Origin of the sequence: Streptomyces geranii (assembly GCF_002954775.1) — a bacterium.
Taxonomy (GTDB): domain Bacteria; phylum Actinomycetota; class Actinomycetes; order Streptomycetales; family Streptomycetaceae; genus Streptomyces; species Streptomyces geranii.
In genome coordinates, this window is the sequence record NZ_PJME01000003.1 from 1 (window position 1) to 115,343 (window position 115,343).

General features: G+C 70.5%; 88 protein-coding genes, 2 pseudogenes and 1 riboswitch (1 of these 91 running past the window's edge). Of the genes and pseudogenes, 58 read left to right on the forward strand and 32 right to left on the reverse strand.

Annotation, left to right across the window (positions count from 1 at the left end):
- Nucleotides 1-115 precede the first annotated feature (115 nt).
- Entirely contained in the window at nucleotides 116-1,576 is a 1,461-nt protein-coding gene (locus CW359_RS05110) for a pentapeptide repeat-containing protein (RefSeq protein WP_232838228.1), read from the reverse strand.
- Between the two features lie 390 nt (nucleotides 1,577-1,966).
- Here CW359_RS05110 and CW359_RS46265 point away from each other — a divergent pair, with 390 nt between their 5' ends.
- The 5 genes and pseudogenes from CW359_RS46265 (at nucleotide 1,967) to CW359_RS05135 (ending at nucleotide 5,617) form a co-directional block, all read left to right on the forward strand.
- Complete coding sequence (locus CW359_RS46265; protein ID WP_232838229.1) at nucleotides 1,967-2,230, forward strand: antibiotic biosynthesis monooxygenase family protein; 264 nt, start codon at nucleotides 1,967-1,969, stop codon at nucleotides 2,228-2,230.
- A gap of 140 nt (nucleotides 2,231-2,370) precedes the next feature.
- Nucleotides 2,371-2,796: a hypothetical protein gene (locus CW359_RS05120; protein ID WP_157968497.1), complete on the forward strand. Its 426-nt coding sequence runs from the start codon at nucleotides 2,371-2,373 to the stop codon at nucleotides 2,794-2,796.
- Between the two features lie 8 nt (nucleotides 2,797-2,804).
- Entirely contained in the window at nucleotides 2,805-4,601 is a 1,797-nt protein-coding gene (locus CW359_RS05125; RefSeq protein WP_105968550.1) for a CHAT domain-containing protein, read from the forward strand.
- Between the two features lie 103 nt (nucleotides 4,602-4,704).
- A pseudogene (locus CW359_RS44945) lies at nucleotides 4,705-4,808 on the forward strand (IS5/IS1182 family transposase); the annotation flags it as partial.
- Nucleotides 4,809-5,185: 377 nt separating this feature from the next.
- Nucleotides 5,186-5,617 carry a PIN domain-containing protein gene (locus tag CW359_RS05135; RefSeq protein WP_105968551.1) on the forward strand — a complete coding sequence of 144 codons (432 nt, stop codon included), beginning with the start codon at nucleotides 5,186-5,188 and terminating at the stop codon, nucleotides 5,615-5,617.
- A 78-nt stretch (nucleotides 5,618-5,695) separates the two neighbouring features.
- Here CW359_RS05135 and CW359_RS05140 read toward each other — a convergent pair whose 3' ends face one another.
- On the reverse strand, nucleotides 5,696-7,366 hold the full coding sequence (locus CW359_RS05140; protein ID WP_232838230.1) for an ISL3 family transposase: 1,671 nt from the start codon (nucleotides 7,364-7,366) through the stop codon (nucleotides 5,696-5,698).
- A gap of 102 nt (nucleotides 7,367-7,468) precedes the next feature.
- Between CW359_RS05140 and CW359_RS05145 the strand changes: the two genes are divergently transcribed.
- Nucleotides 7,469-7,843, forward strand: a complete 375-nt coding sequence (locus CW359_RS05145) for an SMI1/KNR4 family protein (RefSeq protein ID WP_232838231.1) — start codon at nucleotides 7,469-7,471, stop codon at nucleotides 7,841-7,843.
- Here the strand turns inward: CW359_RS05145 and CW359_RS05150 are convergent.
- On the reverse strand, nucleotides 7,840-9,414 hold the full coding sequence (locus tag CW359_RS05150) for a serine/threonine-protein kinase (protein WP_105968553.1): 1,575 nt from the start codon (nucleotides 9,412-9,414) through the stop codon (nucleotides 7,840-7,842). The genes CW359_RS05145 and CW359_RS05150 overlap by 4 nt on opposite strands.
- Before the next feature lie 579 nt (nucleotides 9,415-9,993).
- On the opposite strand from CW359_RS05150, the gene CW359_RS05155 reads away from it, so the two are divergent.
- Nucleotides 9,994-10,758, forward strand: coding sequence for a hypothetical protein (locus CW359_RS05155; RefSeq protein ID WP_157968498.1), 765 nt, complete (start codon nucleotides 9,994-9,996; stop codon nucleotides 10,756-10,758).
- A gap of 212 nt (nucleotides 10,759-10,970) precedes the next feature.
- On the opposite strand, the gene CW359_RS05160 is transcribed toward CW359_RS05155, so the two are convergent.
- The 4 genes from CW359_RS05160 to CW359_RS05175 form a co-directional block, all read right to left on the reverse strand.
- A complete protein-coding gene (locus tag CW359_RS05160) occupies nucleotides 10,971-11,390 on the reverse strand; it encodes a hypothetical protein (protein ID WP_105968555.1) in 420 nt (139 codons plus the stop codon).
- Between the two features lie 11 nt (nucleotides 11,391-11,401).
- Nucleotides 11,402-13,582, reverse strand: coding sequence for a site-specific integrase (locus tag CW359_RS46270; protein WP_105968556.1), 2,181 nt, complete (start codon nucleotides 13,580-13,582; stop codon nucleotides 11,402-11,404).
- Entirely contained in the window at nucleotides 13,579-15,237 is a 1,659-nt protein-coding gene (locus tag CW359_RS05170) for a hypothetical protein (protein ID WP_232838232.1), read from the reverse strand. Before CW359_RS05170 ends, CW359_RS46270 begins: the two co-directional genes overlap by 4 nt.
- An 83-nt stretch (nucleotides 15,238-15,320) precedes the next feature.
- Nucleotides 15,321-16,691: a site-specific integrase gene (locus tag CW359_RS05175; protein ID WP_232838233.1), complete on the reverse strand. Its 1,371-nt coding sequence runs from the start codon at nucleotides 16,689-16,691 to the stop codon at nucleotides 15,321-15,323.
- 200 nt (nucleotides 16,692-16,891) lie between these two features.
- Here CW359_RS05175 and CW359_RS05180 point away from each other — a divergent pair, with 200 nt between their 5' ends.
- Nucleotides 16,892-18,436 carry a DUF4192 domain-containing protein gene (locus tag CW359_RS05180; RefSeq protein ID WP_105968559.1) on the forward strand — a complete coding sequence of 515 codons (1,545 nt, stop codon included), beginning with the start codon at nucleotides 16,892-16,894 and terminating at the stop codon, nucleotides 18,434-18,436.
- Nucleotides 18,437-18,716: 280 nt separating this feature from the next.
- On the opposite strand, the gene CW359_RS05185 is transcribed toward CW359_RS05180, so the two are convergent.
- Nucleotides 18,717-18,938, reverse strand: a complete 222-nt coding sequence (locus tag CW359_RS05185; RefSeq protein WP_105968560.1) for a hypothetical protein — start codon at nucleotides 18,936-18,938, stop codon at nucleotides 18,717-18,719.
- Nucleotides 18,939-19,422: 484 nt separating this feature from the next.
- Between CW359_RS05185 and CW359_RS05190 the strand changes: the two genes are divergently transcribed.
- The 6 genes from CW359_RS05190 to CW359_RS05215 all read left to right on the forward strand — a co-directional run bounded on the left by CW359_RS05190 (nucleotide 19,423) and on the right by CW359_RS05215 (nucleotide 28,771).
- Nucleotides 19,423-21,630, forward strand: coding sequence for a glycogen debranching N-terminal domain-containing protein (locus CW359_RS05190; RefSeq protein WP_408647453.1), 2,208 nt, complete (start codon nucleotides 19,423-19,425; stop codon nucleotides 21,628-21,630).
- Nucleotides 21,631-21,761: 131 nt separating this feature from the next.
- Complete coding sequence (locus CW359_RS05195) at nucleotides 21,762-22,520, forward strand: NUDIX hydrolase (protein WP_105968561.1); 759 nt, start codon at nucleotides 21,762-21,764, stop codon at nucleotides 22,518-22,520.
- Between the two features lie 78 nt (nucleotides 22,521-22,598).
- The gene (locus CW359_RS05200) at nucleotides 22,599-24,575 is read left to right on the forward strand and encodes an ATP-binding cassette domain-containing protein (RefSeq protein ID WP_105968562.1); all 1,977 of its coding nucleotides are present in this window, start codon (nucleotides 22,599-22,601) and stop codon (nucleotides 24,573-24,575) included.
- A 162-nt stretch (nucleotides 24,576-24,737) separates the two neighbouring features.
- On the forward strand, nucleotides 24,738-25,625 hold the full coding sequence (locus CW359_RS05205) for a FadR/GntR family transcriptional regulator (protein ID WP_198655096.1): 888 nt from the start codon (nucleotides 24,738-24,740) through the stop codon (nucleotides 25,623-25,625).
- Between the two features lie 509 nt (nucleotides 25,626-26,134).
- Nucleotides 26,135-27,670 (forward strand): RNA polymerase sigma factor, encoded by a 1,536-nt coding sequence (locus tag CW359_RS05210; RefSeq protein WP_105968882.1) that lies wholly within the window; start codon nucleotides 26,135-26,137, stop codon nucleotides 27,668-27,670.
- A 234-nt stretch (nucleotides 27,671-27,904) separates the two neighbouring features.
- Nucleotides 27,905-28,771, forward strand: coding sequence for a serine protease (locus CW359_RS05215; RefSeq protein ID WP_105968564.1), 867 nt, complete (start codon nucleotides 27,905-27,907; stop codon nucleotides 28,769-28,771).
- Between the two features lie 167 nt (nucleotides 28,772-28,938).
- Here the strand turns inward: CW359_RS05215 and CW359_RS05220 are convergent, their stop codons facing one another.
- A complete protein-coding gene (locus tag CW359_RS05220) occupies nucleotides 28,939-29,169 on the reverse strand; it encodes a DUF7455 domain-containing protein (protein ID WP_105968565.1) in 231 nt (76 codons plus the stop codon).
- Between the two features lie 452 nt (nucleotides 29,170-29,621).
- Here CW359_RS05220 and CW359_RS05225 point away from each other — a divergent pair, with 452 nt between their 5' ends.
- The 3 genes from CW359_RS05225 to CW359_RS05235 all read left to right on the forward strand — a co-directional run bounded on the left by CW359_RS05225 (nucleotide 29,622) and on the right by CW359_RS05235 (nucleotide 34,033).
- A complete protein-coding gene (locus tag CW359_RS05225; protein WP_105968566.1) occupies nucleotides 29,622-31,742 on the forward strand; it encodes a DNA gyrase/topoisomerase IV subunit B in 2,121 nt (706 codons plus the stop codon).
- Nucleotides 31,743-31,880: 138 nt separating this feature from the next.
- A complete protein-coding gene (locus CW359_RS05230; RefSeq protein ID WP_105968567.1) occupies nucleotides 31,881-32,444 on the forward strand; it encodes a DUF485 domain-containing protein in 564 nt (187 codons plus the stop codon).
- A complete protein-coding gene (locus CW359_RS05235; protein WP_105968568.1) occupies nucleotides 32,441-34,033 on the forward strand; it encodes a solute symporter family protein in 1,593 nt (530 codons plus the stop codon). Before CW359_RS05230 ends, CW359_RS05235 begins: the two co-directional genes overlap by 4 nt.
- Before the next feature lie 84 nt (nucleotides 34,034-34,117).
- On the opposite strand, the gene CW359_RS05240 is transcribed toward CW359_RS05235, so the two are convergent.
- From CW359_RS05240 to CW359_RS05260, 5 genes are all read right to left on the reverse strand, one after another.
- Nucleotides 34,118-34,816, reverse strand: a complete 699-nt coding sequence (locus CW359_RS05240) for a response regulator (protein ID WP_105968569.1) — start codon at nucleotides 34,814-34,816, stop codon at nucleotides 34,118-34,120.
- A 99-nt stretch (nucleotides 34,817-34,915) separates the two neighbouring features.
- Nucleotides 34,916-35,596, reverse strand: a complete 681-nt coding sequence (locus CW359_RS05245; RefSeq protein WP_105968570.1) for a response regulator — start codon at nucleotides 35,594-35,596, stop codon at nucleotides 34,916-34,918.
- A complete protein-coding gene (locus CW359_RS05250; protein WP_232838234.1) occupies nucleotides 35,593-37,335 on the reverse strand; it encodes an ATP-binding protein in 1,743 nt (580 codons plus the stop codon). Before CW359_RS05250 ends, CW359_RS05245 begins: the two co-directional genes overlap by 4 nt.
- Before the next feature lie 62 nt (nucleotides 37,336-37,397).
- On the reverse strand, nucleotides 37,398-38,339 hold the full coding sequence (locus CW359_RS05255) for a sucrase ferredoxin (RefSeq protein WP_105968571.1): 942 nt from the start codon (nucleotides 38,337-38,339) through the stop codon (nucleotides 37,398-37,400).
- 74 nt (nucleotides 38,340-38,413) lie between these two features.
- Entirely contained in the window at nucleotides 38,414-39,679 is a 1,266-nt protein-coding gene (locus tag CW359_RS05260) for a citrate synthase family protein (protein WP_105968572.1), read from the reverse strand.
- A 98-nt stretch (nucleotides 39,680-39,777) separates the two neighbouring features.
- Between CW359_RS05260 and CW359_RS05265 the strand changes: the two genes are divergently transcribed.
- On the forward strand, nucleotides 39,778-40,953 hold the full coding sequence (locus tag CW359_RS05265) for a citrate synthase/methylcitrate synthase (RefSeq protein ID WP_105968573.1): 1,176 nt from the start codon (nucleotides 39,778-39,780) through the stop codon (nucleotides 40,951-40,953).
- 179 nt (nucleotides 40,954-41,132) lie between these two features.
- Here the strand turns inward: CW359_RS05265 and CW359_RS05270 are convergent, their stop codons facing one another.
- Together CW359_RS05270 and CW359_RS05275 are read right to left on the reverse strand one after the other, a co-directional pair.
- The gene (locus CW359_RS05270) at nucleotides 41,133-41,369 is read right to left on the reverse strand and encodes a hypothetical protein (protein ID WP_105968574.1); all 237 of its coding nucleotides are present in this window, start codon (nucleotides 41,367-41,369) and stop codon (nucleotides 41,133-41,135) included.
- 129 nt (nucleotides 41,370-41,498) lie between these two features.
- Nucleotides 41,499-42,047, reverse strand: a complete 549-nt coding sequence (locus tag CW359_RS05275; protein ID WP_105968575.1) for a DUF6082 family protein — start codon at nucleotides 42,045-42,047, stop codon at nucleotides 41,499-41,501.
- A gap of 255 nt (nucleotides 42,048-42,302) precedes the next feature.
- Here CW359_RS05275 and CW359_RS05280 point away from each other — a divergent pair, with 255 nt between their 5' ends.
- A complete protein-coding gene (locus CW359_RS05280) occupies nucleotides 42,303-43,385 on the forward strand; it encodes a CobW family GTP-binding protein (protein WP_105968576.1) in 1,083 nt (360 codons plus the stop codon).
- Nucleotides 43,386-43,401: 16 nt separating this feature from the next.
- Here the strand turns inward: CW359_RS05280 and CW359_RS05285 are convergent, their stop codons facing one another.
- Nucleotides 43,402-45,858 carry a DNA gyrase/topoisomerase IV subunit A gene (locus CW359_RS05285; RefSeq protein WP_105968577.1) on the reverse strand — a complete coding sequence of 819 codons (2,457 nt, stop codon included), beginning with the start codon at nucleotides 45,856-45,858 and terminating at the stop codon, nucleotides 43,402-43,404.
- Nucleotides 45,859-46,142: 284 nt separating this feature from the next.
- Here CW359_RS05285 and CW359_RS05290 point away from each other — a divergent pair, with 284 nt between their 5' ends.
- The 4 genes from CW359_RS05290 (at nucleotide 46,143) to CW359_RS05305 (ending at nucleotide 50,924) form a co-directional block, all read left to right on the forward strand.
- Nucleotides 46,143-47,486 (forward strand): M16 family metallopeptidase, encoded by a 1,344-nt coding sequence (locus CW359_RS05290; RefSeq protein ID WP_105968578.1) that lies wholly within the window; start codon nucleotides 46,143-46,145, stop codon nucleotides 47,484-47,486.
- Entirely contained in the window at nucleotides 47,483-48,871 is a 1,389-nt protein-coding gene (locus tag CW359_RS05295) for a M16 family metallopeptidase (RefSeq protein WP_105968579.1), read from the forward strand. Before CW359_RS05290 ends, CW359_RS05295 begins: the two co-directional genes overlap by 4 nt.
- A gap of 214 nt (nucleotides 48,872-49,085) precedes the next feature.
- Nucleotides 49,086-49,253: riboswitch (cyclic di-AMP (ydaO/yuaA leader) on the forward strand.
- 13 nt (nucleotides 49,254-49,266) lie between these two features.
- Entirely contained in the window at nucleotides 49,267-50,040 is a 774-nt protein-coding gene (locus CW359_RS05300; RefSeq protein ID WP_105968580.1) for a M23 family metallopeptidase, read from the forward strand.
- A 188-nt stretch (nucleotides 50,041-50,228) separates the two neighbouring features.
- Nucleotides 50,229-50,924 (forward strand): GntR family transcriptional regulator, encoded by a 696-nt coding sequence (locus CW359_RS05305; RefSeq protein ID WP_105968581.1) that lies wholly within the window; start codon nucleotides 50,229-50,231, stop codon nucleotides 50,922-50,924.
- Between the two features lie 155 nt (nucleotides 50,925-51,079).
- Here CW359_RS05305 and CW359_RS05310 read toward each other — a convergent pair whose 3' ends face one another.
- A complete protein-coding gene (locus CW359_RS05310) occupies nucleotides 51,080-51,361 on the reverse strand; it encodes an HPr family phosphocarrier protein (protein ID WP_105968582.1) in 282 nt (93 codons plus the stop codon).
- A 178-nt stretch (nucleotides 51,362-51,539) separates the two neighbouring features.
- Here CW359_RS05310 and CW359_RS05320 point away from each other — a divergent pair, with 178 nt between their 5' ends.
- From CW359_RS05320 to CW359_RS05335, 4 genes are all read left to right on the forward strand, one after another.
- A complete protein-coding gene (locus CW359_RS05320; protein ID WP_105968583.1) occupies nucleotides 51,540-54,380 on the forward strand; it encodes a bifunctional acetate--CoA ligase family protein/GNAT family N-acetyltransferase in 2,841 nt (946 codons plus the stop codon).
- A 41-nt stretch (nucleotides 54,381-54,421) separates the two neighbouring features.
- On the forward strand, nucleotides 54,422-55,009 hold the full coding sequence (locus CW359_RS05325; RefSeq protein WP_105968584.1) for a DUF5998 family protein: 588 nt from the start codon (nucleotides 54,422-54,424) through the stop codon (nucleotides 55,007-55,009).
- Entirely contained in the window at nucleotides 55,009-56,199 is a 1,191-nt protein-coding gene (locus tag CW359_RS05330) for an alkaline phosphatase family protein (protein ID WP_105968585.1), read from the forward strand. The genes CW359_RS05325 and CW359_RS05330 overlap by 1 nt, the downstream gene beginning before the upstream one ends.
- Before the next feature lie 65 nt (nucleotides 56,200-56,264).
- Complete coding sequence (locus CW359_RS05335; RefSeq protein ID WP_105968586.1) at nucleotides 56,265-56,915, forward strand: thymidine kinase; 651 nt, start codon at nucleotides 56,265-56,267, stop codon at nucleotides 56,913-56,915.
- Between the two features lie 3 nt (nucleotides 56,916-56,918).
- Here the strand turns inward: CW359_RS05335 and CW359_RS05340 are convergent.
- Nucleotides 56,919-57,461 (reverse strand): annotated as a pseudogene (locus tag CW359_RS05340) (ABC transporter substrate-binding protein); the annotation flags it as partial.
- 268 nt (nucleotides 57,462-57,729) lie between these two features.
- Between CW359_RS05340 and CW359_RS46275 the strand changes: the two are divergent.
- Nucleotides 57,730-59,106, forward strand: coding sequence for a C40 family peptidase (locus tag CW359_RS46275; protein WP_232838235.1), 1,377 nt, complete (start codon nucleotides 57,730-57,732; stop codon nucleotides 59,104-59,106).
- A 44-nt stretch (nucleotides 59,107-59,150) separates the two neighbouring features.
- On the opposite strand, the gene CW359_RS05350 is transcribed toward CW359_RS46275, so the two are convergent.
- Nucleotides 59,151-59,951 (reverse strand): VOC family protein, encoded by an 801-nt coding sequence (locus tag CW359_RS05350; protein WP_105968588.1) that lies wholly within the window; start codon nucleotides 59,949-59,951, stop codon nucleotides 59,151-59,153.
- A gap of 373 nt (nucleotides 59,952-60,324) precedes the next feature.
- On the opposite strand from CW359_RS05350, the gene CW359_RS05355 reads away from it, so the two are divergent.
- A complete protein-coding gene (locus tag CW359_RS05355) occupies nucleotides 60,325-61,167 on the forward strand; it encodes a sulfurtransferase (RefSeq protein WP_105968589.1) in 843 nt (280 codons plus the stop codon).
- Between the two features lie 110 nt (nucleotides 61,168-61,277).
- On the opposite strand, the gene sepH is transcribed toward CW359_RS05355, so the two are convergent.
- From sepH to CW359_RS05370, 3 genes are all read right to left on the reverse strand, one after another.
- Nucleotides 61,278-62,291, reverse strand: coding sequence for a septation protein SepH (gene sepH, locus CW359_RS05360; protein ID WP_105968590.1), 1,014 nt, complete (start codon nucleotides 62,289-62,291; stop codon nucleotides 61,278-61,280).
- A 406-nt stretch (nucleotides 62,292-62,697) separates the two neighbouring features.
- Nucleotides 62,698-64,017 carry a D-arabinono-1,4-lactone oxidase gene (locus CW359_RS05365; protein ID WP_105968591.1) on the reverse strand — a complete coding sequence of 440 codons (1,320 nt, stop codon included), beginning with the start codon at nucleotides 64,015-64,017 and terminating at the stop codon, nucleotides 62,698-62,700.
- Entirely contained in the window at nucleotides 63,977-65,215 is a 1,239-nt protein-coding gene (locus CW359_RS05370) for an MFS transporter (protein WP_105968592.1), read from the reverse strand. The genes CW359_RS05365 and CW359_RS05370 overlap by 41 nt, the downstream gene beginning before the upstream one ends.
- A 153-nt stretch (nucleotides 65,216-65,368) precedes the next feature.
- Between CW359_RS05370 and CW359_RS05375 the strand changes: the two genes are divergently transcribed.
- Together CW359_RS05375 and CW359_RS05380 are read left to right on the forward strand one after the other, a co-directional pair.
- Nucleotides 65,369-66,496, forward strand: coding sequence for a ferrochelatase (locus CW359_RS05375; RefSeq protein WP_105968593.1), 1,128 nt, complete (start codon nucleotides 65,369-65,371; stop codon nucleotides 66,494-66,496).
- Nucleotides 66,497-66,513: 17 nt separating this feature from the next.
- Nucleotides 66,514-67,329 (forward strand): inositol monophosphatase family protein, encoded by an 816-nt coding sequence (locus tag CW359_RS05380; protein WP_105968884.1) that lies wholly within the window; start codon nucleotides 66,514-66,516, stop codon nucleotides 67,327-67,329.
- A gap of 102 nt (nucleotides 67,330-67,431) precedes the next feature.
- Here the strand turns inward: CW359_RS05380 and CW359_RS45770 are convergent, their stop codons facing one another.
- A complete protein-coding gene (locus CW359_RS45770) occupies nucleotides 67,432-67,605 on the reverse strand; it encodes a hypothetical protein (protein ID WP_198655097.1) in 174 nt (57 codons plus the stop codon).
- Between the two features lie 457 nt (nucleotides 67,606-68,062).
- On the opposite strand from CW359_RS45770, the gene CW359_RS05385 reads away from it, so the two are divergent.
- The 4 genes from CW359_RS05385 (at nucleotide 68,063) to CW359_RS05400 (ending at nucleotide 71,594) form a co-directional block, all read left to right on the forward strand.
- Complete coding sequence (locus tag CW359_RS05385; protein WP_006380516.1) at nucleotides 68,063-68,716, forward strand: response regulator transcription factor; 654 nt, start codon at nucleotides 68,063-68,065, stop codon at nucleotides 68,714-68,716.
- Between the two features lie 6 nt (nucleotides 68,717-68,722).
- Complete coding sequence (locus CW359_RS05390; RefSeq protein ID WP_105968594.1) at nucleotides 68,723-69,967, forward strand: sensor histidine kinase; 1,245 nt, start codon at nucleotides 68,723-68,725, stop codon at nucleotides 69,965-69,967.
- Nucleotides 69,968-70,360: 393 nt separating this feature from the next.
- On the forward strand, nucleotides 70,361-70,657 hold the full coding sequence (locus CW359_RS05395) for a DUF4193 domain-containing protein (protein WP_006380512.1): 297 nt from the start codon (nucleotides 70,361-70,363) through the stop codon (nucleotides 70,655-70,657).
- A gap of 13 nt (nucleotides 70,658-70,670) precedes the next feature.
- The gene (locus tag CW359_RS05400) at nucleotides 70,671-71,594 is read left to right on the forward strand and encodes a hypothetical protein (protein WP_105968595.1); all 924 of its coding nucleotides are present in this window, start codon (nucleotides 70,671-70,673) and stop codon (nucleotides 71,592-71,594) included.
- Between the two features lie 96 nt (nucleotides 71,595-71,690).
- Here CW359_RS05400 and CW359_RS05405 read toward each other — a convergent pair whose 3' ends face one another.
- Nucleotides 71,691-72,167 carry a DUF3093 domain-containing protein gene (locus CW359_RS05405; protein ID WP_105968596.1) on the reverse strand — a complete coding sequence of 159 codons (477 nt, stop codon included), beginning with the start codon at nucleotides 72,165-72,167 and terminating at the stop codon, nucleotides 71,691-71,693.
- 58 nt (nucleotides 72,168-72,225) lie between these two features.
- On the opposite strand from CW359_RS05405, the gene CW359_RS05410 reads away from it, so the two are divergent.
- The 7 genes from CW359_RS05410 (at nucleotide 72,226) to CW359_RS05440 (ending at nucleotide 78,815) form a co-directional block, all read left to right on the forward strand.
- The gene (locus tag CW359_RS05410) at nucleotides 72,226-72,810 is read left to right on the forward strand and encodes a PaaI family thioesterase (RefSeq protein ID WP_105968597.1); all 585 of its coding nucleotides are present in this window, start codon (nucleotides 72,226-72,228) and stop codon (nucleotides 72,808-72,810) included.
- An 11-nt stretch (nucleotides 72,811-72,821) separates the two neighbouring features.
- Nucleotides 72,822-73,373, forward strand: coding sequence for a dUTP diphosphatase (gene dut, locus CW359_RS05415; RefSeq protein ID WP_105968598.1), 552 nt, complete (start codon nucleotides 72,822-72,824; stop codon nucleotides 73,371-73,373).
- A 1-nt stretch (nucleotide 73,374) separates the two neighbouring features.
- Entirely contained in the window at nucleotides 73,375-74,142 is a 768-nt protein-coding gene (locus CW359_RS05420) for a DUF3710 domain-containing protein (RefSeq protein ID WP_105968599.1), read from the forward strand.
- Between the two features lie 183 nt (nucleotides 74,143-74,325).
- Nucleotides 74,326-76,932 carry a sensor histidine kinase gene (locus CW359_RS05425; RefSeq protein ID WP_105968600.1) on the forward strand — a complete coding sequence of 869 codons (2,607 nt, stop codon included), beginning with the start codon at nucleotides 74,326-74,328 and terminating at the stop codon, nucleotides 76,930-76,932.
- Nucleotides 76,929-77,612 (forward strand): response regulator, encoded by a 684-nt coding sequence (locus CW359_RS05430; RefSeq protein ID WP_105968601.1) that lies wholly within the window; start codon nucleotides 76,929-76,931, stop codon nucleotides 77,610-77,612. The genes CW359_RS05425 and CW359_RS05430 overlap by 4 nt, the downstream gene beginning before the upstream one ends.
- Before the next feature lie 81 nt (nucleotides 77,613-77,693).
- Nucleotides 77,694-78,092, forward strand: a complete 399-nt coding sequence (locus CW359_RS05435; RefSeq protein ID WP_105968602.1) for an OB-fold nucleic acid binding domain-containing protein — start codon at nucleotides 77,694-77,696, stop codon at nucleotides 78,090-78,092.
- 3 nt (nucleotides 78,093-78,095) lie between these two features.
- Nucleotides 78,096-78,815 carry a DUF3159 domain-containing protein gene (locus CW359_RS05440; RefSeq protein WP_105968603.1) on the forward strand — a complete coding sequence of 240 codons (720 nt, stop codon included), beginning with the start codon at nucleotides 78,096-78,098 and terminating at the stop codon, nucleotides 78,813-78,815.
- Between the two features lie 145 nt (nucleotides 78,816-78,960).
- On the opposite strand, the gene CW359_RS05445 is transcribed toward CW359_RS05440, so the two are convergent.
- Nucleotides 78,961-79,626: a potassium channel family protein gene (locus CW359_RS05445; protein ID WP_105968604.1), complete on the reverse strand. Its 666-nt coding sequence runs from the start codon at nucleotides 79,624-79,626 to the stop codon at nucleotides 78,961-78,963.
- Nucleotides 79,626-80,297 (reverse strand): potassium channel family protein, encoded by a 672-nt coding sequence (locus CW359_RS05450; protein ID WP_105968605.1) that lies wholly within the window; start codon nucleotides 80,295-80,297, stop codon nucleotides 79,626-79,628. The genes CW359_RS05445 and CW359_RS05450 overlap by 1 nt, the downstream gene beginning before the upstream one ends.
- A 421-nt stretch (nucleotides 80,298-80,718) precedes the next feature.
- On the opposite strand from CW359_RS05450, the gene CW359_RS05455 reads away from it, so the two are divergent.
- The 5 genes from CW359_RS05455 to CW359_RS05475 all read left to right on the forward strand — a co-directional run bounded on the left by CW359_RS05455 (nucleotide 80,719) and on the right by CW359_RS05475 (nucleotide 94,067).
- Nucleotides 80,719-82,767: an APC family permease gene (locus tag CW359_RS05455; protein WP_105968606.1), complete on the forward strand. Its 2,049-nt coding sequence runs from the start codon at nucleotides 80,719-80,721 to the stop codon at nucleotides 82,765-82,767.
- Nucleotides 82,768-82,914: 147 nt separating this feature from the next.
- Nucleotides 82,915-84,243, forward strand: a complete 1,329-nt coding sequence (locus tag CW359_RS05460; RefSeq protein ID WP_105968607.1) for a class I SAM-dependent RNA methyltransferase — start codon at nucleotides 82,915-82,917, stop codon at nucleotides 84,241-84,243.
- A 361-nt stretch (nucleotides 84,244-84,604) separates the two neighbouring features.
- A complete protein-coding gene (locus CW359_RS05465) occupies nucleotides 84,605-88,303 on the forward strand; it encodes an AAA domain-containing protein (RefSeq protein ID WP_105968608.1) in 3,699 nt (1,232 codons plus the stop codon).
- A complete protein-coding gene (locus CW359_RS05470; protein ID WP_105968609.1) occupies nucleotides 88,300-91,593 on the forward strand; it encodes a phospholipase D-like domain-containing protein in 3,294 nt (1,097 codons plus the stop codon). Before CW359_RS05465 ends, CW359_RS05470 begins: the two co-directional genes overlap by 4 nt.
- Nucleotides 91,590-94,067, forward strand: coding sequence for a sensor histidine kinase (locus tag CW359_RS05475; RefSeq protein ID WP_157968499.1), 2,478 nt, complete (start codon nucleotides 91,590-91,592; stop codon nucleotides 94,065-94,067). Before CW359_RS05470 ends, CW359_RS05475 begins: the two co-directional genes overlap by 4 nt.
- A 12-nt stretch (nucleotides 94,068-94,079) precedes the next feature.
- Here the strand turns inward: CW359_RS05475 and CW359_RS05480 are convergent, their stop codons facing one another.
- Nucleotides 94,080-95,288 (reverse strand): AfsR/SARP family transcriptional regulator, encoded by a 1,209-nt coding sequence (locus tag CW359_RS05480; RefSeq protein WP_105968611.1) that lies wholly within the window; start codon nucleotides 95,286-95,288, stop codon nucleotides 94,080-94,082.
- Nucleotides 95,289-95,472: 184 nt separating this feature from the next.
- Between CW359_RS05480 and CW359_RS05485 the strand changes: the two genes are divergently transcribed.
- Nucleotides 95,473-96,741: a S1 RNA-binding domain-containing protein gene (locus tag CW359_RS05485; protein WP_157968500.1), complete on the forward strand. Its 1,269-nt coding sequence runs from the start codon at nucleotides 95,473-95,475 to the stop codon at nucleotides 96,739-96,741.
- 192 nt (nucleotides 96,742-96,933) lie between these two features.
- Here the strand turns inward: CW359_RS05485 and CW359_RS05490 are convergent, their stop codons facing one another.
- Together CW359_RS05490 and CW359_RS05495 are read right to left on the reverse strand one after the other, a co-directional pair.
- Nucleotides 96,934-97,602: a nucleotidyl transferase AbiEii/AbiGii toxin family protein gene (locus tag CW359_RS05490; protein ID WP_198655098.1), complete on the reverse strand. Its 669-nt coding sequence runs from the start codon at nucleotides 97,600-97,602 to the stop codon at nucleotides 96,934-96,936.
- Nucleotides 97,603-97,607: 5 nt separating this feature from the next.
- A complete protein-coding gene (locus CW359_RS05495; protein ID WP_105968614.1) occupies nucleotides 97,608-98,000 on the reverse strand; it encodes a hypothetical protein in 393 nt (130 codons plus the stop codon).
- A 439-nt stretch (nucleotides 98,001-98,439) separates the two neighbouring features.
- Between CW359_RS05495 and CW359_RS05500 the strand changes: the two genes are divergently transcribed.
- The 10 genes from CW359_RS05500 to CW359_RS05545 all read left to right on the forward strand — a co-directional run bounded on the left by CW359_RS05500 (nucleotide 98,440) and on the right by CW359_RS05545 (nucleotide 113,241).
- A complete protein-coding gene (locus CW359_RS05500; RefSeq protein ID WP_105968615.1) occupies nucleotides 98,440-100,035 on the forward strand; it encodes a purple acid phosphatase family protein in 1,596 nt (531 codons plus the stop codon).
- Between the two features lie 140 nt (nucleotides 100,036-100,175).
- Entirely contained in the window at nucleotides 100,176-101,045 is an 870-nt protein-coding gene (locus CW359_RS05505) for a helix-turn-helix domain-containing protein (RefSeq protein WP_105968616.1), read from the forward strand.
- Nucleotides 101,042-101,218, forward strand: coding sequence for a DUF397 domain-containing protein (locus tag CW359_RS05510; RefSeq protein ID WP_105968617.1), 177 nt, complete (start codon nucleotides 101,042-101,044; stop codon nucleotides 101,216-101,218). The genes CW359_RS05505 and CW359_RS05510 overlap by 4 nt, the downstream gene beginning before the upstream one ends.
- Nucleotides 101,215-101,403, forward strand: coding sequence for a DUF397 domain-containing protein (locus CW359_RS05515; protein ID WP_105968618.1), 189 nt, complete (start codon nucleotides 101,215-101,217; stop codon nucleotides 101,401-101,403). The genes CW359_RS05510 and CW359_RS05515 overlap by 4 nt, the downstream gene beginning before the upstream one ends.
- A 128-nt stretch (nucleotides 101,404-101,531) precedes the next feature.
- Nucleotides 101,532-102,017 (forward strand): hypothetical protein, encoded by a 486-nt coding sequence (locus tag CW359_RS05520; protein ID WP_105968619.1) that lies wholly within the window; start codon nucleotides 101,532-101,534, stop codon nucleotides 102,015-102,017.
- 102 nt (nucleotides 102,018-102,119) lie between these two features.
- A complete protein-coding gene (locus CW359_RS05525; protein WP_105968620.1) occupies nucleotides 102,120-103,571 on the forward strand; it encodes a flotillin family protein in 1,452 nt (483 codons plus the stop codon).
- Nucleotides 103,572-103,672: 101 nt separating this feature from the next.
- Complete coding sequence (locus CW359_RS05530) at nucleotides 103,673-104,782, forward strand: PucR family transcriptional regulator (protein WP_232838236.1); 1,110 nt, start codon at nucleotides 103,673-103,675, stop codon at nucleotides 104,780-104,782.
- A 277-nt stretch (nucleotides 104,783-105,059) separates the two neighbouring features.
- A complete protein-coding gene (locus CW359_RS05535; protein ID WP_105968621.1) occupies nucleotides 105,060-110,573 on the forward strand; it encodes a glutamate synthase-related protein in 5,514 nt (1,837 codons plus the stop codon).
- Complete coding sequence (locus tag CW359_RS05540) at nucleotides 110,570-112,336, forward strand: diflavin oxidoreductase (RefSeq protein WP_232838237.1); 1,767 nt, start codon at nucleotides 110,570-110,572, stop codon at nucleotides 112,334-112,336. The genes CW359_RS05535 and CW359_RS05540 overlap by 4 nt, the downstream gene beginning before the upstream one ends.
- A 2-nt stretch (nucleotides 112,337-112,338) precedes the next feature.
- Nucleotides 112,339-113,241, forward strand: coding sequence for a hypothetical protein (locus CW359_RS05545; RefSeq protein WP_105968622.1), 903 nt, complete (start codon nucleotides 112,339-112,341; stop codon nucleotides 113,239-113,241).
- 197 nt (nucleotides 113,242-113,438) lie between these two features.
- On the opposite strand, the gene CW359_RS05555 is transcribed toward CW359_RS05545, so the two are convergent.
- Together CW359_RS05555 and CW359_RS05560 are read right to left on the reverse strand one after the other, a co-directional pair.
- On the reverse strand, nucleotides 113,439-114,833 hold the full coding sequence (locus tag CW359_RS05555) for an alpha/beta hydrolase (RefSeq protein ID WP_105968887.1): 1,395 nt from the start codon (nucleotides 114,831-114,833) through the stop codon (nucleotides 113,439-113,441).
- 96 nt (nucleotides 114,834-114,929) lie between these two features.
- Nucleotides 114,930-115,343, reverse strand: the 3' portion of a protein-coding gene (locus CW359_RS05560) for an SDR family NAD(P)-dependent oxidoreductase (RefSeq protein ID WP_105968624.1). It continues 348 nt past the right edge of the window; the window shows 414 of its 762 coding nt (coding positions 349-762); its start codon lies beyond the right edge, outside the window; it ends in the stop codon at nucleotides 114,930-114,932.

Here is a 115,343-nt window from a genome sequence, read left to right on the forward strand (position 1 = left end):
GCTTCGCACAGGTCCGTTACCAGTCCTGCACGCCTCGCCGGGGGCCCGCCACCTTGGTCACTTGGCGGGGAAGATCTCCTTCCTCTGGAATGTCTTCACTGGACCTGAGCGGCTTTCAGGCCGCACCCATCTCCCCGTAATAGAAGTCGGCGGCCCCAGGCTCATGCTTGCCATCCTCGAACGCTTTGCGCAGCGCGCGGTACACCGGCGCCAGTTGCAACGGCCCGACGCGCCCGGCGCCGAGCACTGCCACGTTCCAGCCCCGGGCCGCCGATGGCTCGCTCGCGCGCCAGTGGTGTTCTTCGGCGAGGGTGCGGCGCTGGGTGAACCGTACGGGGCGCCAGCCCCGCCAATGCACTGCGGGCGGGACCGTGTCGAAGACGCAGGCGCCCTCCAGTCGCAGCTGGTCCAGGTGCACGGTTCCGGTGAACAGGCATCCCGCGAGGTCGACGTCGGCGAGGACCAGGTGGGCCGCGTCCACCCCGCGCAACGAGGCCATCCGCACCGCAGCGTCGGGCGCATCGGCAAGAACCTGTTCGTCCACCGGCTGCCCGTCGGGGAGTACAAACGGATTGGCCTCCGCGGCGATCGTGAGGGGGTATTCGAAGACAGCGTGGGCGAAGTCCACTGTGGCGTAGCGCAGACGCAACTCGGCCGTTGATGTCCAGCGGGTTCGCAAGCACTCCAGTCGGCGCGCGGCGAACGAGAGGTTCGCTGGGCCGCTGAACATTGCCTCGGAGAGCACAAACCGCCCGGCGCACACCAAAGGGCCGAGGGCGACCCGCCGCTCGAAGGTTGCCTCATCGAACCTAGCGTCGCCCTCGAAAACTGCCGACCGGAAGTGGGCGGCACCCTGGAAGATTGCGTACCCGAATGAGGCGTGACCCTCGAAGGTCACCTGCCCGAACTGGCTGGTGCCCTGGAAGGCCGCCCGTACAAAAGACGCGTCATGGAAGGTCGCTGAGTCGAACTGGGCGAGGTGCTCGAAGGTCGCCGAGTCGAACTTGGTGATGCCCTGGAAGGTTGCCGAGTCGAACCACGCGAGGTCGTGGAAGGTCGCCGATCTGAACCCGGCGTAGCCCTCGAAGGCCGCCGAGTCGAAATGGGCGTATCCCTTGAAGATCGCCGACTCGAACCGACCGAGGCCCTCGAAGACCGCCCAGTCGAACGATGCGAGGTCATGGAAGGTCGCCGAGTCGAACCAGGCGTGGCCCTGGAAGGTCGCCCTTACGAATTGGGCATCGTCTTGGAAGGTCGCCGAGTCAAACCGGACTTCGCCGAGGCGGGGGTGTCCGGTGGCGGGGTCTAGGAGGGCGTTGAGGAGGGCATGGAGAAGGGGTCCGGTGAAGGAGGTGCCGCGATGGTCGATGTCGGCGCCGGGTGTCAGGCCATCCAGGTAGGCATCGCGGTCGGCATCGGCCAGATGGGCGAGGCACGCCGTGTGACCAGGGGCGTGAATGCCGAGGCAGCCGACCGTGTCCTCCGGGGTAGTGCCGTGGGCACAGTGCGGCCAGTCAGGCGGAGTCGGGGACGGTTCAGGGCTCGGGTGTGGCATACCCGAAGGACGATCGAGCACGGTCGTTGGTTGCCGAGTTCGTCTCCGACATGGCCAGCACTGAGATCTTCGCTGCGGCACTGAAGGGCGTATTGAACTGAATCGTGCGCTTCTGAAATCTTCCGTGCGTTCCGACGAAATTCTGCCTACGGCAGGTGAGTTGAGGCGTATGTAGGCTCCAGAATCGCGGAACTCGCGCGCTTTCACGGGTGGGGTCCTCGACGCGGACCTCCGGTTGTTCGGAGACGAGCGGGGCCACGATGAGGCGCCAGCGTTCCTGCTGCACGTGCACGTACACGAGGGCGCGGTGTGGTCCAGTGGGTGTCACGCGCTCTCCGAAGGTGGTTCGGTCTGGCGCCGGCTCGTCGTCATCAGAGGCTGAGGGGGCGGCCCGCCGCAATCGCCGCACGGATGCGCGCTTCGATCTCCGCTCCGGACTCCCCACCCTCCTGGGCGGCGTGGCTCGTTTCCCGCGTCAGCGTGGTCGAGAGCTCCGACGGCTTCGAGTTTCTCCGCCTGGTCGACGCTACCGCCAACTACCTCATCTACACTCGCTGGCGCGACGAGGAACCTTTTCATGCCTGGATGGAGGGCCCCACGAAGCAGTCCCACCAAGCCAGCGACCGGGCCTGCAGCAACCGTCCCAAGCCGGCCGCTTCCGGGTCCACCGTCTGACCCATCGAGGTCATCCAGCAGACGGGCCCGAAAACCGAAGCCGGACCTGGAACTCCCGACCAAAGATGTCCCGGCCGGGAACCACTGAAATCCCACAAGACGCCCTCACGCCCCGACGAGTGCGACTACTCTCAGACACCATGAGTGACCACATGTATGTACATGTACCGGCAGATTTCTGGGAGTTGCTTGAAAAAGCGGACTTCGACGAGGTGGAGACCGGCTCCCGCTCCACCGAACAGTGGTCCTCGGTGGCCGAGGCCGTACTGTCCGTCGGAAACGACGGCCTTGCGGTCACAGCCAACCTGGTGGGTGTCTACCTCGCCCGTGAGCAGATCGGGGACTTCGTCCGAAAGGCCGGCGCCTGGCTCGGGTTCCGCGTTCCGGGCGGCGACCCGGCCGTACCGCCGCTCGTGTTCACGATCACCACGGGGCCGCCGGGGACCGAGGTCCGTATCGAGATCAGCTCCACGCCGGGCCCGGACGGCACGCCGGTCCTCGACACGGCCGCGCTCACCGGCGCCATCGTGTCCGCCCTCGACTCCCCCTCCCGCACCTCCAACTGACCCCGGTGATGGGATTCTTCACCGCGCGCCGAGAGGCCGAATACGAGCGGGTCCAGCAGGCCATCGCCGTATTGCAGGCCCGAGGCCAACGCGAGGGCACCGCCGCCGTGGTCGACGACTCCTGGAAGCTCATGCGGCAGTGCTTCGACAAAATGGCGCTGGGCAAGACGTGGTACGCCCCGCTCGTGCTGACCAGTTCCCGGGTCTCCTTCGGCATGCACGCCGATCTGGGCCAATGGTTCTTCGCGGCCTGCTCCAGCCTGTCCTTCGGTACAGGTGTGGTCGCGCTCGACGCCCTATGCACGAAGCGTGGACTGCCGTTCCCCGAGGAACTGCACCCCGACATCCAGCTGATGGCGGACCTGGCACCGAGCGTGGCGCACCGTGCCGGGGTCCCGCTGGCCGGCTACCTCGTCGCGGAGTCCCTGACCGGCCTGCGCATGGGCGACCGCACCATCGCACGGGAACTCTCCGCCTACCTCGGCAGCGAAGACTCCCTACGGCGGCTGCGCGCGATCCACCGCGATATGAAGGAGACCGCCAAGCAGGCACGACGCAGCCTTTCGGACACCACCAGCGTCGACACCGTCGCCGCGCTGCGGGCGCAGGCGGACGAGATGATGATCGGCGACCTGGACGCGACACTCACGGCCTTCTCAAAAGGGAACATCCTCTCAGGGGCACAGACGGTGTCTGCCGTTCTCGGGGCAAGCAAAGTGGCCCGCTCGGTCATCTACGTGGCACCCGGTCCCGGATTCGGGACGGCGATCCGGCTGGAGGCACCTGAGACGGGCCGCGAGTTGTGCGAGAGCGTCGAACTGCCCGGACTGGGGCTGGAAGCCGTCCGGGACCTGCTCAAGAAGCTGCGCGCGGTCCTGGAGTCGGACGAGCGACGGAAGACGGTCCGGGACAACGCGGTGCGCGAGGCGCACGCCGCCGTGGGCGACGCCTTGTGGAAGCCACTGCTCACCGCCTGGCCGGAACTCGCGGGCGGACGCGTTGCTTTGGTCCCTCTGGGCGAGAGCGCGCTGCTGCCGCTGTACACGGCCCCCGTGGACGGCGTTCCGGTCTGCGGCCTCATCGACCTCACCGTCGTACCCTCCGGCAACGCCCTGATGTTCGCGAGTGCCTGGCCCCGGCCGTCGCAGATCGAACCCCTGGTCGTGGCGGATCCCTGGTACCACGACGGAGTGGGCGGTGTACCGATTCCGTTCACCGTGTCGGAGGCCCGGCAGGTGGCCGCCGTGCACGGTGTGTCGCCCGTGATCCTGCGTGGGCAGGAGGAGTCGGTCAATGAGGACAGTACGGACCGCCTGCGCGGCCTCTTGTGGTCGCCCGCTTCGTCCGGGAGTACGGGGCCCGTGCCGCAGGACCTGGCCCGCCAGATGTCCGCCGCGAACCTCGTTCACCTCGCCGGCCACGGCTTGCTCGACGCGGTGAACCCGCTGGAGTCCGCGGTGCTGCTGGGCCGCCCGCTGCCGCTGTCCGCGCTCCTCGAACACGACCTGCGCCGGGGCGCGACGGTCGTCCTCTCCGCCTGTCACCTGGCCGGCATCGGAACCCGGCTGCCCGGCGAACAACTCGGCTTCCCTGCGGCGCTGCTCGCCATGGGGGCAAGCTCCGTGATCGCCGCCCTGTGGTCCGTGCCGGACTCCCCGCAGACCGTCCAGTTGATGTCCACGTTCCATGAGGAACTCACCCGCGGAGCTCCCCCCTCGGCCGCGCTCGGGACCGCCGTCGCCCACGCCGCATCCTCCGGCGCTCGTCCGACAGTCTGGGGCCCTTTCACCCACTTCGGCGCGTAGGGCCCGTTCGGCGGATCATGCCAAGCAGGAGAGGGCCCACGCACTCTCACCGCCGGCTCATCGGGCGTCCCACCCCGAGCTGGCATGATCCGAACGGCAAGCACGGCCGCTGCAGATCGTCCGGGAACGGCGGGCCGAAATCCACGAAGCCTCCTGAAGCTCGCCTGCTGCCTCATCACCCACCGACAACTCAGAGCATTGCGCTGACACGCGGGCGCTAAGCTGCTGGTCCCATCATGGATGTCCGTGGCTCATGCCATGATCCGGCCTCATGAGTGACCTTTCGCTTTCACCCGCTTGGCTGGCCTCTTGGGCAGACAGAGTCTCCGGGGCCCTCGCGGCAATGACAGGTGAGTTCGAGCGTCAGCACGGCTTTCCCCCAGGCACCAACGAGGTCCGGCTGGCCAGCCACAACGATCAAACCACGGCTCGCGCGCTTGCCTGTCGACGATCAAGTTTTTCGGCTCTGGCGAAGATCTTGTGATCCACGCAGCGATGTTGATGTCGGAGTCTTGGAGTGACTGTCACGGCCTCGGAGCCGGGGGCCAGCAATCGGGTCCTGTTGCGCCAGTAGGTTGGGGACTATGGCACTGGCGCACATAGTTCTCACTTCAGGCCGCTCGATCGAGCTCTCGGACGTGCGACTGTCCTCGACGTATGGCGGAATGTTGGAGGGGTACCCGTTCCGGCGCTGGAACGACCTCACGCTGGAGCGCCTGCTCAGGAGCGTCGAGAAGGATCGTCCCTCAATTCCGGTGCACCTGGTCGCGCCGGTCCGGGACCTGCCCGACCTCCCTGCTGGTGGTTTCGGCCCGGTCGAACTGCTGCCTGCAGTGACGTGCGTTGGGTCGTTCACCTCTCAGCCGATCGATCCGGAACGAGAGTCGGTGCTGCACCACTCTGCACTGACCGTCGTGTGGTTCCAGGCGACTCCCGACATCCCGTCAGGTGAGGACGCCGATCACGGTCTCCGCAGCGTCTGCTGGGACGACGCCGCGAGAGACTTCGAACGTTAAGAAGGTCAGCTCCAGCGCGTTCGGGCGACCGGTTCTCCTGAAAATCCCGTGCTCCGGGGCCGGTCAGGTCAGGTCAGGTCAGGTCATGAGGAGTATCCGTTTGCGGAGCAGGTCGAGGTTGGCTCGGCCGTAGCCCTTCCGCTTGATCAGTTTGACGCGTGTCACGTGGCCCTCGACCTGGCCTGAGCTCCAGGAGGTGGAAAAGGCTGCGGTGACGGCGTCGATGTCGCGGCGCAGGCCGTTGACGAGGGAGTGCAGGGCGGGCAGATCGTCCGCGAGGACCCGGTCCAGCCAGTCGGGCAGGAGGTCGCTGCGGTGGTCGCGCATCATGATGGCGAAGTCGCGGACGTGGCGTGCGGCGGCGTCGAGTTCGGGGCAGGCGGTCCGGATCTCCTTCAGCTCGGCCGCGTCGGTCTCGGCGAGGTGCTCGGGATTCGTCATGATCCAGCGGACGACCCGGCGAGGCTTCGGCGCCGGCCGAGGTTCCGGAGGAGGTCCTGGCGGGTCCTTGAGGAGGGTGCTGTGGGGCTTCTTGAACGGGCGGAAGTAGCGCCGGACGCACTGGATGTCACCGGTGAAGCCCTGCTCGCGCAGTTCGCGGTGGAGCTGGGGAATGCTGTGGCAGCCCTCGGTCCACCGCTGGTGTAGGTAGGGCTTGAAATCGTCCAGTAGAGTCGCCCGGTTGGTGGCCTTGACCAGGAGTTCGTCGAGACTGCGGGCGCGGGCGAAGCGGCGCACGGTGGAGTGGTCGAGCCGCAGTTCACGGCGGATCGTGGCCAGGGTCTTGCCCTCGGCCAGCCGCTGCTGCACCGCCTCGTAGCGTTCGGTGGTGCGGGCCACCAGGCGCCGCGGGCGGCCCGCGAAGTCGAGCGTCCCGTCCGGCGGAACGAACGGGATGCTCTCCGCGATGGGCGGCTCCTCGGCGACCAGGTCCCCGGCGGCGTCCACCTTGGTGACCAGGGATGTCGCGAACGCGGCCCGGATGCAGCTGTGGTGGGCGCCGACCGTCCTCTCCAGCGCCTCGGCGAGGTTCCGCCACAGATGCCATCCGTCCGCGATCTGCTTCGCCTGAGGGGCTCCGGTGCGGGCGCCCTCCGCGTAGGCGCCGGCCCGGTCACGGCAAATGATCTCCACCTCGGGGTGCCCGCGCAGCCAGTCGGCCAGCGGTGCGGCGTCCCGGCCGGCCAGTACATCGAGCGGTCGGCGGGCCTCCAGGTCGACGAGGATGGTGGCGTACGAATCGCCCTTGCGCAGCGCGAAATCGTCCACACCCAGCACTCTGACCTGGGCCGGAGGCGGCTCAGGGGCAGCGCGAAGGAGATGCAGGAGCGTGTCCTTCTCGACGCGGATGCTCAACGAGTTGGCAAGCCGAGCCCCGGGACGGCCCGCCAGCGTCAGGGCGATCGAGGTAAGCACCGCTCGCAGCAGCGGGGTGTAGCGGGCGTGCGGGCTGGTCAGCCCCTCAATCTGCTCGGCGAACGTCACCGCCGGGCAACGGGAGTTGAGGCACTTGAAGCGCCGCACCAAGAGCTCGATCACGACAGGGGCCGCACCGAGGGGTGCGTCAGCGAGGCAGCGCAGGTACCGGCCGTGCACCCGCCAGGAAGGCATGGCACAGGACGTACATCTCGCAGGCAGCGTCCTGCACGACGTGCGAAACGTGACCACCCCAGCGGCCCGCTCGATGGACTCCACGACCACATCCGCTAAAGGAGGCAGTAACCGCCCCAAATCCCCTGAACCGCACACCCGGTAGATGCCCAGTTCAGCCGGGTGCCATCACAAGATCGTCGACAGAGCCGAATTGCGCGATCGTTCACACTGGCCCAAGCGGGCCTCATCACTGCTGACGTGGTCACTTTCTACGACAGCATCGGTGACGTCACCTGGCCGGACGTCGGCAACGGCTACTTCCTCGACCCGGCAGGTGACGTCCTTCTGCGACTCCAGGAGCACGACGCTGTCGCTGTCGGCGCGGACCAGAAGGTGGCCATCGGCTCAAACGGCGGCGGCCTCTCCTACGTCGTCGGCCCTGATGGATCGGTTCATCGGACGCAAACGGCATCACTGGACGAACCGGAACCCGACAAGGTAGCCAATGACCTGCGGCAGTTCTTGGAACTGCTGGAGCGATCCCTGACGCGGTTCGTCGCCGACGGCGAGTCGGGATCTCTGTACGTCGATGACAACTCGGCAATGCCCGGCGAGTGCAGCGGCAGGGGTTAGGCCCGGGTGAGGGCGAGCCGTGCCGGAGCGGCGGTGAGCATCAGCGGGGCCCGGGGCGGAGCCGGAGCGCGGAGCGGTCCCGGTAGGGCCAGATGGCGACGTGGGGCCGTGCCTCCGTAGAACGCCCCGATCCGTACGAACTGCCTCAGCAACTCGGCATCGAGCAACTCAGCAATGCTCAGCGAGTGCCACGTCAAACGCCACGGCAGGGGATAGGCCCGTGTGAGGGCGAGCCGTGCCGGAGCGGCGGTGAGCATCAGCGGGGCCCGCGGCGGAGCCGGAGCGGGTGGATCGGGTCGTTCCACGGACTCTGGGGCGGCCTGCGGCGGCGTCCGGTCCGGAGCGCGGAGCGGGCCCGGTCCGGCCGGGTCGCGACGTGGGGCCGTGCCTCCGGGGCCGTCCGCCGGGTTGCGTACCGGGCCGCGCGGCCGCCGACCGGGACGGCCTCGTCGGCGCACGTCCGCGGGTGTCGCTGCCCGATGCCGGACGGCGGCGTACCCGTCCGCCACCCCGGACGGCGCCTGCGCCCGGGCTGCCGCGCCCGACCGCACGGCGTCCGCGAACCGTTCCGCTTCCTCCCGGATCGCCCGCACTTCGGCCTCGGTACCCGCCCGCAGCTTGCCCGCGTACCGTTCCGCTTCCTCTCGGATCGCCCGTGCTTCGGCCTCGGACCGGACCAGGAGGGCAGCCGCCTCGGCAGCGGTGGCCTGGTTCCTGGGAGCCGCCCAGGGGGGCGTACGGACAGCGTCCAGTTCTGTGTCGATGAGGAGGATGACATCCGCCGCGCTCTGCGGTCGGTCGGCGGGATCCTTGGCGAGCAGCCGCATGACGAGATCCGCCGCACCGGTGGGCAATTCGATCACCTGCAGCGGGTCGGGCGTGGCGCAGAGGTGTAGGCGACGGATTTCGTCGGGGCTGCCCTCCTGGAATGGCCGCCTTCCGCTCAGCCCCTCGTAGAGGAGACAGCCCAAGGAGTAGAGATCGGAGCGGTGGTCGAGGTCGTCAGCTTGCTGGATATGCTCCGGCGACATGTACGCGGCGGTGCCAATGGCCTCTCTGCCGGTCTGCACCAACCGGAGGGAGGTGTCGAGGAACTTCGCGATGCCGAAGTCGAGCAGCTTGATTACGCCGCCGTCGGTCCGCATGATGTTGGCGGGTTTGATGTCCCGGTGCACGACATCGAAGGAGTGGACGGTATCGAGGGCGTTCGCGATCTGGCGCCCCCAATTCAGCACGTCGTGCCAGGGCGGCTTGTTCTCTCGAAACACCGAGGCCAGGTCCTGCCCCTCGATGTGCTCCATGATCAGGAACAGGGTCTGGCGGCCTTCAATCTCATGCTTCCCCCAGTCATGAAGGATCGCGATGTGCGGGTGGATCTGATGGCCCAGGGCTCGGACTTCCTGGAGGAAGCGCTGTTCCTGGTCATCCTCCGAGTCGCTCACCAGGTGCACGAGTTTGGCTGCTACGTCACGGCCGATGTGCTCGTCGTGGGCGGTCCACACTTCCCCCATGCCGCCTTTGCCGAGCCGGTAGACGAGTTCGTACCGGTTGCGCAGCCGTATCCCCCGCATCGCTGCCCTCCCACGTGTGCGACGTCGGCCCCGAGGCCCCGTTCCGTTCCGAGTATGGGCCTCTTGCCCGCCGGAGCGCGAGGACCGGCCGGTGGCTTGTCGGCCGTATGCGGAGTGCTGGTAACGATCGATTCATTGTCCACTCCGGGATGGCGCTGACACGCTCGTCTTACCGCCACCAGGTGAGCGTGCGTCGGCTCCACCACCGCGTACAAGATCCTGGCCAGCGATCGGGCGGTCAGGAAGTGCGGCCAGGGCTCCGAAGTTCGCACCTCAACCTGCCGATCGGTGATGGCGCGCTGCACAGCGCCTGGTCCTCGACTCACCGAAGTAAATGTTGCAGCAGTCCATCCGAGCCGCAGCAACCTTTACCGATCAACGCCCGTTCGAGGCACTTGAACAACGGGCCGTCCGTGCCCGACACGCCTCTGATATCCGGAAGGCACGGGCCCTCGGACCTACTTGCCGTACATGCCTTCTCCGAACTACGAGATCTCGGTCTCGACCGGATTATGCAACCGTGCTCCGGCATGGCCGTTCGCTCGGTCGGGACTGCACTGCAGTGGCTAGAGTCGCGCCATGGAACCTGGCGAGTTGAGCGAAGAAGCACGCGTCGAGATGCGCCGCGCGCTAGTGGATAAGGCTTATCGGGCCGCTCGGCACCAGTACGTATCCACGACCTTGGCCGCCATGGTCAACATCGAGAGCTGGCTTGCCGTCGACTCTTGGCTGGGGGCTGGCAAGCTCGCAGACACCAAGCTGCGACCGACACCCGATGAGGTGAGCTACTCAGCGTTCCGTGCGGTGTCCACGGTCGTATGCATGAGCACCGAACTGGCTGATGCCGCAGTCGCGATGGCTGAGAAGGAGCGGTACTACGCAGTAGGTGCAGTGATCCGTCAACTCATCGAGTGTGAGTACCTGCTGGCACTGTTCAGCGAGGACCTAGACCATGCTCGCGGGTGGTTCGAAAGCACGCCCGAGCAGGTCCGTTCGATGTTCGCGCCGACAAGAATGCGGAAGCTGACCGGGAAGTTCTCCAACGAGGAGTACTGGAATCACTGCTCCACCGGCGGACACCCTGCTCCGAAGGGCATCGGCTTGCTGCAAATGATGGATCCTCCCCGGAAGCAGTGGCCATATGCCAGCGCTGAACTCCTGATTGACTTGGGCCTGCATCTGCATCGCATCTGGAAGGCCATGGATCAACTCCTCATGAACCACCACGCCAGATATGAGGCCGTTCGAGCCGATCAGCGTGACCAGGCCGAACGCGCATGGGTGACTTGGCAGGAGGCGGATCCTGTAGTCGCGGTTCTGATCGAAGCGTGGCGAATCGGCTGAACTAACTCAGGCAGCACGAAATGCTTCATATCCCTGTCGGGGCGCTATTCACCGGGCATGCTGGGAAGATAGCAGAATCCTCGTCTGGTCTGCGAGAACTCGTGAGTAGTTCGGTCAACACGCCTGAAGCCTTCCAGGCACCCGAGATAAGAGCCCGCAAGGCGCGTTCTGCTAAGCGCTGTAAGAGTCATCCGTGGGAAAGCGTGACCTCACTAACGATGCGGCGACGGTCGCAAGCCGGGAAAAGGGACGACGTTGGCCGCCGGGAGTGCGAGCTGCTCGCGGAGCTGTTGGTTCTCTAACGCCAGTGTGGTGAGAGCCTCCACTAGCCCCTGGACGTCGGCGCGCAATTGCGTAAGCTCCTTCGTGTCGTTGGCACGTAGCTCCTTCAGTTTGACGATCCGTTTGCGCAGTCGAACCTCGTTGTCGGGAGTCTGCCCGCGGGCCCGGACCTTCTCATAGAATTCGTTCTTCAGATCCAGGTGACGCTGGGTCAGGGCATTCCTTGGCACATCCGCCTCGAGGGCCAACGCGACAATGGTCAAAGCGCCGTTGGAGCGTTCTGGGTTCCCGGCAAGGATTCGGTCCATGGCTGCTCGGATCCGGCCGCGTTCGTCGAGAGCCGGGCTCATCAGTTCGCCTCCTAGAGGGTAACGCGGGTGCGGTCGTGCTCGTCGGCCCAGGAACGGAGCTGGTCGGCGTTTGCCCGCAGCCGCTTGCCGAGTTCGTGGGGAGTATGGGCGGCCTGGCCCTCGATCCAGTCCGCCTTCTGGCGGAGCTGGGTGGCATGCTGGTCGGTGCGGACGGTGTTTGCACATCCGGGCACGCACCGATCCAGAGCCGGCGCTTGAACCTTGCTGTCCTTCGCGCAGAGTGCGCGATCGTGCTTGTAGAGGCAGAGCAGGAGGGCATGCGGGTTGTCGTAGAGTACAGCGCCGTCGCGAGCGAGGTACTTGCGGGCAAAGTCGGCTTTGACCTGCCGTCCTTCAAAGCGGGGTGCGCTGGCGGCAGTCAGCAGAGCCCGGCGGGCGGAGGGCCCGGAGACACCCTCGCCGCCGGCGAAGCGATCCCGCAGGTCGGTGGCCGTTTCGGCGGTGGCCAAGGCGGTCTCGACGGCCAGGATTTCGTGGATGCCGCCGCGGCCGCGAAGGGCATAGCCGCCGGAGGTGTCGGTGTCGGCGAACGCTGTGCGCATGTGGCCGTACTGGATGGCCAGGGCGATCAGCCCCCCGGGCTGGCGTGCGATATGCCAGGCCAGGGAACGGCGGAACCGGGACGTGCCGACTGCACCATGCGGATCGGGAGGGATGATCTCGCTGGCGAGGCTGAGCCGGACCGCTTCGTTGTTCACCCAGGCGACGAACTTTTTGATCCGCCTGCCAAGGGAGCTGGTCCGCAACGAGCCGGTCGAAGAGACGGTTCGTCGCAGATGGTGGATACCGCTGTCGAAGAGCAGAGCGCCGGGCTCAACGAACCGTTCCAGCACGCGGATCGCGTTGACGACCGGGCTGATCGCCACCCACGGAACGTCCCGCTCGGCTCCCCCCGGCAGATGGTTGCCTTCCCGGTCAAGGACACCCTTGTATTCGTGGCTGCGGATCAGGTGCCGCGGAATGCTGCCGTCGTCCTCCGGCTCGGGGTCGGGACAACAGCCGGCCCGCAGCCCGAGCACCTCCTCGGGACGCATCCCCGTCAGGTAGGCACAGACGATGAACGCCGCGGTGCCCAGATACTGCATGAGCTCGGGAGTCTCGTTCATGTCAATGGACTCCCGCCAGAGCCGACCGGCGATCGTTCCCTTGACTGGGGTGTCTAGCGGACAGGGGCCCGGCCGCTCCGCCGCAAGCTTCATCAACCCGTAAGTGTCCGCAGCTGTCTGGACCTGACTAAGCGAGGCGCCGGTCCGCGCGGCGAGGTACTGCCGTGCGAGCGTCGGTGAGCTCTTCGTCGTACTGGCGGGCAAAGGGGCCTTGCCCGCCAGGGCCGGCCGCAGGAAGGCATGCAGAGCCGTCAGGCCGTCCTTGCTGGTTGTATTGGCCTCGGCGGTCTCGGTGATGCACCGGGTCTCGGCCCAGGCGGCGAAGATGTCCTCGGCCAGGTCGTCAATGAACCGCAGGGCCCAGATCAGCAGCGGTCCCATCGTCGCCGGTGACAGGGGCTCACGCGAGTTCTCCACACCTTCCTCGCAGTCTTCGGCGGGCAGGTAGTCGCCGACACCTACCGCCTCCCACGGAGGCATACCGATCCCGCAAGGGCGGGCACTGAGCTGGTCGAACGCCCACAACCGGGACAGCGCAACGAGATCTGCCAGGACCTCGTGCCTGCCGCGACCCTCCTTCGTGCGGCCCGGCTTCAGCTTCTCGGGCCGTTCCACGGCCAGCAGTTTGGCGTACTCGTGCAAGGCGGCGGTGTCGCACTCCGCCAGGCTCGTGACCCCACGCTTCGCCAGCCACCGCGCGAGTCTCATCCATTCCCCGACCGTGGCGTGCACCGCCTGGGCACCGAGTCGTTCGCTCAGCCGTGACCCGTTTCCCCCTTTCTTGCCGCGTTTCTGGACGAAGGTCGGCCGCAGACGGCCGTTGATCAGGCACCAGGCCGCGAGTTTGACCTCCTCGACGAGGACCGACGGGCAGTGGCGCCAATGTAGCCAGTCCAGATGCTGGCTGGGGTTCTCGATCAGCGGAGCCAGGCACCAGGAACCGTGCGAGTAGCAGGAGTTCAGGTGTGCGTGGGACGCAAAGACACGCCCCGGCGGCACCACAAGAGTGCCCGGGCTGGGCAGAGGCAGGAGGTAGGGATCATCTTCGACGGCAACGGCGGTCATGGATTGAGCACTCCGTTCAGCAAGAGATCGACGATGTGGCGGTCGCGGTCCGTCACCCTCGCGAGGGCCTGCCGCCAGACGCCGTCACCGAGCTTGCGTTTGAGATCTGCCAGGCGTGCATGGTGGTTTTCCCAGTCACGAGCCCAGGCCGCTGGCGAGAGTACGGAGTGCAGATGCCCCAGGCACTGGTGCAGGTGCGTCAGCCGCGGGTGGTGCCCGGGATGAACATGGGCGTTCGTGCAGGCCAGGCAGAGCAAGAAGGAGGCGCCGCACCCTCCGCCAGCGGCTGGCCACGGACTTGCCTCCGGGTCCGAGCAGTCCGCTGTGGCGGTCTCGACGTCGCTGGGCTCGGGCGCATCCCGCAGCACGGCCGCCAGGATCGTGGCCTTGGCCTGGCGGACGGCCTCCTCGGCACCCTGGGCGATGACTGGTATCGCTTCGCGCTGAGCCCGCTTGTCGGCCAGGACATAGTGCCGCTCATTGGTGGCCCGCGAATGCTGGGCCGGCTCCCGACGCTGCACTGTGACCGTCCGCCGCCCTCGCCGAAACGGCGAACCCGCCAGGCCAGCCGCCTCCGCCCACCGGACGACATCTGAGTCCGACACCCCGAAGGCGAATGGGCCGACCGGCGCGGCACGCGTGACAGCGTGGCGATGGTTAGGACGAGACATCCGAGAAACGATCAGCCGGTCCGTACCGGGGGCGCGCCGTTCCACGCTGGCGCGGGCGAAGCGCGTGGCGGCGAGGGCCTGGGTGACCAGCCGCCCGGGGGAGTTGGCCCCCAGGTCGGTGACGTTCTCGCTCTCGAACCAATTCCCCGGTCCCCGCCTGGGCTTCACCAGGCCGACAGTATAGGTGGGCCGCCCATCAGCCCCCTGGTCGGCAGCGGCCTGCGGCACCGCCAAGCGGTCGATGACCGACAGATTCCAGCCGAACTCGGTCATCAGCAAGACGGCCAATGAGGCAGCCTCCATCCTCGACAAGTACAAGCGCTGCCATGTCACCTGGGGCGACGTCCCGCCCAGGGCGGTGATGTACTTGGACCGGATCGTGCGCTGGTTGCTGGGTAATACGTAGGTGGGCACCGATCCGGTGCGGGCTAGATGCTCCAGACACTCTCCAATGGTCCACTCCCGGCTCCCGTCAGCAAACTCCCCGGCATGCCAGCGTTCCAGATGGCGGGCGTTCTCCTCGATCCTGAGCAACGCGGAACGGAAGAGCGGCCGGGCCGCTCTGCGGACCGCTTCCAACTCCTCATCCTCGAAGGACTCCTGCCGTCTCACCGGCTTGCGGACGATCCGGGCGAGCTCGTCCGCCACAGGACCGGACTGCAATCGGCTGTCATCCCGCAGCAGCGAACGGACCGTCTCGAGCGTGGTCGCTCCGCTGACGGTGACCTGACGGCTCATGCGCCACTGCCGAAGCAGCCCGGCCGTCAACTGATCCAGGTCCTGGGGGCAGGGGTCCTGCTGCGACAGGAAGTCGGCGAAGACCTTCACATACGTCCACACCTGGCCGGACGTCCGGAGGGACTTCCACTTCCGGCGACACCGGCTGGCGAACAGGGCGGCAAGGGACCGCTGCAGCGAGTCAGGCACTGGCAGCAGGCCGAAGTCGTAGATGACGGCGATGCGGTAGTCATCGATGTGCACCACAGTCACTCCGTCGGCCTGCAGGGGCTCGTGGCGAGCGTGGGAATGACCGGCCTCGGGCAGTGACGCCTGGCGTCCGCGGCGGCTCACCCGGCCACCGCCATCCGTGTGTCGATATCCTGGATGCCCACCGCGTCTGCGGCCACCCGGGCAAAGACCCCGTCCAGGTCCGGCAGCGGGTCCGCGAGCGGCTCCTGGACATTGGCCAGCAGCGAGATGAGCTGCAGATGCCGGACCGGCGCCAGATAGTGCTTCACCGTCGTCTCCCGGGATTGATGGCCCAGCAGCCCCTGGACCAGGAACCACGGATCCCCGTAGAGCAGCCGGAAATCCCGCCTCTCCGCCGCCGACAGTCCATAGCGCCGGTCCATCACCTCGTTGAGCACCACCAACATGAACAGCGCAAAGGAATGCCTCGTGGAATGGGGTGTCGCATACGGAGCCCATACGCGGTGCGGATCAACCCTCCGCATCTCCTCCGCAGGCGCCAGTACCTCGTCGCAACGCTTGTTCGCGGTCCTGAACACGTTGTTCCACGAATGTGGCAAGAACGGCAGACCCTGCTCGTTGAGCCACAGCCACAACGGCTCCGGCCCATCCGGCCCCTCTGTGAACAGCAATAGCCGGTTGGCCACCCCCAGCCGGGACAGCTCCAGACGGCCCTCTGTCCCATCCAGCTCGCGCCAGACCACCACGGGCCGGGGGCGGCGGCTTACCTCGGTCACCATCCGCATTGCCAACCCGTCGTACCGGCCCGCACGTTGGGCCTTCCGTACTGCCCAGGCCCGAGAGGAAACGGTGTACGACTCGATGTCGCCCACCGCCTGCGACGACGCGTAGAACGTGCGGGTGGACCTTGAGCGCGTTACTGCCCCCGCCACCCGCCCCGGCCAGTAACGCCCCCCGGGCAGCGAAGCACTGGGCACCTCGAAGGTCAGCAGCGACCCCGCTTCCTGCCGACGCAGTCCCGACGAAGTCAACAATCGCACGTAGGCTGTGTTCCGGTCCTCCAGACGGCCCGGCCATCCGGCTCGGGGCACGCCGTCACGGTCATGGCCTCGCAGCCCCACGTCCAGCCACAACCGCCAAGTCCGCGGCGTTAGCCAGTGGACATTCGCATCCGCGCTGTCCACCGCCCGCGCCTGCGACCCGCCCATTAGCTGCACCGGGTCGTGGGCAATGTAGCCCTCGCGCTTGGCCCACTTGTAAAGCAGGGCGAACGCCGCCAACTCGCGATCCCATTTCGCCCCGCCTATTCGCTGCGGATTCGCTACTGCTCTTCGTCGCCAGTCCTCGAAATCGTCCAGGTCTCTCGCTGTGGCATCCCGCCACGACTTCCCTCGGCCCCAAAGGAACGTCAGTAGAATCTTGGTGTCCGTTGCGTAGTTGCGCTGGCTCTCCGCCGCCAATCGTCGAAACTCACCCGACTGCCCGTACTGGCACAGCGCCGGATCCACGCGGTGGTCGGGGGACAGGAAGATCGGGTCTCCGCTCCGGAGGCTGACCGCCTCTCTCCGGGCCGCCAGGTCCTCCCATCCCTCTGGCAGCGACGCTTGAAAACCACGCCTCCTGCCCTCCGGGGACACCCAGAACAACCGCCACTCAACCACAAGCTCCCGCCCTCCCCATCGGCTTCAACACACTAATTCAATAGGGAATGGACGACAGCATCGTTCTGGTCGCGCTGCACGACCGGGACGGACGCGGCCGGTTCGGCGGTCGCGCCCGGCTCGGAATTCCCGCGAACCCGGACGACTGGCCCGCCGTGGCCCAGCAGCTGACGCACGGTCTGGTGACCGGAAGCGAGCGCAGAGGCGCACGGCCGGAGAGCATGGTCGTGTATCTCTGCCAGGAACCGGCGGAGGGCGAGGCACGGCACCAGGTACGGGAACGCCTGCGCCCGCTCGCCCAGTTGCTGCGCACCGAGTGCGGCCGTCTCGACGTACCCGTGGTCGAGGCGCTGTGCATCGCCGACAACCGCTTCTGGTCCTACTGCTGTGCGACCCCCGAGTGCTGCCCCGACGAGGGAGTGTCCATGGGCCTGCCCGGCACCTCGGTCCTGGCCGCCGCCGCGACCTACGCCGGCTTGCAGGTGCGGGGCACCCTGCGTGAACTGCGGGCCAGGCTCCAGCCCTGGGAGACCGCCGCGGCACGGGAACAGGAACGGGTGCTGCACAACGCGAACGCCCGCCTGGTACCGCGGATCCTCGAAGGCGCGAGCCGCGAGGAAGTGGCGGACGAGACCCTGGGACAGGCCCGCCGGGTCATGAGCCGACTCGCCGACGCCCCGCCCGCGTCCGGCACGCTCCTGGCGGACCTCCGCGACGACGAACTGCTCACCCACGACGAGGCCGCCACGATGATTCTGGGCCTCCAGGACCGCACGACCCGCGACCGAGCGGCGGAATGGATGGAGGACGACGAAGCGGTCCCCGCCCTGCGCCTCTGGCGGGCCCTCGCCCGCCGCTGCGTCGGCTCCTACCGGGAGCACGCGGCAGCGCCGCTGACCCTCGCCGGCTGGGTCGCCTGGTCGACCGGCGACGAGTTGGAGGCCAGGGAGGCCCTGGCCATGGCCCTCGGCGCGGACCCCGGCTACCTGTTCGCCCGCCTTCTGCACCAGGCCTGCAACGAGGGCCTGGACCCGGAGTCGATCCGCCGCGTACTGCGCGCGGAGCGCATCGACCGCACGCCCGCGCTCGCCGAACCGCTCCGAACCGCACAGGTCGCCGCGCGGATCGAGGGCGACGGGGACAGGGGGATCGACCGGGACGAGGACTGGGCGGGGTTGGGGGACCTGGAGAGGCTCGCGGACCTGGAGGGATTCGGGGCGCCGGAGGGACCGGAGGAGTTCGCGCCGATGGAGTGCTTCGAGGAAACGAGCGGTATCGACATCGACTCCCCGGACGGGATCGAGGACGACCACCGGACCAACCGCACCCAAGCTCCGCCGCCCCTCAGCGACATCGCGGAAGGCTCCCCGTCCTGCTCGACCTCGGTCAGTGGCGCCACCCGCGCACTGGAGTCGGCCACGAGGCGCCGACGCCGGGCGGGATCCGCGGACGGCACCGAGACACGCCCCCGCGCCAGGGGTACGGGCGGGGCACGCCCCCAGACCTCGGGCAAGCCCGCCGTACGTCGGCGCAACCCGGGTACGGAGGAGGCCGCGCCCCGCGGTCGCCGGGCGAAGGAGGATGATGCATGACAGGGGGTGGTGCAATTGAGGTGTCCCAGGGCAGCCGCGGACCGGCCGACGGCCTGTCCCGCAAGGCTGCGACGCGCGACCGGAGTTTGAGCAACGGCAGCGCGGCCCACGTACAACCGACCGGCGCCAGGCGTGGCCGGCCGCAAGTCCCACCTCACCGCCATTCGGTCGGCATGTCCTGCCGGGGGCGTGACTCGGGGAAGCCCTGGTCCGTTCACCTGCGTGGCGGAACCCTTGGACGGGCCGAGCCGCCGCAACACTCCTGCCCTGCCGAAGCCCCCTACCAGGCGCCGAGCGCGCCCTCGGCGCCCAGAGCGCAGAAGAAGCCGCCCATGTACTCGCCGACCCCGCACTCGGCCGCCGACGACGACCGCCGTCCCGCAAGCACCCCCGCGCCGCCCTGGCGAGTGGGTGGCAGCGGAGCACCCGGGAGCGCGGGCGACCCCCGCAGCTCGGATCCGCGCTTCCCCGGCATCGGCTCGGAGCCGGGCTTCCCGGGCACGGCACCGGATTCGCGCCTCCGGGGCACGGCACCGAGGTCGGACTTCCCCGACACGGGACTGAAGCCGGGTTTCCCCGACACGGGACCCGACTCGGGTCTCGCTGCCACGGGACCGGATTCGCGTCTCCCGGGCACCGGCTCGGACTCGCGCTTCCCCGGCTCGGGACCGGAGCCGCGTCCCTCAGGCACCGGCTCGGACTCGCGCTTCCCGGACACGGCAGCGGAGTTTCGCTTCCCCGGCACGGGACCGGACTCGCGTCTCCCCGGCACGGGACCGGAGCCGCGTCCCCCAGGCGGCGGCTCGGGCTCGCGTATCCCGGGCACGGGACCGGATTCGCGTTTTCGGGGCACAGGACCGGACCCGGGTTACCCCGGTACCGGCTCGGAGCCGCCCCTCCGTGGCAAGGGACCGGAGCCGCGCTTCCCCCGCACGGGACCGGAATCGGGGCTCCCGGACACCGACTCGGAGCCGCGCTTCCGGGGCATGGCACAGGAGCCGAGCTTCCCGGGTAAGGCACCGGAGTCCCGCATCCCCGGCACGGGACCGGACTCCCGTCTCTCCAACACGGGACCGGAGCCGCGTCCCCCCGGCACCGGCTCGGGCTCGCGCCTCCCAGGCACCGGACCGGAGCCACGCTTCCCCGGCACCGCACGTCCTTCCACACCCCCGGCTGGAGGCGTGGCGCCCCCTCCGCCCCCCTCCGTCCGACCCCCGCTTGCCCCGCCTCCGCCCGTCCGGCGACCCGCCCAGCTCCCCCCGACCCACACCACTCTGATCTGCGTCGCCCTCCCCGGGCTGGCGATCTCCACGGATCAGGGACAGCTCACCGGTCAGGGACTGGAGGGGTTCTACCGGGGAGGCAGGCGGGTGCTCGCGCGGTGCCAGGTTCGGGTGGCCGGTCGGGAACCGCTCGCCGTGCAGGCCCGGATGACCGCCGCCGACCGTGCGCGCTTCGTGGGGACGCTGCGGGCCTCCCCGGACGGTGGGCCGGACCCGGACGTCGTCGTCGAGCGCGTCCGGCACGCCGACGGCACGGAGCGCATCACCCTGCACAGCTCGGCACCGCGACCGCTGCGGCTGCCGGTCGAGGTGTCCCTCGGGACCGATCTGGCGGACCTGGGCATGATCGCCTCCGGCACCGCGGGCCCCGAACTGCCCGCCAGCGTCCACGCCTCCGGCCTGCGCTGGACCGGCGCGGCCGGCGGTGCTGCCGTCACCGCCGACCCGCCGCCGTCCGACGCGCTGGCCTCCGCGGGCCTGCTGCGCTGGGAGCTGGACCTGCCCCCGGGCGGTTCCACGACCCTGGAGCTGCGCATACGGCAGGACGGCGCGGGACCCGTCCGAGCCGTGGGCCACGTGGCCACGAGCCCCCTCGCCCAGGCCCGGGCCACCGGCGACGATCCACGCGTCACGGCGCTCCTCGGCACCAGCATCGAGGACCTCCAGGCCCTGCTCCTGCGCGACCCCGCCCACCCCTCGGACACCCATCTCGCGGCAGGGGCACCCTGGCGCTGCGGCATGGCCCCGGCCGAGGCGCTCGCCGCCGCCCGGATGACGCTCCCCCTCGGCACCGGGCTCGCGGCGGGCACGCTGCGCACCCTCGCCCGCACCCAGCTCCCGGGACCGGGCCCCAGGTCCGGCATGATCCCCGGACCGCGTCGGGACGCGGGCGCCCACCTGCCGCCGGGCTGCACGGGCACGGAGGCCACCCTGCTCTTCCCCGTGCTCCTCGCCGAGGCCCGCCGCTGGGGACTTCCCGAACAGGTGACCGAGGAACTGCTCCCGACCGCCGAGCGCTGCCTGACCTGGCTGCGCACGACCGTGGGCGACGGCATCTACCTGCCCGATCCTCAGCCGGGCGGCCCGATGCGCAGCGAGACACAGGCCCACGCACACCGTGCCGCCCTGCTCGGCGCCGATCTCCTCGACGCGTACGGCAGGCCCGGTGGTGCCGGACTGCGGCAGTGGGCCCAGGAACTGCGCACCGCCTTCCGGGACGACTTCTGGGTCGAGGACCGGGGCGGCGGAAGACCGGCGGCGGCCCTCACCCCGGACGGGCGCCCCGTGCCGCAGTTCGGAGCGGTGGCCGCCCACCTGCTCGACACCGGTCTGCTGGGCGCGGGCGAGCCTGCCCCCGGGCTGCTCGACAAGGTGCAGACCGAACAGCTCGCCCGGCTGTTCGGCAGCCCGGCCCTGGACTCCGGCTGGGGACTGCGCGGCCTCGGCGTCAAAGAGGTGGGCTACAACCCGTTCGGTCACCGCAGCGGTGCCGTACGGGTCCAGGAGACCGCGGTGGCCGTCGCGGGCCTGGCCACCGCCGGGTACGAGAGGGAGGCCGGCTCGCTGCTGCGCGGTCTCCTCGCTGCGGCCGAGGCCTTCGGCCACCGCCTCCCGGAGATGTACGCGGGGGAGCAGCGCACCGAAGGCGGCGTCCCGTTGCCCCACCCGGCGGCCTGCCGCCCGGCGGCCACCGCCGCCGCCTCCGGGGTGCTGCTGCTCACCACCCTGGCCGGTATCCGCCCGGACGCCCCGGCGGGCACGGTCATGCTCCGCCCGGTCCGCAGCGTGCCGCTGGGTGAGATCAGCCTGACGGGGCTGCGAGTCGCCGGGGAGCCCTTCTCCGTACGGGTCGGCCGCCTCGGTGTCGCGATGGTCGAGGAGGCCGCCGCCGGACTCCAACTGGGAGCGTGACCTCGTACGACATGTCCTGGGAGGCAGAGCGGAGGGAGGCGGGGACACGCGGGTCGGACCGGCGTGGACCGGTCATCGGTGCGGCCGGAGAGGGGAGTGTTTATCGTCAGGCAGACGACTATGATCGCCGCATGCCCTACGACCCGTCAGCCTTCCCGCCCTTCGCCGTCACCGTGGATCTGGTCGTGCTGACCGTGCGTCGTCACGCCCTGTGCGCGCTGGCGGTACGCCGGGGTGAGTCGCCCTTTCAGGGGCGCTGGGCCCTCCCCGGCGGCTTCGTACGGGCCGACGAGGACCTGGGGCAGGCCGCGGCGCGCGAACTCGCCGAGGAGACCGGTCTGCGCGCCCACGACCCGGACGCCCCGGCCCAGGACAACGGCGCGCACCTGGAACAGCTCGCGACCTACGGCGACCCCAAGCGCGACCCCCGGATGCGGGTGGTCAGCGTCGCGCACCTTGCGCTCGCCCCCGATCTGCCCGCCCCCCGGGCCGGCGGGGACGCCAACAGCGCCCGCTGGGCACCCGTCGAGGAACTCCTCCAGCAGGGCGGCTACGGCCGCGACGGCGAACAGGCGGCCCCCCTCGCCTTCGACCACGCCCAGATCCTCTCGGACGGCGTCGAGCGCGCCCGTTCCAAGATCGAGTACTCGTCGCTGGCCACCGCGTTCTGCCCGACCGAGTTCACCGTCGGCGAGCTGCGCCGGGTGTACGAGGCGGTGTGGGGTGTCGCCCTCGACCCCCGCAACTTCCACCGCAAGGTCACCGGCACCCCGGGCTTCCTCGTCCCCACCGGAGGCACGACCACCCGGCAGGGCGGTCGCCCGGCCCAGCTGTTCCGGGCCGGCGGCGCCACCCTGCTCAACCCGCCGATGCTGCGCCCCGAGGTCTGACACACGAAGCCGAACGCCTCCGTCAAGTGGGCCCCGCCACACCCAATAAAACGGACATAACGCGCTATCTTGCTACGGGTGATCCAGGCCTTCGGACTGACCAGCCCCCCTCGCAAGGAGCTTCCCTCCGCCGTCGACGACGTCTCCTTCGAGGCGCGCGCGGGATGCGTCACCACCCTCCTCGGTACCCCGGGCGCCGGCAAGACAACGGTGCTCAGGCTCATGCTCGAACTCCAACAGGGCCGTGGCATCACCTACTTCAGGGGACGTCCACTGCACCGCATCGCCCACCCGTCCCGCGAGATCGGCGTACTCCTGGGCGATGTGCCCGGGCACCCCGCGCGCACGGTCCGCGGCCAACTCCGCATGCTGTGCGCGGCGGCGGGCGTCCCCGTCCGCCGCGCCGACGAGGTACTCGAAGTGGTCGGCCTCGTCAGCCTGCGCGACGAACGCCTCGGCACGCTGTCGCGCGGCATGGACCGCCGGCTCGGTCTGGCCTGCGCGCTGCTGGCCGACCCGCACACCCTCGTGCTGGACGCCTTCACCGAGGGCCTGTCCACCGGTGAACGCCACTGGCTGCACGGCATGCTGCGCGCCCACGCGACTCAGGGCGGCACCGTCCTGTTCACCACCACCGATCCCAAGGAGGCGGCCCGCACCGCCGACCGGATCATCACCCTGGACCAGGGGCGGCTCGTCGCCGACCAGGAGGCCGCGGACTTCGCCCGCACCCGGCTGCGCCCCCGCGTCGCCGTCCGCAGCCCCCACGCCACCCGCCTCGCCGCCCTGCTGACGAAGGAGGCCAGGACGGGGCAGCGCTCCGTGGAGGTCGTACGGGAGTCCGGCAACCGGCTCTCCGTGTACGGCAGTACCTGCGCGGACATCGGCGAGACGGCGTTCCGGCACGGCATCCTCGTACACCAACTCGCCGACGAGGTCGGCGACATGTGTTCCGGCGCCGACCCGACGCACCAGGACGGGCGGAAACCGGCCGAAGCCGTCGAGGTTCCTCTCGCGACTCCGGGACTCCCCCCGGCGGACGACTCCGTCGAGCGCGGCGCCCTCGCGTCAACCCCGGCGTCAACCGACGTAACCCCTGCGACTCGTCCCCCCGAGCCGGAGGCGCCTGCCGACCGCTCGCCGACGGTCACGCCCGCCCCCGAGCCGACGACCGGCCGTACTCCGGTGACACCCGCACCTGCCCAGGGCGCCCGCCCGCGACCCTCCGGCGCCCTAGCCCCGAACAACCCGCCCCCGCTGCCGCCCCCCATCTCCGTCCGCCCCGCTCCGAGCCCCCTGCGTCCCCTCCGCTACGAGCTGCGCCGGGCCGGCGGGATCGGCACCGGGTTCCTGACCGGTGCCGCCGTGCTCGTCACGTCCGCGCTCGTCGCCCTGCTCCTGGCCCGTATCGGACACACCCCGCAGCACCGCCTGCTGGCCGCCTGGCCGCGGGAACTGCCGCTGCCGCCCGCCGCGCTCGGCGCCGGGCTGCTCGGCGCCGTCGCGTTCGGCGACGAGTTCCGCCACCCCGCGCTGGCGGCGGACCGCGGCACCGTGCCCCGCCGACTGGGACTGCTCGCCGCCAAGCTCCTCGTCGCCGCGGGCACCGGGCTGCTGCTGGCCTTCCTCACCGTGGGCTGCGACGCCGAAGTGCTCTACCTCGTCTACGGACAGGAGCTGGCGAAGGTTCCCGCGGACTGGCTCGCGCTGACCGCGAGTTGGATCGGACTGGTGATCGGCTGCTCCTGGGCCGGCGTGCTGGCCGCGGGCATCTTCCGGTCCACCACCGCGGGCCTCGCGGCGGTCGTCGCCGTACCGGTCGTCGTGGTCCCGCTCGTACAGAAGCTCCTGGAGGGCGCGTCCGTGCGGAGCGCGGCCGGGTTCTCCGTGCGGCTGCGGGAACTGCTCCTGGCGCAGTGGCCGTTCGGCGGCGACCGGTACCTGGCCGCCGGGGCGCGGATGATCTCCCAACCCGTGGGCGGCGCACTGGCGTTGTCGCTGACTGCCCTGCTCTGCGCGTATCTGCTCACGACCCTGCGAAGCAGGGTCCGATGACGACCGACCGCGCCCTTCCGGTCCCGCCCTGCGCACAACTCCCCGGGGAACGCCCATTTCTTTCCGATAAGGCGTCAATTGCGACGGGGTGAGCGATCACCCTTTCGTGTGCTTTTCACCAAAGACCTCAAGGGAGTTGGAGGCGGAGCCGACAAAAGATCCGTGAGTACCCTTGCGCACACCATGATGACCGCCGCCCGCTCCGCAGACTCCGGCCTCGTCGGCCCGGGCGAACTCGACCGCTACCCCTTCGCCGAGGCCCCTGGTGCCGACCGCGTCGGAGTTCCTTCCTGGGACGCCGCGGACCCGGAGCTGGGCCGCGTCGGCCGCCGCAGCGCGGGCAGCCGCGGTCGCGGGCTGCACGGTCAACTCGTCCAGCAGCTGGGCCAGATGATCGTCTCCGGCGACCTGGGCGCGGACCGCCCCCTCGTGCCCGAGGAGATCGGCCAGCGTTTCGAGGTCTCCCGCACCGTCGTCCGCGAGTCGCTCCGGGTCCTGGAGGCCAAGGGCCTGGTGAGCGCCCGGCCGAACGTGGGCACGCGCGTGCGTCCCGTCGCCGACTGGAACCTCCTCGACCCCGACATCATCGAATGGCGTGCCTTCGGCCCGCAGCGCGACGACCAGCGCCGTGAGCTGAGCGAGCTGCGCTGGACGATCGAACCGCTCGCCGCCCGCCTCGCCGCCGGTCACGGCCGGGAGGACGTCCAGCAGCGGCTCGTGGACATGGTCGAGATCATGGGCCACGCCCTGAGCCAGGGCGACGCGCTGACGTTCTCGCGTGCCGACGCCGAGTTCCACTCGCTGCTCATCCAGCTCGCCGGCAACCGCATGCTGGAGCACCTCTCCGGGATCGTGTCCGCCGCCCTCCAGGTGTCCGGCGGTCCGATCACCGGCTGTGACCGGCCCACCGAGGCGTCCCTGGGGCACCACTCCCGGATGGCCGACGCCCTCGCGGCGGGCGACTCCGCGGGCGCGGAGGCGGCCATGCGGCAGCTCCTCGTCGTGCACCCCGAGGTCGAGCGCGTGGTCCCGGCCCCGCGCGAACACTGACCGCGCGCCGAGGGCGGTGCGATCGGGGGCCGTGTCGCCCTCCGGAGGCATCGCTCGGCCCGCGAACCACCCCGCCGGGCCCCGTCGGAACCCGTGAGGGCCCGGCGGGGCCCGGCGGCGGAGCGGGGCCACTCGCGGGCGGCGCGGCGAAGAGGCGGCGGCCGGTCCTGAGGCACTCGTCACGGCCGTCCGTACGGCCGCCGGGGCGGCGCGGATCGGCCGGGACGCCCTGGTTGCCGCCACGGCTGACCACCTCTAGCCGCATCTGACCGCTTTTGAGCGCTTACGGGGTGTGACTCGGGCCACGCAGATTGGGCGTAACGCTCGCGGGAGCAGCGCGATGACCTAAGAGGTGACAGCCGCGGAGGGAATACGGACGCCGTTTCAGGCGCTGTGCATCCTCCCGGCCCTTGCCCGCGCCGTCGGCCCATCCCCAGTCGGCGGTCGTCGGCTCCTGTCCGTACTGGACGGGGCCGGAAGCCGTTTTCCAACGTTCCGAGAGGTTGTTCGTGTCGGCCAGCACATCCCGTACGCTCCCGCCGGAGATCGCCGAGTCCGTCTCTGTCATGGCGCTCATCGAGCGGGGAAAGGCTGAGGGGCAGATCGCCGGCGACGACGTGCGTCGGGCCTTCGAAGCTGACCAGATTCCGGCCACTCAGTGGAAGAACGTACTGCGCAGCCTCAACCAGATCCTCGAGGAAGAGGGTGTGACGCTGATGGTCAGTGCCGCGGAGCCGAAGCGCACACGAAAGAGCGTCGCAGCGAAGAGTCCGGTCAAGCGCACCGCCACCAAGACGGTCGCGGCCAAGACGGTGACCACGAAGAAGGCCACCGCCACCGCCACCCCGACGGCCCCCACCGCCGAGCCCTCTGTCGACGACGAGGCGCCCGCGAAGAAGGCCGCCGCCGCCAAGAAGACGACGACCGCCAAGAAGGCGGTCGCGAAGAAGACCGTCGCGAAGAAGACGGTCGCCAAGAAGACCGCCGGCAAGGACGACGCCGAGGCCATCGAGGACGAGGTCCTCGAAGACGTCAAGGCCGGCGAAGAGGAAGAGGAGGGCGGCGAGAGCAAGGGCTTCGTCCTCTCCGACGACGACGAGGACGACGCGCCGGCCCAGCAGGTCGCCGTCGCCGGTGCCACCGCCGACCCGGTCAAGGACTACCTCAAGCAGATCGGCAAGGTCCCGCTGCTCAACGCCGAGCAGGAGGTCGAGCTCGCCAAGCGCATCGAGGCCGGTCTGTTCGCCGAGGACAAGCTGGCCAACGCCGACAAGCTCGCGCCGAAGCTCAAGCGCGAGCTGGAGATCATCGCCGAGGACGGCCGCCGCGCCAAGAACCACCTCCTGGAGGCCAACCTCCGCCTGGTGGTCTCCCTGGCCAAGCGCTACACCGGCCGCGGCATGCTCTTCCTGGACCTCATCCAGGAGGGCAACCTCGGTCTGATCCGCGCGGTCGAGAAGTTCGACTACACCAAGGGCTACAAGTTCTCCACGTACGCCACCTGGTGGATCCGGCAGGCCATCACCCGCGCCATGGCCGACCAGGCCCGCACCATCCGTATCCCGGTGCACATGGTCGAGGTCATCAACAAGCTCGCGCGCGTGCAGCGCCAGATGCTCCAGGACCTGGGCCGCGAGCCCACCCCGGAGGAGCTGGCCAAGGAACTCGACATGACCCCCGAGAAGGTCATCGAGGTCCAGAAGTACGGCCGTGAGCCGATCTCCCTCCACACCCCCCTGGGTGAGGACGGCGACAGCGAGTTCGGTGACCTCATCGAGGACTCCGAGGCGGTCGTCCCGGCCGACGCGGTCAGCTTCACGCTCCTCCAGGAGCAGCTGCACTCGGTCCTCGACACCCTGTCCGAGCGTGAGGCGGGCGTCGTCTCGATGCGCTTCGGTCTCACCGACGGTCAGCCGAAGACCCTCGACGAGATCGGCAAGGTGTACGGCGTCACCCGCGAGCGCATCCGCCAGATCGAGTCCAAGACCATGTCGAAGCTGCGCCACCCGTCGCGTTCCCAGGTGCTCCGCGACTACCTCGACTAGATCGACCGGACAGCAGTCGTACGACACGGAAGGCCCGGCCTCCCTCGACGGGGGCCGGGCCTTCGTGCTGGGCGGGAGCGGGCCTGCGCACCGGCGTGCGGGGAGCGCGGCCCGGCGCGCGCCGGGCGCGGTGCTCCAGCCGACGGCGTCCCTCTTTCGTGGCCCGCGCGTGCGGGGCGGGGCGGGTTGGATCACTCTGGGTTTCTCGTGATCATCCCTGAGTGAGGAGCGCGCATGCGTCGTCCCTTTGTCCGGGCCCTGTCCCGGGCGCTGACCGGGTCGCTGGTCCTGGCGGCCTCGGCGGCCGTGATACCGCCGGCGTCCGCAGCCCCGGTCGCCGCCGACGGCGTCGTCGTGGGCGGATTCCCGGTCGACGTGTCCGAGGGCCCCTGGACGGTGGCCCTGTCCAGCCGTGACCGGTTCGGGGGTACCCGCGCCGGCCAGTTCTGCGGCGGCGTGGCCGTCGGCCCGACCACCGTGCTGACCGCGGCCCACTGCATGGGCGCGGACGTCCTCGGGGCACCGCCCGACCGCGTTCAGGACCTGAAGGTCATCACCGGGCGTACGGAACTGACGTCGGCCCAGGGCAAGGAGATCGCCGTACGCGACACCTGGGTCAACCCGGGCTACGACAAGAGCACCAACGCGGGGGACTTCGCGGTGCTCACCCTCGCCGAGGCCCTTCCGCGGACCTCGGTCATCGGGATGGCGGCGGCCGGTGACCCGGCCTACCAGGCCGGTACGAGCGCCACGGTCTACGGCTGGGGCGACATCACGGGCGGCGCCGACTACGCGCGCAGCCTGCGGGCCGCACGCGTGCACGTGCTGGCCGACGCGCTCTGCGAGCGGGCCTATCCCGGCAGCGCCGACGGGAAGTACCGGGCCGACAGCATGCTGTGCGCCGGTGAGGCGGCAGGGGGGCCGGATGCCTGTCAGGGGGACAGCGGAGGGCCGCTGGTCGCCCAGGGACGGCTGGTCGGGCTCGTGTCCTGGGGGAGCGGCTGTGGACGGCCGGGCAGCCCGGGTGTCTACACGCGGGTCTCGGACGTCGTACGGACGATGGGGTGGGACACCGCCACCACGGTCGGCGGCGGTGCCTGAGGCCCCGTGTGCGGCGGTCTGAGGGGTCTTCGGGACCCGAACCCCGACCGACCGCCTGAGGGCGCGTGAGTGAGCTTGTCAGAAGCGGGCGGCCACTCCTGGGTGGAGGAGTGGCCGCCCGCCTCAACCGGCCTGTGCCGGCACTGGCTCGTCGTCGACGCGCGGTATCAGCGTTCTTCTTCGGTGGAGCTGGCCGGAACGGTAGTCAGCCGCTCCGTCTCGTCCTGTATCTCAGCGGCGATCTTCTTGAGTTCCGGCTCGAACTTGCGGCCGTGGTGGGCGCAGAAGAGCAGTTCTCCGCCGCTCGCCAAGACAACGCGAAGGTATGCCTGGGCGCCGCAGCGGTCGCAGCGATCAGCGGCCGTCAGCGGGCTCGCGGGGGTCAGAACAGTAGTCACGTCGCCTCTTCTCTAGCTCGACGAGCTGTCGTACCAGGGTCAACATCCAACCAGGCCGAAAACGTTCCCGCTCGCGGCTCTTCCTCGAAAAAAATCTTTTCGAGACGGCTGTCTGCTGCCGGTTGGCGGCGAATGTGCCGTATTGCGTGTCTTCGTGTCTGTACGGGTTCGCGCTGTCTGTCGTCTGTAGGGGTGTACGTCCTCCCGGCTGGGTTGCCGGTTGTTCATGAGGACGTGCCCGGAGCCTAAATGGTTCATGCCTCGAAGGGAACGTGATATGTACTTCACTCAATCGAGGGATCGAACAAGCATGCGACCTTGGAATAGTGTGAGTTCATGACGAGGGTGGCGTTACATCGGCTCTACCAGGCCTCGGTACCCTCTGAGCGGCGACCGAAGCCGGGCCCTTACCCACCAGGGCACCAATTGAAATTCAGCGAGGAGCGAACCGCGTGACCGCCGATACGTCCGTGCCGTCCACTGCGCTGCTGGCAGGAGCAGACCGGGACGGTTCCAACTACACCGCGCGGCACCTGCTCGTCCTTGAGGGACTCGAAGCCGTGCGCAAGCGCCCAGGCATGTACATCGGGTCGACGGACAGCCGCGGCCTGATGCACTGCCTCTGGGAGATCATCGACAACTCCGTGGATGAGGCCCTCGGGGGCTACTGCGACCACATCGACGTCATCCTGCACGACGACGGCTCCGTCGAGGTGCGGGACAACGGCCGGGGCATCCCCGTGGACGTCGAGCCCAAGACCGGCCTCTCCGGTGTCGAGGTCGTCATGACCAAGCTGCACGCCGGCGGCAAGTTCGGCGGCGGCTCGTACGCCGCCTCCGGCGGTCTGCACGGCGTGGGCGCGTCCGTGGTGAACGCGCTCTCGGCCCGGCTCGACGTCGAGGTCGACCGCGTGGGCAGCACCCACGCGATCAGCTTCCGGCGCGGCGTGCCCGGCTCCTTCGCCACGGTCGGCCCCGACGCCGAGTTCGAGCCGGGGGGCCTGCGCAAGACGAAGCGGATCCCGAAGACCCGTACGGGCACGCGCGTGCGCTACTGGGCAGACCGGCAGATCTTCCTCAAGGACGCCAAGCTCTCCCTGGACAACCTCCACCAGCGCGCCCGCCAGACGGCGTTCCTGGTGCCGGGCCTCACCATCGTCGTCCGGGACGAGTTCGGGCTCGGCGAGGGCGGCAGCAAGGGCGAGGAGTCGTTCCGCTTCGACGGCGGGATCAGCGAGTTCTGCGAGTACCTGGCCTCTGACAAGCCGGTCTGCGACGTCCTCCGCTTCTCCGGCCAGGGCACCTTCAAGGAGACGGTCCCGGTCCTGGACGACCATGGCCAGATGACGCCCACGGAGGTCACCCGCGAGCTGGGTGTCGACGTGGCGCTGCGCTGGGGCACGGGGTACGACGCGAACCTCAAGTCGTTCGTGAACATCATCGCCACCCCCAAGGGCGGCACCCATGTCGCGGGCTTCGAACAGGCTGTCGCGAAGACGATGAACGAGGTGCTGCGCACCAAGAAGCTGCTGCGCGTCGCCGAGGACGACATCGTCAAGGACGACGCCCTGGAGGGGCTCACCGCGGTGGTCACCGTGCGGCTCGCCGAGCCGCAGTTCGAGGGCCAGACCAAGGAGGTGCTCGGCACCTCGGCGGCCCGCCGGATCGTGACGAACGTGGTGTCCAAGGAGCTGAAGGACTTCCTGACCACCACCAAGCGGGACGCCGCCGCGCAGGCCCGTGTCGTCATGGAGAAGGCGGTCGCCGCTGCCCGTACGAGGATCGCGGCCCGGCAGCACAAGGACGCGCAGCGCCGGAAGACGGCCCTGGAGTCCTCCTCGCTGCCCGCGAAGCTCGCCGACTGCCGCAGTGACGACGTCGAGCGCAGCGAGCTGTTCATCGTGGAGGGCGACTCCGCGCTCGGCACGGCCAAGCTCGCCCGGAACTCCGAGTTCCAGGCTCTGCTGCCGATCCGGGGCAAGATCCTCAATGTCCAGAAGTCGTCGGTCACCGACATGCTGAAGAACGCCGAGTGCGGCGCGATCATCCAGGTCATAGGGTCCGGTTCCGGCCGTACGTTCGACATCGACGCGGCCCGCTACGGCAAGATCATCATGATGACCGACGCCGACGTCGACGGCTCCCACATCCGCACCCTGCTGCTGACCCTGTTCCACCGCTACATGCGGCCCATGGTCGAGGCCGGCCGGGTGTTCGCCGCGGTGCCGCCGTTGCACCGCATCGAACTCGTCCAGCCGAAGAAGGGCCAGGACAAGTACGTCTACACGTACTCGGACCGGGAGCTGCGCGAGAAGCTGCAGGAGTTCCAGAGCAAGGGCGTCCGTCACAAGGACTCGATCCAGCGCTACAAGGGCCTCGGCGAGATGGACGCCGACCAGCTGGCCGAGACCACGATGGATCCCCGTCATCGCACCCTGCGCCGGATCAACCTGTCCGACCTGGACTCCGCCGAGCAGGTCTTCGACCTGCTGATGGGCAACGACGTGGCCCCCCGCAAGGAGTTCATCTCCAGCTCGGCGGCGACGCTGGACAGGTCCCGCATCGACGCGTGACCGGGGTGGGCCGGGCGTACACCTCAGGGGTGTACACCCGGCCCACCGCGAACCCGTCCCACGGGATGAATCACCTAATGGGGTGAAGCCCATGGAGAAGAAGAGTCGGGGGTCTTCCCGTTCTGTCCATCCTTGGGCATGCAGTCAAGCACCGGTCGTCCGCGCGGACACGTGGGCGGCCCTGAGAGTTCGGCCGAGTCCGGCAAAGGTCGTGACGTCGTCCCCACCCACGCGGGGGTGAGCGGGGACACGCCGTTCGAGGACCCCTGGTACGACGCGCTCGCCTCCGGCTGGGGCGAGCTGGACGGCACGGGTGCGCCCGCTGCCGTCGTCCCGCCCGCGCGCCGGCAGGAGAGCCGGGGCGGCGGCGCGGCCGACGTCTATCTGGAGGTGCAGCGCAGCGCGGCCTTCCAGGAGGTACGCGGCCGATACCGGCGGTTCGTGGTCCCCGGCGTCGCCGTCTTCTTCTCCTGGTACGTGGCCTACGTGGTGACCGCGACCACGGCACCGGGATTCATGGCCAGGCCCGTGGTGGGCGCGGTGAACGTGGCGATGCTCGCGGGGCTCGGCCAGTTCCTGACGACGTTCCTGTTCACCTGGGCGTACGCGCGCCACGCACGGCTGCGCAGGGACCGGGCCGCGCTCGATCTGCGCTGGGACACCCAGGAACTGACGCGGGGTCTGAGGGGCGGCGGGTCGTGACGGGCAATCATCAGGTGCTGGCGCTGGTCCTGTTCAGCGCGTTCGTCGCCGTCACCCTGGGCATCACCACCTGGGTGAGCAGGCACCGGCAGGGCTCCGCGGAGGAGTTCTACGCGGGCGGGCGGCTCTTCTCCCCGATGGAGAATGGTTTTGCCATCGCGGGCGACTACATGTCGGCAGCCTCCTTCCTCGGCATCTCCGGCCTCATCGCCCTCTTCGGCTACGACGGACTGCTGTACTCGGTGGGCTTCCTGGTCGCCTGGCTCGTCGTGCTGTTCCTGGTCGCCGAACTGGTGCGCAACTGCGGACGGTTCACCCTGGCCGACGTCGTCGCGGCCCGGATGCGGGAGCGGCCGGTGCGGATCGCGGCGGGAACTTCCTCGGTCACCGTGTCCGTTCTGTATTTGGTGGCGCAAATGGTCGGGGCGGGCAGCCTGGTCGCGCTGCTGCTGGGCGGGACGAGCGAGGCGGCGCAGTCCTGGACGGTGATCGCGGTCGGCGCGCTCATGGTGATCTATGTGTCGTTGGGAGGGATGCGGGCCACCACCTGGATCCAGATCGTCAAGGCGGTCCTGCTCATGGGCGGGGCCATCACGCTCACCGTGCTGGTGCTGGTGCGGTTCCACGGCGACTTCGACCAGCTGCTGCGCACGGCGGCCGAGCGCAGCGGCCACGGCGACGCCTTCCTCGCCCCCGGACTGCGGTACGGCGGCGACTGGACCTCGCGGTTCGACTTCATGAGCCTGGGACTCGCCCTCGTCCTGGGCACCGCCGGGCTGCCGCACATCCTGTCGCGCTTCTACACCGTGCCGACCGCCCGGGCCGCGCGCCGTTCGGTCGTCTGGTCGATCGGGCTCATCGGCGGCTTCTACCTGATGACCATCGTCCTCGGCTTCGGCGCGGCGGCGATCGTCGGACCGGAGGCGGTCCGCGGGTCCAACGCCGCCGGGAACACGGCGGTGCCGCTGCTGGCCCTCGACCTGGGCGGCGGCGCGGGCTCCACGGGTGGAACGGTTCTGTTCGCGATCGTCGCCGCCATCGCGTTCGCGACGATCCTCGCGGTGGTCGCCGGCATCACGCTCGCCTCCTCGGCGTCCGTCGCCCACGACCTGTACGCGTCGCTGCGCCGCCCGCGCGCCAAGCCGCGCAGCGAGGTGGCCGTGGCCCGTACCGCCGCCGTCGGCATCGGCGTCGTGGCCATCGCCCTCGGCCTGCTGGCCCGCGACCTGAACGTCGCCTTCCTGGTCGGCCTCGCCTTCGCCGTCGCGGCGTCCGCGAACCTGCCGGTGCTGCTCTACTCGCTGTTCTGGGGCGGCTTCACGACCAGGGGCGCGGTGTGGTCGGTGTACGGGGGGCTGATTCCGTCGGTCGTCCTCGTGCTGCTGTCACCGGTGGTGTCGGGCAGCCCCGAATCCCTGTTCCCCGGCGTCGACTTCCAGTACTTCCCGCTGCAGAACCCGGGGCTCGTCTCGATCCCGCTGGGCTTCCTCGCGGGCTGGCTCGGCACGGTCACCTCCGCGGAGAAGCCGGACGAGGCCAAGCACGCGGAGACCGAGGTGCGGTCCCTCACGGGGGCGGGGGCTGTCTAGCGGGCGGCGATTTCACCCTCGTACGACTTCGTCTTGGTGTGACTTCACGGTCGTACGACGGGGGAGGGGCGGCCGGTCGTCGGCTCAGGGAGCCACCCAGGCGTACCGGTGTTCGGGGCGGCCCGTGTCGCCGTACTTGAGGGAGAGGCGGAGGCGGCCCGCCTGTTCCAGGTGGCGGAGGTAGCGCTGGGCCGTCGAGCGGCTCAGGCCTGTCTCGGCGGCCACCTCGTGGGCCGAGAGGGCGTGGCCCGCGCGGTGGAGGACGCCGCAGATGAGGTCCGTGGTCGGCTCCGAGTGGCCGCTCGGCAGGCCGGGGCCGGGTGAGGCGGGGACGGGCGGGGTGCGCAGGGCGCCGAAGATCTGGTCGACCTGTTCCTGGCAGGTGTGGTCGCGGTCGCCGACGTGGTCGACGGTGCGGCGCAGGTCGGCGTAGGAGTCCAGGCGGGTGCGCAGTGCCGTGAAGGTGAACGGCTTGACCAGGTAGTGCAGGGCGCCCAGGCGCATCGCGGTCTGGATGGTCACCACGTCGCTCGCTGCCGTGATCATGATGACATCGGTGCAGTGGCCCTGTTCCCGCATCCGGTGGACGAGTTCGAGCCCCGTCCCGTCGGGCAGGCAGTGGTCGAGCAGGACCAGGTCGATGGTGCCGCGCTGCACGGCGGTCAATGCCTGCGCAGCGGTGTGGGCACGGGCGGCGACCCGGAATCCGGGGACCTTCTCCACGTACTTGGCGTTGATCTCCGCGACACGGAAGTCGTCGTCCACCACGAGGACGTCAATCATCGGACCACTCTTGCAAGCAGGGTGACGGTTTGCGCCCAGAAGGCGGATGTTGTGGCATGCGCCACATCTTCGGTCCTCCGCTGTCGGCCCGCTCGTACCTCAGGGGCGGGTCGCCCACACGTAGCGGTGTTCGGGGCGGCCCGCGTCGCCGTACTTGAGGGTCAGCCTGGCCCGTCCCGTGCGCTCCAGGAGCTTCAGATAGCGCTGGGCGGTCTGGCGGCTCACCCCTGTCCGTTCGGCGATCTCGTGGGCCGACAGGGGCCCCTCGGCGTTCACCAGGGCTCGGCGGACCAGTTCCGCGGTGGTGGGGGAGTGCCCTTTGGGCAGTTCGGGCTCGGGGCCGGAGGAGAGGGCACCGAAGATCCGGTCCACCTCGGCCTGTTCGGCCTCGCCGCCGCCGTCGAGGGTGCGGCGCAGCTCCGCGTACGCCTCCAGCTTGGAGCGCAGCCCCGCGAAGGCGAACGGCTTGACCAGGTACTGCAGCGCCCCCTGCCGCATCGCCGCCTGCACGGTCGACACGTCCCGGGCCGCCGTCACCATGATCACGTCGGTCGCGTGGCCGCGCCGGCGCATCTCCTGGACGACCGACAGGCCCGTGTCGTCGGGCAGGTAGTGGTCCATGAGGACGAGGTCGAGGTGCGGCAGCGACTCAAGCTGCCGCAGTGCCTCGGCCGCGCTGTGCGCCTCGCCCGCGACATGGAAGCCGGGCACCTTCTCCACATAGGCGGCGTTCACGTGCGCCACCCGGATGTCGTCGTCCACGACCAGGACCTCGATCATCTCGACTCCTCCTCGGCGGCGACGGGGGCGGGCGCGGTCGCGGTCGGGCCGGCGGCGGGCTCCAGGGGGCGTCCGGAGTCCGGCACGCGCGTGTGCCCGTGCGTGGAGTCCGGCGTCCGCTCCGGATCCGGCTCGGCGAGGGCCTCGGGCAGGACGATCGTGAACTCCGCGCCCCCGCCCTCGGCGTCGGCCACGCGCGCGCTGCCACCCTGCCGTTCCGCGAGCCTGCGCACCAGGGGGAGCCCGATTCCGCGCTTGCCGTGTGCCGGGGGCTTCTTCGTGGACCACCCCTCCGTGAAGATCAACTCGCGCTGTTCCAGCGGGATCCCGGGCCCCGTGTCGCGCACCCTGAGGACCGCGGTACGGCCCTCCGCGCGCAACTCGACCTCCACGCGCGCGTGGGGAGCACCTGCGACGGCGTCCAGCGCGTTGTCGACCAGGTTGCCGACGACCGTCACCAGTCCCCGCGGATCGATCAGCCGGTCCGGGAGCAGCGTCCGGTCCGAGACCCACAGGGCGACCCCTCGCTCGGCCGCCACGGTGGCCTTGCCGACCAGCAACGCGGCGAGCAGCGGATCGCGGATCTTCTCGGCGATCTGCTCCGCGGTGGCGCGATGGTCGCCGACCACCTCACCGACGAACTCCACGGCGTCCTCGTACATCTCCAGTTCGAGCAGCCCAAGGAGCGTGTGCATGCGGTTGGCGTGTTCGTGGTCCTGGGCGCGCAGGGCGTCCAGCAGGCCGTGCGTGGAGTCCAGCTCGCGGCCGAGCTGCTCCAGCTCGGTACGGTCGCGCAGGGTGGCGACGGCGCCCCCGTCGTCGGTGGGCATCCGGTTGGCGACCAGGACCCGCTGGCCGCGCACGGTGAGCAGATCGGTGCCGGTCACCCGCCCGGCCAGCACATCGGTCGTACGTCCGGCGCCGAGCGCCTCGTCCAGGGAGCGGCCGACGGCCTCCTCGCCGATGCCCAGCAGGCGCTGCGCCTCGTCGTTGAGGAGCCGGACGCGGCCCGCGCGGTCCAGGGCGACCACGCCTTCGCGGATGCCGTGCAGGACGGCCTCGCGTTCCGCGAGGAGCGCCGCGATGTCCGAGAAGGCCAGGTCCCGGGTCTGCCGCTGCACCCGCCGGGAGATCAGCCAGGCGGCCAGGGCGCCGACGGCCATCGCGCCGCCCGCGTAGGCCAGCAGCCCCGGGATCGCGTGGATCAGCCGGGCGCGCACGCTGTCGTACTCGATGCCGACCGAGACCGCCCCGACGATCCTGCCCTCGGCGTCGCGCAGCGGCACCTTGCCGCGGGCCGAGCGGCCCAGGGTGCCGCTGTCGATCTCCATGACCTCCTTGCCCGCCAGGGCCTGACGGGGGTCGGTGGAGACGACCTTGCCGATCTCCTTCGGATCCGTGTGCGACCAGCGCACGCCCCGCATGTCCATCACCACGACGTACTCGGCTCCGCTGGCCTTCCGGATCCGCTCCGCCTCGGCCTGCACCGGGCCGTCGGCCGACGGTGTGCTTCCCTGCAGGTCCTCGGCGAGCCGCTGCTGAGCGGCGGTGGTCTGCGCGATCGCCAGCGCCCTGCGCATCGCCTGGTCGTCCAGCTGGTCGCTGAGCGGCGCGAGGAACAGCCCGGTCGCGAGCACCGCGACTCCCGCGGCGATGGCCACCTGCATCAGCAGCACCTGCGAGAACATCCGCCTCGGCAGACCGAGGCGCAGGCGGCGTACGCGGGGAGTGGGGCTCATACCCATGACGGTACGGGGACGGGCGGTCCGTGCCGTAGTGGGGTGTGACGTGGATCCCTTGATCAATATGTGTACGGGGTGGTGGACGCCAGTTCGCACACCGCCACCACGTCCATGCGCGCCGGTGAGCCCAGCGCCGATCCGCAGCTCTCCGCGCGGGGCGGTGCCGAGGCGCTCTGGGTCACCTGGACACTCCACCGACGCCCGTCCCGGTGGGCGACGGTCACCTCCCAGTGCGGCGCCGCGCCGTCCGTCCGTACGACGCTCAGCGTGTCCGCCGCGTCCTCGCGCACCGCCGTGCGGACGGCCAGCTCGGCCGCCTGCCCGGGGCGCTCCCAGGCCGAGCCGCCACGGCAGGCCTCCACGACGACCCGGCCTTCGCGCACGCCCTGGAGGATCTCCTTGACGAGCGGGGCCTGGGCACGGCCGTAGGCGTAGCCGTACGGCAGGACGAGCAGCGTCGGCGAGAAGCGGTGGCCGCCGAGGTGCGTGACCTCCCAGGCGCCCTCGACCCCGGAGGCGGCGAGTTCGGCGGCGAGGGGGCGGCCGAGCAGCGCGCAGCAGCGGTCGCGCTTGCCGTTGGTGCAGACGAGCGCGAGAGGGTCGCCGGTGTGGGGCCGCCCCTGGAACACGGCGTCGAAGCTCCGCGGGTCGCCCTTGCCGAGCGCTTCGAGATCGAGGTCGAGCAGCTGCTCGGGGGCGCGGGTGGTGGCGCCGTGCAGCCAGGCGTTCCCGGGCGTGGTGTGGGCGAGGTACACCTGCCGCAGGGCGGGGGTGCCGAAGTCGGCGTGGCGGCCGGGGCGGCGGATCAGGGCGATCCGTACGCCGGTGCCCTCGGCGGCCCGCTCCAGGGCGCGGCCGAGTGCGGGGTCCAGGTGGCTCATCGTGAGCGCCTGGGCACCCCAGGGGCCGGACTGCTCCAGCAGCAGCCATGTCCTCGCGGTCGCCGCGGTTCCCGCGATGGGCTCGTCGAGGTCCCGGGAGACGGTCGCGCACCTACTCACAGAGGTGAGCCTAACCTGACTTGGGGCGGGATGACTTCCGGCCACGCGGAACGGGTGGTTCCGGCGTGGCCGGACTACTCCGGGAGGGGCTGCGGCGGGCGCTCGCCGACATAGGTTCCGGACGGGCGCATCCGCAGGGGGCGCTCGCCGTACTCCTCCAGGGCGTGGGCGATCCAGCCCGCCGTACGGGCCACCGCGAAGATCGTCTCGCCCGCCGACGCGCCCATGCCGCTGGCGACGGTGAACACGGCCAGGGCGAGGTCCACATTGGCGTGCAGCGGGGTGTGGCGGGCGGTTGTCGTGACGACGTCGCGGGCCGCCGCGAGGGCGGGCGCGGCCTGGGGCATCTCCTCCAGGAGGGCGAAGAGGGCACGCGCGCGTGGGTCCTCGCCGGGGTAGAGGCGGTGGCCGAGTCCGGGGACGCGGCGGCCCGCGCGCAGCTCGTCCGCGACCACGGGGGCCGCGTCGCCCTCTTCGAGCACGTCGACGAGCATCCTGTGCGCGAGACCGCTGGCGGCGCCGTGCAGGGGGCCTTCGAGGACGCCGAGGCCGGCCGAGACGGCTGCGTAGGGGTGTGCGCGGGCGGACGCGGCGACGCGTACGGCGAGGGTCGAGGCGGCCAGGTCGTGGTCGACGAGGAGGCCGAGTGCCGTGTCCAGAACGCGCAGTGACGCCTCGTCGGGGACCCGGAACGCGAGCCGGGGCCAGAGGCGGTGGGCCAGCGGGCCCTCGTCGCGGTGGCCGGGCGAGAGCGTCGGCAGGGCGGCGACCAGGGTGGGGATGAGGGTGCGGGCGGTGCCCAGGACGGTGTCCTCGGAGAGGTCGAAGCGGAGCGGGTCGGCGGCTGCCGCACCGATCGCGGCGACCCGGAGCCGGTCGACCGGATCACTGTGCTCCGGCAGTCCGTTGACGCAGCGCCGGGCGGCGGCGACGGAGGCCTTCGGCGCGGTGAAGGTGGCTCCGGGGCGCAGGGTGCCGGTCCACAGCCACTCCGCGACCTCTTCGTACGAGTGGCGGGCCGCGAGTTCGGCGGCGTCGACGCCCCGGTAGTAGTACCGGTCCTTGTCGATGAGGGTGAGCCGGGTCCGGACCGACAGCTCGCCGGCGGAGCCCGAACTCCCGGCGCTCTCGCGCCTGTTGCGGCGGGCGAGCGCCTCCACCTCCTTGGCGTCGAAGGTGCTGCCGCGGCCACCGGGATCGCGTCGGCTGGTGAGCTGACCGCGGCTCACATACGCGTACACGGTCTCGGACTTCACACCGAGGAGTTCGGCGGTCTCCTTGGTGCTCAGGCGTCGGCCGGGGCGGTCCGGGTGGTCGGGGGCGGGTTCTTGATCGCGCATGGGAGCCACCGTATCCGTGTGGACTGAACATTGATTCAATCAATATTGACACCGTTTCCATCAATCATGGACAGTCGAATCAAGTTCAGGGAGGAATCATGCCGATCAACCAGGCCGATGCGGCGGCGCCCACCGCCGTCGACGTACCGCGAGGGCTCGCCGGAGTCGTCGTCACCGACACCCGAATTGGTGACGTCAGAGGGCGCGAGGGCTTTTACCACTACCGCCAGTACTCCGCCGTCGAACTCGCGCGGACCCGCGGCTTCGAGGACGTCTGGCACCTCCTGGTCCACGGCGACCTGCCGGACGTGAACCGTCTGGCCGCGTTCACCGCGCGGACGGCGGCGCTGCGGCGGCTGCCCGACGAGGTGCGGGCGGCGCTGCCCGCGATCGCGGCGGCGAGCGGCCGGTCCGGACCGCTGGCCGGGATGCGCACGGCGCTGTCGCTGCTCGGGGCGGCGAAGGGCTTCCGGCCGGTGTACGACATCGGCGCGGAGCAGCGGCGCGCGGACGCCCTGGCCGCCTCGGCCGCCGTACCGACCGTGTTGACGGCACTGCATCGACTGGGCCGGGGTCTTGATCCGGTGGCGCCTCGGGATGATCTCCCCTATGCGGCCAACTACTTGTACATGTTGACGGGATCGGAGCCGGACCCGCTGCATGCCAGGGCGATCGAGCAATACTTGATCTCAACCATTGATCACGGATTCAATGCGTCAACATTCACGGCGCGGGTCATCGCCTCGACTGGCGCGGATGTCGCCGCCTCTCTGGTGGGCGCGGTGGGAGCCCTGTCGGGCCCGCTGCACGGCGGCGCCCCGAGCCGGGCGCTGGACACCCTGGACGCGATCGGCACGGCCGACCGCATCGACGCCTGGATCCGTGAACGCGTCCTCGCCGGTGACCGCATCATGGGCTTCGGGCACCCGGTCTACCGCACGGAGGATCCCCGTTCCCGCATGCTCCGGGGCATCGCCGAGCAGTTCGGCGGCGCGCTGGTCGACCTGGCGGTCGAGGTCGAGCGGCGGGTGGAGGCGATCCTGGCCGAACTGAAGCCGGGCCGTGAGCTGCACACGAACGTCGAGTTCTACGCGGGCGTCGTCATGGAGCTGTGCGGGCTGCCGCGTGAGATGTTCACGCCGACGTTCGCGGCGGCGCGGGTGGTGGGCTGGAGCGCCAACATCCTGGAGCAGGCGGAGGACTCGAAGATCATTCGCCCGGCGGCGCGGTATGTGGGTCCTGTGCCGCCGGTGGCGGTGCCGCTGCCGGTCTGACGGCGTCCCGGCACACATGAGGCCTGGTGCCGTTCTGACGCCAGGCCTCGTCGGGCTCGATCGAACAGGGACGGGGTGCCGCACTGCTCGTCGTCTAGGTGCCCTGGGCGCTCAACGGTGCGGTGAGGCCGGGCGGATGACGGACGCGTCTGGGGTGGACGCGTACCCGTGCGGTGACGTCAGGCGTCGGGGATGTCCGCCTTGGCGCGGATCAAGGTCTCCCGGCTCACGACGACGATGCGTTCGTAGTCGGCCCGAGCGGCGTCGGCGGGCAGCTCGTGGTCCAGCGCGTCGGTGGCCTCGGTGCCGATGACGGCGAAATTGCCGTCACTGAGTTCGAACACGTCCGGACAGTTGGCTCCCGAGGCACTGCCACGGGCACTGGGCGGCACACCGATGCGGCGCACGATCTTCAAAGCTACCGATCCTTACGAAGGGGGTGGGCGGTTGGTCGGCAGCACGTTACTGGGATTTCCCGGCCGCACAGGCAATGTCACGACAGTCGTGTCGATGCGTTGACCGGCGCCGCCCCGAGGTGTACTGGATCAAGAGGGAGGGGGGTTGCCCACCACCCACCACTCCTCCGAGTCGGCCTCGTCGAGATCCTTGATGAGGCTGTCGACCAACCGCCCCAGCCGGGCCTCGTCGGACGAGTGCTTGAGGGTCGCGCGCTGCCCCTTCGAGGCATCCCAGTACTCACGCATCAGCTGGTTCTGGAACAGCTCGCGCGCGTGCCCGTAGAACTCCTCCTGGTCGATGATGCCCGCGCGATGCAGGTGGTAGAGGTTGATGTACCAGGCGTTGGCGTAGAAGTACTGCCGCCGCTTCTCCGCCGGGATGTTCGGGTCGTACGTGTCGATCACGGCGGCCAGGGACGGATTGTCGATCGCCCTGGACAGCAACTCCCAGTGCATGCGCTGCTGATGGGCCAGCGCCCTGCGGCGGGCGGCGAGTTCCTCGGCCTCCAGGCGCCGCAGGCGCAGTCGCTCCGCCGTCAGACGCCGCTGTCGCGCGGCCAGTGTCACCGAGGCGGCGAGGAGGAGAGTGAGCGCGGCGGAGCCCGGCCTACCCGCCGAACGCTTCCCTTTGATCATGGCAACCCCCGAATCTCCTCCAGAGTGCCGAGCAGCCGTGACCGGCGGGGGAGGCGTGGAGGAGGCGCACGGAAGGAAGCGAGGGTCGCACGCTCCGGCGCCATGTCCGACGTGTGCCCCGCACCGGTACCGGGCAATCGTTCGCTCGGCGGAGATTCCTCCGGCTCGTATCCTGGGGCGGCATTCGTTCCTCGTACGCGCGCGTGGCCGTGGGCCGTGTGCGCGTCGGCGTGAGACGTGAGAGAGGTCGTTGTTGTGAGCCAGCCGGGTCCGGGTCCGAGCCTTCGGCAGATCCCCGTCATCGTCCTTGCCGGCTTCCTCGGCTCCGGCAAGACCACCCTCCTCAACCACCTTCTGCACCGCAGCGGCGGCAGCCGTATCGGGGCCGTCGTCAACGACTTCGGGGCCATCGAGATTGACGCCATGGCTGTCGCGGGGGCCCTTGGGGACTCCACCGTCTCCCTGGGGAACGGCTGTCTGTGCTGCGCTGTTGATGCCAGTGAACTCGATGTCTATCTTGATCGACTCACTCAACCCTCGGCCCGGATCGACGTCGTCGTCATCGAGGCCAGCGGACTCGCCGAGCCGCAGGAACTCGTCCGTATGGTGCTCGCCAGCGAGAACCCCCGGATCGTGTACGGAGGGCTCGTCGAGGTCGTCGACGCCGTCGAGTTCGACGACACGCGCGTGAGGCATCCCGAGATCGACCGGCATCTCGCCCTCGCCGATCTCGTCGTCGTCAACAAGGTCGGGCGTACCGGCGACGGGGGTGAGCGGGTGCTCGGGATCGTCCGCGGACTCGTCGACCGAGCCGCAGTCGTCCCCGCCGACTACGCGCGCGTGGACCCCGAGTTCCTCTTCGACTGCCGGCCCACCGAGGAACGTATCGGGCAGCTGTCCTTCGACGACCTGCACAGCCACGAAGGGGAGGAGGGCGACCACTCCGGGCATCTGCACGCCGCCTACGACAGCCTCTCCTTCAGCTCCTCCGCTCCCCTCGATCCGCGTCGGCTCATGGAGTTCCTCGACAGCCGGCCCGAAGGGCTCTACCGCATCAAGGGGTACGTCGACTTCGGGCCGCACGACCCGGGCAACCGGTACGCCGTGCACGCCGTCGGACGGTTCCTGCGGTTCTATCCCGAGCCCTGGGCCGACGGCGAGGAACGGCTCAGCAGGCTCGTCCTCATCGGGTCCGGCGTCGGACTGCCCGCCCTCGGCAAGGAGCTGGAGGCCTGCGTGGACGACGCCCCACACGCCGACGAGCGCGGCATGTGGGGCGTCCTGAGGTACGTACAGGAACCGGACCCGGACCCGGAGTACTCCGGCGAACCCGGCTGACCCGCACCGGGTCCGGCTACAGCGGGCCCGTCACCACGCCCACCGTCTTCGGCAGCGACACGCCCGAGCCGTCGCGGCGCGGGTCCATCTCCGGGAGTTCCGCCGGGGTGCCGTTCTTCTGGGAGGCACGCGCGGGCGTGGGGCCCGCCCAGGCCACGGACAGACAGTCCTCGCCCTTCAGGAACCGCTGGCAGCGGACACCGCCGGTCGCGCGGCCCTTGCGCGGATACTGGTCGAACGGGGTCAGCTTCGCCGTCGTCTGCACGGAGTCGTCCAGCGTGCCGCGCGAACCCGCGACCGTGAAGACGACCGCGTCCACCGCCGGGTCCACCGCCGTGAACGAGATCACCTTGGCGCCCTCGGTGAGCTTGATGCCCGCCATACCGCCCGCCGGGCGGCCCTGCGGACGGACGTGGGAGGCCTGGAAACGCAGCAGTTGGGCGTCGTCCGTGATGAAGACCAGGTCCTCCTCGCCGGTGCGCAGCTCCACGGCGCCGACGATCCGGTCGCCGTCCTTGAGCGTGATGACCTCCAACTCCTCCTTGTTGGACGGGTAGTCGGGGACCACGCGCTTGACGACGCCCTGTTCGGTGCCGAGCGCGAGACCCGGGGACGACTCGTCGAGCGTCGTCAGACAGACCACCGTCTCGCCGTCCTCCAGGGACAGGAACTCCGACAGGGGGGCGCCGCCCGAGAGGTTGGGCGCCGCCATCGTGTCGGGGAGCTGCGGGAGGTCGATGACGTTGATGCGCAGCAGGCGGCCGGCCGACGTCACCGCGCCCACCTCGCCCCGCGCGGTCGCCGGGACCGCGGAGACGATCAGGTCGTGCTTCGTACGCCTGCCGTCCTCGTCCTCCGGGAACGGCTCGCCGTTCGCCGTACGGGCCAGCAGGTCCGTCGAGGACAGCAGCACCCGGCACGGGTCGTCGGCCACCTGGAGCGGGACCGCGGCGGTGGCCGTGGCACCTGCCGACTCAAGCAGGACCGTACGCCGGTCGGTGCCGAACTTCTTGGCCACCGCGGCCAGTTCGGTGGAGACCAGCTTGCGCAGCTCCGCGTCCGACTCCAGGATCCGGGTCAGCTCCGCGATCTCCGCGGCCAGCCGGTCCTTCTCGGACTCCAGCTCGATGCGGTCGAAGCGGGTCAGGCGGCGCAGCGGGGTGTCCAGGATGTACTGCGTCTGGATCTCGGACAGGCCGAAGCGCTCCATCAGGCGCTCCTTCGCCTGCGAGGAGTTGTCGCTGGAGCGGATCAGCCGGATGACCTCGTCGATGTCCACCAGGGCGGTGAGCAGGCCCTCGACCAGGTGCAGCCGGGCGAGGCGCTTGGCACGGCGGAACTCCGAGCGGCGGCGAACGACCTCGAAACGGTGGTCGAGATAGACCTCCAGAAGTTCCTTGAGGCCGAGCGTGAGGGGCTGGCCGTCAACCAGCGCCACGTTGTTGATGCCGAAGGACTCCTCCATCGGCGTCAGCTTGTAGAGCTGCTCCAGGACCGCCTCCGGCACGAAGCCGTTCTTGATCTCGACGACCAGCCGCAGACCGTGGTTGCGGTCGGTGAGGTCCTTGACGTCGGCGATGCCCTGGAGCTTCTTCGCGCCGACCAGGTCCTTGATCTTGGCGATCACCTTCTCCGGGCCGACGGTGAAGGGCAGTTCGGTGACGATCAGGCCCATCCGGCGCGGCGTCACGTTCTCCACCGACACCGTGGCGCGGATCTTGAACGTGCCGCGGCCCGTCTCGTACGCGTCCCTGATGCCGGCGAGGCCGACGATCCGGCCGCCGGTGGGCAGGTCGGGGCCCGGGACGTGCCGCATCAGGGTGTCGAGGTCCGCGTTCGGATAGCGGATCAGGTGGCGGGCGGCCGAGATGACCTCGCCGAGGTTGTGCGGCGGCATGTTGGTGGCCATACCGACGGCGATGCCCGAAGCGCCGTTGACCAGCAGGTTCGGGAAGGCGGCGGGCAGCGCCACCGGTTCCTGCTCCTGGCCGTCGTAGTTGGGCGCGAAGTCGACCGTGTCCTCTTCGATCGACTCCGTCATCAGGGACGTCGCGTCGGCCATCCGGGCCTCGGTGTACCGCATCGCGGCCGGCGGGTCGTCGTTGCCCAGCGAACCGAAGTTGCCGTGGCCGTCGACCAGCGGCACGCGCATGGAGAAGGGCTGGGCGAGCCGCACCAGGGCGTCGTAGATCGACGAGTCGCCGTGGGGGTGGAGCTTACCCATGACCTCGCCGACGACGCGGGCGCACTTCACATAGCCGCGGTCGGGGCGCAGGCCCATCTCGTTCATCTGGTAGACGATGCGACGGTGCACGGGCTTGAGGCCGTCACGGGCGTCGGGCAGGGCCCGGGAGTAGATGACCGAGTACGCGTACTCGAGGAAGGAGCCCTGCATCTCGTCGACGACGTCGATGTCGAGGATCCGCTCCTCGAAGTCATCGGGCGGCGGGGTCTTCGTGCTGCGGCGGGCCATCGCTGCCGGCTCCTTCTGTTTCTTGCTGAGACGTGAACGGCATCTGACGCCGACCATTGTGGACTGCCGCACTGACAACGCGGACCAAGGCCCGTGCCTGCGGCGGTGTTCGACGCTCGACGACGATGCTGAAACGTACCGCCCCGGCGCCGCGGAATCTCGCTGACGGCGTACCCGCGCCGGGAACTTCGCCAGCACTCCGCACGCTTGCATACAGTGGCAGGACCGGCAGGAAAACAGCGGTTGCATCAACCGCATCCGCGATCGAAGGGACGTACATGCCCATGGGTCACACGGCCACAGCCGAGGCAGGCTCCGGCGGCCTGACAGCGACAGAGCACCGCCTCGCCAACGGGCTGCGCGTGGTGCTCTCCGAGGACCACCTGACCCCGGTCGCGGCGGTGTGCCTCTGGTACGACGTCGGGTCACGCCACGAGGTCAAGGGCCGTACGGGTCTGGCTCACCTCTTCGAGCACCTGATGTTCCAGGGTTCGGGCCAGGTGAAGGGCAACGGCCACTTCGAACTGGTCCAGGGCGCGGGCGGCTCGCTCAACGGCACCACGAGCTTCGAGCGCACCAACTACTTCGAGACCATGCCCACCCACCAGTTGGAGCTGGCCCTCTGGCTGGAGGCCGACCGCATGGGCTCGCTGCTCGCGGCCCTCGACGACGAGTCCATGGAGAACCAGCGGGACGTCGTCAAGAACGAGCGCCGCCAGCGCTACGACAACGTCCCCTACGGGACGGCGTTCGAGAAGCTCACCGCCCTCGCCTACCCGGAGGGCCACCCCTACCACCACACGCCGATCGGCTCGATGGCCGACCTGGACGCGGCGACCCTGGAGGACGCCCGCGCGTTCTTCCGGACGTACTACGCGCCCAACAACGCCGTCCTGTCCGTCGTCGGGGACATCGACCCCGAGGAGACCCTCGCCTGGGTCGAGAAGTACTTCGGCTCCATCGCGGGCCACGACGGCAAGCCCGAGCCGCGCTCCGGCGCCCTGCCCGACGTCATCGGCGAGCAGCTGCGCGAGGTCGTCGTCGAAGAGGTCCCCGCGCGCGCGTTGATGGCTGCCTACCGCCTCCCGGAGGACGGCACGCGCGCGTGCGACGCGGCCGACCTGGCGCTCACCGTCCTCGGCGGCGGCGAGTCCTCCCGCCTCTACAACCGGCTCGTACGGCGCGACCGTACGGCGGTCGCGGCCGGCTTCGGTCTGCTGCGGCTGGCCGGAGCGCCCTCCCTGGGCTGGCTGGACGTGAAGACCTCCGCGGACGTCGAGGTGCCGGTCATCGAGGCCGCCGTCGACGAGGAACTCGCGCGGTTCGCCGCCGAGGGCCCCACGGCCGAGGAGATGGAGCGCGCCCAGGCCCAGTTGGAGCGCGAGTGGCTGGACCGCCTCGGCACGGTCGCGGGCCGCGCCGACGAACTGTGCCGCTTCGCCGTCCTGTTCGGCGACCCGCAGCTCGCGCTGACCGCCGTCCAGCGCGTCCTTGAGGTGACCGCCGAGGAGGTCCAGCAGGCCGCCAAGGAGCGGCTGCGCCCCGACAACCGCGCGGTGCTCGTCTACGAGCCCCTGACCGCCGACAACGCCACCGACAGCGACACCGACGAGGAGGCGGCCAAGTGACCGAGCTGGCCACGATGGAGTTCCACCCCCAGCCCCAGGCGGGCGAGGCCAGGCCCTGGGCCTTCCCGGCCCCCGGCCGCGGCACGCTCGGCAACGGCCTGACCGTCCTGCGCTGCCACCGCCCCGGCCAGCAGATCGTCGCCGTGGAGGTGCTCGTCGACGCGCCGCTGGACGCAGAGCCGGCCGGTCTCGACGGCGTCGCCACGATCATGGCCCGCGCCTTCTCCGAGGGCACCGACAAGCACTCCGCCGAGGAGTTCGCCGCCGAGCTGGAGCGCAGCGGCGCCACCCTCGACGCACACGCCGACCACCCCGGCGTACGCCTCAGCCTCGAAGTCCCCGTCTCGCGGCTTCCCAAGGGGCTCGGTCTGCTGGCCGACGCCCTCAGGGCGCCCGCGTTCGCGGACAGCGAGATCGAGCGGCTGGTGCGCAACCGCCTCGACGAGATCCCGCACGAGACGGCCAACCCGGCCCGCCGCTCCGCCAAGCAGCTCTACAAGGAGCTGTTCCCGGAGACCTCGCGCATCTCCCGGCCGCGCCAGGGCACCGAGGAGACGGTCGCGAAGATCGACTCGGCGGCCGTACGCGCCTTCTACGAGAGGCACGTCCGCCCCGCCACGGCCACCGCGGTGGTCGTCGGCGACCTCACCGACGTCGACCTGGACGCGCTGCTCGGCGACACCCTGGGGGAGTGGACCGGCTCGACCGCCGAGCCGCGTCCCGTGCCGCCGGTGGGCGCCGACGACACCGGCCGGGTCGTCATCGTGGACCGCCCGGGCGCCGTGCAGACCCAGTTGCTCATCGGCCGCGTCGGCGCCGACCGGCACGACCGTGTCTGGGCCGCCCAGGTCCTCGGCACGTACTGCCTCGGCGGCACCCTCACCTCCCGCCTGGACCGCGTCCTGCGCGAGGAGAAGGGCTACACCTACGGTGTGCGGGCGTTCGGCCAGGTCCTGCGCTCCGCTCCGGACGGCTCGGGCATCTCGCTGCTCGCCATCAGCGGCTCCTTCGACACGCCGAACACCGGTCCCGCCCTGGAGGACCTCTGGAAGGTGCTGCGCACCCTCGCCGCAGAGGGGCTCACCGACGCCGAGCGCGATGTCGCGGTGCAGAACCTGGTGGGCGTCGCCCCGCTCAAGTACGAGACCGCGGCGGCCGTCGCGAGCACGCTGGCCGACCAGGTCGAGCAGCACCTGCCCGACGACTACCAGGCCACGCTCTACCGGCAGCTCGCCGCCACGGGCACCGTGGAGGCCACCGCCGCGGCCGTGAACGCCTTCCCGGTGGACCGCCTGGTGACGGTCCTCGTCGGCGACGCGGCGACGATCGAGGAGCCCGTCCGGGCCCTCGGTATCGGTGACGTGACCGTCGTATCCGCCGAGTAACGGCACGCGCGTGCACGACAGGGGCCCGGTGACGGAAGCGTCACCGGGCCCCTCTTGTCCATATTGATGGGCAAGTTGCCCATATTGATAGAGAGGTTGACCGTCTGCCCTGTGGCATGCGCTACAAAACCCGTGATCGGTTTGTGGATTGAAAGATCTCCCGCTTAGCGTCGGTCCGGCTGTCCGTCATGCAGTGCGCCGCAGCCGCGGCACCGGACAGTCATCGCCGAGTCCCCGCATGGCGCGAGCCTGGGGAGCCGGGGACCCACACTGTGCAGTCCCTGGGGTGAATCGGACGCCCGCGCGTGCCGCGAGGGGGTCCGTAGGAGACCTTCCTGCTCCGAACCCGTCAGCTAACCCGGTAGGCGAGAAGGAAGGAAAGGACCAGCCACTACATGGCGTTCACCCGCGCCACCGGGAAGCACCGTCGTCCCCGCCGCCCCAGTCTCGTCACCCGTACGACCGTCCGCGCGGCAGGTGTCGCGGCCCTCGCGACCACCGGCGTAGTCGGCACCCTCGCCGCCCCGGCGCTCGCCGAGGAGTCCGCCGTCGAGCAGACCGGCCTCACCCCCGTCATCTCCATCGGCGAGTCGCTCGCCGAGCAGATCGACGCCCAGGCCGCCGCCCAGGAGCAGGCCGCCGAGAAGGCCGCCGCCGAGCAGCGGGCCCGGGCCGCCGCGCAGAAGGAGGCGGAGGAGCGGGTCAAGGAGGCGCGCGAGGCCGAGGCCCGGGCCGCCCGCGAGGCCGAGCGCAAGCGCCTCAACACCTTCGTTGCCCCGATCTCCGGCTCGTACATCTCCACGGGCTACAAGGCGGGCGGCGCCGTCTGGTCCTCCGGCAGCCACACCGGCGTCGACTTCCACGCCGCGTCCGGCACCAGCGTCCACGCGGTGGGCTCCGGCACCGTCGTCGAGGCCGGCTGGGGCGGCTCCTACGGCAACAACATCGTGATCAAGATGAACGATGGTACATACACCCAGTACGGTCATCTGTCGTCGATCAACGTGTCCGTCGGCCAGACGGTCACCCCGGGCCAGCAGATAGGCCTCTCCGGCGCCACCGGCAACGTCACCGGGGCGCACCTCCACTTCGAGGCCCGCATGACCCCGGAGTACGGCTCGGACATCGATCCCGTCGCCTACCTCCGCTCGCACGGCGCCAACGTCTGACGACCCAGCGCACCACTTGTCGTGGCCCCGGCTCCCCGAGCCGGGGCTTTCGGCGTTTCGGAGGGCGGTGTGTCCAAAAAATATCCCCGGATTCTGGCCTGCCGTCGGAAATTCCGGTTCTCTGCAATAGAGTCACTCAACACACGTCAATCGTCGACGTTTCACGGGGATTAAAGCGGAGGTCGGACATGCGTATTCCGGCGCACTCGGTATGCACGGCGATCCGGGACGACATCGTCGCCGGTGTCTACGAGCGCGGCAGCCGGCTCACCGAGGAACTGCTCGCGCGCCGGTACGGCGTCTCGCGCGTCCCCGTCCGCGAGGCCCTGCGCACGCTGGAGGCCGAGGGCTTCGTGGTGACCCGGCGGCACGCGGGCGCGTGCGTCGCGGAACCCACCGAGCAGGAGGCCTCCGACCTCCTTGAGATGCGCATGCTCCTGGAACCGCTGGGCGCCTCCCGGGCCGCCCAGCGGCGCACCGAGGCCCATCTGAAGGTGCTGCGGGGCCTGGTCAGGCTGGGGCAGGAGCGGGCCAGGAGGGGCAACAGCGAGGATCTGCGCTCCCTGGGCGGCTGGTTCCACGAGACGCTCGCCCAGGCCTCCGGCAGCCACGCCCTGACCTCGACGCTCACCCAGCTCCGGCACAAGATCGCCTGGATGTACGCGGTGGAGGCCCCGGCCAACCCCGTCGAGTCCTGGACGGAGCACGGCGCGATCGTGGACGCCGTCGCGCGCGGCGACAGCGAGCGGGCGCGGGCGATCACGGCGCTGCACACCGAGCGGGCGGCGGTCGCGCACCGGCTGCGCTTTCCGGGCGCGGGGGACCGGCCGGAGCGTGTGAGGACTTCGCAACATCCCGTAAACATGACGGGCCTGCGTCATTAACACTGGCACCGTATACAAAGAGTACGGAATTCGCGGGGGACTATTTCTGCTGCCCGTGATCGGGAATTGCGAAGGGCTCCCCCGGAATTCCGGGGGAGCCCTTCGCGGGTATATGTGGTGCTTTTGAGGTGACGGCTGTCGCCGCCCTCGATTCCTCAGACCGTCTCGGGAAGTTCTTCCAGTCCCTCGGCCACCAGCTTCGCCAGACGGTCGAGCGCGGCGTCCGCGCCCTCCGCGTCGGAGGCGAGGACGATCTCCTCGCCGCCCTGGGCACCCAGGCCGAGGACCGCAAGCATCGAGGCCGCGTTGACGGGGTTGCCGTCGGCCTTGGCGATCGTCAGAGGGACGCCGGCGGCCGTGGCCGCACGGACGAAGATGGAGGCGGGGCGGGCGTGGAGGCCCTCCGCCCAGCCGACGTTGACGCGGCGCTCAGCCATGTGATGCTGCCCTTCACTGTCTCAGGGTTGTCTAGACCATTGTTCCATAGCGTGAAGCGTTCCGGGAGACAGGCGGGAGCCCGCCCCGGAACCGCGTTCGGACACCGGCCTGGGCCCGACTTCGGTCCCCACAGACTGCCTCGCGACGTTGTCGGACGCGAGCCGTACTCTGGGGCGCATGCAGAACTCGTCGGACCGGCACGAGTACCCCGCCCACTGGGAGGCGGACGTCGTGCTGCGCGACGGCGGCACCGCCCGTGTCCGGCCCATCACGGCGGACGACGCCGACCGGCTGGTCAGCTTCTACGAGCAGGTTTCGGACGAGTCGAAGTACTACCGCTTCTTCGCGCCCTACCCGCGCCTGTCCGCAAAGGACGTCCACCGCTTCACCCACCACGACTTCGTGGACCGGGTGGGGCTCGCGGCCACGGTCGGCGGCGAGTTCATCGCCACCGTACGCTATGACCGCATTGATGCCGACGGCCTGCCCGCGTCCGGCCCCGCGCACGAGGCCGAGGTCGCCTTCCTGGTGCAGGACGCCCACCAGGGCCGGGGTGTCGCCTCCGCCCTCCTCGAACACATCGCGGCCGTCGCCCGCGAGCGCGACATCCGCCGCTTCGCCGCTGAGGTGCTGCCGGCCAACAACAAGATGATCAAGGTGTTCACGGACGCCGGGTACACCCAGAAGCGCAGCTTCGAGGACGGCGTCGTCCGCCTGGAGTTCGACCTGGAGCCCACCGACCGCTCGCTCGCGGTCCAGCGCGCGCGGGAGCAGCGGGCCGAGGCGCGCTCCGTACGGCGGCTGCTCGCCCCGGGCGCCGTGGCCGTCATCGGCGTCGGCCGGGCCCCGGGGGGCGTCGGCCGCAGCGTCCTCGACCACATCAGGGACGCCGGTTTCACCGGTGACCTGTACGCGGTCAACAGTGCATTCGCGGATCAACAGAAGGACATCGACGGGGTGCGGGCCCACCGGTCCGTGCGCGAGATCGAGGGCCATGTCGACCTCGCGGTCGTCGCCGTCCCGGCCGCGTACGTCCCCGATGTCGTCGCCGAGTGCGGGGAGCACGGCGTACAGGGGCTCGTCGTGGTCTCCGCAGGGTACGCCGAGAGCGGCCCCGAGGGGCGGGAGCGGCAGCGCGAACTCGTGCGGCACGCGCGCACGTACGGGATGCGCATCATCGGCCCCAACGCCTTCGGCGTCATCAACACGGCGGAGGCGGTGCGGCTGAACGCGTCGCTCGCCCCCGAGATGCCGAGGCCCGGGCGGATCGGCCTGTTCGCGCAGTCCGGCGCCATCGGGATCGCCCTGCTGTCCCGGCTGCACCGGCGCGGGGGAGGGGTCACCGGGGTCACGGGCGTGTCGACGTTCGTCTCCTCCGGCAACCGGGCCGACGTGTCCGGCAACGACGTACTCCAGTACTGGTACGACGACCCGGACACCGACGTCGTCCTCATGTACCTCGAATCGATCGGCAACCCGCGCAAGTTCACCCGCCTCGCACGGCGCACGGCGGCGGCGAAGCCACTGGTGGTCGTGCAGGGGGCGCGGCACGACGGGGCGGCACCCCAGGGGCATGCCGTACGGGCCACGCGGTTGCCGCACGCGACGGTGTCCGCGCTGCTGCGGCAGGCCGGGGTGATCCGGGTCGACACGATCACCGAACTGGTCGACGCGGGGTTGTTGCTGGCCCGGCAGCCGCTGCCCGCCGGGCCCCGGGTGGCGATCCTGGGCAACTCGGAGTCGCTGGGACTGCTGACGTACGACGCGTGCCTCTCCGAGGGGTTGCGGCCGTTGTCCCCACTGGACCTGACGACGGGGGCGGCACCGGAGGACTTCCACCGGGCGCTGTCGGAGGCGCTGGCGTCCGAGGAGTGCGACGCGGTGGTGGTGACCGCGATCCCCACAGTGGGGGAGGGGTATCCCGGGGATGCCGCCTTGGCCGAGGCGTTGCGGTCGGCCGCGGCGGAGGTACCGGGGAAGCCGGTGCTGGTGGTGCATGTGGAACTTGGGGGACTGGCCGAGGCCCTGTCGGCTGCAGCGAGTACTGCACCACGGGCAGGTTCCACGGCACCCGGAACTACAGGCGGTGCCCACCCCTTCCGCCCTGCGGAACGCCTGCCCACCGTGGTGTCCACCCCCGACTCCCCCGCCCGCCTCATCCCCGCCTACCCCGCCGCCGAACGAGCCGTACGCGCCCTCGGTGAAGCCGTGAAGTACGCGCAGTGGCGGCGGGAAGCCGCCGAGCCCGGGAAAGTGCCCGAGTCCATCGACGCGGACATCGACGAGAAGGGGGCCGCCGAGCTGATCGGTGGGCTCCTCGCGCGTGGGCAGGGGCTCACCCTCGGTACGGACGAGACGTGCGAGCTGCTCGGGACGTACGGCATCCCCGTGCGCAGGGCACTGCCCGCGCTCGGTGCCGACGCCGCCGCAGCCGCCGCGCGGGACATCGGTTACCCCGTCGCCCTCAAGGCCACCGCCCCGCAGCTGCGCCACCGCGCGGACCTCGGCGGCGTACGCCTGGATCTCGCCGACGAGGAGCAACTGCGGCGGGCGTACGCCGAGTTGACCGGACTCTTCGGGGCGCCGGACGAGGTGCGGCCCGTCGTGCAGGGGATGGCACCGCGGGGGGTCGACACCGTCGTACGGGCGGTCATCGACCCGGCGGCCGGAGCGGTGCTCTCCTTCGGGCTCGCCGGGCCCGCCTCGCAGTTGCTCGACGACATCGCGCACCGGCTGATACCGGTCACCGACCGCGACGCGGCCTCACTGATCCGGTCCATCCGGACGGCGCCGCTCCTGTTCGGCTGGCGCGGTTCGGCCCCGGTCGACACCGGCGCGCTCGAAGAACTGCTGCTCAGGGTGTCGCGGCTGGTCGACGACCATCCCGAGGTGATCGCCGTGTCCCTGGAGCCGGTGGTCGTCGCGCAGCACGGTCTGAGCGTGCTCGGGGCGTCGGTGCGGCTGGCGCCGCCGCCGGTCCGGGACGACCTGGGTCCCAGGACACTTCCTGTGTACTGAGCGGTGCCTCGCAGTCAGTGGGCCCCCGTAGGATGGGGCGCATGGCCAAGACCAGTACATCGACCCAGGGGCTGCGAGCGGCGATCGAGCGCAGCGGCTACTACCCGGCCCTCGTGGCCGAGGCGGTGGAGGCCGCGATCGGCGGCGACTCCATCAGGTCGTACCTGGTCCACCAGGAGACGACGTTCGACGCGAACGAGGTGCGTCGGCATGTGACCGTGCTCGTCCTCACCGGCAACCGTTTCATCGTCAGCCACACCGACGAGCAGGCCGCGGACACCACCTCCCCGACGCCGTACGCCACCACGTCCACGGAGTCCGTGAAGCTCGGCCGGATCTCGTCGGTGGTGCTCAGCCGGGTCGTGGCCAACCCCGAGTCGTACACGCCGGGCACGCTCCCGCGCGAGGTCGTCCTGACCATCGGCTGGGGCGCCGTCTCCCGTATCGACCTGGAGCCCGCCGCCTGCGGCGACCCCAACTGCGAGGCGGACCACGGCTACACGGGCAGCTCCACGGCGGACGACCTGAGCCTGCGCGTCAGCGAGGCCGGGGACGGCCCCGAGACGGTCCGCCAGGCGCTCGTCTTCGCGCAGGCACTCTCGGAAGCGACCGCGGACGTCGCCCGCTGATGTCCCAGCCCACCACCTGGGACCACCCGGAACCACTCGCAGTCTCCTCCGCCCCCGTCCCGCACTACGGCACGGGCTCGCTCGCCGACCTGCTGCCCACCCTGGCCGCCGGCATGGACGTACCGGGCATGTCCGCGGCGATCCCGGAGCTGGCGCCCGCCGACCGGAACTGCGTGTTCCTGATCGACGGACTCGGCTGGGAGCAGCTCCTCGCCCACCCGGACGAGGCCCCCTTCATGAGCGCGCTGATCGGCAGCTCACGCGGGGACACGGGCCGCCCGATCACCGCCGGCTACCCGGCGACCACCGCGACCTCCCTCGCCTCCGTCGGCACCGGCCTGCCGCCCGGCGCGCACGGCCTGCCCGGCTACACCGTGCGCAACCCGGACACCGGCGAGCTGATGAACCAGCTGCGCTGGCAGCCGTGGACGGACCCGCGCGCGTGGCAGCCGTACCCCACGGTGTTCCAACTGGCCCACGAGGCCGGTGTGCACACGGCCCAGGTCTCCTCGCCGACCTTCGAGAACACCCCGCTGACCAAGATCGCGCTCAGCGGCGGCACCTTCCGTGGCAAGCTCTCCGGCGAGGACCGCATGGACCTGGCGGCCGAGCAACTGGCCGCCGGTGACCGCTCGTTGGTCTACACGTACTACGCCGAGGTGGACGGCAAGGGCCACCGCTTCGGCGTCGACTCGGACGCCTGGCGCGGTCAGCTCATGTACGTCGACCGGCTCGTCCAGCGGCTGGCGGAGCAACTCCCGCCGCGCGCCGCGCTGTACGTCACCGCAGACCACGGCATGATCGACATCCCGTTCGACGAGCAGCACCGCATCGACTTCGACGAGGACTGGGAACTGCGCGCGGGCGTCGCCCTGTTGGGCGGCGAGGGCCGGGCGCGGCACGTGTACGCGGTGCCGGGCGCGCAGTCCGACGTACTGACCTGCTGGCGCGAGGTGCTAGGCGAGCAGTTCTGGGTGGCCTCACGCGACGAGGCCATCGCGGCGGGCTGGTTCGGACCGACGGTCGACGAACGGGTGTACGGCCGGATCGGCGATGTCGTCGCGGCGGCGCGGGACGACGTCCTGATCGTTGCCTCCGAGCGGGAGCCCAGGGAGTCGGTGATGGTCGGCAACCACGGTTCGATGACCCCCGCGGAACAGCTCGTCCCGCTGCTCCAAGTACGCTCCTGACGCCCGTCTGCCCCTGACCCGTCCCGCCCCCCCCGTTTCCCTCGCCGAAAGGTGCTCAACCTCCCATGCCCGAGCTGGTGTTCTTCTCCGGAACGATGGACTGTGGGAAGTCGACTCTGGCGCTGCAGATCGCGCACAACCGGTCGGCGCGGGGACTGCAGGGGCTGATCTTCACCCGGGACGACCGGGCCGGGGAGGGGAAGCTTTCCTCGCGGCTCGGACTGGTGACCGACGCGGTCGAGGCGGTCCTGGGGATGGATCTGTACGGCTATGTCGTGGACCGGGTGTCGCAGGGCGGCCGGGTCGACTATCTGATCGTGGACGAGGCGCAGTTCCTGGCACCGGAGCAGATCGACCAGCTCGCACGCGTGGTCGACGACCTGCGGCTCGACGTCTACGCCTTCGGCATCACCACCGACTTCCGCACCAAGCTCTTCCCGGGCTCGCGGCGACTGATCGAACTGGCCGACCGGATAGAGACGCTCCAGGTGGAGGCGATGTGCTGGTGCGGGGAGCGTGCCACGCACAACGCCCGCACCGTGGACGGCGAGATGGTGGTGGAGGGCGAGCAGGTCGTGGTCGGCGATGTCAGCAGCCTCGCCGCGGAGGTCGGCTACGAGGTGCTGTGCCGACGCCACCACCGCCGCCGTATGACCAGCGCCTCCGCCCACGCGGGCGCGCTCTCGCCGGACGTCCTGCCGGTCTCCTCCTCCTGACCGTCACCTGCCGGGGTGCAGCCCCAGCCGGCCCGGGCTCGGAGCGCCCTCGACCTCGCCGAAGTACAGGGTGAACGTCTGCTTCCAGCGCTCGACCTCGGCCCGGTCGGCCATGAACCGGGGGAACTCGGCGAAGTGCGCGTTCGGGTACTCCCACGCGGGCCTGATCCCCGTCGGCGGGACGATGTCGGTGCGCACCGACCAGCCCGTGCCGCTCTGCTGCCTGGGCGTCGACAGCCACCAGTTGAGGTACAGCTTCGCGGCCTCGGGATGCGCGGCCCGGCGGAAGATCGCGGCCCGCTGGCCCCAGGCCATGAACGGCGCCCCGTCCTCGGGTATCGCCCAGCGCAGCGTGGCCCCGGCCGGTGTGACCGCCGCGCTGCCGGCGCCGACGCCGATCACCTTCTGCTTGTTGTTGATGGCGAGCGCCGGGGTGTGCGTGCCGCGCGCGAACTGGACGTCCTGCGCGGCGAGTCGGGCCACCCAGTCCCAGCCGTAGGTCTCGGCGCACAGCTTGTAGAGGAAGAGGGACGCGTCGTCGTCGTTTTTCGACCATACGAGGTCATCGGCCGGGACGGAGCCCAGGTTCGGCAGGTCGGACGGGCCCCAGCGCCTTCCCCGAACGTTCCGTCCGAACCCCTCACCACCCCTGATACGACGAAGGTCACAATTACGTATCGGACATTTCGCGCTTCAACCTTCACTTGAACCGCACAAGTTGGCTAAGTTGACCTCCGAACGACTTCTTCCCAAGTCGCTGTCCGAAGCAGACAGTTGATTTCGGGGGGCGGAACACGGAAGGAGCTCGTCCCGCATGGCGCCGGAACGAACCCGAAATGATGGGCCGAGCCGTGAGGAGGTCCAGCAGCGGATCAACAGCCTCTACGACCAGGCCGAAAACGCCACCGGGACCTTCAACGCCACCCGCGCGATGAGGATCGGGTCACGCAAACGCGCCACCCCGGCACCCGACACCGCGCGCAGGCGCTCCGACCCGGCCCTCGACGAGGTCACCCGGCCGTGGTTCGACGCGGCACGCGCCAAACTGGGCCCGACCCTGCCCGCCGTACTGCCGTCCGACCGGCGGCCGGCCCGCGCGGCCGAGCCCCGTCCGGCCCGCCCCGCGAGCCCGCCCGCCGAGCCGACCGCCCGCCCCGTACCGGAGTTGACCGCCGGACCCGTCGCCGCGCTGCCCGCCGGATCGGCGCCCGCGCTGCCGCCCGCGCCCCGGGCCGAACTGCCGCCCGCGCCGCTCGCCGAACTGTCCGCCGCGCCCACCGCCGTACTCCCGGCCGTGCCCGCACCGCGACAGGAGGTGCAGACCGGCCGGAACGCGCTTCCCGCCGCCGAGCCCAGTTGGTTCCCGACGCCCTCGGCCGCCATGGACGCGGCTCCGCTCCCGGTGCCCGACGCCCGGCCTGCCGACCCCTGGCAGCTGCCCCTGCCCACCGGCCAGAGCACGGGCGCCCCCCTCGACGCGGCGACGCCCCTGTACGCGGGCACGCTCCGCGACGGGAACTACGCCCTCGTCACCGAACTCCCCCTCGTCGCGGGCCCGTTCCCGACCGTCCCCCCTGTTCCTGTCGCTCCGGCCGTTCCGGTCGCCGAGCCGTTCCCTGTCGCCGACCCCTTCCCGGCCGCGCAGACGCCCTACGTCGCACAGCCGTCGTACACCGCGGGCACCGCCTACGCGGCACAGACGTCCTACGCGTCGCCCCAGACGACCTACGGCACCGGGGCCTACCTCGGCGCCACCGACCCGTACCTGGGTGCCGTGGCCGGCGGGAGCATCGGCAACGGCATCGCGTTCGGCCTGGAGCCCGGCGCGAAGGCCGCCAAGGCCGCCGCCTTCGCCCGCGCGCAGATCGGCAGGCCGTGCGTCTGGGGCGCGGTGGGACCGGGCTCGTACGACAACTCCGGTCTCATCCAGGCCGCCTGGAAGGCCGCCGGGGTCGCCCTCCCGCGTGCCGTGCACGAGCAGGCGAGCGCCGGTATGGCGATAGGTCTGGCCGACATCCGGCCCGGCGACCTGGTCTTCTACCACGGCGACGCGGGCCATGTCGGCCACGTGGGCATCTGCGTCGGCGACGGCACGATGATGCACGCGCCGAGCCCGGGGGCGACCGTGCGCGAGGACTCGATCTTCGCGGCGGGCGAGGCGGCCATCCACAGCGTCCTGCGGCCCGCCTAGGGCCTGTCCGGCGGTCCGGGCCGGGATCCGGGCCGATCGGGGCCCTAGGAGGCCTGGATCAGCGAGAACAGCGCCCCCTCGGGGTCCGTCACCGTGGCCACGCGGCCGTGCGGGCTGTCGTGCGGGGGCTTGACGACGTGGCCGCCCAGGTCCACCAGCCGGGTGACCGCCGCGTCCGCGTCGGCCACCTCGAAGTACGTCATCCAGTGCGGCCCCCGGTCCCGGGGCAGCGCGTTGCCCACGCCGTGGACGCCGGCGACCGGACGGCCCCCGATGCGCAGGGTCACGTAGTCGAAGTTCGCCGACACCACAGGCTCTTCCTCGTAGCCGAAGACGGTCTTGTAGAACTTGGCGACGCTCGACGAGTCCCGGGTCACCAGCTCGTTCCACGCGGGCGTGCCCGGGACGCCGGTGATGTCCGTGCCCAGGTGGGCGGCGGCCTGCCAGATGCCGAACACCGCTCCCATCGGGTCGGAGGCGATGGCCAGCCGGCCCGCCTCGGCCGCGTCCAGCGGTCCGACGCCCACCGTGCCGCCCGAGTGCCGGACCATCTCCGCGGTGAGGTCCACGTCGTCCGAGGCCAGATACGGCGTCCACGCGACGGGAAGGTGCCGGTCCGGCGGCAGCTGCCCGATGCCGGCCACCTCCTGGCCGTCCAGCCGGGCCCTGACGTACCAGCCGAGCTGCTGCGGACCCGGTTCGAACTCCCAGCCGAACAGCTCCCCGTAGAAGTCCTGCGTAACCGCCATCCCGTGCACCATCAGACTCACCCAGCAGGGTGTGCCGGGCGCGTGCCGGGCGCGCGCCTCGCCGCTTCGTCCGGCCGACTCCCGTGCCTCGGTCATTCTCACTCTCTCCTCGACCCCTGGGGCCTGGTCACTTCCGCCGTCCGCCGCGTCGGCGGACCTGCCGCACGCCGTCGTACGGCGTGCCTCGTCCCGTTGCTCGTGCCGTGCCGCGATCCCGCGCGCACGCACGCTCCGTGCCGATGCTCGCACCCTCCGCGGTACCGCGCTCCCCGGCCGCGCCGACCCCCGTACGTCCTCGACGTGAGGGTGCCCGATCCGCCGTTTCCCGCCCGTTTCCGTGTGATTGCCGCAGGGTGTCCATCGGTCGTACAGCATGTGCCCGATCCGGTACGCCTGGTGATCGAACCTGTCCGGCGGGAGAGTAGCCCGCCCTGGCTGCCACGGCCACCCCGTGCGCAAGGATGGAGCCATGAACGCCATCATCTCCGCATCCGAACTCGTGAACGAATTGGCTGGTTCCCGCCCGCCGGTCCTCCTGGACATCCGCTGGCAGCTGAGCATGCCCAGCTCAGCTCCGTTCGACGGGCGTGCCGAGTACGCGGCCGGGCATCTCCCCGGCGCGGTCTTCGTCGACCTGGACCGGGAGCTGGCCTCCGCCTCGGGGACGGGCGGTCGGCATCCGCTGCCCGACCCGGAGACGTTCGGCGCCGCGATGCGCCGCGCGGGTGTCTCGTCCGGCGTCCCCGTGGTCGTGTACGACGGCGGCCAGGGCTGGGCGGCGGCACGCGCGTGGTGGCTGTTGCGCTGGACGGGTCACCCGGACGTGCGGGTCCTCGACGGCGGGTTGCCGTCCTGGGAGGGGGCGCTCGACACGGACGTACCGGCGCCCGCGGAGGGCGACTTCACGCCGGTGCCGGGGGCGGCAGGTCTGCTCGACGCGGACGGTGCCGCCGCGCTGGCCCGTTCCGGGCTGCTGCTCGACGCGCGCGCGGGGGAGCGTTACCGGGGCGAGGTCGAGCCCATCGACCGGGTCGGCGGCCACATCCCGGGCGCGGTCTCGGCCCCCACGAACGAGAACGTGGGCCCCGACGGCCGCTTCCTGCCCGCCCCCGAACTGACGTCCCGCTTCGAGACCCTGGGCGCGAAGGACACCACCGCGGTGGGCGTCTACTGCGGCTCGGGCGTCTCGGGCGCCCACGAGGTCCTCGCCCTGGCGGTAGCGGGCATCCCGGCAGCTCTGTACGTCGGCTCGTGGTCGGAGTGGTCGGGAGACCCGGCGAGGCCGGTGGCGGTGGGCCCGGACCCGCAGTAACTCGACGGGTTCCCCTGGACGGAGGCGCGCAGCGCCCCGTCCAGGGGTGCGGGGAACAGCGTGCCCAGCCCCCACTCACCCGCGGGGAACGAACCGCCCACCCAGTGGAACTACTCCTTGTTCTTGCGGCGCGTCCCGAAGACGATCTCGTCCCAGCTGGGAACCGCCGCTCTACGCCCGGGCCGCACCCCGTCCGCCTCCGCCTGGCGGTCGGTCGCCCCGACCAGCCGGTCGCGGTGCGCGCCGACCGAACGGGGCATCAGCACGTCCGCGTACGCGGAACCCGCCGAGGCCGCGGGAGCCGGCGGCTCCTCCACCTCGGGTTCGGCCACGGGCTCCTCCGCCGTCTCGGTGGAGGAGGGGCGCTCCGGCACGACCATGTCGCCGCGGAAGCTCGGTACCGCCTCCAGCAGGCTGGTCAGCGAGTCCCGCTCGCTCTCCTCGACCGGCTCGGCCGACGGCGCGGGCAGCGCCGGACGGTCCAGCGGGCGGTCGCGCGGCAGCCGGGCGATACGCGGGACGAACGGGAAGCTGGGCTCGGGCGCCGAGAGGTCGTCCGACTCGCCGATCAGCGAGCGGGCCTCCTCGTCGACGGCCTGGACGAGCCGCCGGGGCGGGTCGTACGTCCAGCTCGCCGAGTGCGGTTCGCCCGCGACCAGATAGACCAGCAGGACTTCCCAGGTGCCGTCGTCGCGGCGCCAGGAGTCCCATTGGACGGTGTCCTTGTCGGCGCCACGGATCGTCAGCCGCTCCTGCACGGCCTCGCCGAGCTGTGGACCGGCGTTCTCACCGGGCCGGCGGACCGGGGTCTTCCGGGCCCGCTCGGCCATGAAGGCTCGTTCGGCCAGCACGGGGCCCTCGAAGCGACGCACGCGGTCGACCGGAATCCCGGCGAGCTGCGCCACCTCTTCCGCGGACGCGCCGGCACGTATGCGTGCCTGGATGTCGCGGGGGCGGAGATGACTCTCCACCTCGATCTCGATCTGGCCGAGGCGGGGACGGTCGCCGCGAACGGCGGCGCGCAGACGCTCATCGATCGGAAGCGTGTACTCCGTGCTGTCCGCAGCCTTCAGCACCAGCCGTGTGCCGTCGTTAGAGACGGCCACGACACGCAGTTCGGGCATGGGGACCTCCCGGGTGGTGCCTGCCGACGTCACGTGCGTCGCTGCTTCCGCTAGTCGAGTGTGGCCTGCCCGGGTGCAGCCTGCCACAACCTTGCCGAGTTGCCCGGCGTGTCGGGCACGGGCCCGGGAACGCCGTTATGTCACGGTTATCTATTCGCAACGCTAAGTGACAAACTCCGTCACCCTGTGCAACGAGCCCCCTCTTGGCGGTCCTGGATGGCCCCGGACGCCCAGGCGGGAGACCGGACCCAGGGCTCGCAACAGTACTCCATTTGGGCCACGTGCGTGGATTGGCACGCCACCCAATTCCAGTCGGGGAGTGCGAGTTGGCCGTTCTCCCGCCGGTTCCGTGACCTCGGACGCGACGTGCTTCACGTAAACATCGGAAACGGAACCAATTGCTTCGCTACGCGCCCAGAACCCGCCGCAAGTAGTCGTTCTGGAACAGTCGTTCGGGGTCGAGCCGGTCCCGCAGGGCGGTGAACTCACCGAAACGGGGGTAGACCCCGGCGAAGTACTCGGCGTCCCGGGTGTGCACCTTGCCCCAGTGCGGCCGTCCCCCGTGCGCGGTGAAGATGCGCTCCGCGGCGGTGAAGTACGCCTGGTAGGGCGTCCCCCGGAACATGTGGACGGCGACGTAGGCGCTGTCGCGGCCGGAGGCCGTGGAGAGGGCGATGTCGTCCGCGGGGGCCGTGCGCACCTCCACCGGGAAACTGACCCGCAGGTCCGACCTGTCGACCGTCGCCTTGAGTTCGCGCAGCGTCTCCACCAGGGCCTCGCGCGGGACGGCGTACTCCATCTCCACGAAACGCACCCGGCGCGGGGACGTGTAGACCTTGTACGGGATGTCCGTGTACGTCCGCGCGGACAGTGCCTTGCTGGAGATCTGGGCGATCGTCGGGATCGTGGCCGGCACCGTGCGGCCGACCAACTGGGCCACCTGGAAGACGCCGTTGGAGAGGAACTCGTCCTCGATCCAGCCCTTGACCGGGCTGACCGGCTTCTCGGGGCCCGCGCTGCGGTTGTTGCGCTTGGTGTTGGTGCTGCCGGTGTGCGGGAACCAGTAGAACTCGAAGTGCTCGTTCTCGGCCCAGAGTTCGTCGAAGGCGCTGGTGACCTTGTCGAAGGTCATCGGCTCCTCGCGGGCGGTGAGCAGGAAGATCGGCTCCACGGCGAAGGTGATCGCGGTGATGATCCCCAGGGCGCCGATGCCGACCCGGGCCGCCGCGAAGACCTCTGGGTTCTCCTTCTCGGAGCAGGTGAGGACCGCGCCGTCCGCGGTCACCAGCTCAAGTGCCTTGATCTGGGCGGCTATCGAGCCCGACTCACGGCCGGTGCCGTGGGTGCCGGTGCTGGTGGCGCCCGAGACGGTCTGCTCCATGATGTCGCCCATGTTGGTGAGCGACAGACCCTCGCGCGCGAGGGCCATGTTGAGTCTCTTGAGCGGGGTGCCCGCCTCGACCGTGACCGTCAGGTTCTCGCGGTCAATGTTGCGGATGCCGGTCAACAGTTGAGGGCGGATCAACACCCCGTCGGTGGCGGCGGTCGCGGTGAAGGAGTGCCCGGTGCCGACGGCCTTCACCTTCAGACCGTCCTCGGCGGCTTTCCGTACCGCCGCGGACAGTTCCTCCACGGAAGCGGGCGTGACCTCCCGGGCGGGCCGGGCGGTGACGTTGCCCGCCCAGTTACGCCACGTGCCGCTCTTGCCGCTCGCTGTGCTGCTCAACGGTGCCTCCCCGACGCGGAGCCGGCCTGCTCAGCCGGCGGTACCCGAGGAAACCGACCGCGACCGCGACGGCCCCGGACGCCACCGGAACCCCGTACCCGGCGCTCGCACCGGCGGCGTCGATCACCCAGCCGGACACGGAGGAGCCGAGCGCGACCCCGACCGCGAGCCCGGTGCTCACCCAGGTCATGCCCTCGGTCAATTGCGCGCGTGGTACGTGCTGTTCGATGAGGGACATCGTCGTGATCATCGTGGGAGCGATGGACAGACCCGCAACGAACAGCGTCACGGCCAGAAACGGCAAGTTTCCGACCAGTAGGAGGGGGATCATACTCACGGCCATCGCACATATGCCCAGCAGCCACCGGCGTTCCGGCGCCCCCGGAAGGCGCAGCAGCCCGAACACCGCGCCCGCCACGCAGGAGCCCGCCGCGTAGACGGCCAGCACGAGGCTCGCGGCGCCCTGATGACCCCGCTCCTCGGCGAAGGCGACGGTGACCACGTCGACGGCCCCGAAGATCGCCCCGGTGGCCGCGAAGGTGACCACCAGGACCTGCAGACCGGGGGAGCGCAGCGCCGAGCCGTCCTTGTGCCGCGTACGCGGATGCGGCTCGGGCTCGGTGGCGCGCTGCGCCGTCAGCCAGAAGACGCCGACCGCCAGGAAACAGGCGGCGAGCAGCGGCCCCGCCTCCGGGAACCACGCCGTGGACAGCCCGATGGAGATGATCGGCCCGAAGATGAAGCAGACCTCGTCCACCACGGACTCGAAGGAGTACGCGGTGTGCAGTTGCGGGGTGTCCCGGTAGAGGGCCGCCCACCGCGCGCGGGTCATCGCGCCGACGCTCGGTACGCAGCCGATGCCGGCCCCGCACACGAACAGCACCCAGTCCGGCCACCCGAAGTGCGCGGCGAGCAGCAGCCCGGCCGAGGCCACCAGCGCGCAGAGCGTCGCGGGCCGCAGCACGCGGCGCTGCCCGTACCGGTCGACCAGCCGGGAGACCTGCGGACCCGCCACCGCCGCCGCGAGCGCGATGGTCGCCGTGAGCGCGCCCGCGAGCCCGTACCGCCCGGTGATCTGGGAGATCATCGTGACCACGCCGATGCCCATCATCGACAGCGGCATCCGGCCGAGGAGTCCCGCGAAGGTGAACCGTCCGGAGCCCGGGGCGGCGAACAGGGCGCGGTAGGGACTGGGCACGGGCGGGTCTCCGGTCGATCCGGTGAAGTGTGAGGGAAGCGTGGGTAAGGCGTGAAGGGAGTCGATACAGCTTACGGGTTAGGTGACCCTTATGCACCCCTCGGGGGCGGGCCGCGATCCCGGTTGTCAGAGGGGGGTGGCAGGATCGGAGCCATGCCAGACGCGCTCGACGCCACCCCCTACGACGCCCTGCTCCTGCTCTCCTTCGGCGGCCCCGAGGGCCCGGACGACGTGGTTCCGTTCCTGGAGAACGTGACGCGTGGGCGGGGCATCCCCAAGGAACGCCTCAAGGAGGTCGGACAGCACTACTTCCTGTTCGGCGGGGTCAGCCCGATCAACGACCAGAACCGCGCCCTCCTGGACGCCCTGCGCAAGGACTTCGCGGACCACGGCCTCGACCTGCCGGTCTACTGGGGCAACCGCAACTGGGCCCCGTATCTGACCGACACCCTGCGCGAGCTGGTCCAGGACGGCAGACGCCGTGTCCTCGTCCTCGCCACCAGCGCGTACGCCTCGTACTCCGGCTGCCGCCAGTACCGCGAGAACCTCGCGGACTCGCTGGCCGCCCTGGAGAGCGAGGGCCTCGACCTGCCCCGGGTCGACAAGCTGCGCCACTACTTCAACCACCCCGGCTTCCTGGAGCCGATGATCGAGGGCGTGCTCGACTCCCTCGCCGACCTCCCCGAGGACGTCAGGGACGGCGCCCACCTCGCCTTCTCGACCCACTCCATCCCGACCGTCTCCGCGGACACCTCCGGGCCCGTCGAGGACCACGGGGACGGCGGCGCGTACGTGAAGCAGCACCTGGACACCGCGCGGCTGATCGCGGACGCGGTGCGCGAGCGGACCGGCGTCGAGCACCCCTGGCGGCTCGTCTACCAGTCGCGCTCCGGGGCCCCGCACATCCCGTGGCTGGAGCCCGACATCTGCGACCACCTGGAGGAGCGGCACGAAGCCGGAGTCCCGGCCGTGGTGATCGCGCCCATCGGCTTCGTGTCGGACCACATGGAGGTCCTGTACGACCTCGACACCGAGGCCACGGCAAAGGCGGAGGAGCTGGGCCTGCCCATGCGCCGCTCCGCGACCGTGGGCGCCGACCCGCGCTTCGCCGCCGCGGTCCGTGAACTCGTCCTGGAGCGCGCCGCCACCGAGAGCGGCCAGGAGATCACGCCGTGCGCCCTGGGCGCCCTCGGCGCGACCCGCGACCTCTGCCCGGTGGGCTGCTGCCCGACCCGTGCCCCCAGGCCCGCCGCCGCGGGCGCCGACAGCCCGTACGCGTGAGGACCCCTGTGACCGACGTGACCGACCCCCTGCTGCCCGAACTGCTCCGGCTCGCCCAGGATGCGGCCCGCCGCGCGGGCGAGCTGCTCCGGGACGGGCGCCCGGCCGATCTCGCGGTCGCCGCCACCAAGTCCAGCCCCATCGACGTCGTCACCGAGATGGACATCGCGGCGGAGAAGCTGATCACCGACGTGATCTCCGAACAGCGCCCGGACGACGGCTTCCTCGGCGAGGAGGGCGCCTCCAGCGAGGGCACCAGCGGCATCCGCTGGGTCGTCGACCCGCTCGACGGCACGGTCAACTACCTGTACGGGCTGCCCACTTGGTCCGTCTCCATCGCGGCCGAGCGGGACGGCGAGCGGATCGTCGGCGTGGTCGCGGCGCCGATGCGCGGTGAGACGTATCACGCGGTGCTCGGCGGGGGAGCCTGGGCCACTGGCGCCTGGGAGGGCGAACGCCGGCTCGCGGTCCGCCCGGCCCCGCCCCTGGACCAGGCCCTGGTGTCGACGGGCTTCAACTACGTCGCCGAGGTCAAGGCCCACCAGGCCGAGGTGGCCCGGCGGCTGATCCCGCTCCTGCGCGACATCCGGCGCGGCGGCTCGGCGGCGGTCGACCTGTGCGACGTGGCGGCCGGCCGCCTGGACGGCTACTACGAACGCGGCCTCAACGCCTGGGATGTCGCCGCGGGCGACCTGATCGCCCGGGAGGCGGGCGCCCTGACCGGTGGACGCCCCGGAGAGGCCCCCTCACGCGATCTGACGGTCGCGGGCACCCCAGGCGTCTTCGAGCCCCTCCAGCGCCACCTGGAGACCTTCGGCGCCTGGCACGACTGACGCGGAAGCGGCCCAGGGGCCAGAAACACAGAAACAGCGGAACCCCGGCGCTGGATTCGCCGGGGTTCCGCTGTTGCTGCGACGGAGTGCGTACGCACCACGTCAGACGCTTGTCGCGCCGACCTCCACACCGTGTTCGGCGGCGAGGCGGCGCAGGTCTTCGAGCTCGGCCTGTTCCACCTCGGCGAGGAAGTCGTCGCCCTCGTCACGAGCCCGAGTCAGGTCGGTCTCGGTCGCCCTTATGCGCTGCAGAAGTCCTGCGGTGAATGCGTCCATGCTGCGCCCCCTCGTCCTGGGTCGTGGGTCGATGGCACGGGGGTGTGCCGTTCGGAAGGGGCGATCACGTCTCCGACTGGGTGCCCAGCGCTGCCCTGCCGGGCGGCGACGGTGCCGGACACCCACGCCCGCTCTGCGGAAAGCGGTCCGTTGTGCCACTAGGTGTCATGGCACACGCAGAGCGTGATCGCGGGGTGTAAAGCCGTCCTCCCCCCGCTCCGTTCCGGGGAAACCTCAACCTGCCGAAAATTCTTCCCGCCACCGGCGGCGGGATCGGCGGCGGGATCGGCGGCGGGATCGGCCGGGGCGGCCGGGAAGTCGTCCCGCGGTGATCGCCGGGAGCCCTCTTACAACCGGTTTACGGGCGAAAGCGGCAGGATGGAGGCCTGACCACACGAAAAGTTTCCGCCAACGTGCCGTCCAGGCCCGCGGGCGACCCCGAGGAAGGACAAACGACGTGCGCGTACTCGTCGTCGAGGACGAGCAACTGCTCGCCGATGCGGTGGCCACCGGACTGCGCCGGGAGGCCATGGCCGTCGACGTCGTGTACGACGGTGCGGCGGCCCTGGAGCGCATCGGCGTCAACGACTACGACGTGGTCGTCCTCGACCGCGACCTGCCGCTGGTCCACGGCGACGACGTCTGCCGCAAGATCGTCGAACTCGGCATGCCCACACGCGTGTTGATGCTCACGGCCTCCGGGGACGTCAGCGACCGCGTCGAGGGCCTGGAGATCGGCGCCGACGACTACCTCCCCAAGCCCTTCGCCTTCAGCGAGCTGACGGCACGCGTGCGTGCCCTCGGCCGGCGTACGAGTCTGCCCCTGCCGCCCGTCCTGGAGCGCGCCGGGATCAAGCTGGACCCCAACCGCCGGGAGGTCTTCCGGGACGGCAAGGAGGTGCAGCTCGCGCCCAAGGAGTTCGCCGTCCTGGAGGTGCTGCTGCGCAGCGAGGGCGCGGTGGTCTCCGCCGAGCAGCTCCTGGAGAAGGCCTGGGACGAGAACACCGACCCGTTCACCAACGTCGTACGCGTGACGGTGATGACCCTCCGCCGCAAACTGGGCGAGCCCCCGGTGATCGTCACGGTGCCGGGCTCCGGCTACCGGATCTGATACTCGATGGCCACCACACCAGCACCCCCGCAAGCGCCTCCGAAGCCCACCTGGGACCCGCGGAAGCCGCAGCAGCTGCCGCTGCCCTGGCTGCGCCCGACCATCCGCATACGCCTGACGCTGCTCTACGGCGGCATGTTCCTGATCGCCGGCATCCTGCTGCTGTCGATCATCTACCTGCTCGCCGCCCAGGCCATCCGTGAGGGCAGCAACCAGTCGTTCGACATCCGCGGCAGCGGCATCAGCATCACGAGTGACACGTGCCCGGTGCTGGACGCCGCGAACGACGACGACCAGCGCAACGCCGCCCTCAAGGCGTGCAACGACGCCCTGCGGCAGCACGCCCTGGACGACCTGCTGAGCCGTTCGCTGCTCACGCTGCTGGGTCTCGCGGTGATCGCCTTCGCCTTCGGGTACGCGATGGCGGGCCGGGTCCTGACCCCGCTCGGCCGGATCACCCGCACCGCGCGCGCGGTGGCCGGTTCGGACCTGTCCCGCCGGATCGAGCTGGACGGCCCGGACGACGAGCTGAAGGAGCTGGCGGACACCCTGGACGACATGCTGGAGCGCCTCCAGCGGGCGTTCACGGCCCAGCAGAGGTTCGTCGGCAACGCGTCGCACGAGCTGAGAACGCCGCTCGCGATCAACCGCACGCTCCTTGAGGTGCATCTCTCCGATCCGGCGGCGCCACCGGAACTCCAGCAGCTCGGCAAGACGCTGCTGGCCACCAACGAGCGCAGCGAGCAGCTGGTCGAGGGACTGCTGCTGCTGGCCCGCAGCGACAACCAGATCGTCGAGCGCAAACCGGTCGACCTGGCCGAGGTCGCCTCGCAGGCCGTCGACCAGACGCATGCCGAGGCCGAGGCCAAGGGGGTCGAGCTGCGCGGGACGCGCGATCCGGTGGTGGTCCAGGGCAACGGCGTACTGCTGGAGCGGATCGCGCTGAACCTCGTGCAGAACGCGGTGCGGTACAACGTGCCGGAGGATGGGTGGGTCGAGGTGAACACCGTGACGCAGCACGGGCAGGCGGTGCTGCTCGTCTCGAACACAGGTCCCGTGGTCCCGGCGTACGAGATCGACAACCTCTTCGAGCCCTTCAGGCGGCTGCGTACGGAGCGTACGGGCAGTGACAAGGGTGTGGGCCTCGGGCTGTCGATCGCGCGCTCTGTGGCGCGCGCTCACGGTGGCCACATCTCGGCCACACCTCGTGAGGGGGGTGGACTCGTGATGCGAGTCGCCCTGCCGATCTGAGATCATGTCGCCGACACGCGAGGATGTTCGCTTTGCGCGGAATTTCCGGGGAGCTTTTCCGGTGACCTCGTGTGTGATCGATCACAAGGGCGATTTTCCCGCCATCTACTGTCCGTGATCATGTGAGCTGCCTTAAGGCCCGGATAATCCGGGTTTTCAGGGGTCTTGATCACGGGAAGTACACGGTGGGGGCCTTTGAAGTACGGCATCGGGACCGTGTACGGTCCGCATCGCCATCCACTCCGATCTCTCTTGAGAGGGTCGGTTGGGTGTCGATTGAGTAACAGACCTTGATGTGAGGCAAAATCTCCGCCTCAGGTCGGGCACAAGTCCGGCCTCTCACGCGTTACCTGCGCTGAGACACCGCAGACACCCAGAGGGGGAGAGCGCGACATGGCAACGGATTACGACACCCCACGCAAGACCGACGACGACGTCGACTCGGACAGCCTTGAAGAACTGAAGGCCAGGAGGAACGACAAGTCGACTTCCTCCGTGGACGTCGACGAGTTCGAGGCCGCAGAAGGCCTCGAACTGCCCGGAGCGGACCTCTCGAACGAGGAGTTGGCCGTCCGGGTGCTGCCCAAGCAGCAGGACGAGTTCACCTGCATGACCTGCTTCCTGGTGCACCACCGCAGTCAGCTGGCCCGCGAGAAGAACGGTCAGCCGATCTGCCGCGACTGCGACTGAGGCGGGGTCGGCCGTGACTGGCTCGACCCCTCCCTGGAAGCGCCGCTTCCCCGCGCGGGGAGCGGACAAGGGGCCGCCGGACGGCCCTCACGGTGTGCGTGACGACGAGCGGGGCTCATCCGGTACAGGATCGGCCTCGCTCGAACCGGCCGACAGGCCGGCCGGCCACGGGGTTGACCTCCCGGTGTCGGCCGAGCCTTCCGCGCCCGTCGCCCCGGGACGGACGGCCGCGATCCGCCAGAAGGCCGTGGAAGGCGTCCGCAAGGGCGGCAGCCGGGCGAAGGCGAGCCTGGCGTACCTCACCGACCGGATCATCGAGAACGCCCCGCGTATCCCCGTACGCGACCTCGCCACCCTCCGCAGACAGTTCCCGGGCCTCGGGCCCGAGGAGATCGCGGACAAACTCGTCGCGGGCGCGGCGAGCGCGACGGCGACCGTCGGCGCGGGCATCGGGGCCGCGGCGATGCTGCCGGTGCCACCTGCCATGCCGACCGAGCTGGCCGCCGAGATCACCGGCGTGGCCGCGATCGAGCTGAAGATGATCGCCGAACTCCACGAGGTCTACGGCGTACGCCCGCCGGGCAATCTGAAGCAGCGCAGTACCGCGTACCTCAACTCGTGGTCGGGCGAGCGCGGCGTCGACGTGACGAAGCCGTCGTCGTTCAACTCGGCCCTCGGCGGCCAGATGAAGCGCGAACTGCGCCAGCAGATCATGAAGCGGATGATCCGCGACCTGCCCAACCTGATCCCGTTCATGGTGGGCGCCGCCGTCGGCGCGGTCATGAACCGGCGCGACACCCGAAAGCTCGCGGCCCACATCCGCAAGGACCTGCGGAGGTTCCAGGTCCCCTGGGACCAGCTCCCGGAACTGCCCCCGCTGGCGCCGCCCGCCGACGCGCTGGACATCGCGGACGGCCCGAAGGAACTCGGGAAATAGCGGCCCGCGCGGGCTTCGGAACACCCGGGCACAGGAGCGGCGGGCAAGTCTTTGCCCGCCGCCGAAGAAGAATTTGCCGACGCCTCCCGGGCCGGTTCAGCCCGCGTCGCGAGCCGTGGCCGCCCGCGCCGACTCCAGCGCCGCCACCAGCCGCTCGGGCTCCCGCGTCGACAGGTACAGGTACGGCGTGGGGTCCGCGGGGTCCGTGACCTGCACCCGCAGCGCCGTCGGGATGTAGGCGCGCAGCAGCATGAAGGCGCGGGTGTCGGCCTTGTACGTGCGCCAGGCGCGGGCCTCCTCCGGGTCCAGGATCTCCGCCTCGCCCAGGGCCGCCACCGGGATCTTCGCCTCGCCCGCGATCAGCGCGTCGCCCACCACGCGGATCCGGATCGACCCGTACGAACTCGCCGCCACGGCGGCAGCCGCCGTACCGCCCGCCAGGCCGCCGAGCAGGGGCAGCGTGCCGAACGGGAGCAGGATCAGGGCGAAGGAGACGCCGACCAGGAACGAGATCAGCCACCAGGAGCGGGGGGCCGTGAGGCGTTCTTCGTAGGGGGAGGCGGAAGGCTGCATGGGGCCAAGCTTGGCACGGTGTCGGCCGAGGGCCGACTCGCGGGTAAGGTCTGCGGCTGTGAGTGGTCCATCCGCAGCTCTGAAGCCCCCCGCCGACGCCGTGGCGCCCGTGCGGCACCCGGACGCGCCCGCGCCCGGCGAACTGCTCGGTGCCCACTACGAACAGTGTTTCGGATGCGGCGGCGGACAGGCCCACGGGCTGCACCTCGCGGCCCGCGCCGGAGCCGGGGTCACCGTCACCGCCGAGTTCACCGTGCGGGAGGCCCACCAGGGCGCCCCGGGGCTCGCCCACGGCGGGGTGCTCGCCAGCGCGCTGGACGAGACGCTCGGCTCGCTGAACTGGCTGCTGCGCACCATCGCCGTGACCGGACGGCTGGAGACCGAGTTCGTCCGGCCCGTGCCCGTCGGCACCGTGCTGCATCTGGAGGCCGAGGTCACCGCGGTGGCCCGGCGCAAGATCTACTCGACCGCCACCGGACGCATCGACGGCCCCGACGGGCCCGTCGCCGTACGCGCCGACGCCCTCTTCATCGAGGTCAAGGTCGACCACTTCATCGACAACGGCCGCCCGGAGGAGATCCGGGCGGCCATGAGCGACCCGGACCAGCTCCGTCGCGCCCGCGCATTCGAGGTGAACCCGTGAGCCCCGCACCCATGGGCCGAGAGCCCCTGGACGTCCTCATCCGCCGCGTCGATCCGGACGTACCGCTTCCGGCGTACGCGCAGCCGGGCGACGCCGGAGCCGATCTGCGGACCACGCGGGAGTGTGAACTGAAGCCGGGGGAACGGGCAGTTCTGCCCACCGGGGTGTCCATCGCGCTCCCGGACGGGTACGCGGCCTTCGTGCACCCCCGTTCGGGGCTCGCCGCCCGCTGCGGTGTCGCTCTGGTGAATGCCCCGGGGACGGTTGATGCCGGGTACCGTGGGGAGATCAAGGTGATCGTGGTGAATCTCGACCCGCACGAACCCGTGCGATTCGAGCGCTTCGACAGGATTGCCCAACTGGTCGTCCAGCAGGTCGAGAAGGTCCGCTTCCGGGAGGTCGCGGAACTTCCCGGCTCGGCGCGGGCCGAGGGGGGCTTCGGGTCCACCGGCGGTCACGCCTCGGTGGGCGGTGCGAGCGGTCACAGCGGTCAGGCCGCAGATGGCGGCACAACGGGTGGGAATCGATACGCTTCGGTCGTATCCGACCGGGAAGGACAGTGACGTGTTCGGACGTCGCAAGAAGAAGGGTGCCGCCGAGGACGCGGCCGGCGAGGCCGAGCAGGTCGTCGACAGCGTCGACTCTGAGGCGGACGAGGAAGTAACGGGCGGGCGCGCACGCGTCCGGCTGGAGCCGGAGCCGCGCCCCGACGGGCCCTGGGACGACACCGAGGTGCGCGAGCCCGGCGAGGGCCGCGTCGACCTGGGCGGTCTGTTCGTGCCCGGGGTCGACGGCATGGAGCTGCGGGTCGAGGTCGCGGGCGACGCGATCGTCGCGGCGACCGTCGTGCTGCGCGACAGCGCCGTACAGCTCCAGGCCTTCGCCGCGCCCAAGCGCGAGGGCATCTGGGGCGAGGTGCGCGAGGAGATCGCCTCCGGCATCACCCAGCAGGGTGGCATCGTCGACGAGGTCGAGGGGCCGCTGGGCTGGGAGCTGCGGGCGCAGGTTCCGGTGCAACTGCCGGACGGCACGGGCGGTTTCCAGGTCGTGCGGTTCGTCGGTGTGGACGGTCCGCGGTGGTTCCTGCGCGGGGTCATCTCCGGGCAGGGCGCCGTGCAGCCGCAGGCGGCCGGGCTGCTGGAGCAGATCTTCCGGGACACGGTCGTCGTGCGTGGCGAGGGGCCGATGGCGCCTCGCGACCCGATCGTCCTGAAGCTGCCGAACGACGCGCAGATGGTGCCCGAGGGCGTCCAGCAGGAGGAGCAGGGTTCGCGCTTCGGCGGTGGCATGGGCCAGCTGCAGCGGGGGCCGGAGATCACCGAGGTTCGCTAGCCGTACCGTTTTTCGCCGTGTGGGCCGTACTCCTCACCCAGGAGTACGGCCCACACGGCGTTCACCGGCGCGTCAGGGTTGTGTCAAAGACCTGCTCCCGCCCACCTCTCGTCCCTTTTGTCGACATTGCTGGACGTAGGGTCGACGCTGCGTAAGCAGCAGGAACGGGAAGACAATGAGGCCATGGGACGCGGCAAGCTACGGATCTACCTCGGTGCGGCACCGGGCGTCGGCAAGACGTACGCGATGCTCTCCGAGGCGCATCGCCGTGTCGAGCGCGGTACGGACTGCGTGGTGGCCTTCGTGGAGCACCACAGCCGGCCGCGTACGGAGGTGATGCTGCACGGTCTTGAGCAGATCCCGCGCAAGGAGCTGGCCTACCGCGGCTCCGTGTTCACCGAGATGGACGTGGACGCGGTCCTCGCCCGCCGCCCCCAGGTCGCCCTGGTGGACGAACTGCCGCACACCAACATTCCGGGCTCGCGCAACACCAAGCGCTGGCAGGACGTCGAGGAGCTGCTGGCCGCCGGTATTGACGTGATATCGACTGTCAACATTCAACATCTTGAGTCGTTGGGTGACGTGGTTGAGTCGATCACTGGTGTACGTCAACAGGAGACCGTCCCCGACGAGGTGGTCCGGCGTGCGGATCAGATCGAGCTGGTCGACATGTCCCCGCAGGCGCTGCGCCGGCGGATGGCCCACGGCAACATCTACAAGTCCGACAAGGTCGACGCGGCCCTCGCCAACTACTTCCGCCCGGGGAACCTGACCGCCCTGCGCGAACTGGCGCTGCTCTGGGTCGCCGACCGGGTCGACGAGTACCTGACCGAGTACCGCAGCGAGCACCACGTCTCCAGGATCTGGGGCTCGCGCGAGCGGATCGTGGTCGGCCTGACCGGCGGACCCGAGGGCCGTACGTTGATCCGGCGGGCCGCGCGGCTCGCGGAGAAGGGCGCGGGCGGCGAGGTCATGGCCGTCTACATCGCCCGCAGCGACGGGCTGACCAACGCCTCGCCGAAGGAACTGACCGTCCAGCGAACCCTGGTCGAGGACCTCGGCGGAACGTTTCACCATGTGGTCGGGGACGACATCCCGGTGGCCCTGCTGGACTTCGCGCGCGGTGTCAACGCCACCCAGATCGTGCTGGGCGTCTCCCGGCGCAAGACCTGGCAGTACGTCTTCGGCCCGGGCGTCGGCGCGACCGTGGCCCGGGACTCGGGGCCCGACCTCGACGTCCACCTGATCACCCACGGCGAGGCCGGCAAGGGGCGCGGGCTGCCCGTGGCCCGGGGCGCCAGGCTCGGGCGGGCGCGGATCATCTGGGGCTGGCTGGTCGGTGTGGCCGGTCCGGTGGTGCTCGCGCTGCTGCTGAGCGCCGTCGACCTCGGCCTCGCCAACGACATGCTGCTGTTCCTGGCACTCACGGTGGCGGCGGCCCTGCTCGGCGGCCTCTACCCGGCGCTCGCCTCGGCGGCCTTCGGCTCGATGCTGCTGAACTACTTCTACACACCGCCCTACCACCGGCTGACCATCGCCGACCCCAAGAACATCGTCGCCCTCGTGATCTTCTTCGGGGTCGCGGTGTCGGTGGCGTCCGTGGTGGACCTGGCCGCCCGGCGCACGCATCAGGCGGCCCGGCTGCGAGCCGAGTCGGAGATCCTCTCCTTCCTCGCGGGGAGCGTCCTGCGCGGCGAGACCAGCCTGGAGGCGCTGCTCGACCGGGTCAGGGAGACCTTCGGTATGGACTCCGTGGCGCTGCTGGAACGGGCGAGCGATGTCGATCCCTGGACCTGCGCGGGCAGCGTGGGCACCCGGCAGGCGGTGCAGCGGCCCGAGGACGCCGACGTGGACATGCCGGTCGGCGACCACATGGCACTCGCGCTGTCCGGCCGGGTGCTGCCCGCCGCCGACCGGCGCGTGCTGGCCGCGTTCGCCGCGCAGGCGGCCGTGGTCCTGGACCGCAGACGCCTCCAGTCCCAGGCCGACCAGGCCCGCACCCTCGCCGAGGGCAACCGGATCCGTACGGCGCTGCTCGCCGCCGTCAGCCATGACCTCCGTACGCCACTGGCCGGGATCAAGGCGGCCGTCTCGTCGCTGCGGTCGGACGACGTCGAGTGGTCCGAGGAGGACCGGGCCGAGTTGCTGGCTGGTATCGAGGACGGCGCCGACCGGCTCGACCACCTGGTGGGCAATCTGCTCGACATGTCCCGGCTCCAGACCGGCACGGTCACCCCGCTGATCAGGGAGATCGACCTCGACGAGGTGGTGCCGATGGCGCTGGGGGGCGTACCCGAGGGCAGTGTCGAGCTGGACATCCCCGAGACGCTGCCGATGGTCGCCGTGGACCCCGGGCTGCTGGAGCGGTCGGTGGCCAACCTGGTCGAGAACGCCGTCAAGTACAGCCCGGACGGGGAGCGGGTGCTGGTGGCCGCCAGTGCCATCGCCGACCGGGTCGAGGTGCGGGTGGTGGACCGGGGGCCCGGGGTGCCGGACGAGGCGAAGGACCGCATCTTCGAGCCCTTCCAGCGGTACGGTGACGCTCCGCGCGGGGCCGGGGTGGGGCTGGGGCTGGCCGTGGCCAGGGGGTTCGCCGAGGCGATGGGCGGCACGCTGCAGGCCGAGGACACGCCTGGGGGCGGACTGAGCATGGTGCTCACGGTGCGGGCGGCGACGGTGGTGGGGTCGGGGCCGGGTGTTGGTGCGGGGGACGAGTCCTCGCTCCGTGGTGGAGTGACGGGGGCTGTGGGAGTGGGAACAGAAGTGCGGTCCGAGAGGCAGGTTTCATGACCCGGGTGCTGGTGGTCGACGACGAGCCGCAGATCGTGCGTGCCCTCGTGATCAACCTCAGGGCGCGCAAGTACGAGGTCGACGCGGCCCCCGACGGAGCCACCGCCCTCGAACTCGCCGCCGCCCGCCATCCCGACGTGGTCGTGCTCGACCTGGGGCTGCCCGACATGGACGGCGTCGAGGTGATCAAGGGGCTCCGGGGCTGGACACGGGTGCCGATCCTGGTGCTGTCCGCCCGGCACTCGTCCGACGAGAAGGTCGAGGCGCTGGACGCGGGCGCCGACGACTACGTCACCAAGCCCTTCGGCATGGACGAGCTGCTGGCCAGGCTGCGCGCCGCCGTCCGCCGGGCCGAGCCGACCGGGAGCGGCGAGGACGACGTCATGGTGGAGACCGAGGAGTTCACCGTCGACCTCGCGGCGAAAAAGGTGCACCGCGGGGGGCGTGACGTACGGCTGACTCCCACGGAGTGGCATCTGCTGGAGGTGCTCGTGCGCAACACGGGGCGGCTGGTCAGCCAGAAGCAGCTGCTGCAGGAGGTGTGGGGGCCGTCCTACGGGACGGAGACCAACTATCTGCGCGTGTACATGGCACAGCTGCGGCGCAAGCTGGAGACGGACCCCTCGCATCCGAAGCACTTCATCACCGAGCCGGGGATGGGGTACCGCTTCGAGCGGTAGGGCCCCGCTCCGGGGCCTGTGGGGGAGGGGCTGCGGTCCCGGGGGTACGTCTGTGTCGGTGGGCGCCGGTACGCTTTGGGTATGAGTGCTGTCCCTCGTTCCGAGAAGCCGGTGGGCCGGTTTCGGCGCATGCTCGACCGGCTCTCCTCGTCCCAGGAGGACCTGGAGTCCGAGGAGCTGCGCGAGGACGCCGAGACCGCGGGCTGCACCCGCATCGGTGACTGCCACGACCGACAGATAGTGACGGTTACTGGTACCTTGCGCACGGTCACGCTGCGGCCGAGGGCGGGGGTCCCGGCCCTGGAGGCCGAGCTGTTCGACGGTTCGGCCGCGCTGGACGTGGTGTGGCTCGGCCGGCGTTCCATCGTCGGGATAGAGCCGGGGCGCAAGCTGATCGCGTCGGGGCGGATCTCGATGAGCCGGGGACGCCGTGTGCTGTTCAATCCGAAATACGAACTGAGACCTCTCGGACGGGAGTAGCCGGTGACCTCGCTCGACAAGCCGACCGAAGACGCCCAGCACGATTCCAGGGCGGTGACCGAGGCCGCGCTCTTCGAGGCGTTCGGCGGTCTGCGGGGCATGATCGAGACGGTCCTGCCGGGGCTGCTCTTCGTCACGATCTACACGATCAAGAAGGACCTGCACCTGTCGGCCTTCGCGGCGCTGGGTGTCTCGGTGGTGCTGGTCGTCGTACGCCTCGTCACGAAGGACACCGTCAAGCACGCCTTCAGCGGTGTCTTCGGGGTCGCCTTCGGTGTCGTCTTCGCGATGATGACGGGCAACGCGAAGGACTTCTATCTGCCCGGCATGCTGTACACGCTGGGGATGGCGCTGGCCTACATCATCTCGACGCTGGCCGGTTTTCCGCTGCTGGGGCTGATGCTCGGGCCGGTGTTCAAGGAGAACCTCTCCTGGCGTACGCGCAACCCCGGGCGCAAGAAGGCCTATGTGAAGGCCAGTTGGGCGTGGGGGCTGATTCTGCTCACCAAGTGCGCGATTCTGTTCCCGCTGTACTGGTGGGCGGACACGGCGTCGCTGGGGTGGGTGCTGGTGGCGCTGAAGATTCCGCCGTTCCTGCTGGCGGTGTGGCTGACGTGGGTGTTCCTGGCGAAGGCGCCGGCGCCCATTGATGTGTTCGCTGAGATGGAAGCGGAGGAGAAGGCGGAGGAGGAGCGGCGTAAGGCCGCGGCTTCTTCCGAGTAGGGGGTGTGAGGGGCCGGCGTCGGGTTTCTTCGCCCCCGCCGCCCCTACCCGTTCCCATCCCTGGGGGCTGCGCCCCCAGACCCCCCTTTCGCGCTGAACGCGCTCGTCCTCAAACGCCGGACGGGCTGAAAGGATCCAGCGGCCGTCAGTCCTTTCGGACCGACAGCAGGTCCTCCAGCTGTTCCTCTCTTGCCTGGGCGGCTACGAACAGGAGTTCGTCGCCCGCTTCCAGGGAGTCCTCCCGGGTCGGGGTCAGGACCCGGGCGCCTCGGATGATCGCCACCAGGGACGTGTCCTCCGGCCAGTCCACGTCGCCGACCTGGGTGCCGGCCAGGGCGGACTCCGGGGGGAGGGTCAGTTCGACGAGGTTCGCGTCGCCGTGGCTGAAGCGGAGCAGGCGTACCAGGTCGCCGACGCTCACCGCCTCCTCGACCAGGGCCGACATCAGGCGGGGGGTGGAGACCGCCACGTCTACGCCCCAGGACTCGTTGAACAGCCACTCGTTCTTGGGGTTGTTGACGCGGGCGACGACGCGTGGGACGCCGTACTCCGTCTTGGCGAGGAGCGACACGACCAGGTTCACCTTGTCGTCGCCCGTCGCGGCGATCACCACGTTGCAGCGTTGCAGCGCCGCCTCGTCCAACGACGTGATCTCGCAGGCGTCGGCCAGCAGCCACTCCGCCTGGGGGACCCGTTCGACCGAGATGGCCGTGGGGGCCTTGTCGATCAGCAGGATCTCGTGGCCGTTCTCCAGCAGTTCGCCCGCGATCGAGCGGCCGACGGCACCGGCACCGGCAATGGCGACTCTCATCAGTGACCCGCCTCCTCTTCAGGGCCCTCGGCGAAGGACGCCTCGACCTTCTCGACGTCGTCCGTACGCATCATCACGTGCACCAGGTCGCCCTCCTGCAGCACCGTCTGCGAGGTGGGCAGCACCGCCTCGCCCAGCCGGGTGAGGAAGGCCACGCGGACCCCGGTCTCGTCCTGCAGCTTGCTGATCTTGTGGCCCACCCAGGCCGACGACGCGTGCACCTCGGCGAGCTGGACGCCGCCGGTGGGATCGCGCCACAGCGGCTCGGCACCGGAGGGCAGTAGCCTGCGCAGCATCTGGTCGGCCGTCCAGCGGACGGTGGCGACGGTCGGGATGCCCAGGCGCTGGTAGACCTCGGCGCGGCGGGGGTCGTAGATACGGGCCGCGACGTTCTCGATGCCGAACATCTCGCGGGCCACCCGGGCGGCGATGATGTTCGAGTTGTCGCCGCTGGAGACGGCGGCGAAGGCGCCGGCCTCCTCGATGCCCGCCTCGCGCAGGGTGTCCTGGTCGAAGCCGACCCCGGTGACGCGCCGGCCGCCGAAGCCGGAGCCCAGTCGTCGGAAGGCGGTGGGGTCCTGGTCGATCACGGCGACCGTGTGCCCCTGTTGCTCCAGGGTCTGCGCGAGAGCGGAACCCACTCTGCCGCAGCCCATGATGACGATGTGCACGACCGTCCTTCCGATCCGAGGTCGAAGCCCGCCGTTGTCGACTTGGCTCGATTGGCTTGAACAGGGTCTCAGACCCCGGCCCAAGCTTCACACGCACGGTCGGCGGAGGGCACCCCTCCGCCTACCTGCGGCTGATGCTGCGGACGCTGGCCAGGGTCAGGAGGGCCAGGACGACCAGTGCGGCGCCGGCGCCGATCAGCTCCGCGGCGAGAGGCGGCATGGAGACTCCCGGGAAGGTAGGGGGTGAAGAGGGCATACGGTGCGCTGTGTTTTCGTCGTTCTCGTCGTTCTCGTCATATAGCCATGAGGACGTGGTTCCGGTGGCGTTCGCCTGTCTCGGATGCCGGGTTTTCACTCGGCGGACCGTCGGGTTTTCACCCGGATGTGCCCAGAACAAGCCGGGGAGCTTACGATCCTGTCCGTGTCCAAACTGACCGACGTGCCCAAACGGATCCTGATCGGGCGCGCACTGCGCAGTGATCGGCTCGGCGAAACGCTCCTGCCGAAGCGCATCGCTCTCCCCGTCTTCGCCTCCGACCCGCTCTCCTCCGTCGCCTACGCGCCCGGGGAAGTGCTGCTGGTCCTGTCGATCGCGGGCGTGTCGGCGTACCACTTCAGCCCGTGGATCGCACTCGCTGTCGTCGTACTGATGTTCACCGTCGTCGCCTCCTACCGGCAGAACGTGCACGCCTACCCGAGCGGCGGCGGCGACTACGAGGTGGCCAACACCAACCTCGGCCCCAAGGCCGGCCTCACGGTCGCCAGCGCGCTGCTCGTCGACTACGTCCTCACCGTCGCCGTGTCGATCTCCTCCGGCATCGAGAACCTCGGCTCCGCGGTCCCCTTCGTCGTCGAGCACAAGGTGCTCTGCGCGGTCGCCGTCATCGTGCTGCTCACGCTGATGAACCTGCGCGGCGTCAAGGAGTCCGGGAAGCTGTTCGCGATTCCGACGTACGTGTTCGTCGCGGGCGTCTTCATCATGATCGCGTGGGGCGCCTTCCGCGGACTGGTCCTCGACGAGACCATGCGGGCGCCGACGGCCGGGTACGAGATCAAGGCCGAGCACCAGGGACTGGCGGGATTCGCGCTGGTGTTCCTGCTGCTGCGCGCCTTCTCCTCCGGCTGCGCCGCGCTCACCGGCGTCGAGGCCATCTCCAACGGCGTACCGGCCTTCCGCAAGCCCAAGTCGAAGAACGCGGCGACCACGCTCGCGGCGATGGGCCTCCTCGCCGTCACCATGTTCTGCGGGATCATCGTGCTGGCCATCGAGACCAAGGTGCGGATGGCCGAGAACCCCGCGCACGACCTGCTCGACAAGGGCGTCGAACTCGGCTCCGGCTACGTCCAGAACCCGGTGATCTCCCAGGTCGCCGAGGCCGTCTTCGGCGACGGCAGCTTCTTCTTCGTCCTGCTCGCCGCGGCCACCGCGCTGGTCCTCTTCCTCGCCGCCAACACGGCGTACAACGGCTTCCCGCTCCTCGGCTCGATCCTCGCCCAGGACCGCTACCTCCCGCGCCAGCTGCACACCCGCGGCGACCGCCTCGCCTTCTCCAACGGCATCGTGCTGCTTGCCGGCGCGGCCGTTCTGCTGGTCTGGATCTACGGGGCCGACTCGACGCGCCTCATCCAGCTGTACATCGTCGGTGTGTTCGTGTCGTTCACGCTCAGCCAGACCGGCATGGTCCGGCACTGGAACCGCCACCTGGCCACCGAGCGCGACCCGGCGAAGCGCCGGCACATGCTCCGCTCCCGCGCCATCAACACCTTCGGCGCCTTCTTCACCGGGCTCGTGCTGGTCGTCGTACTCGGAACGAAGTTCACGCACGGCGCCTGGGTGGCGCTGCTCGGCATGGTGATCTTCTACGCGGTGATGACCGCGATCCGTAAGCACTACGACCGGGTCTCCGAGGAGATCGCCGCCCCGGAGGGCCCGAGCGACGACAGCGTACGGCCGTCGCGGGTCCACTCGGTCGTCCTGGTGTCGAGGATCCACCGGCCCGCGCTGCGCGCGCTCGCGTACGCGAAGCTGATGCGCTCCGACACGCTGGAGGCGCTCAGCGTCAACGTCGACCCGGAGGAGACGAAGGCGCTGCGGGTGGAGTGGGAGCGGCGGGGGATCACCGTGCCGCTGAAGGTGCTCGACTCGCCGTACCGCGAGATCACCCGGCCGGTCATCGAGTACGTGAAGGGGCTGCGCCGCGAGTCGCCGCGCGACGCCGTGTCCGTGATCATCCCGGAGTACGTGGTCGGCCACTGGTACGAGCATCTGCTGCACAACCAGAGCGCGCTGCGCCTCAAGGGACGGCTCCTCTTCACCCCGGGCGTGATGGTGACGTCGGTGCCCTACCAGCTGCAGTCCTCCGAGGCGGCGAAGAAACGCGCCCGCAAGCGCCAGGACTGGAACGCGCCGGGATCGGTCCGACGCGGCCCGGCCGAGGAACGGCCGAAGGAGCCGAGCGGCAAGGGCTGACGGCCGCGCGGGCTCCGTACGGTTTTGTGGTGAGCGGTCGGGCAGGGCCCACGTAGACTGGTGGGCTGTTGTCCGGCCGTTCGCTTTCCTTGCTTGTTCTCTCTCTCGTTTCCCCTCTCGTTCCCTCTCTTACGGAGTCACCCCGCCATGCAGGCAGAACCGAAGAAATCGCTGGTGGGGCTGGAGTACGAGGTGGAGGTCGGGCCCGTCGCACACGGCGGCCACTGCATCGCCCGTACGGAGGAGGGCCAGGTCCTCTTCGTCCGGCACACGCTGCCCGGCGAGCGGGTCGTGGCCCGGGTGACCGACGGCGAGGAGGGCGCGCGTTTCCTGCGCGCGGACGCGGTCGAGATCCTCACGGCGTCCAAGGACCGCGTCGAGGCCCCCTGCCCCTACGCCGGCCCCGGCCGCTGCGGCGGCTGCGACTGGCAGCACGCCAAGCCGGGCGCCCAGCGCCGCCTCAAGGGCGAGGTCGTCACCGAGCAGCTGAAGCGGCTCGCGGGCCTGACCCCCGAGGAGGCCGGCTGGGACGGCACGGTGATGCCGGCCGAGGGCGACAAGCTGCCGCCGGGTGAGGTCCCTCAGTGGCGTACGAGGGTGCAGTACGCGGTGGACGCGGACGGCAACGCCGGTCTGCGGCGCCACCGTTCGCACGAGGTCGAGCCGGTCGAGCACTGCATGATCGCGGCGCCGGGGATCAGCGAGCTGGGCATCGAGGAGCGCGACTGGTCCGGCATGGAGTCGGTCGACGCGATCGCCGCGACGGGCTCCCAGGACCGCATGGTCATCCTGGAACCGAGGCCGGGCGCCCGCCTGCCCCTGGTCGAGCTGGACAAGCCCGTCTCCGTGATGCGCGTCGAGGAGCACGACGGCGGCATCCACCGAGTCCACGGCCGAGCGTTCGTCCGCGAACGCGCCGACGGCCGCACGTACCGGGTCGGCAGCGGCGGCTTCTGGCAGGTCCACCCGATGGCGGCGGAGACGTTGATGAAGGCGGTCATGCAGGGCCTGCTGCCGCGCAAGGGCGACATGGCCCTCGACCTGTACTGCGGGGTCGGCCTGTTCGCGGGCGCGCTGGCCGACCGCATCGGCGAGAAGGGCGCGGTGCTCGGCATCGAGTCGGGCAAGCGGGCGGTCGAGGACGCGCGTCACAACCTTGCCGCGTTCGACCGGGTTCGCATCGAGCAGGGGAAGGTCGAGGCGGTTCTTCCGCGTACGGGGATCACCGAGGTCGATTTGATCGTCCTGGATCCGCCTCGGGCGGGGGCCGGGAAGAAGACGGTTGAGCAGTTGGTGAAGTTGGGGGCGCGGAAGATCGCTTATGTGGCTTGCGATCCGGCTGCGTTGGCTCGGGATCTGGGGTACTTCCGGGAGGGGGGGTATCGGGTGCGGACGTTGCGGGCTTTCGATCTCTTCCCGATGACGTCGCACGTGGAGTGCGTGGCGATTCTTGAGCCCGCAGCAAAGGGTCTTTGACCTGCTGATTTTCTGATTCGCCAGGTTGCGGGCGGGTCGTGCCGACATGTTTCCGTAGGTCCACCGCGTGGAGCATGCTGCAGGTTCCCGCCACGTGTCTCACGTGCGGTTTCGCAGCGGGGGCGTGGTCGAGAACGCTCTGCCTCAACTCCGTGAGGGACGGGTTCGGGAAATGTCTTGACGCTCGTTCGACGCCGCGTCTGACGGCGTGTTAGGTGGTCGTCCTGGATCAGATAGCGCGGGTCAATCGACTTATCGGGCTTAACCCGTCGAGCAGCGCTATCCGAAACAGGGCACACCGGGCAGCTCGTCCGTCATACTGAACTCGCGCACGGACGGGGACCTTGGGGGGCGAGTCACTGTGGCGGCGATCGACGACGCGAAACGGCTGATCCGGCACTTCTGCTGCGACGAACGAACTGCCCGCTACGGCCCGTACGAGACCGTCCTCCCCGACGGCGACCCCGAAGTCCGTGAAGTGCTGCCCGGTCAGCTCTACGCCTGCCAGCTCCTGGAGGGCGATGCCCTGACCGCCCGGATCGTCGACGTCTCCGTCCACCTGGGACTGTCCGACCTCGGGGGTCTGATGTGGGATCAGGAGGTCAGGGCGCTGTCCCGGCTCTCCGGGCTCGCCCACCCCGCCCTCCCCGAACTGCTCGGCGGCGGCTATCAGGAACGGGAGGCGGTCGAGGCGGCGGGCGCCCGTGTCGACGGCGCCGCGTTCGTCGCGGCCGAGGGCTCCGACTACACCCTGGCTGTGTACGGTACCGCCGCCTACCGGCAGGACCGCGTAGAGGCGCTGCGTCAGTTCGAGCACCTCGCCGATGGACTCGCCGTCCTCCATGACCTCGGGCTCGCCCATCGCAACCTGTCACCGCACAGCGTCGATGTCGTCGACGCTTACCGGGGCACCCCGCGGCTCAGACTCGCCCGGTTCGAGATGAGTGCCTTCATCTCCAGCCTGCTCGGCGGCGGCCCCACCCTCGACTCGCAGACCGCGCCCGGCACTCTGCGCCATCTTTTCCTCGGTGGCGGCCCGGCCATCCTGGCCTATATGCCACCCGAGAGATGGCAGTTTCTGCTGCCTCTCGACGAACGGACGGCGACGGCCCATGAGAACGCCACGGCCGACGTGTACAGCCTCGCCGTGATGGCCTGGGAATGGTTCGTGGGGCCGCTGCCCGCGGACCTCGTCCCCAGTCGGCTGCCCGAGACCCAGGAGGAGTACCGCGAAACCCACGACCTGCTCGATCGTCTCGGCGACCATCTTCGGGCCGGTCTGCGCACCGCCGACATACCCGCAGAACTCGGCGGCCTGCTGCGGCGAATGCTTGGCCCCGCCCACGAGGACCGTCCCACCTCGACCGAGGTCGTCAACGAGCTGAGCGACACCCACGACAGCAACGTCGTCGGACTCGGCGGTGTCACCAGCGACCTGCCCTACCTGCTGGCGTTCATGCCCGACAAGAGCGACGAGACGCTCGGCCGCTGGGAGTGGCTGACCTTCGACGCGGATACCGACGACGGCATCCGCGAAACCGCCGAACTCCTGCGCGCCGACCTGAAGAAGGCCACGGTCCTGTACTCGGAGGACGGGGCCGACCCGTTCGTCGGCGGCGGGTCCACCGAGGCCAAACGTCTCGCCACGGTTGTCCTCGTAGGCGAACGCGCCCTGTGGTTCGGACAGTTCCTGCGCCCACCTAACACCGGGCACGGACTCGGCGAACCCATGCCCGAGGTACTCGTCATCAAGTACGTCGCGCAGCGCGACGTGCACGCCGTGAACGACCGCCTCAAGAGCCTGGAGAACGCCTCCCGTTCCCGGTCCCTGCCCGAGGTCCAGCCCATCGACTACCGGATGCCGCTGATCCGGCTCAACGCGCTGCGCCGCGACCGCCCGTCCTGGCAGACTCTCGTCGACTCCATCAGGCCGGTTGGCTCCAAGTCCGAGGCACAGCTCGACTACCAGCGGGCCATCGACTGGCTCCTGGAGTACCAGGGCGTCGAACTCCAGGCCCGCCGCTACCCCTTCCGTACCGATCCCGCCGCCGAGCACGGACGCGCCGAGGAGATCCTCGTCCACTGGGACCGGGACCGGGACCGGGACCGCATCTACCGGCGTGCGCTGCTCGCCAAGTACGCCGGGTACACCGATCTCCGCCCGCCCTTCGGGGACTTCTTCGGGCGGCTGGAGAACGAGGAGAGCGGCAGCTCCGAGGTCGAGGTGTACGACAGCGACAGTGATCGCAAGCCCGGCAGCGTCCAGGGTGTCCTGGCGAATGTGGTGCGACGGGAGGGCCAGGACCGGGTCGTCCTGCGTCGCAAACCGGGACAGCCCAGGCTGCCCTCCCGGGGCTGGATGCGCCCCGCCGACGACGTCGGCACCGAGGCGGTCCTCAGCCGTCAGGTCGACGCCCGGTTCGAACTGTTCGCGCTCGCCCCCCTGACCTCCCGGCTGCGCAACCCCACCGCGATAAAGACCCTCCCTCACCGCTGGAAGGACGCCGGAGAGGGACTCCTCGAAGGCGGCCGGGAAGCGGTCCGGGACATCCTCACCCACCAGCCGTTCTTCGCCCTCCAGGGGCCGCCCGGTACCGGCAAGACCACCGTCACCTCCCGAGCGGTCGCCGCCTACCTCAAACAGGAACCAACCCACCGCATCCTGGTTTCCGCCCAGTCCAACTTCACCCTCGACAACCTCGCCGCGCGCATCCTCAAGGACATCGGGGCCCGCGACGACGACGGACCGACCGACCGACTCTCCGATGTACCCATCGCCCTACGCATGGTCTCCCGGCGCAACACCCCCGACGAGGCCGTCCGCCCATGGCTCCGCGACGAACTCGTGGTGCGGCGCTCCCGGCAGATGCGCCGACGTGTCCAGGGCCTGCTCGACAGCGGTATCGACGGCACCGTACGGCCCGTTCTCCAAAGCTGGTACGACCTCCTCGACCAGCGCGACGGGCACTCCATCCTTCCCGAGCTGGGCGACCGGCTCCAGCGCGGCGCCAACATCGTCTTCGCGACCTGCGCCACGGCTACCCCCCGCAACATCGGCACCGCGGGCGGCGCCTCAGCGTTCGACTGGGTGATCGTGGAAGAAGCCGCCAAGGCATGGCCGACGGAACTCGCCATCCCGCTGGTGCGCGGCATCCGCTGGACCCTGATCGGCGATCACTTCCAGCTGCCCGCCCATCGCCGCGACGAAGTGGTGCGCTTCCTCGACTCCTGCGTCGGCGACCCCAACACCGGCATTGCTGTCGCCGGCGACCAACGGCAGAAGTACGTCGAGGCGTTCGACCTGTTCCGCAATCTCTTCGTGCAACGGTCCGGTGGCCTCAGAGAGCGGCCCGTGGCGATGCTCTCCACCCAGTTCCGGATGCGTGAACCCATCGCCCAGGTCGTCAGCCGCGTCTTTTACCCCCGGGCCCTCGAACCCGGCGAGACCGCCCCCGAGGACGGGCTGAAGCCCGGCGGCCTCGCCACTCACCACGACGAGGAACCCTCCCCGCTGCGCGCTCCCCACTGGCTCAGGGAACGTTCCCTGGTATGGGTCGACACCGCCCGGCTCCCCGGCTGCGTCGAAGAACCCCACTGGCGCAACGAGGGCGAGGCGGCAGTCGTCCGGGCGGTCGTCCGCTCCCTGGACCCCGAACCGGCCCCCGGCCGACACGGGTACAGCACCGAACCCCTCGCCGTGCTCACCCCCTACCGGCTCCAGGCCGAGGAACTCCGCCGTGACGTCGGCCTCGCCAAGTACGTGCAGACCGTGCACGCCTTTCAGGGCCGCGAGGCCGACATCGTCGTCGTGTCCCTCGTCCGCAACCGCGTCCGCGGCCAGGGCAGCGCCGCCGAGAGCTACGGACACCTGGCCCGCCGCGACCTCATCAACGTCCTGTTCTCCCGGGCCAGGCGCCTGCTCGTCGTCGTCGGCGACTACGGGCACTTCTCGCGCTTCCACGACGACAACGACCCGTTCTGGGCCGAGGTCTGCCAGGCCGTCGACCACTACGGGCACGTTTATGACGCCGCCACCGTCCTGCCCGAGGTGGCCAGTTGAACACCGTCACCACCGTCTACGTGCCCTGCGACGTGGTCCGCGTCCACGTCCGCATGGACTACGGCGACACCCTGTCGCCCATCGAGGAACTCGCCCTGCGCGCGATCCACGCCGGTCTCGACGACGTACCGCAGCTGGTCGAACACCTACACCTCGGCAGCCGTCTCATCCGTGACCTCGTCTATGACCTGTGGCGGCAGGGCCACCTCACCGCGAACACCGTCGAGAGGACCGTCGCCGTGTCCCGGCTCGTCGCGGAGTGTCTGCGGGACGAGGATCTCAAGCGGCTGCGCGGCGCCGAGAGCGCACAGGAGACCCGCGACCTGATGATCGAGAAGCTGGCGATGCGGGTGCTGCCGGCCTCCGGCTGGTCCAAGCCGCCTAACTCCCGTTTCACCGTGCCGCTCGAAGGGATCCGCGTCAGCCTCGCCGAGGCACCCGAGGCCCACATCCTCCAGGCGCTGCGCGAGTCACTGCGCAGGGACGAACAACGCCACCAGGCCCTGGCCGACGGCACCCGCACATCGGCCGTCGGACCCCGCGCCAAGCAGGTCCACTCGTACCGGATACCGCCACCCGGACTGCGTACCTCCACCAGACAGCGGTGGATCGACCTCATAGTGACCTCCCACTGGGACGACGACCACGAACGGCTCACCGTCACCGTCGTCGACGAGCGCATGCCCGCGGAACTACGCGAAGGCGCCTCGCAGCGCCTCACCCAGCTCGCCGTCGAGCACCCTCGTGCCCCCGTCTTCGTGGAATTGCGACGGCAGGCTCAGACCATCCTCGCCGAGCCCCCTTCGGCACCGAAGGCCCTTGACCGGCTGGCGCGCCGCGTTGCCCAGGCACCCGGCATCCCCGCGGGGCAGCGCCGCACCTGGCACCATGAACTCGCCGACGATGCAAGACAGTTGGACGGACTGCTGCGGGCCCGCGTCGAGCGGGAGATCGAGGTGCGGATCGTCGACGGCGCGGACCAGGCTCGCACCCTGAACGCACTCATCACGGATGCACAGCAACAGCTCGTCGTCGTCAGTCCCTGGATCCGCTATCGCGCTCTCGGCAGTCATCTCGACGCCCTCACCGCAGCCGTCCAGCGCGGCGTGACCCTCGTCCTCGTCTGGGGGCCGGGCTCCGACAGCGAGTACGAGGACACCTTCGACGAGCAGACCCGCAATGCCCTGGAGGACCTCGCCCGAGGCTCCGGCGGCCGGATCCTGCGCCGTGTTGTCCTGCCCCGCACCAGCAGTCGCACCCACGCCAAACTCGTGGTCGCTGACCACCGCACCGCCTTCGTCACCAGTCGCAACCCCTTGTCCTCCGACGGCTCCCGGGGTGAACTCGGCGTCGAACTCACCGCCCGCGACGGGACAGGCGAGACCGTCGTGCGCGAACTCCTCGACTGGGTACGCACCGCCGTCCCTTCCTACGAGCACAGCCAGACCGTCCGCACCCGTCCCGTCTCCGGTACCCCGTCGCCCACCACGGCCGAAGTGAACGAACCGCCGTCCCCGGCGATCGGGCCACCGGAGGAGGACTCCGCCTCCGATACGGCCGTACGGCTGTGGGCAGGCGACTGGCAGGACCACGTCTCCCGCTGCCGGGACTTTCTCGGCAAACGCGTCCTGCCCTCGGTACGCCCGGTCACCGACAGCGCCCACCGCACCCTGCTGCGCACCGCCCTCACGCAGTCCCGGCATCAGCTCGTCATCGCCTCCGGAGGACTGTCCGACGAGGCCGTCGACCAGGCGTTCCTGACCGACCTGCGCGCCTGCCTGGAACGGGGCGTACGGGTGACGCTCGTCCACCCCGGACCGCCGGACGCCGGCCAGGCCAAGAACCGCTGGCAGATCGCCCGCGCCACACTCGCCGCACTGCGCGAGGAATTCCAGGACCGGCTCACCCTGAACGGTGACGGCGCCAACCACGCCAAGGCCATCGTCTGGGACGACGAAGCCGTCGTCGGAAGCTTCAACTACCTCTCGTTCGAGGGCCGTTACGGGCGCCGACGTTTGTCGTCCGAGCTGAGCGTGCGACTGACCGGCCAGGAGGTGGCCGATGCCGTCGCCGAGGCTCTGGGCGCCACACTCGTGGCCCGGCCGGAACCGGAGGCCGAACCGCTGCTCGTCCTGCCCGGACCGGGCTTCCGCAGTGCCAGGCTGCTGCTGGAGCAGCGCCGCGACGACGGCTCGCCCGACGCCGAGGGCGTCCGGCGGGTCCTCGCCGACGCCGCCGACCCGTGGGAGGTCCTGGACGGCCTCGGCGAGGACGGCCCCACCGACCTGCTGCGGATCGCCGCCGCCCGCTGCCTCACCACACCCGGCACCGCCACCGGCCCGGGCACCGACACCGCCCGGCGGTCCCACTGGACCGAATGGCTGGTACGGGACCGCTGGCAGGACCACGATTTCGTCCAGGCCGCCATCCTGCGCCACACCCTGCCCAACCCGGACCTGCGGCCACGCCCGGGCCTGGCCCTCCTCGCCGCCGCCCGGGGCACCCCACGGCTCACGGACGCGATCGAGAACCTCGTACTGTCCGAAATGACCCCCGCGGAGGTCCCGCCGACCCTGCTCGCCGCAGTCGGCGCGGTGCTGCTCCAGGGCAGTCAGAGTGCCGCCGACGCTCTGAGCGCGTTCCTCGCCGACACCGTGGAGGGCGTCTGGCTTGAACTGGCGGAGCGCACCGGCCGGTACTGGACCGACAGCTACGTACCCGTACCGATGGACCTGGTCCGCAGCGACCTGCGCAGCACCGGCAAGGACCGGGCGCGCGCACAGGCGTGGGAGGTGTTGGAGCGACTCCTCGACCACGCCCGCGCCTCCGCATTCGACAACACCGTCAGCAATCGCACCCACCGCGCCCTTTTCGACCGGGAGGCGGGAGAGTTCGCCGTGCTGGCCGACATCGTCGCTGAGCGTGCCCCGGGCCGGCTCACAGCCTGGCGGTCCGCACCGGCCGTGCAGGACCTGACCCGGCTCATCGAACGGGTCGGCGCCGAGGTCTCCCCGGGACACCCACCGATGCACGGCGATCATCTCAAGCGATATCTGAAGCGCCTGGAACCGGTCCTCGACCAGGCGGCAACCGTCGCGACCCTGTCGGACTCCGCCGGACACGAGGAAGGAGAAGGGCAGTTGGCGGCTGCGCGAGAACTCGGCGACTGGCTGGCCGCCCGATGGCGCGCCTTGTCGGAGGCGACGGCCGCGCTGACCGGACCCGAGGGACGGCTGGCGGACGCCTTCCTCACGGACCTGGAAGAACTGGCCCGCTGGAGGGCGACATGACCGAGACACTGCTGTCAGTCCTCGCGGAGTGGCCTGGACGCTGGCGCCACCCCGGTCTCGCCGATGCTCTCTCCGGCGGACGGAGCGGCACCCTCGACCAGGCCGCCGCGCACGTGCTGGCGGGTCTCGCCGACCCGCTGACCACGACCGAGAGTGTCGAAAGGCTCCTGAGGCAGGGGCACTTCGAGCTGGTGGACGAGTTCCTCGCCGAGTGCGCGGCCGACGGGCCGACGCTCCACGACACCGACCCGGTGGACGCCGCCTGGATCAGGGACGTGCTGGCCGCGGCCCGGCTCGACGCCCTCGCCAAGGCCGAACGCGACCTCGCTCTCCTCGGCGAGCGGGCGATCCGCGCCGGACTCGACCCGGCCTCCACGCCCGACGGCTTCTTTGACGCGGTGAACCTGCGCACCTCCCGGGCGAGCGAACTGCTCGACGGGGAACGGGAGACGAGGATCCTCCCGGCGGAGCGGAGTGTGCGTGAGCGGCTCGAACGGCGGCTGGCCGAACTTCCCGACGACCGGGTCGACCGCAAGGCTGTGGAGGACTGCCTGAGCGCGGGCGAGTTCCCCGCGGCCCGGCTTCTGCTGGAGTCCACGCACTCCGAGCAGGAGAACGGCGGCCCGGCAGCGGTGCCGCGCCCGCCCCTGTGGGATCCCGCGCTCGGTAGTCGGCTGGACGAGATCCTTCCGCATTACCTGGAGGGAGCGTTTGCGGACCACCGGTTGCGACGCTTCACCGACGTCGGTGAAACGGGTCGCGAAGCCGTCCTGGCGCTGAACGACCTCGTTGCCCGACCAGAGCCGGCGACCGCCGGGGCGTTCGCGCGCGCCCTCGGCCACCTGCTCGGTGAGGATGTACGGTTCCCCGTCGTCGAAGAGGCCGGAGGGTTCCGTACGGCGTTCGTCGGGCTGAACGACGCCCGGCTGCCCCGCACCTCCCTCCACCGGGACACCGGCGCCGTCCTGTGGATCGCCGACGAACACACCCCGCCCCCGGACGACCTGCTCCGGCCCCTCGTCTGGTTCCGCACCACCGGTACGCAGCGCGAGCCAACCGGACGCCCCGACGGCGTCGCCGTCCTCACCGCGACGGACCTGCTGCGCCTGTTCGCCCAGCCCGCGCCCGGCACGCCCGCGGGCCCGGCCACCCGCCGCGTGAACTTGCTGCGGGTGCTCGTCCCCCAGCTCGGCATCGAGGGGATCTCCGATCCCGACACGGGCGTCGCGCTCGGCCGGGGCGTGCCCCCGCGCGAGGGACTCGCCTGGCTGTTGGACCTGCTCGCCGTGTCGGCGGAGGCCGTAGTCATGGACACCCTGCACTACGAGACCGGAGCCCACCCGGTGATCCTGCCCCGGTTCCTGGGCGACCTGCTCTCCAGGCTGCCATCCTCGCGCACCCTGACCCTCGGTGCGCTGGCCGCCGTCCGCAACCCTCGCACTCGCGACGACCTGCGCGCCGTACTGACTGCGCCGCTGCGTCTGAACGAGGGTGCCGTCCTCGGTATGGCGTACGCGCTGCACCAGCACGTACCGTTCCGGGCCGCCGACCTGGCGGCGGACATGACGTTCTTCGACGTGCCCGTGGAGTTCGACACGGAGACGGTGCGCCTGCTCGATGTGGAGGCCGCCCTCTCGCAACTCACCTCACACGGACTGCTCACCGCCCAAGGTGACACCTGGGTGACGCTCCGCTCGGGTCTGGGACGGCTGCTCGCCGAGGAGGCCGAGCAATTGGCGGGAAGTTCCCTGCGGGCGTTGCTGGAGCGTGTGGAACAGGCCGACGCGCACGCCCGGGTCGCGCTCACCGACCAGGCGATAACAGCGATCGGACACCGCAACGACAACCGGGTGGCCAGCATCCTGGACGATCTCTCCCGGCTGGAGGGTTCTCTGCCGCCCGAGGCCCGTGGCGTCCTGGACCGGCTCCGGGACCGGGCGAGCCAGTTCCGGGGTGAGCACTACCAGGACGCGGTGGCCGGTTTCCTGCGGCCAGCAGAACGCGCGGACCTGGTGCAGGCGGTTCAGGAGGTGACGACGGCCGTCCAGCACGAGTACGGCGTGCAGATCGACGTGTGGACGTCGGCGCCGGAACCCCTGCACGTCCACGCGGTGAAGGCGTACGTCAAGATCGCGGTGGAGAACTTGCTGATGAACGCGGCGCAGGCGCTGGGCACGGTGGACGACGACGAGGAGCGGCGGATCGTCGTGCGGCTGAGGACCGCCGACCGGGGACCCGAGGGAGGGGAGGCCGCCCTGTGGTGCAACGTCGAAGTGGAGGACAGCGGGCCCGGCCTGACCGAGGAGGAGCGTGCGGCGCTGCGCGTGGGCCGCACCTTTTCCCGCAACGGCAGCGGGGGATCGGGGCTGGCACTGGCGCGCAAGCTGGTGCGGGAATGCCGGGGCACCATCGAGATCCTGGAACGTTCACCCCTGGGTGGCGCCCATCTCAAGGTGTGGCTGCCGCGCGTCTGACGGTTCGGCGCGTCACGCGGGCCAGGTGTCACGGAAGTCCCGGACCGCGCGGCGGGCCTCGGGCAGGGTGCCGATCTCCATCTGGCGTGCGGCCACGCCTGCCTCCCCCTCGCACTGCCTGAGCCGCGTGTGGTTGTGCTCGGGGGAGGGGTAGCTCAGCCGCTTGCGGGCGTGAAACAGCGCGGTCTCCAGCGTGGCGCCCAGCCGGGCCCGTACGTGTACGTCCTCGTCGGAGGTGAGCTGCGTGGCGGCCTCACGGAGGGCCCGGGCGTTGAAGGTCCCGTAACCCTTGTAGACGATCTGCAGCAACCGGTACCGCTTCTGCTGGATGGTGCTCTCCTGGCGGAGGTTCCCCGCCGGCGGGGCCATCGTCATCACGGAGGCCGGGATCTCGGTGTTGAGGCGCAGCCAGTCGGCGATTTGGTAGCCGTCGTGATCGCGGAAGGAGTCCGTGAGATGCAGGTCGATGAGTGCGCCGTGCACGGACAGTATGTCGTCCCTACGGTCCCTGAGCTGCCGCTCCCAGTCCGCGAGGTCCGTGACCCGTACGCACTCGTAGGCATCGAGGATGTCGACGATCTGGTCCATGTTCTGGTCCTCAACGACGAGGAGACGTTTGCGATCCAGCCGGGCCAGATCGGCCCGCAGCAGAGCGCTCGCCCGGTCGTCGGGAAACAGGTCCAGGAACTCGCCCAGTTCGGGCAGGGATTCCCAGTCCGCTGCCCGCACATGCTTCAGCAGGGTACTCCGTCCCTTGATGTGCCGGTTCCACAACAGGCGGTCCACCTGGGGGTGATGCAGCAGCGGATCGCCTGTCCAGTGGGCCATGAGCGCCGCCAGCCGGCTCACGTCAGGCGTGGCCGCCAGGTCCCGCAGATCGCGCAGGAAGTCCTCCGCGTCGACCCGCACCCGCTCGAAGTCCAGCACGTACGGGTCGGTCGCGGAACGGCCCCGCTCCGGGATCGGCAGCCCGAGCCTGCGCAACTCGGTGACGTGCTGTTCAAGGGCGTTGGCCGATCTGATGCCCCGTCGGCGGCCGTCCGTACTGAGCACCGACTGCAGCAGCCGGTCGGGGCCCAGCCCCCGCTGGCCCGCTGTCGCGAGACAGACGAGAACGGCGCATCTCAGGCCCCTGGGCGGCGGATCGAGCAGCACCCCGTCTCGCCACACCGTCAGCGGACCCAGTACCTGGATTCTCCAGATCTCCCCCGAAAGACCCATGAACCTACCGTAGCCGCCGACGGCCTGACGCTGAGTGTTTTCGCCGCAACCTTCCTGGGGGCCCCAGAAAACTCAGCGGGCCGACCACGCCGATCCGCCTTCTGATCGGACACCTTGGTGCCAAGGGTTCCGGCGCACCATGACGCTGTGGACCGAAGACCGATCAGAACCCGAGGTGTTCACCATGCACGAGGTACGACTCACCCGTGACGAGCAGCCCATCGAAGGCAACGTGATGGTCGTCGCCCCCTTCGGCAAGAAGGCTCTGCCGGACGGCACCACCTTCGACTTCGACTGGCTGTACACCGACGTCATCAGCCCCACCGTGATCGAGGCCGGGATGACCCCGGTCCGAGGCGACTCGGTGTACGGCCCGGCATCCGTCCTGAACGTCGTCTGGCGGGCCATCCAGCAGGCGGAACTGGTCGTCGTCGACTTCTCCTGCCGCGCCCCGAACGTGGCTATGGAGTACATGGCGGCCAAGCTCATCGGCAAGCGCATGATTTACCTCGCCCAGTCCCCGGACGACATCCCGAGCGACGTCCGCGGACTGCGCTACATCCCGTACAGCGCCCTGTACGCCGACATGTCCCACATGTGCGGTGAACTGCGATTGCAGTTGGAGGCGGTACGGCAGGAGCCCGTGCAGGAGATGGCCCTCATCCCCATGGCGACCAAGGGCACCGTCCCGGCCCGTGCGCGGGTGGTCTCCGTCAGCCGTGAGTTCGCGGTGGTCCGAGCCGACGACGGCACCCACGGCGTCCTCGGCCAGGAGGACGCCGACTGGTCGCGGATCGTCGCCGACATGACCCGCCTGTACGCGGTCGGTGACGTCCTCGACGGCGCTTTCGAGCTCCAGCCCACCGGCGGTGCAAAGTACACGCTCATCGCGGGTCGTCCCAACCCGTGGCAGGCCCTCGCCGCGAGCCACCCCGCCGGGCACCGCTTCACGGCCGACGTGCACAGCGTGCGCGACGCCGGTGTCTTCGTCCGCGTCACAGGCGACATCAATGGCCTGGTGCCCCGCAGCACCCTCCCCGAGGGAGTCGAGGTCCGCCCGAGGAGCGAGGTGGACGTCAGTGTCGTCGACGTCGACGTGCGTCGGCGGCGCGTCACCCTGAAGCTGCACGAGCTGCTCCCGGCGCCCACCCCGATCCGGCAGAACGCCTACCCGTCCGTGCTCCGGGCCGGGGACCGTCTTGAGGGCCGGGTGCACAAGGCGCTGCCCGAGGACGAGGGCGGCTACATCCTGCTCAAGGTCGAGGGCCGCAGCCGGCCCGTGCTACTGCACTGCTCGGCGATGAGCGAGGAACTCCGCCACGACCTCAACGCGGGCGAGGTCGAGCGGGACGAGATCATCGACGTGGAGGTCGTCTCGGTCGACTCGTCCCGGGACAAGGTCCTGGTGCGGGACCTGCCGGAGGAGGTAGAGGACGTCGGGACCGCGGCCTGACCGCCCGAATCTGCGAACCGCCGTCGCCGTGTCCCCGCGCCTGTCCCGGGGGCGCGACGACGGCGGACGTCGTTCATCAAGGAACTGCCCTTGGACCGCCTGACGTGAGACGGCAGACACAGCGGCAGTGCGAGGGGAATGACATCGGCCCTTGCTCTGATCGCTTTCAGATGCGATCTCATCCGGACGTGATCAGTCGATGTCCGGATCATCGGCCTCTTCGAGGAGGCGGGCGGCAAGGTCGTCGGCCCACTCCACGGCCCAGGTGCGAAGAGCCGTAATGGTGGCTTCGTCGAGGCCGTAGGCGGCGAAGGCTTCGTCGTCGGTCCACTCGGCGCCTGTGAGGTTCGACTGCAGATCCTCGCGCTCGAAGCGTCCACGGGCGTGGCGGCGGCCGAACTCCTCAAGCTCGGCACTGGTCCAGCGGCGGGAGGCTGCGAACACGTCGATCAGATCGCGGGGCGCTCCGCGGTCGGCCAGGGCGCGGACCTTGGTCCCGATCACGTCCTCCTCCGCGAGCACGGGCCCGTACGGGCTCTGGGTGACCGGCCGCCAGAAGATCTCCTTGAGGATGTCGACTTCGCAGTCCTGTCCAGTGGCCGGGTCGGACACGGTGAAGCGGGCGGACAGCGGGGCAGTCTCCAGTGCCTGTACCTGCCAGCCCCGAGCTTCCAGACCGCTACGGAGCGTCGCCGCGATGTCGGCCATCGGTGCCGGGTTCTCGGTGGCGACGTCGAGGTCCTGGCTGGGGCGGTTCACGAGGCGATGCGCCCGCACGGCGTATCCGCCGGTGAGGACCAGTGGATACGGGGCGCCGAGGGCGATCACATCCGCCAGGAGCCGTGCGTGCAGCTCCGGCATGTCCGTCACGCGGCTGCCCGGGTGCGGGAGGCGAGCTGGGGGAAGGCGTCTTCCCATACGGTGCGCACGGTGCGACCGACAAGGGTCCGCAGTACCGGCCACATCTGGAGGAGCAGGTTCTGGTCGAGGAAGCGGGGAAGGTCGTCGCGCAGGCCCTCGTGCAGGACGGTTCGGTACAGGCCCATGCGCTGGCGAGGATTGCCCATGTCGTACGAGGTCATCCCGGACCAGGCCACGTGCAGTGGCAGCTCCACGACCCCGTGTGTCGGGCCGTGCAACTCGTCGAGCGACTCCGGCAGACGCCGCCGGAACTTCTCTCGATACAACGCGAGATCCTCAGCTTCCGCACCCGAGAGGTTTCTCGACGTGGGTGCGGGGTGCTGTCGGCTGGAGGGCATGCCGTCATTATGGCGGCTGGGAAAGTCATGCGGGTCATGATGCGCGAGCCGGCGTCCGGAGTGAGCGGCGTGGACCTGTGCGGGGTGACCTGGTCGCGGCACAGTGTTCCGCTCGGAGCCGTAGGGATGGACTTGTCGGTCGTGACGCTCGTTTGACGCTCTGGGCGTCTCCACGCGGGGCCGTGAGCCGAGAAATAGGTCCTGACCTGGCCTTTTCTGGTACCCGCTCAGGCCGACATCTTTCCGATGACGCATCACGTGGAGTGCGTGGCGATTCTGGAGCCGGTGGCCAAGGGGGCCTGAGCCGGGGTTCGGCGTGGCGGTCGTGCCCGACTTCCTGTCCATGCCCCGGCGCGATTGCAGGGGGATGGTCCGGATATGGGCAGGTCATGGGGCGGCGGCAATCGGGTGTTCAACCGCCGCTGCCAGCCTCCCGGCCATGAACACTCCTCGTATGGGGCTGCCGGACCGGCTCGCCGACACCCTGAGCATGCCCGAGCAGCACGAACATCTCCGCCGTGCCTTTTCCCGTCGTGGTCTGCTGCGTGGGGGCGCGGTTGCCGCGGCCGGTATCGGGCTTGTCGGTGGCAGTGGGGGCTCGGCCGTCGCCGCACCCGCGTTGGTGACCGCCCCCGCCACCGCCGCCGTGGACGGGTCGCTGGTGGCGCCGTTCGGGCGGCATCTCACCTACGGTGCCGATCCGCGGACGCAGATGCGGGTGTCGTGGCAGGTGCCGTTGCCGGTGCGGAAGCCGTTTCTGCGGATCGGGCGCAGTCCCCTCGATCTGAGCCACCGGATACCCGGGGAGGTGCGTGATCTCTTCACGCCCGCCGGGGTCGGCAAGAGTGCCGACATCGACCAGTACTACGTGCATGTGGCCCTGGACAATCTGAGCCCCGACACGACCTACTACTACGGCGTCGGTCACGACGGGTTCGACCCCGCGCACGCCGGGGCCGCGCACACCGTCTACTCCTTCACCACCGCTCCCCGCGCCCGCAGCACCCGGCCCTTCACGTTCACCGCGTTCGGCGACCAGAACCCCAGCTACACCTCGATCGGGCTCAACGCGATGGTCCAGGCGCAGAATCCGGCGTTCCATCTGCACGCGGGCGACATCTGCTACGCCGAGGAGACCGGTCACGGGTTGCCCGGGGACGCGGGCAACTACGACGCCCGTCAGTGGGACTCCTTCCTCGCCCAGATCGAGCCGCTGTCGAGCCGGGTGCCGTGGATGGTGGCGTTCGGCAACCACGACATGGAGTCCTGGTACTCGCCCAACGGGTACGGCGGCAACGAGGCCCGCTTCACCCTGCCCGGCAACGGCTTCGACGCCGCGTCCGCGCCCGGCGTCTACTCCTTCGTCCACGGCAACGTGGGTGTCGTGTCGGTCGACGCCAACGACGTCTCGTACGAGATCCCCGCCAACATCGGCTACACCGGGGGCCGGCAGACCGCCTGGCTCGACAAGCGGCTCGGCGAGCTGCGGGCTCGTACGGACGTGGACTTCGTCGTCGTCTTCCATCACCACTGCGCCTTCTCGACCACCAGTTCGCACGCCTCCGAGGGTGGGGTGCGTGAGAAGTGGGTTCCCTTGTACGAGAAGCACCAGGTGGATCTGGTGGTCAACGGCCACAACCACGTCTACGAGCGCACCGACCCGGTCGTCCAGGACAAGGCCGTACGAGCCCTGCCCATCGGCGGCACCCATGAGCCCGCGCGCGGTGGTGTCGTGTACGTGACGGCGGGCGCGGGCGGCGAGAGCGTGTACAGCTTCCCGGTCGCCGACAGCTACGAGGGTCACGAGGACGCCGTCGACTCGGTGCCCACGTACTGGACCGGCAAGGACGGCAAGGTCACCGAGAACGTCGACTGGTCCCGGGTCCGCTACACCGGCTACTCCTTCATCCGTGTCGACGTCGCCCCGGCCACGCCCGGTCGCACGGCCACCCTCACCGTGCGGGCCCTGGCGGCCACCGGCGCGGAGGTCGACCGGTTCGTCGTCGCCCGCAAGGCGGCCCACCCGCACCGTTAGCCGTACGGCTCGCGCATGGTGCGTACGGTCCGTCAGCGTACGCGGACGCTGAGTAGACGGTACGGAACTCCTTCCGTCACCCTGGGTGTTGTCGATCGCGGGGAACAACACGGAACGTACGCACCTGGAGGTGGCCGCGGATGATGCACGGCGACGCGAACGAGGACGACGACGACCTGACGGGGTGGGAGGAGGAACGGGAGCCCGATCGCTCGGACAGCCTGCGCACGTTCGGAGCCGTCGTCCAGGCGCTGCGCGAGCACGCCGGGCTCAGCCGGGAGGAGTTCGGGGAACGGGTGCGCTTCTCCAAACACACCGTCGCGTCGGTGGAGTTGGGGAGGCGGTTCGCGGACGACTCCTTCGTGGAGCTGGCGGAGGACGCCACCGGGAACACCGGGGCGTTGCGGAAGTCGGCCAAGCATCTGACGCGCGGGGACGTGGGGTTGGCGGCCTGGTTCCGGCGGTGGGCGCAGCTGGAACGGGTCGCGGTGAGTCTGTGCACGTACGAATGCCGGTTGGTGCCGGGGCTGTTGCAGTCGGAGGGGTACGCGCGGGCGGTGTTCGAGGGGACCGTGCCCGTGACACCGGACGAGCAGCTGGAGGACTTCATGGTCCGGCGGATGGGGCGACAGCGGATGCTGTTCGAGCGGCAGACGACGCCGTTCAGCTTCATCGTCGAGGAGCATGTATTTCGGCGGCGGTTCGGGGACGCCGGGGAGATGCGTGAACTGCTCGACCATGTGCTGGAGTTGACCGCCCCGCGCAACGTGACCCTTCAGATCGTGCCGTTGGAGGCGGGGTTGCACGCTTGTCTTGACGGTCCCCTTCAGCTGCTGGTGACTCCCAAGGGGCAGCGGCTCGCCTACTCCGAAGGGCAGAAGAACGGCCGCCTGATTACCGACTCGAAAGAGGTCGGTGCGCTCCAACAGCGCTATGACACACTGCGCTCGCAGGCCCTCAACGCCAAGGATTCTCGGGGTCTGTTGGAGCGATTCAGAGGAGAGCTATGAGCGCGTCGGAACTGGCTTGGTTCAAGTCCAGCTACAGCGGCAGTGAAGGCGACAGCTGCGTCGAGGTTGCCGTCGACGGACGTGCCGTGCGCGTACGCGATTCCAAGGACGTCACACGCCCCGACTTCGCCATCGGCCGTGATGTGTGGTCGCGGTTTGTAGGAGAGCTATGAGCGCGTCGGAACTGGCTTGGTTCAAGTCCAGTTACAGCGGCAGCCAGGGCGACAGCTGTGTCGAGGTTGCCGTCGACGGGCGTGCCGTGCGCGTACGCGATTCCAAGGACGTCATACGTCCCGACTTCGCCGTCAAGCGCGACGCGTGGTCGCGGTTCGTCGGGTTCCTGGGGCCGGACGCGTAGAGCGGGCATCGAAGGAGCGTGAACACTGCCGGGATCCGGCAGTGTTCGTCCGGTTCGGTGTGTGAAAGCGTCGGTGGTGTGGGCGGGGGAGGGAAAGCGGGCGAGAGGGAGAGGGGAGGGCTGAAGACATGACCTTGTTCTTGGTTCTCGGCCTTTCCGGGCTTCTTCTGCTCGTGTTCGCGCTCGTCTTCGACGGTGTGCTGGACGGGGTTTTCGACGGGCTGCTGTCGCTTCCGGTGATTGCCGGGTTCGTGTCGATGCTCGGGTTCGCCGGTGCGATCGCGCTCGGTACGACGGACCTCGGCGTCGGAGTCGCGACGCTGGTCGGAGCGGGTGCGGGACTCGGGGCGGGCTGGGCGACCTGGCGGTTGAGCCGGGCGCTCATGCGGGACGGGTCCGGGGCAGCCCCGGGTGGTGCGGAGCTTGTGGGGAGTTCCGGTGCCGTGGTCACGGCGATTCCCGTCGGCGGGTACGGCGAGGTGCTGCTGTATCCGGCTGGTCAGCCGGTGAAGTACGCCGCCAAGAGCGATGTCCGGGTCGAGCGGGGTGCCGAGGTGTGGGTCGAGGCCGCCCTGTCCGCGACCTCCGTGGCGGTACGGCCCGTCGAGCGCTGAGCCCTCGCCGTAGCCACCTCCACTCGAGTCCACGTACACCGGCCACGTACACCGGTTTCTTCATGCCGTTTCTTCGCATGCCAAAAACAAGGGGGCACTGTCATGAGTCCTGTCGTCGTCGCGGTCGCCGGAGTCGTCGTACTCCTGGTGCTGCTCGCTCTCGTCGTCGTCACCCGCTACAAGGTGGCGGGGCCGAGCCAGGCGTTCATCGTCACCGGGCGGCGTGGCAAACAGGCCACCGATCCGGACACCGGGCGGGTCTTCACCGACAACAGCGGCCAGAAGGTCGTGGTCGGCGGTGGGGTGTTCGTCGTGCCGTTCGTGCAGCAGAAGTTCACCCTTGATCTGTCCTCGCGGCACATTCCGGTCGCGGTGCGTGGCGCCGTCACTCTGCGGGGTGTGAAGGCGCATCTGGAGGGGGTCGCCATCGTCAAGGTGGGCGGCACCGAGGACTCGATACGGGCCGCCGCGCAGCGGTTCCTGATGCAGCAGGACGGCATCGTCGGCTTCACCCAGGAGGTGCTGTCCGGCGCGCTGCGGGCCATCGTCGGGCGGATGTCGGTGGAGGACATCATCCGGGACCGGGCCGTGTTCGCCGGGCAGGTCGCCGAGGAGGCCGAGGCGAGCCTGTCGGGGCAGGGTCTTGTGCTGGACGCCTTCCAGATCCAGGACATCACCACCGAGGGCTCCTACCTGGAGGACCTCGGCCGTCCCGAGGCCGCCCGCGCCAAGCAGGAGGCCGACATCGCCGAGGCCGTCGCCCGGCGGGCCGCCGAGCAGGCGCGGCTGAAGGCCGAGGAGGAGATCGCGGTCGCGCAGCGGACGTTCTACCTCAAGCAGGCCGAGATCAGGGCCGAGACCGACGAGGCCGCGGCCCGTGCGGCGGCGGCCGGTCCGCTCGCCGAGGCCGCCAGGCGGCAGGAGGTGCTGGCCGAGCAGGAGAAGGTTGCCGAGCGCCAGGCGGCGCTGACCGACCGGGAGTTGGACAGCCAGGTCCGCAAGCCCGCCGACGCGGCCCGCTACCAGGCCGAGCAGGAGGCCGAGGCCCGCCGGGTCGCCCTCGTCAAGCAGGCCGAGGCGGACGCCCAGCGCGCCAGGCTCACCGGTGAGGGCGAGAAGGCACACCGGGCCGCGCTCGCCGACGCCGTACGCATCGAGGGGGAGGCGGAGGCCGCCGCGATCGGCGCCAAGGGTGCCGCCGAGGCCGAGGCCATGCGGAAGAAGGCCGACTCGTTCGCGCGGTACGGCGACGCGGCGGTGCTGCAGATGCTCGTCGAGGTGCTGCCGCAGGTGGTCGCGAAGGCGTCCGAACCGCTCAGCGCCGTGGACAAGTTGACGGTCATCTCCACCGACGGGGCCGGCCAGCTCGCGCGCACGGTCGCCGACAACGTCGCCCAGGGCGTCGAACTCCTCAGTTCCACCACCGGTGTCGACTTCGCCGAGCTGCTGAAGGGGATCACCGGGCAGGCCGACGGCACCCGGCCCGAGCCCCCGGCGCCCGCCGAGGCCACCGGGAAGGTCGAGGTCAACGGGAAGGTCGAGGTCACCGGCTGACGCGGTAGTGACGCTGTACCGGTGCGGTAGATTTTTGCCGAACACTTGTGCCCTGCCGGGCCGGTGCTCGCTCAACCTTTGGGGCGGTCAAGGTGGTTGAGATGGCTGAGGTGGTTGAGGTGGTCGGAGCGGTGTCCGCTGCGGTGGGGGAAGAGACTGCGGTACGGGACGTGCCCGTGCCCTACCTCGACGGCTTCGAGCGGATCCTGGCGGACGCCGCCGCCACCGGTCGGCGTCTTACCCGCGACGAGATCCAGTCCCGCCGCGACCTGGGCGCACAGGCGGCCGTAGCCGGTCACGGCTGGCGCACGCTCGTCCGCGCCCACCTCGCGGCGGCCCGGGGCGGGTGGCCGCGAGCCGCCACCCCGGACAGCGTCCTCACCGTCGTCGAACAGGCCGTGGACGCCTTCGCCGACGGCTACGAACGCGCACAGCGGCTCGTCGTCCGCAAGGAGGAGGCCGCCCGCCGGGAGTTCATCGACGACCTGCTCCACGGACGCGGCGACCCCGGCCGACTCGCCGCGCACTCCGAACGGTTCGGGCTGCGCCTGTCCCGCGCCCACGCGGTGGCCGTGGCCGGGGGACCGGAGAAGTACGACGAGACCGACGCCGTACCCCGGCAGGTGGCGAGCGAGCTGTTCGCCCGCTTCGAGAACCGCCGCATCCTGTTCACGACCAAGGACGGCCGGATGGTGTGCATCGCCCCCGGCGACCAGGACGACGTCCTCGTCCACTTCGCCGAGCACGCCCACGCCGCCACCGGCCAGGCACAGGTGGCCATCGGCCGGCCCCGGCCCGGCACGGTCGGTATCGGACACAGCTACGAAGAGGCCCTCAACGCCCTGGACGTGGCGCAGCGCATGGGTCTCGACCAGCGCTTGCTGCGCGCCGCCGACCTGCTGGTCTTCCCCGTCCTGGCCCGGGACCGGCAGGCGCTGGTGGACCTGGTGCGCAACACCGTGGTGCCGCTGGAACAGGCGCGCGGCGGGGCCCGGCCGCTGCTCGACACCCTCATGACGTACTTCGACTCCGGCTGTGTGGCCGCCGCAGCGGCCCGGCGGCTGTCGCTGAGCGTGCGCGCGCTGACCTACCGGCTGGAACGCGTCCGAACCCTGACCGGCATCGACCCGACCGACCCCGCCGCCCGCTACACCCTCCAGACCGCGGTCATCGGCGCCCGCCTGCTCGACTGGCCCGCCCGGCCCCTGTGACCTGCCCGGCGCGGACGCGTCACGTGATCGCGATCCGCGCCCCGACTGGATGGACCTGGCGGTGACCAGGTTGTGGACGCGAGAGGCCCTTTCGCGCGCCGCAGGGTATACAGGATGTGTATGCAGGACACACCCTTGCGGTGAAGTTAGGTAACCCTTACCGTACGTACTTGCATTACTCAGGGCACCGGCCGTCACACCGGTCCGCCCGCGGCGAGCGCTTCACCGACGCAGCCTGGCCGTCCGCTGCCCCGGCATTCGCTCAGAGGACCCGCACTTGAACCAGCCCACCTTGGGTCTGTACGACCCTGCCCGCGAGCACAGCGACTGCGGCGTCGGCTTCATCACCCGGCTCGACGGGACGCCGAGTCACGATGTCATCCGCAAGGGTGACGAGGCGCTCCGTGCCATCCCGCACCGTGGCGGCGCGTCCGCCGAGGGTGTCGGTGACGGGGCGGGTGTCAGTGTCGACCTGTCGGTGGAGTTCTTCGGCGCGATCACCGGTGAGGCACTGCGCGCCGGGCACTTCGGCGTCGCCAACTGCTTCGTGCCGACCGACGCCGACCGCCGGGACGCCGCCGTCGACCTGGTCGGCCGCAGCATCGCCGAGCAGGGCTTCGAGCTGCTGCTCGTGCGTGACGTACCGGTGGACCACGGCGTCGCCAGGCCCGCCGCCGAGCAGTACCAGCTGCCCATCGTGCAGTGGGTCTTCCGGGCGCCCGAGGCGTGGCAGCGCCAGGACGTCGACTCGGCCGCCAACCGTGCCCTGCTCGCCGTCGAGGCCGTCGCCTACGCCGACGAGCTGGGCAGCTACGCCGGGCTGTACGCGCTGTCGCTCAGCGCGCGGACCCAGGTGCTCAAGGGGCGGCTCAACTCCGGCGAGGTCATCCCCTACTTCCGGGACCTGCTCGACCCCCGGCACTCGGTGCGCTCGCTCTACTTCCACACCCGGTTCTCCACCAACACCGAGCCGCACCCGACCATGGCCCAGCCCTTCCGGCTCATGGCGCACAACGGCGAGCTGAACACGGACCGCAAGAACCGGCTCTCCGACGAGGCCCTCGCGCGGGCCCGGACGCGCAGCATCGTGCGCCCGCCGGGGCAGTCCGACTCCAGCCGACTCGACCAGACCCTCCAGAGCCGCGTCTTCGACGACGGGCTCGACCTCGTCGAGGCCGTCGTGTCCCTCATGCCGCCCGCCTGGGAGAACGACCGCACGCTGCCCGACGGCGTGCGCGACATGCTGGAGTACTTCTCCCTCTACGAGGAGAAGAACGACGGGCCCGCCGCCCTCATCTTCAGCGACGGCGACGTCGTCGGCGCCCGCCTGGACCGGCTCGGCCTGCGCCCCCTGCGTACCGTCGAGACCGCCGAGCACCTGATGGTGGCCTCCGAGGCCGGGCAGGTCGCCTTCCCGGACGACGAGGTCGTGCACCGGGGCCGTATCGAGGCCGGCGGCATGCTCGTCGTCGACCACCGCACCGGGAGCGTGCTGCGCACCCGCGAGGTGCTCGACGCCCTCGCCGCGCGCCGCCCGTACAGCGAACTGCTCGACGCGGCCCGGGTGAACCTCGACGACCTGCCCGCCCCCGACTACTACCGGGGCACCACCACCCTCGGCTACGACGGCGACCTGAGCCTCGCGGGCCGGTACGTGGCGTACGCGCTGAACCAGGAGAGCTTCCGGTTCATGCTCGACCCGATGCTCAACACCGGGTCCGAGCGGATCTCGGCCATGGGCTACGGCAACGCCATCAACGCGCTCAGCGACACCGAGGGCGGCATGGCGAAGTACTTCTCGCAGCGCTTCGCCCAGGTCACCAACCCGCCGCTGGACAGCATCCGCGAGGCCGACGGCATGAGCATGCGGGTCGCCCTCGGCCCCAAGCCCGACGGCACCGGCGACACCAGCGAGCGCCAGCTCGTCGTCTCCTCGCCCGTCCTCGGGCACCTCGACATGGTCAGGCTGCGCGACCAGCGGATCGTGCCGCTGGAGCGGTTCGCCATGCTCTACGACCCGGTCAGCGGCGACGAGACCGCCAACGCCGACGCCCTCCGGGACGCCCTCCAGCGGCTCTGCGACGACGTCGAGCGGTTCGCCTCCGGCGGCGGTGGCATCGCCATCCTCACCGACCGGGCCGTGTCGTCCACCCGCGCGCCCCTGCCCGTCATCCTCGCCGTCGCCGCCGTCAACCAGCGGCTCATCGAGACCGGGCTGCGGCTGCGCGTCTCGCTCGTCGCGGAGAGCGGCCAGCTCGCCTCCTCCCACCACGTCGCGACCGCGCTCGGCTTCGGCGCCTCCGCCGTCTACAGCCTCAGCGCCCGGCTGCGCGCCGAGGAGAAGTTCCCCAGCGCGCCCGCCCCCGCCGGTGAGATCACCGAGACCGACCGGGCGCTCGCCAAGTTCCGCAAGGCCGCCGAGAAGTCCCTCGCCAAGACCATGGGCCGGGTCGGCCTGTGCACCGCCGAGAGCTACATCGGCGGCGAGTTCTTCGAGCCGAACTACCTCGACACCCGCGACGACGTCTTCGCACGCACGTTCCCGCACATGGACGCCCCGGTCGGCGGCGTCGGCTTCGCCCGGATCGCGCAGGCCGCGACGGACTGGCACGAGCGGGCCCGGACCGTGGAGACCGAGGGCCAGGTCCCGCTGCTCGGCCTGTTCAAGGAGCGGTCGGACGGCGCCGGGCACTCCTTCGGCGTCACCGCCGTACGCGGCTTCGGCGACATGGTCGAGGAAGCCCCCGAGTTCGGCCGCGAGGGCGACCCGGAGGCCCTGCGCCTGCTCACCCTCGGCCAGCTCGACGACGCCTTCGGCATCACCGACGCCGCCTACCGCAACACCGGGTACGACGCCCTCAGCGACGCCGAGATCGACGCGTTCCGGATCACCCCCGGCTACCGCGCCTTCCTCCGGACCACCCACGAGGAGCGGTCCCGCCGCCCGGCCGCCCTGCGTGACGTGCTCGCGCTGCCCGCCGACCTCACCGGCCTGCGTACCCCCGAGGACTTCGCCCGCGAGCTGGGCCGCTTCTCGGCGACCGGCAACGCGAGCGTCACGGTTCGTGGCGTGGTCGCGTCCGTCACCGAACAGGGCACCGTCCACCTCCGCCTCACCTCCCCGGGCCCCGAGGCCGCCGAGCGCCACGCGGCCCTCGCCGCAGGGCTCGCACACCTCGGCGAGGTCACCACCCTCGCCGTCGGCGCCGACGGCATCGAGGTCGCCGCCACCGGCACCGCAGCCCACCTCCTGACCCTCCTCGAAGGCGCCCCCGACAGCGTCCCGCTCGACGAGGTCCAGCCCGCCCACGAGATCACCCGCTCCCTCGCCTCCGGCGCGATGAGCCACGGCGCGCTCGTGGCGACCGCGCACGAGGCCGTCGCGCACGGCACCAACATGGTCGGCGCGATGTCGAACAGCGGCGAGGGCGGCGAACACCACACCCGGTACGGCACCATCCGGGGCTCCCGGATCAAGCAGTTCGCGTCCGGCCGGTTCGGCATCTGGGCGGGCTACCTCGCCGACCCGATGCTCCAAGAGCTGGAGATCAAGATCGGGCAGGGCGCCAAGCCCGGCGAGGGCGGCCAGCTGCCCGCGCCGAAGGTGACGGTCGACATCGCGGCGGCCCGTGGCGGCACCCCCGGCATCGAGCTGATCTCACCGCCCCCGCACCACGACACGTACTCCATCGAGGACCTCGCCCAGCTCATCCACGACTGCAAGGCCGCCCGGGTACGGGTGATCGTCAAGCTGGTCTCCTCGGAGGGCATCGGCACCATCGCCGTCGGGGTCGCCAAGGCCGGTGCGGACGTCATCAACGTCGCCGGGAACACCGGCGGTACGGGCGCAGCGGCCGTCACCAGCCTCAAGTACGCCGGGCGTTCGGCGGAGATCGGCGTAGCCGAGGTCCACCAGGCGCTCGTCGCCAACGGGCTCCGCCAGAAGGTCGTCCTGCGCTGCTCCGGCGCGCACCAGACCGGCGGCGACGTCGTCACCTCGGCGCTCCTCGGCGGCGACAGCTTCGAGTTCGGCACGACCGCCCTCATGATGCTCGGCTGCGTCATGGCGAAGAACTGCAACGTGAAGTGTCCCGCAGGCCTCACCACCAACTCCGAGGCCTTCGAGGGCGACCCGCGCGCACTCGCCCAGTACCTCCTCAACATCGCCCACGACGTCCGCCAGATCCTCGCCCGGCTCGGCCTGCGCTCCCTGCGCGAGGCACGCGGGCGTACGGCCCTGCTGCAGCTCCTCGACCACCCGGCGAGCGTCGGCCGCCTCGACGTCCGCCGTCTCCTCGCACACGTGCCCGAGAAGGTCGTGGCCGACCCGGAGTACCTGGAGAAGGACTTCACCACCGACGACGCCCTGATCGAGCGTGTCCGCGCGGCCCTGATCGACCGGCGCGAGCCGTCGCTGCTGGTCGAGGGCATCCACCTCGGCAACAGCGACAAGTCGGTCGGCGGACAGCTGAGCATCGACGTCGAGCGCCTGCTCAACCACGGGGAAGCCCTCGACGTACCGGCCGTCACCAGCGACGACCGGGGCCGCCGACGGCTGGTCGACGGCGCGGTGACCGTCCGCACCACCGGCTCCGCCGGGCAGTCGTACGGCGTCTTCCTCAACGACGGCATCACCCTCGAACACACCGGCACCGCCAACGACGGCGTCGGCAAGAGCCAGAGCGGCGGGCGGATCGTCGTCCGCGCCCCGGGCGGCGGCAGCCCCGAGCCCGGCGGCAATGTGCTGATCGGCAACTTCGCGCTGTTCGGCGCGACCGGCGGCCGTACCTTCGTGCAGGGCGAGGCCGGTGACCGGTTCGCCGTGCGCAACTCCGGTTCGACGGCGGTCGTCGAGGGCGTCGGCGACTTCGGCTGCGAGTACATGACCGGCGGTACGGTCCTCAACCTCGGCGGCTTCGGCAAGGGCCTCGGCAACGGTATGAGCGGCGGGTTCCTCTACCAGTACGACCCCTCCGGCGACCTCCGCGACCGGGTGAGCGCCGACTCGCTGCTCGTCTTCCCGGTGACCGACACCGCGCGCGGCGCCTTCCACGAGGAGGCCGTACGGCTGCTGCTGGCCTGGCACGTCGAGGCCACCGGCTCCGAGCTGGCCGCCCGGCTGCTGCACGACTGGGACACCGAGCGGCAGCACATGTACTGCGGGATGCCCCGCGCGCTGCTCCTCTACCAGGACTCCACCGAGATCCTGGCCGCCGCGACCCGGAACGAGCTGCTCGACGAGCTGGCGACCTCCATCGCGACGGACAAGCTCCGCGCGTTCAAGGTCGACTACCGCGACCGGCGTACCGTCCTCGGCGGCCGGGCCCCGGCCTTCGGCGACCAGGGCAGCGACGACATGTTCTCGCTGCTGTCGTCGTACACCGTGCTCGGTGTCGCGCAGGATCTCGCGCTCCAGCGGGTGCCGGGCGCGACCGGTCCCGACGACCCGAAGGTCACCGAGGCCGTCCGGAATCTCGTCCTCACCGAGGACTTCTTCGTGAAGCAGCGGGTCGTGAAGTACCTGCGCGGCACGCTGGACCGCTTCGACGACGGCGAGCTGGCGACGCTGATCGCCATCAAGCGCCTCGACGACTACAAGCGCGCCCTCAAGCAGCGCAACAACCTGAGCGTGGACGCGCCCGGCACCTACGGCTGGATCGTCCACCAGACCACCAAGAACGCCGGCCGCGTGCGGGCCGCCCGGTTCGACGAGCTGCTGGCCACGGCCGCGCTCGACGACATCGCGAGCCGCCGTATCCCGCAGGCCCCGACCGAGACGGTGACCGCGTGAGCCTCGTGCCCCCGACCCCGCAACTGCCCCTGCACCTGCCGCCGAGCGGGTCCCTCATCCCGGCCGACGCGCCCTTCTCCGCCCAGCAGGAGTCCTGGCTCGCCGGGTTCATCGCCGGGATAGCGGCGGCCGGACGCCGGAAGGACGCCGCCGGTGACGCGCCCGCGGCCACCGTCGACGTGCTGTTCGGCACCCAGACCGGGACCGCCGAACTCCTCGCCGACGAGGTCGTCGCCGGGGCCCGCGCGCGTGGCCTCGGCGGGCGGGCCACCGCGCTCGACGCCGTCACGCCCGAGCAGCTCGCCGAGATGACCCACGTCCTCGTCGTCACCTCGACGTACGGCGAGGGCGAGATGCCCGACAACGCCGGGCTCTTCTGGGAGGCACTGCAGTCCGACACCGCACCCCGCCTGGAGAGCCTGCGCTTCGCGGTCCTCGGCCTCGGCGACCGCGGCTACGACGACTTCTGCCAGGCCGCGAAACTGATCGACACGCGCCTTGAGCAGCTCGGCGCGGGCCGGGTGCACGACCGCGTCGACTGCGACGTGGACTACGAGGAGCCGGCGGCGGGCTGGACCACCGGGGTCCTGGAGCGCCTCGTCGCGGAGACCGGCGCGAGCGGCACGGCCACGGGCGCGAAGGCGGCTGCGGAACAGGCGCCCGCGCGCACCCGTTCCCCCTGGAACAAGCGCACGCCCTACCCCTCCCGGCTCACCGAGAACCGGCTCCTGTCGGCGCCCGGCAGCGCGAAGGAGATCCGCCACTACGAGTTCGACCTCGGCGACAGCGGCATCACCTACGAGGCGGGCGACGCGCTGGCCGTCGTGCCGCTGAACGACACCGCGCTCGTCGGCGCGCTCCTGGCGCACCTGGGCGCGGCCGACGACGAGGAGACGGCTCAACTCCTGCGCACGGAACGGGAGATCCGTACGCCGTCGAAGGAGCTGATCGCCGACCTCGTCGAGCGGGCGCCGACCAGTGAGCTGGCCTCGGTCGTCGCGCACGGCGACCGGTCCGACCTGGACTCCTGGCTCTGGGGCCGGGACGTGCTCGACCTGCTCAAGGACGCCGGTCCGGCCGCCCCCGGCCTCGCCGAACTCCTCCCCCTCCTACGGCCGTTGCAGGCCCGCCAGTACTCGATCGCGTCGAGCCCGCTCGCCCACCCGGGCAGCGTCCACCTGACCGTCGCGTCCGTCCGGTACGGCGGCCGGTACGAGGGCGTCGCCTCGACGTATCTCGCCGACCGGGTCGCCGAGGACGCGGCCGTCGGCGTCTACCTCCAGCCGAACGCCTCCTTCGGCGTCCCGGCCGACGACGACGCCCCGATGGTCATGATCGGCCCCGGCACGGGCATCGCGCCCTTCCGCGGCTTCCTGCACGAGCGGGCCGCGCGGGGCGCCGCCGGGCGCAACTGGCTGTTCTTCGGCGACCAGCACCGCGAGACCGACTTCGTGTACGAGGACGAGCTGACCGAGCTGCGGCAGCGCGGCGTGCTCACCGAACTCGACCTGGCGTTCTCGCGCGACCAGGCCGAGAAGGTGTACGTCCAGACCCGGATGCGGGAGCGCTCGCGCGAGCTGTACGCGTGGCTGGAGGACGGCGCGCACCTCTACGTCTGCGGCGACGCCTCCCGGATGGCGAAGGACGTCGAGGCGGCGCTCCTCGGTGTCATCGCCGAGCAGCGCGGGCGCGGGGACGACGACGCGGCGGAGTACCTGGCCGACCTGCGGCGGGCCAAGCGCTACGTACGGGACGTGTACTGAGGATGACCGACCACGAAGGCTGCGGCTTCGACGGGTGCTGCGGCCGGCGTAACAGCCGTGTCCGGCTGATCGACCCGCGCATGCCGGAGCTGGCGCGGTGCCTGACCCTCTTCCAGTACGTCCAAGCCGTCACCGGCGGCCCGGTCGCACGGATCGACCAGGCCGGCAGCTACGCCGTCCCGAGCCTGCGCGGCGACGCGTTCGCCGTCCGGCCGGGCTCGATCGCGCTGCGGCTGGACGGTGCCGGCGTGGACACGGCGGTGGTCGTGCGGGAGGGGGACACCGACGCGGTCGTGGTACGGCTGCTCGACGCGGCGGGGCGGACCGTGCACCAGGGGCGGCTGCTCTCCGACGGGGACCGGCTGCTGGCCGGGCTGACGCCGACGGTCGACGCCGGATCACTGGCCGCCGAACCGCGGGCCACGGTCCCCGAGGTCCCGGCATGGGAGAAGGGCGACCAGCTCGCGCAGCTCGACGCGATGCTGGTGGACGGCGGGGTCGCCAGGCGCCGGGCCTTCGACCGGTACCGGGGTGAGCACCGGCCGATCGACGTCGACGTCCTGTCGGCGGTGCTCGACCATGTCTGCTCGGTCGGGCTGCCGATCGGGGTCGCGGTGTTCGCGCCGGCGGCGATGCAGGCGTGTGCGGGGCGGGTTCATGTGACCGACCGGACCGTGGGCGGGCGGGTGTTCGCGGCGGTCGCGGAGAGTTCGGTGGAGATTGACCTCGCGGGTGTGCGGGAGTGTCACCTGGTGCGGTCATTGGCCGCGCACGGCCCGACCTCGGCGTTGGAGTTGGACGACGAGGACGGGCGGTGTGTCGCGGTGATCACCCAGTTCGGGATGGTCGGGCAGGACGTGTACGAGGCGTGGGAACACCTCGCCGAGTCACTGCCCGACACCTAGGGTCTGTCCGGCGGATCATGTCGGAGACGCGGGGCTTGGCACGCCCGTCTGCGGCGTTGTCGTCGGTTGCCGAAGCTCCGCTTCGACGCCCTCCTCCGCCTTGCAGCCAGACGCACCAAGCCCCGCTCACCTGCGTTTTCTCGGCACCGCAGCTATCCTCCGACCTGATCCGCCGGACAGACCCTAGTCCGCCCGACCTACCTCAAGAACTCCGCCAGTGTGCGGGTCAGGGAATTGGCGGCCGGGGCCGCGAAGATCGGGTCCAGGTGGTTCATGCCTGCGTCGGTCTCGTAAGTGGCGTGCGGGATGCGGGAGTTGGTGACCACCTTGCGGGCCGCCTCCTCCACCGTGCCCTTGGCGTAGCTCGTGCCGAAGGCGTACAGGGGGATGTCGAGGCCGGCTGCGTGCAGCAGGCGCAGGTCCAGGGAGCGGGCCAGGGCGGAGTCCGTGTAGGCGTCCGTGACGTCGAGGTCGACGGAGAGCCGGGTCGGCCAGTACCACTCCCACACACCCGGCACCGGACCGGCGTACGCCTGCGCGACCCGGCGGATCGGGGTGATCCCGGTGTCGACCCAGCCTCGTACGTCCCCGGTCTCGGCGAGGTGTCCTGAGTGCACGGTGATGGTGTTCGGCCAGCCGAAGCTCGCGTCGACCAGGACGCCCAGCAGGCCCGCGTTGGTGACGGCGTAGGGCAGGCTCAGCGACTCGGGCAGGCGGGGCTGGAGGACCGAGCGGCCCTCGGGGTCGTGCAGGGCGTAGTGGCCGGCGAGCTGGTACCAGATCTGGGTGCTCTCCGGGCGGCTGCCAAGGCCCACCCCGGTCATGGTCAGGTCGAAGACTCCGCCCGCGTCGATGGCCGCGAGCCGCTCCTTGATCTGCTCCGGTGAGTCGGCGACCGGGTCGCCCGTGCCGTCGAACGCGCCGAGCACCCCGCCGTCGATGACGGCCAGTGCGGCGAGGTCGCGGTAGCCGGGGCAGCCGTCGAAGTCCCAGGCCGCGTACGCCATCGCGGTCGTCGCGCCCCAGGAGTGCCCGCCGAGCACCACGCGTCGGCCGCCCCGGGCCGCCGTGCGGACGACGGCCCGGATGTCCGCGAGGGTCCGGGGCAGGCCCCAGTGCGCGGCGTAGGGGGAGGCGGCCGGGTCCTGGGTGCGGTAGTGGCCGTCCAGGTAGTAGGTGAGGGGGTCCGGGCCGGTGAACCCCGACCGGTCGGCGAGGTTCTCCTCGCGCCGGTCGAAGGCCCACACCTGGAGCCCGGGCACGGCCGCGACCAGGTCACGGGCGAGCAGCCGGAAGTCGTTCGCCGCGCCGAACCAGCCGGGCACCAGCACGAGGACGGTACGGGCGGTGTCGGGACCGACCTTGAGAACGTGTACCTGGTCGGTTCCGGCGGGCCCGCCCCCGGCGCCCACGGCCACGGGGACATAGGGCTCGGGGGCGAGGGTTCCGGCGGTCCCCTGTCCGGTGCCGGCGCCCGGTGCGCGGCCTGCGGCGACCGCGGATCCGGCCCCCGTGCCGACCGCGGCCGAGGCCAGCGCCGCACCGCCGATCATTCCGCCCAGCACCGTACGACGCGGCAGACGGCTCGTCATCTCACGTACCTCCAGGGAGAGTTGGTCGAGATCAGCTTCCACCATTCCCTTGAGGTCTCAAGCACCAGGGTGTGCCCGCCGGGTGAACGTCTGTCGTCAGACGGCCGACCAGCCGTTGTCGACGGCCAGGACCACGCCGTTGATGTTGCCGGCGGCGTCCGAGGCGAGGAACACGATGGCGGCGGCCTGCTCCTCGGGCTCGGCCACCCGGCCGATGTTGCCCATGTAAGGGGCGAGTGCCGTCGGCCCGGCCGCCTGCCGGTCGATCTCCGGGGTCATGCCCGTCCGGGTGCCGCCCGGGGCGATGGCGTTGACGCGGATGCCCTGGTTCCGGTAGGTCACGGCGAGGGACTTGGTCAGGCCCACGATGCCGTGCTTGGAGGCGGTGTACGCGGCTCCGGCGGCGCTGCCGCGCAGGCCCGCCTCGGAGGCGGTGTTCACGACGGCGCCGTTGCCCGACGCGAGCAGGTGCGGCAGGGCGGCGCGGGTGAGCAGGAACGGGGCGGTCAG

What these genes read in the sequence shown, in the direction of transcription:
- CW359_RS05435 (WP_105968602.1), top strand. Translation starts at nt 77,694, where the DNA reads ATGAGTGCTGTCCCTCGTTCCGAGAAGCCGGTGGGCCGGTTTCGGCGC.
- CW359_RS05150 (WP_105968553.1), bottom strand. Translation starts at nt 9,414, where the DNA reads ATGCGGGGGATACGGCTGCGCAACCGGTACGAACTCGTCTACCGGCTC.
- CW359_RS05475 (WP_157968499.1), top strand. Translation starts at nt 91,590, where the DNA reads ATGACCGAGACACTGCTGTCAGTCCTCGCGGAGTGGCCTGGACGCTGG.
- CW359_RS46265 (WP_232838229.1), top strand. Translation starts at nt 1,967, where the DNA reads ATGCGCGCTTCGATCTCCGCTCCGGACTCCCCACCCTCCTGGGCGGCG.
- CW359_RS05425 (WP_105968600.1), top strand. Translation starts at nt 74,326, where the DNA reads ATGGGACGCGGCAAGCTACGGATCTACCTCGGTGCGGCACCGGGCGTC.
- CW359_RS05355 (WP_105968589.1), top strand. Translation starts at nt 60,325, where the DNA reads ATGAACGCCATCATCTCCGCATCCGAACTCGTGAACGAATTGGCTGGT.
- CW359_RS05245 (WP_105968570.1), bottom strand. Translation starts at nt 35,596, where the DNA reads ATGATCGAGGTCCTGGTCGTGGACGACGACATCCGGGTGGCGCACGTG.
- CW359_RS05300 (WP_105968580.1), top strand. Translation starts at nt 49,267, where the DNA reads ATGGCGTTCACCCGCGCCACCGGGAAGCACCGTCGTCCCCGCCGCCCC.
- CW359_RS05485 (WP_157968500.1), top strand. Translation starts at nt 95,473, where the DNA reads ATGCACGAGGTACGACTCACCCGTGACGAGCAGCCCATCGAAGGCAAC.
- CW359_RS05395 (WP_006380512.1), top strand. Translation starts at nt 70,361, where the DNA reads ATGGCAACGGATTACGACACCCCACGCAAGACCGACGACGACGTCGAC.
- CW359_RS05500 (WP_105968615.1), top strand. Translation starts at nt 98,440, where the DNA reads ATGAACACTCCTCGTATGGGGCTGCCGGACCGGCTCGCCGACACCCTG.
- CW359_RS05545 (WP_105968622.1), top strand. Translation starts at nt 112,339, where the DNA reads ATGACCGACCACGAAGGCTGCGGCTTCGACGGGTGCTGCGGCCGGCGT.
- CW359_RS05260 (WP_105968572.1), bottom strand. Translation starts at nt 39,679, where the DNA reads ATGCGCGATCAAGAACCCGCCCCCGACCACCCGGACCGCCCCGGCCGA.
- CW359_RS05275 (WP_105968575.1), bottom strand. Translation starts at nt 42,047, where the DNA reads ATGATCAAAGGGAAGCGTTCGGCGGGTAGGCCGGGCTCCGCCGCGCTC.
- CW359_RS05480 (WP_105968611.1), bottom strand. Translation starts at nt 95,288, where the DNA reads ATGGGTCTTTCGGGGGAGATCTGGAGAATCCAGGTACTGGGTCCGCTG.
- CW359_RS05310 (WP_105968582.1), bottom strand. Translation starts at nt 51,361, where the DNA reads ATGGCTGAGCGCCGCGTCAACGTCGGCTGGGCGGAGGGCCTCCACGCC.
- CW359_RS45770 (WP_198655097.1), bottom strand. Translation starts at nt 67,605, where the DNA reads ATGGACGCATTCACCGCAGGACTTCTGCAGCGCATAAGGGCGACCGAG.
- CW359_RS05460 (WP_105968607.1), top strand. Translation starts at nt 82,915, where the DNA reads ATGCAGGCAGAACCGAAGAAATCGCTGGTGGGGCTGGAGTACGAGGTG.
- CW359_RS05230 (WP_105968567.1), top strand. Translation starts at nt 31,881, where the DNA reads ATGCAGTCAAGCACCGGTCGTCCGCGCGGACACGTGGGCGGCCCTGAG.
- CW359_RS05330 (WP_105968585.1), top strand. Translation starts at nt 55,009, where the DNA reads ATGTCCCAGCCCACCACCTGGGACCACCCGGAACCACTCGCAGTCTCC.
- CW359_RS05195 (WP_105968561.1), top strand. Translation starts at nt 21,762, where the DNA reads ATGCCCTACGACCCGTCAGCCTTCCCGCCCTTCGCCGTCACCGTGGAT.
- CW359_RS05290 (WP_105968578.1), top strand. Translation starts at nt 46,143, where the DNA reads ATGGGTCACACGGCCACAGCCGAGGCAGGCTCCGGCGGCCTGACAGCG.
- CW359_RS05530 (WP_232838236.1), top strand. Translation starts at nt 103,673, where the DNA reads ATGGCTGAGGTGGTTGAGGTGGTCGGAGCGGTGTCCGCTGCGGTGGGG.
- CW359_RS05490 (WP_198655098.1), bottom strand. Translation starts at nt 97,602, where the DNA reads ATGCCGGAGCTGCACGCACGGCTCCTGGCGGATGTGATCGCCCTCGGC.
- CW359_RS46275 (WP_232838235.1), top strand. Translation starts at nt 57,730, where the DNA reads ATGGCGCCGGAACGAACCCGAAATGATGGGCCGAGCCGTGAGGAGGTC.
- CW359_RS05445 (WP_105968604.1), bottom strand. Translation starts at nt 79,626, where the DNA reads ATGAGAGTCGCCATTGCCGGTGCCGGTGCCGTCGGCCGCTCGATCGCG.
- CW359_RS05525 (WP_105968620.1), top strand. Translation starts at nt 102,120, where the DNA reads ATGAGTCCTGTCGTCGTCGCGGTCGCCGGAGTCGTCGTACTCCTGGTG.
- CW359_RS05135 (WP_105968551.1), top strand. Translation starts at nt 5,186, where the DNA reads ATGGCACTGGCGCACATAGTTCTCACTTCAGGCCGCTCGATCGAGCTC.
- dut (WP_105968598.1), top strand. Translation starts at nt 72,822, where the DNA reads ATGGGCCGAGAGCCCCTGGACGTCCTCATCCGCCGCGTCGATCCGGAC.
- CW359_RS05265 (WP_105968573.1), top strand. Translation starts at nt 39,778, where the DNA reads ATGCCGATCAACCAGGCCGATGCGGCGGCGCCCACCGCCGTCGACGTA.
- CW359_RS05250 (WP_232838234.1), bottom strand. Translation starts at nt 37,335, where the DNA reads ATGAGCCCCACTCCCCGCGTACGCCGCCTGCGCCTCGGTCTGCCGAGG.
- CW359_RS05405 (WP_105968596.1), bottom strand. Translation starts at nt 72,167, where the DNA reads ATGCAGCCTTCCGCCTCCCCCTACGAAGAACGCCTCACGGCCCCCCGC.
- CW359_RS05160 (WP_105968555.1), bottom strand. Translation starts at nt 11,390, where the DNA reads ATGAGCCCGGCTCTCGACGAACGCGGCCGGATCCGAGCAGCCATGGAC.
- CW359_RS05240 (WP_105968569.1), bottom strand. Translation starts at nt 34,816, where the DNA reads ATGATTGACGTCCTCGTGGTGGACGACGACTTCCGTGTCGCGGAGATC.
- CW359_RS05320 (WP_105968583.1), top strand. Translation starts at nt 51,540, where the DNA reads ATGCAGAACTCGTCGGACCGGCACGAGTACCCCGCCCACTGGGAGGCG.
- CW359_RS05495 (WP_105968614.1), bottom strand. Translation starts at nt 98,000, where the DNA reads ATGCCCTCCAGCCGACAGCACCCCGCACCCACGTCGAGAAACCTCTCG.
- CW359_RS05520 (WP_105968619.1), top strand. Translation starts at nt 101,532, where the DNA reads ATGACCTTGTTCTTGGTTCTCGGCCTTTCCGGGCTTCTTCTGCTCGTG.
- CW359_RS05325 (WP_105968584.1), top strand. Translation starts at nt 54,422, where the DNA reads ATGGCCAAGACCAGTACATCGACCCAGGGGCTGCGAGCGGCGATCGAG.
- CW359_RS05430 (WP_105968601.1), top strand. Translation starts at nt 76,929, where the DNA reads ATGACCCGGGTGCTGGTGGTCGACGACGAGCCGCAGATCGTGCGTGCC.
- CW359_RS05120 (WP_157968497.1), top strand. Translation starts at nt 2,371, where the DNA reads ATGAGTGACCACATGTATGTACATGTACCGGCAGATTTCTGGGAGTTG.
- CW359_RS05335 (WP_105968586.1), top strand. Translation starts at nt 56,265, where the DNA reads ATGCCCGAGCTGGTGTTCTTCTCCGGAACGATGGACTGTGGGAAGTCG.
- CW359_RS05215 (WP_105968564.1), top strand. Translation starts at nt 27,905, where the DNA reads ATGCGTCGTCCCTTTGTCCGGGCCCTGTCCCGGGCGCTGACCGGGTCG.
- CW359_RS05510 (WP_105968617.1), top strand. Translation starts at nt 101,042, where the DNA reads ATGAGCGCGTCGGAACTGGCTTGGTTCAAGTCCAGCTACAGCGGCAGT.
- CW359_RS05555 (WP_105968887.1), bottom strand. Translation starts at nt 114,833, where the DNA reads ATGACGAGCCGTCTGCCGCGTCGTACGGTGCTGGGCGGAATGATCGGC.
- CW359_RS05350 (WP_105968588.1), bottom strand. Translation starts at nt 59,951, where the DNA reads ATGACCGAGGCACGGGAGTCGGCCGGACGAAGCGGCGAGGCGCGCGCC.
- CW359_RS05190 (WP_408647453.1), top strand. Translation starts at nt 19,423, where the DNA reads ATGGCACAGGAGCCGAGCTTCCCGGGTAAGGCACCGGAGTCCCGCATC.
- CW359_RS05180 (WP_105968559.1), top strand. Translation starts at nt 16,892, where the DNA reads ATGGACGACAGCATCGTTCTGGTCGCGCTGCACGACCGGGACGGACGC.
- CW359_RS46270 (WP_105968556.1), bottom strand. Translation starts at nt 13,582, where the DNA reads ATGACCGCCGTTGCCGTCGAAGATGATCCCTACCTCCTGCCTCTGCCC.
- CW359_RS05125 (WP_105968550.1), top strand. Translation starts at nt 2,805, where the DNA reads ATGGGATTCTTCACCGCGCGCCGAGAGGCCGAATACGAGCGGGTCCAG.
- CW359_RS05305 (WP_105968581.1), top strand. Translation starts at nt 50,229, where the DNA reads ATGCGTATTCCGGCGCACTCGGTATGCACGGCGATCCGGGACGACATC.
- CW359_RS05390 (WP_105968594.1), top strand. Translation starts at nt 68,723, where the DNA reads ATGGCCACCACACCAGCACCCCCGCAAGCGCCTCCGAAGCCCACCTGG.
- CW359_RS05155 (WP_157968498.1), top strand. Translation starts at nt 9,994, where the DNA reads ATGGAACCTGGCGAGTTGAGCGAAGAAGCACGCGTCGAGATGCGCCGC.
- CW359_RS05285 (WP_105968577.1), bottom strand. Translation starts at nt 45,858, where the DNA reads ATGGCCCGCCGCAGCACGAAGACCCCGCCGCCCGATGACTTCGAGGAG.
- CW359_RS05515 (WP_105968618.1), top strand. Translation starts at nt 101,215, where the DNA reads ATGAGCGCGTCGGAACTGGCTTGGTTCAAGTCCAGTTACAGCGGCAGC.
- sepH (WP_105968590.1), bottom strand. Translation starts at nt 62,291, where the DNA reads ATGCCCGAACTGCGTGTCGTGGCCGTCTCTAACGACGGCACACGGCTG.
- CW359_RS05505 (WP_105968616.1), top strand. Translation starts at nt 100,176, where the DNA reads ATGATGCACGGCGACGCGAACGAGGACGACGACGACCTGACGGGGTGG.
- CW359_RS05375 (WP_105968593.1), top strand. Translation starts at nt 65,369, where the DNA reads ATGCCAGACGCGCTCGACGCCACCCCCTACGACGCCCTGCTCCTGCTC.